General features: G+C 45.2%; 85 protein-coding genes, 3 tRNA genes and 2 pseudogenes (1 of these 90 running past the window's edge). 41 read left to right on the top strand and 49 right to left on the bottom strand.

Features of this window, described 5'->3' with window-relative positions; genetic code table 11:
- Together DWV53_RS01620 and rlmD are read right to left on the bottom strand one after the other, a co-directional pair.
- Positions 1–1164, bottom strand: partial view of a porin gene (locus DWV53_RS01620; RefSeq protein ID WP_118151205.1) — the 5' portion only. The gene continues 54 nt to the left of window position 1, outside the view; only the first 1164 of its 1218 coding nucleotides appear in the window; its start codon is at positions 1162–1164; its stop codon lies beyond the left edge, outside the window.
- 25 nt (positions 1165–1189) lie between these two features.
- Positions 1190–2641: a 23S rRNA (uracil(1939)-C(5))-methyltransferase RlmD gene (gene rlmD / locus DWV53_RS01615; protein ID WP_118151203.1), complete on the bottom strand. Its 1452-nt coding sequence runs from the start codon at positions 2639–2641 to the stop codon at positions 1190–1192.
- Positions 2642–3476: 835 nt separating this feature from the next.
- Here rlmD and ppdK point away from each other — a divergent pair.
- The 3 genes from ppdK to DWV53_RS01600 all read left to right on the top strand — a co-directional run bounded on the left by ppdK (position 3477) and on the right by DWV53_RS01600 (position 7481).
- Positions 3477–6197: a pyruvate, phosphate dikinase gene (gene ppdK / locus DWV53_RS01610; RefSeq protein WP_118151201.1), complete on the top strand. Its 2721-nt coding sequence runs from the start codon at positions 3477–3479 to the stop codon at positions 6195–6197.
- A gap of 173 nt (positions 6198–6370) precedes the next feature.
- Positions 6371–6598, top strand: coding sequence for a hypothetical protein (locus DWV53_RS01605; RefSeq protein WP_118151199.1), 228 nt, complete (start codon positions 6371–6373; stop codon positions 6596–6598).
- Between the two features lie 214 nt (positions 6599–6812).
- The gene (locus DWV53_RS01600; RefSeq protein ID WP_181992379.1) at positions 6813–7481 is read left to right on the top strand and encodes a DUF3256 family protein; all 669 of its coding nucleotides are present in this window, start codon (positions 6813–6815) and stop codon (positions 7479–7481) included.
- 207 nt (positions 7482–7688) lie between these two features.
- On the opposite strand, the gene DWV53_RS01595 is transcribed toward DWV53_RS01600, so the two are convergent.
- Complete coding sequence (locus tag DWV53_RS01595) at positions 7689–8261, bottom strand: chromate transporter (protein WP_022121159.1); 573 nt, start codon at positions 8259–8261, stop codon at positions 7689–7691.
- A 30-nt stretch (positions 8262–8291) separates the two neighbouring features.
- Positions 8292–8819, bottom strand: coding sequence for a chromate transporter (locus DWV53_RS01590; protein ID WP_118079787.1), 528 nt, complete (start codon positions 8817–8819; stop codon positions 8292–8294).
- 173 nt (positions 8820–8992) lie between these two features.
- Here DWV53_RS01590 and DWV53_RS01585 point away from each other — a divergent pair, with 173 nt between their 5' ends.
- The 7 genes from DWV53_RS01585 (at position 8993) to DWV53_RS01555 (ending at position 18801) form a co-directional block, all read left to right on the top strand.
- Positions 8993–10294: an MFS transporter gene (locus DWV53_RS01585; RefSeq protein ID WP_118151195.1), complete on the top strand. Its 1302-nt coding sequence runs from the start codon at positions 8993–8995 to the stop codon at positions 10292–10294.
- 87 nt (positions 10295–10381) lie between these two features.
- The gene (locus tag DWV53_RS01580; protein WP_118151193.1) at positions 10382–10945 is read left to right on the top strand and encodes a UvrB/UvrC motif-containing protein; all 564 of its coding nucleotides are present in this window, start codon (positions 10382–10384) and stop codon (positions 10943–10945) included.
- Between the two features lie 60 nt (positions 10946–11005).
- Positions 11006–11761 carry a 16S rRNA (uracil(1498)-N(3))-methyltransferase gene (locus DWV53_RS01575; RefSeq protein WP_118139601.1) on the top strand — a complete coding sequence of 252 codons (756 nt, stop codon included), beginning with the start codon at positions 11006–11008 and terminating at the stop codon, positions 11759–11761.
- A gap of 14 nt (positions 11762–11775) precedes the next feature.
- Positions 11776–13173: a DUF4836 family protein gene (locus tag DWV53_RS01570; protein WP_118151191.1), complete on the top strand. Its 1398-nt coding sequence runs from the start codon at positions 11776–11778 to the stop codon at positions 13171–13173.
- 132 nt (positions 13174–13305) lie between these two features.
- The gene (locus tag DWV53_RS01565) at positions 13306–13950 is read left to right on the top strand and encodes an ATP-binding cassette domain-containing protein (RefSeq protein WP_118151189.1); all 645 of its coding nucleotides are present in this window, start codon (positions 13306–13308) and stop codon (positions 13948–13950) included.
- An 82-nt stretch (positions 13951–14032) separates the two neighbouring features.
- The gene (locus tag DWV53_RS01560; protein WP_118151187.1) at positions 14033–15232 is read left to right on the top strand and encodes an ABC transporter permease; all 1200 of its coding nucleotides are present in this window, start codon (positions 14033–14035) and stop codon (positions 15230–15232) included.
- Between the two features lie 362 nt (positions 15233–15594).
- Positions 15595–18801, top strand: a complete 3207-nt coding sequence (locus tag DWV53_RS01555; RefSeq protein ID WP_118151185.1) for a TonB-dependent receptor — start codon at positions 15595–15597, stop codon at positions 18799–18801.
- A 293-nt stretch (positions 18802–19094) separates the two neighbouring features.
- Here the strand turns inward: DWV53_RS01555 and DWV53_RS01550 are convergent, their stop codons facing one another.
- On the bottom strand, positions 19095–20408 hold the full coding sequence (locus tag DWV53_RS01550) for a serine hydrolase domain-containing protein (protein ID WP_118151183.1): 1314 nt from the start codon (positions 20406–20408) through the stop codon (positions 19095–19097).
- Positions 20409–20603: 195 nt separating this feature from the next.
- Here DWV53_RS01550 and DWV53_RS01545 point away from each other — a divergent pair, with 195 nt between their 5' ends.
- Both DWV53_RS01545 and DWV53_RS01540 read left to right on the top strand, forming a co-directional pair.
- Positions 20604–21737, top strand: coding sequence for a metallophosphoesterase (locus DWV53_RS01545; RefSeq protein ID WP_117692590.1), 1134 nt, complete (start codon positions 20604–20606; stop codon positions 21735–21737).
- A 260-nt stretch (positions 21738–21997) separates the two neighbouring features.
- Positions 21998–22603 carry an epoxyqueuosine reductase QueH gene (locus tag DWV53_RS01540; protein WP_117692588.1) on the top strand — a complete coding sequence of 202 codons (606 nt, stop codon included), beginning with the start codon at positions 21998–22000 and terminating at the stop codon, positions 22601–22603.
- A gap of 64 nt (positions 22604–22667) precedes the next feature.
- Here the strand turns inward: DWV53_RS01540 and DWV53_RS01535 are convergent, their stop codons facing one another.
- The gene (locus tag DWV53_RS01535) at positions 22668–24332 is read right to left on the bottom strand and encodes a formate--tetrahydrofolate ligase (protein WP_118151169.1); all 1665 of its coding nucleotides are present in this window, start codon (positions 24330–24332) and stop codon (positions 22668–22670) included.
- Between the two features lie 219 nt (positions 24333–24551).
- Here DWV53_RS01535 and DWV53_RS01530 point away from each other — a divergent pair, with 219 nt between their 5' ends.
- The 3 genes from DWV53_RS01530 to pflA all read left to right on the top strand — a co-directional run bounded on the left by DWV53_RS01530 (position 24552) and on the right by pflA (position 28669).
- Positions 24552–25241 (top strand): thiamine phosphate synthase, encoded by a 690-nt coding sequence (locus DWV53_RS01530; RefSeq protein ID WP_118151167.1) that lies wholly within the window; start codon positions 24552–24554, stop codon positions 25239–25241.
- A gap of 373 nt (positions 25242–25614) precedes the next feature.
- On the top strand, positions 25615–27861 hold the full coding sequence (pflB, locus tag DWV53_RS01525) for a formate C-acetyltransferase (protein WP_117692712.1): 2247 nt from the start codon (positions 25615–25617) through the stop codon (positions 27859–27861).
- A gap of 76 nt (positions 27862–27937) precedes the next feature.
- The gene (gene pflA / locus DWV53_RS01520; protein WP_118151165.1) at positions 27938–28669 is read left to right on the top strand and encodes a pyruvate formate-lyase-activating protein; all 732 of its coding nucleotides are present in this window, start codon (positions 27938–27940) and stop codon (positions 28667–28669) included.
- On the opposite strand, the gene DWV53_RS01515 is transcribed toward pflA, so the two are convergent.
- The 11 genes and pseudogenes from DWV53_RS01515 to DWV53_RS01465 form a co-directional block, all read right to left on the bottom strand.
- On the bottom strand, positions 28666–29049 hold the full coding sequence (locus DWV53_RS01515) for a response regulator (RefSeq protein ID WP_118151163.1): 384 nt from the start codon (positions 29047–29049) through the stop codon (positions 28666–28668). The genes pflA and DWV53_RS01515 overlap by 4 nt on opposite strands.
- Before the next feature lie 43 nt (positions 29050–29092).
- The gene (locus DWV53_RS01510; RefSeq protein WP_118151161.1) at positions 29093–30349 is read right to left on the bottom strand and encodes a nucleotide sugar dehydrogenase; all 1257 of its coding nucleotides are present in this window, start codon (positions 30347–30349) and stop codon (positions 29093–29095) included.
- A gap of 89 nt (positions 30350–30438) precedes the next feature.
- Positions 30439–31755 (bottom strand): glycosyltransferase family 2 protein, encoded by a 1317-nt coding sequence (locus DWV53_RS01505; RefSeq protein WP_118151159.1) that lies wholly within the window; start codon positions 31753–31755, stop codon positions 30439–30441.
- Positions 31756–31781: 26 nt separating this feature from the next.
- The gene (locus DWV53_RS01500; RefSeq protein ID WP_147468717.1) at positions 31782–33401 is read right to left on the bottom strand and encodes a hypothetical protein; all 1620 of its coding nucleotides are present in this window, start codon (positions 33399–33401) and stop codon (positions 31782–31784) included.
- Positions 33402–33404: 3 nt separating this feature from the next.
- Entirely contained in the window at positions 33405–34586 is a 1182-nt protein-coding gene (locus tag DWV53_RS01495; protein WP_118151155.1) for a multidrug transporter, read from the bottom strand.
- 18 nt (positions 34587–34604) lie between these two features.
- Positions 34605–35942: a hypothetical protein gene (locus tag DWV53_RS01490; RefSeq protein ID WP_147468716.1), complete on the bottom strand. Its 1338-nt coding sequence runs from the start codon at positions 35940–35942 to the stop codon at positions 34605–34607.
- 171 nt (positions 35943–36113) lie between these two features.
- Positions 36114–38606, bottom strand: coding sequence for a DUF5074 domain-containing protein (locus tag DWV53_RS15585; RefSeq protein WP_181992376.1), 2493 nt, complete (start codon positions 38604–38606; stop codon positions 36114–36116).
- A gap of 151 nt (positions 38607–38757) precedes the next feature.
- Positions 38758–41178 (bottom strand): hypothetical protein, encoded by a 2421-nt coding sequence (locus DWV53_RS01480; RefSeq protein ID WP_118151150.1) that lies wholly within the window; start codon positions 41176–41178, stop codon positions 38758–38760.
- A gap of 1117 nt (positions 41179–42295) precedes the next feature.
- Positions 42296–42442, bottom strand: a pseudogene (locus tag DWV53_RS15950) (zeta toxin family protein); the annotation flags it as partial.
- A gap of 30 nt (positions 42443–42472) precedes the next feature.
- The gene (locus DWV53_RS01470; RefSeq protein ID WP_181992382.1) at positions 42473–42631 is read right to left on the bottom strand and encodes a hypothetical protein; all 159 of its coding nucleotides are present in this window, start codon (positions 42629–42631) and stop codon (positions 42473–42475) included.
- An 81-nt stretch (positions 42632–42712) separates the two neighbouring features.
- Complete coding sequence (locus DWV53_RS01465) at positions 42713–42967, bottom strand: hypothetical protein (protein WP_259318886.1); 255 nt, start codon at positions 42965–42967, stop codon at positions 42713–42715.
- 501 nt (positions 42968–43468) lie between these two features.
- Here DWV53_RS01465 and DWV53_RS01460 point away from each other — a divergent pair.
- Positions 43469–44335, top strand: a complete 867-nt coding sequence (locus DWV53_RS01460) for a GIN domain-containing protein (protein WP_147468715.1) — start codon at positions 43469–43471, stop codon at positions 44333–44335.
- Between the two features lie 100 nt (positions 44336–44435).
- Here DWV53_RS01460 and DWV53_RS01455 read toward each other — a convergent pair whose 3' ends face one another.
- From DWV53_RS01455 to pyrB, 4 genes are all read right to left on the bottom strand, one after another.
- Positions 44436–45215: a DUF5020 family protein gene (locus tag DWV53_RS01455; RefSeq protein ID WP_259318885.1), complete on the bottom strand. Its 780-nt coding sequence runs from the start codon at positions 45213–45215 to the stop codon at positions 44436–44438.
- Between the two features lie 90 nt (positions 45216–45305).
- Complete coding sequence (glyA, locus tag DWV53_RS01450; protein WP_117587318.1) at positions 45306–46586, bottom strand: serine hydroxymethyltransferase; 1281 nt, start codon at positions 46584–46586, stop codon at positions 45306–45308.
- 132 nt (positions 46587–46718) lie between these two features.
- Positions 46719–47183 carry an aspartate carbamoyltransferase regulatory subunit gene (pyrI, locus tag DWV53_RS01445; protein WP_117587317.1) on the bottom strand — a complete coding sequence of 155 codons (465 nt, stop codon included), beginning with the start codon at positions 47181–47183 and terminating at the stop codon, positions 46719–46721.
- A gap of 130 nt (positions 47184–47313) precedes the next feature.
- Positions 47314–48261 carry an aspartate carbamoyltransferase gene (gene pyrB, locus DWV53_RS01440; protein WP_118062888.1) on the bottom strand — a complete coding sequence of 316 codons (948 nt, stop codon included), beginning with the start codon at positions 48259–48261 and terminating at the stop codon, positions 47314–47316.
- 115 nt (positions 48262–48376) lie between these two features.
- Between pyrB and DWV53_RS01435 the strand changes: the two genes are divergently transcribed.
- The 4 genes from DWV53_RS01435 to DWV53_RS01420 all read left to right on the top strand — a co-directional run bounded on the left by DWV53_RS01435 (position 48377) and on the right by DWV53_RS01420 (position 54449).
- A complete protein-coding gene (locus tag DWV53_RS01435; RefSeq protein ID WP_118151144.1) occupies positions 48377–50707 on the top strand; it encodes a penicillin-binding protein 1A in 2331 nt (776 codons plus the stop codon).
- A 174-nt stretch (positions 50708–50881) separates the two neighbouring features.
- A complete protein-coding gene (gene pheT, locus DWV53_RS01430) occupies positions 50882–53350 on the top strand; it encodes a phenylalanine--tRNA ligase subunit beta (protein WP_118151142.1) in 2469 nt (822 codons plus the stop codon).
- Between the two features lie 71 nt (positions 53351–53421).
- Entirely contained in the window at positions 53422–54165 is a 744-nt protein-coding gene (locus DWV53_RS01425) for a YebC/PmpR family DNA-binding transcriptional regulator (RefSeq protein ID WP_022120814.1), read from the top strand.
- Positions 54166–54170: 5 nt separating this feature from the next.
- Positions 54171–54449: a TIGR03905 family TSCPD domain-containing protein gene (locus tag DWV53_RS01420; RefSeq protein WP_006846971.1), complete on the top strand. Its 279-nt coding sequence runs from the start codon at positions 54171–54173 to the stop codon at positions 54447–54449.
- A gap of 108 nt (positions 54450–54557) precedes the next feature.
- Here DWV53_RS01420 and DWV53_RS01415 read toward each other — a convergent pair whose 3' ends face one another.
- On the bottom strand, positions 54558–54944 hold the full coding sequence (locus tag DWV53_RS01415) for a hypothetical protein (RefSeq protein WP_006846970.1): 387 nt from the start codon (positions 54942–54944) through the stop codon (positions 54558–54560).
- A gap of 101 nt (positions 54945–55045) precedes the next feature.
- Between DWV53_RS01415 and lepA the strand changes: the two genes are divergently transcribed.
- Positions 55046–56839: a translation elongation factor 4 gene (gene lepA, locus DWV53_RS01410; RefSeq protein WP_118079136.1), complete on the top strand. Its 1794-nt coding sequence runs from the start codon at positions 55046–55048 to the stop codon at positions 56837–56839.
- A gap of 36 nt (positions 56840–56875) precedes the next feature.
- Positions 56876–57475 (top strand): Crp/Fnr family transcriptional regulator, encoded by a 600-nt coding sequence (locus tag DWV53_RS01405; RefSeq protein WP_118151140.1) that lies wholly within the window; start codon positions 56876–56878, stop codon positions 57473–57475.
- A 137-nt stretch (positions 57476–57612) separates the two neighbouring features.
- Here the strand turns inward: DWV53_RS01405 and DWV53_RS01400 are convergent, their stop codons facing one another.
- The 4 genes from DWV53_RS01400 to DWV53_RS01385 form a co-directional block, all read right to left on the bottom strand.
- A complete protein-coding gene (locus DWV53_RS01400; protein ID WP_118151139.1) occupies positions 57613–59277 on the bottom strand; it encodes an AMP-binding protein in 1665 nt (554 codons plus the stop codon).
- Positions 59278–59385: 108 nt separating this feature from the next.
- On the bottom strand, positions 59386–61053 hold the full coding sequence (locus DWV53_RS01395; protein ID WP_118151137.1) for an AMP-binding protein: 1668 nt from the start codon (positions 61051–61053) through the stop codon (positions 59386–59388).
- Between the two features lie 142 nt (positions 61054–61195).
- Positions 61196–62443 carry an ABC transporter permease gene (locus DWV53_RS01390; RefSeq protein ID WP_118151135.1) on the bottom strand — a complete coding sequence of 416 codons (1248 nt, stop codon included), beginning with the start codon at positions 62441–62443 and terminating at the stop codon, positions 61196–61198.
- 77 nt (positions 62444–62520) lie between these two features.
- On the bottom strand, positions 62521–63732 hold the full coding sequence (locus tag DWV53_RS01385) for a pyridoxal phosphate-dependent aminotransferase (protein WP_006846964.1): 1212 nt from the start codon (positions 63730–63732) through the stop codon (positions 62521–62523).
- Positions 63733–63993: 261 nt separating this feature from the next.
- Between DWV53_RS01385 and DWV53_RS01380 the strand changes: the two genes are divergently transcribed.
- The 3 genes from DWV53_RS01380 to ltrA all read left to right on the top strand — a co-directional run bounded on the left by DWV53_RS01380 (position 63994) and on the right by ltrA (position 67048).
- On the top strand, positions 63994–64494 hold the full coding sequence (locus DWV53_RS01380) for a DUF4494 domain-containing protein (RefSeq protein ID WP_118079131.1): 501 nt from the start codon (positions 63994–63996) through the stop codon (positions 64492–64494).
- A 7-nt stretch (positions 64495–64501) separates the two neighbouring features.
- Positions 64502–65173 carry a YggS family pyridoxal phosphate-dependent enzyme gene (locus tag DWV53_RS01375; protein ID WP_118151133.1) on the top strand — a complete coding sequence of 224 codons (672 nt, stop codon included), beginning with the start codon at positions 64502–64504 and terminating at the stop codon, positions 65171–65173.
- A 468-nt stretch (positions 65174–65641) separates the two neighbouring features.
- Positions 65642–67048 (top strand): group II intron reverse transcriptase/maturase, encoded by a 1407-nt coding sequence (gene ltrA, locus DWV53_RS01370; protein ID WP_118151131.1) that lies wholly within the window; start codon positions 65642–65644, stop codon positions 67046–67048.
- A 221-nt stretch (positions 67049–67269) separates the two neighbouring features.
- Here ltrA and DWV53_RS01365 read toward each other — a convergent pair.
- Together DWV53_RS01365 and DWV53_RS01360 are read right to left on the bottom strand one after the other, a co-directional pair.
- Positions 67270–67343, bottom strand: a tRNA-Asn gene (locus DWV53_RS01365).
- 50 nt (positions 67344–67393) lie between these two features.
- Positions 67394–67467 (bottom strand) — tRNA-Asn (locus DWV53_RS01360).
- A gap of 272 nt (positions 67468–67739) precedes the next feature.
- Between DWV53_RS01360 and DWV53_RS01350 the strand changes: the two genes are divergently transcribed.
- The 11 genes from DWV53_RS01350 (at position 67740) to DWV53_RS01300 (ending at position 82387) form a co-directional block, all read left to right on the top strand.
- Positions 67740–69404, top strand: a complete 1665-nt coding sequence (locus tag DWV53_RS01350) for a S41 family peptidase (protein ID WP_118151127.1) — start codon at positions 67740–67742, stop codon at positions 69402–69404.
- A gap of 153 nt (positions 69405–69557) precedes the next feature.
- Positions 69558–70025: a ribosome assembly cofactor RimP gene (gene rimP, locus DWV53_RS01345; RefSeq protein WP_006849190.1), complete on the top strand. Its 468-nt coding sequence runs from the start codon at positions 69558–69560 to the stop codon at positions 70023–70025.
- Positions 70026–70028: 3 nt separating this feature from the next.
- Positions 70029–71291, top strand: coding sequence for a transcription termination factor NusA (nusA, locus tag DWV53_RS01340; RefSeq protein WP_022120775.1), 1263 nt, complete (start codon positions 70029–70031; stop codon positions 71289–71291).
- Between the two features lie 61 nt (positions 71292–71352).
- Entirely contained in the window at positions 71353–74196 is a 2844-nt protein-coding gene (gene infB, locus DWV53_RS01335) for a translation initiation factor IF-2 (protein ID WP_118151125.1), read from the top strand.
- A gap of 138 nt (positions 74197–74334) precedes the next feature.
- Entirely contained in the window at positions 74335–75786 is a 1452-nt protein-coding gene (sufB, locus tag DWV53_RS01330; RefSeq protein ID WP_022120773.1) for a Fe-S cluster assembly protein SufB, read from the top strand.
- A 24-nt stretch (positions 75787–75810) separates the two neighbouring features.
- Positions 75811–76194 (top strand): hypothetical protein, encoded by a 384-nt coding sequence (locus tag DWV53_RS01325; protein WP_147468714.1) that lies wholly within the window; start codon positions 75811–75813, stop codon positions 76192–76194.
- 4 nt (positions 76195–76198) lie between these two features.
- Positions 76199–76954, top strand: a complete 756-nt coding sequence (gene sufC / locus DWV53_RS01320) for a Fe-S cluster assembly ATPase SufC (protein WP_022120772.1) — start codon at positions 76199–76201, stop codon at positions 76952–76954.
- Positions 76955–76968: 14 nt separating this feature from the next.
- Positions 76969–78312, top strand: coding sequence for a Fe-S cluster assembly protein SufD (gene sufD / locus DWV53_RS01315; RefSeq protein WP_118151238.1), 1344 nt, complete (start codon positions 76969–76971; stop codon positions 78310–78312).
- 36 nt (positions 78313–78348) lie between these two features.
- On the top strand, positions 78349–79563 hold the full coding sequence (locus DWV53_RS01310) for a cysteine desulfurase (protein WP_118151121.1): 1215 nt from the start codon (positions 78349–78351) through the stop codon (positions 79561–79563).
- Between the two features lie 91 nt (positions 79564–79654).
- On the top strand, positions 79655–81745 hold the full coding sequence (locus DWV53_RS01305) for a hypothetical protein (protein WP_118151119.1): 2091 nt from the start codon (positions 79655–79657) through the stop codon (positions 81743–81745).
- 33 nt (positions 81746–81778) lie between these two features.
- Positions 81779–82387 (top strand): ribonuclease HII, encoded by a 609-nt coding sequence (locus DWV53_RS01300; protein WP_118151117.1) that lies wholly within the window; start codon positions 81779–81781, stop codon positions 82385–82387.
- Between the two features lie 177 nt (positions 82388–82564).
- Here DWV53_RS01300 and DWV53_RS01295 read toward each other — a convergent pair whose 3' ends face one another.
- From DWV53_RS01295 to DWV53_RS01275, 5 genes and pseudogenes are all read right to left on the bottom strand, one after another.
- On the bottom strand, positions 82565–85018 hold the full coding sequence (locus DWV53_RS01295; protein WP_147468713.1) for a hypothetical protein: 2454 nt from the start codon (positions 85016–85018) through the stop codon (positions 82565–82567).
- Between the two features lie 25 nt (positions 85019–85043).
- Positions 85044–87092 carry a RagB/SusD family nutrient uptake outer membrane protein gene (locus DWV53_RS01290; protein ID WP_118151114.1) on the bottom strand — a complete coding sequence of 683 codons (2049 nt, stop codon included), beginning with the start codon at positions 87090–87092 and terminating at the stop codon, positions 85044–85046.
- A gap of 34 nt (positions 87093–87126) precedes the next feature.
- A pseudogene (locus tag DWV53_RS01285) lies at positions 87127–90415 on the bottom strand (SusC/RagA family TonB-linked outer membrane protein).
- Positions 90416–90872: 457 nt separating this feature from the next.
- A complete protein-coding gene (locus tag DWV53_RS01280; RefSeq protein WP_118151112.1) occupies positions 90873–92447 on the bottom strand; it encodes a glycoside hydrolase family 28 protein in 1575 nt (524 codons plus the stop codon).
- A gap of 232 nt (positions 92448–92679) precedes the next feature.
- Positions 92680–92764 (bottom strand) — tRNA-Leu (locus tag DWV53_RS01275).
- A gap of 229 nt (positions 92765–92993) precedes the next feature.
- Between DWV53_RS01275 and DWV53_RS01270 the strand changes: the two genes are divergently transcribed.
- Positions 92994–94082 carry a mannose-1-phosphate guanylyltransferase gene (locus DWV53_RS01270; RefSeq protein WP_118151110.1) on the top strand — a complete coding sequence of 363 codons (1089 nt, stop codon included), beginning with the start codon at positions 92994–92996 and terminating at the stop codon, positions 94080–94082.
- An 80-nt stretch (positions 94083–94162) separates the two neighbouring features.
- Here the strand turns inward: DWV53_RS01270 and DWV53_RS01265 are convergent, their stop codons facing one another.
- The 3 genes from DWV53_RS01265 to DWV53_RS01255 all read right to left on the bottom strand — a co-directional run bounded on the left by DWV53_RS01265 (position 94163) and on the right by DWV53_RS01255 (position 98891).
- Positions 94163–94564: an HIT family protein gene (locus tag DWV53_RS01265; protein WP_022120766.1), complete on the bottom strand. Its 402-nt coding sequence runs from the start codon at positions 94562–94564 to the stop codon at positions 94163–94165.
- A gap of 185 nt (positions 94565–94749) precedes the next feature.
- On the bottom strand, positions 94750–95217 hold the full coding sequence (gene greA / locus DWV53_RS01260; protein WP_022120765.1) for a transcription elongation factor GreA: 468 nt from the start codon (positions 95215–95217) through the stop codon (positions 94750–94752).
- A 188-nt stretch (positions 95218–95405) separates the two neighbouring features.
- Positions 95406–98891, bottom strand: coding sequence for a DEAD/DEAH box helicase (locus DWV53_RS01255; protein WP_118151108.1), 3486 nt, complete (start codon positions 98889–98891; stop codon positions 95406–95408).
- 277 nt (positions 98892–99168) lie between these two features.
- Between DWV53_RS01255 and DWV53_RS01250 the strand changes: the two genes are divergently transcribed.
- Together DWV53_RS01250 and DWV53_RS01245 are read left to right on the top strand one after the other, a co-directional pair.
- Positions 99169–99636, top strand: a complete 468-nt coding sequence (locus tag DWV53_RS01250; RefSeq protein ID WP_118151107.1) for a nucleoside deaminase — start codon at positions 99169–99171, stop codon at positions 99634–99636.
- Positions 99637–99842: 206 nt separating this feature from the next.
- On the top strand, positions 99843–101150 hold the full coding sequence (locus DWV53_RS01245; protein ID WP_118151105.1) for a nucleobase:cation symporter-2 family protein: 1308 nt from the start codon (positions 99843–99845) through the stop codon (positions 101148–101150).
- Positions 101151–101381: 231 nt separating this feature from the next.
- On the opposite strand, the gene DWV53_RS01240 is transcribed toward DWV53_RS01245, so the two are convergent.
- Entirely contained in the window at positions 101382–102368 is a 987-nt protein-coding gene (locus DWV53_RS01240) for a YqiA/YcfP family alpha/beta fold hydrolase (protein ID WP_118151103.1), read from the bottom strand.
- Positions 102369–102554: 186 nt separating this feature from the next.
- Positions 102555–104012, bottom strand: a complete 1458-nt coding sequence (locus DWV53_RS01235) for an AAA family ATPase (protein ID WP_118151101.1) — start codon at positions 104010–104012, stop codon at positions 102555–102557.
- A gap of 403 nt (positions 104013–104415) precedes the next feature.
- Between DWV53_RS01235 and xpt the strand changes: the two genes are divergently transcribed.
- Positions 104416–104982: a xanthine phosphoribosyltransferase gene (gene xpt, locus DWV53_RS01225; protein WP_022120760.1), complete on the top strand. Its 567-nt coding sequence runs from the start codon at positions 104416–104418 to the stop codon at positions 104980–104982.
- Between the two features lie 51 nt (positions 104983–105033).
- On the opposite strand, the gene DWV53_RS01220 is transcribed toward xpt, so the two are convergent.
- The 7 genes from DWV53_RS01220 to DWV53_RS15570 form a co-directional block, all read right to left on the bottom strand.
- Positions 105034–106227, bottom strand: coding sequence for an SGNH/GDSL hydrolase family protein (locus tag DWV53_RS01220; RefSeq protein ID WP_118151096.1), 1194 nt, complete (start codon positions 106225–106227; stop codon positions 105034–105036).
- A 104-nt stretch (positions 106228–106331) separates the two neighbouring features.
- Positions 106332–107228: an Rpn family recombination-promoting nuclease/putative transposase gene (locus tag DWV53_RS01215; RefSeq protein ID WP_118151094.1), complete on the bottom strand. Its 897-nt coding sequence runs from the start codon at positions 107226–107228 to the stop codon at positions 106332–106334.
- 488 nt (positions 107229–107716) lie between these two features.
- On the bottom strand, positions 107717–107983 hold the full coding sequence (locus DWV53_RS01210) for a DUF2442 domain-containing protein (RefSeq protein WP_006847687.1): 267 nt from the start codon (positions 107981–107983) through the stop codon (positions 107717–107719).
- Positions 107984–107989: 6 nt separating this feature from the next.
- The gene (locus DWV53_RS01205) at positions 107990–108226 is read right to left on the bottom strand and encodes a DUF4160 domain-containing protein (RefSeq protein ID WP_040553191.1); all 237 of its coding nucleotides are present in this window, start codon (positions 108224–108226) and stop codon (positions 107990–107992) included.
- A gap of 549 nt (positions 108227–108775) precedes the next feature.
- Complete coding sequence (locus tag DWV53_RS15575; protein WP_181992374.1) at positions 108776–108919, bottom strand: hypothetical protein; 144 nt, start codon at positions 108917–108919, stop codon at positions 108776–108778.
- A gap of 16 nt (positions 108920–108935) precedes the next feature.
- On the bottom strand, positions 108936–109556 hold the full coding sequence (locus tag DWV53_RS01200) for a hypothetical protein (protein ID WP_118151236.1): 621 nt from the start codon (positions 109554–109556) through the stop codon (positions 108936–108938).
- A 1-nt stretch (position 109557) separates the two neighbouring features.
- Positions 109558–109701 (bottom strand): hypothetical protein, encoded by a 144-nt coding sequence (locus DWV53_RS15570; protein ID WP_153128801.1) that lies wholly within the window; start codon positions 109699–109701, stop codon positions 109558–109560.
- A 547-nt stretch (positions 109702–110248) separates the two neighbouring features.
- Here DWV53_RS15570 and DWV53_RS01190 point away from each other — a divergent pair.
- Complete coding sequence (locus DWV53_RS01190) at positions 110249–112006, top strand: ATP-binding protein (RefSeq protein WP_181992373.1); 1758 nt, start codon at positions 110249–110251, stop codon at positions 112004–112006.
- Between the two features lie 613 nt (positions 112007–112619).
- Here the strand turns inward: DWV53_RS01190 and DWV53_RS01185 are convergent.
- The 4 genes from DWV53_RS01185 to DWV53_RS01175 form a co-directional block, all read right to left on the bottom strand.
- A complete protein-coding gene (locus DWV53_RS01185; protein ID WP_118151092.1) occupies positions 112620–113240 on the bottom strand; it encodes a hypothetical protein in 621 nt (206 codons plus the stop codon).
- A gap of 2 nt (positions 113241–113242) precedes the next feature.
- Positions 113243–113386, bottom strand: coding sequence for a hypothetical protein (locus tag DWV53_RS15565; RefSeq protein ID WP_006847677.1), 144 nt, complete (start codon positions 113384–113386; stop codon positions 113243–113245).
- A gap of 240 nt (positions 113387–113626) precedes the next feature.
- Positions 113627–114451, bottom strand: a complete 825-nt coding sequence (locus DWV53_RS01180) for a hypothetical protein (protein ID WP_118151090.1) — start codon at positions 114449–114451, stop codon at positions 113627–113629.
- A gap of 92 nt (positions 114452–114543) precedes the next feature.
- Complete coding sequence (locus tag DWV53_RS01175; protein WP_259318884.1) at positions 114544–115320, bottom strand: RagB/SusD family nutrient uptake outer membrane protein; 777 nt, start codon at positions 115318–115320, stop codon at positions 114544–114546.
- Between the last annotated feature and the right edge of the window lie 23 nt (positions 115321–115343).

The following is a 115343-nucleotide window of genomic DNA, read 5'->3' as shown; positions in this document are numbered from 1 at the left end:
TGTCTTGTCGTTGATGAGCGCATACTCGGTAAGGATGCTGATTCGCTTGCCGATGTGGAAGTTCAAACCTGCCTCATACTGGGTTCTCTGCATGTTGCTCTTGCCGTTAGGCTGATACATGTCGTAACGCGCCTTCACGTCGATACGGCTGTTCTTTGGCAGCTGAGCCAATGGGGCGATAACCAATCCATATACACCCTGTGCCTTGTCGCCGATTTTTGCATTCAGATTGCAGTCCTTGGCGTTGGCATCGTTGTAATTGGTGATGCTCTTGGCAAAAGCCTTGCCGGTAGAGTGGATATACTCAGAACGTACGGTCCAACCATCTTTCTTGTATTCGAAAGAGAAGGCGTAGCGGTTCTGGTTCAGGCTGCGGGTACCGCTGAAAGTCTCTTTTACAGGTTTTCCATCCTTGTCAAGAACGGAATTTCCAGCAGCATCTTTTTCGTAGATGATGTTTCCCTGTTCATCATCGTTCCATGTTCCCTTTCTTGCATAAGAACCGGTCCATCCGAAGGCGCCGATGCGCATGCCGCTTACTGGCATTACCCATACACCACCAATCACATTCTTCTGCTGGTCAACGTCCTTGGTATTGGTGCCCTGTCCGTTGAACACACCAATCTGATAGTGCAGCAGGTTTCTGCCATTGGCATTCTTGAGGAAATCGCCCTGGAACTGAAGACCGATGTCACGGCCGTTGGATGCATGTTCTCCGGCACGGTCGCTGAAACCAGCCAGCTTGCTCACGTTCTGTGAATATCCCATGAAGCCCTGGTCGATAGGGTGCATCGGATTCTCAAAGGTGAACGGGTTCTTGAACTGACCGATCTTCACCTTGAAGTATTCATATTTCTGCCATTCAGCAAACAGATCCACCATTCTCGGACTGGAACCGAGAGTAGAGGTGTTGCCGTTGAACTGAATTTGAGTTTTCCAGTAGAAGTCGCCTGCTATGCGACCTTCGAGAGAGATACGCGCCATACGGATGTTGAATGAGTTGGATTCTGCATCTTTCTGTCCGCTGTACTGATATTGGGTCATTCCATACCCCGACAATTTCACGTTGCTCAACCATGATGGTATTTCGATGGTCTGCTTCTGTTGGGCGCTGGCTGAGACCGAAGCTGCAGCCATGAGCGCCATGATGATGGTTTTCTTCATCTTGTTTCTATTTTGATTTCTAGGTTTATCTCTTTTCGAGCAATACCACGTTCTCTACGTGAGGGGTATGAGGGAACATATCCACCGGCTGTACGGCAGCTACCTTATACTCCGCATCCATCAGCTGCAGGTCGCGAGCCTGGGTTGCCGGGTTGCAGCTTACGTATACGATGCGCTTTGGTGCTGCATTCAGGATGACGTTTATTACGTCTGGGTGCATTCCGGCACGTGGAGGGTCGGTAATGATGACATCAGGACGACCGTGCTGTGCGATGAAATCGTTGGTCAGGATATCCTTCATGTCGCCTGCATAGAAGAGGGTGTTCTCGATGTTGTTTACCTGAGAATTCACCTTGGCATCCTCTATGGCCTCTGGCACGTACTCGATACCGATTACCTTCTTTGCCTTGTGAGCCACGAAGTTGGCGATGGTTCCGGTTCCGGTATAGAGGTCGTAAACCAGCTCATCTCCGGTAAGGTTGGCAAACTCGCGAGCCACGCAGTAGAGGTGGTAAGCCTGCTCGGTATTGGTCTGGTAGAAACTCTTAGGTCCCACCTTGAACTTCAGGTCTTCCATCAGTTCGTAGATATGGTCGTTGCCCTTGAAGAGGCTGAGTTCCAGGTCGTTGATGGTATCGTTTCCCTTCTGGTTGTCCACGTACATGAGCGATGTAATCTGAGGGAACTTGTCAGCCACCTGCTGCATCAGCTCCAATGCTCTCTGCTCATCGCCCTCCTCATCGTAGTGGAACTGGAAGACGAGCATCCACTCTCCGGTGTTCGAATTACGGATCATCATGTTGCGGAGCAAACCGTTCTGCTCACGCAGGTCGTAGAAGGTATAGTTGTGAGAATCAGCATATTCGAATACGAAGTTGCGAATCTCGTTGCAGAGGTCATCCATCAGCCAGCACTTCTTGATAGGATAAATCTTGTCGAAGGCTCCGGTGATATGGAAACCGATGGCGTTCTGGGCGTGGCGCTCCTTGAGCGATGTTACGGTATCATCCTCTTTCTGAGGGAGCTGAGCCAGTTCCTCGGCGGTGAACCAACGCTTGTTGCTGCATCCGAACTCTATCTTGTTGCGGTACTCCTGGGTCTTCACGCTGCCCATGATAGGGCGGAACTCAGGGAGTTCAATCTTTCCGATGCGGGTGAGCTGGTCTTCCACCTGCTTCTGCTTCGCCTTTATCTGCTCTTCGTAAGGCAGGTTCTGCCATTTGCATCCGCCGCAGATGCCGAAGTGCTCGCACATAGGCTCCTGTCGCACCTCGCTCTTCTTGATGAAGCGAACCACCTTGGCTTCGCAATACTTATGTTTCTTCTTTACTACCTGCAAGTCGACAACATCTCCTGGCACACAGAAAGGTACGAAGATGACCTGTTCATCTACGCGTGTGATGCACTTACCCTCGGCTGCTACTGCCTCGATGGTGATGTTCTCTAACAGAGGTAATGGTTTACGTTTTCTTGCCATAATAATGTTTTGTATTTTTTTATGGGTGCAAAGATACTGCAATTTTATGAGAAATGCAAGAGTTGTCCCGAATTATTTGCGAGTAAAGTTAAAAAGGCGGTTAAAGGTCAAAAAGTAAAAAGATTGTGAGGCGATAACAAAAGTAACAGGTAATATTCGGTGGTTGTAAAGAGATGAAATGTGAATGTGAATGTGAATTTGAAATGTAAGTGAAGAAAACGGACTGTCATGTGTATCCTTTTGTCAAGGCTGTTTATTGATGATTTTTGATAGTATATATTTTAATTGTACGTACGCGCGTACCTTATTAAATATGAATTAAATGATATTAATGTCATTACATGCATTCTTTTTTCTTCACTTACATTTCAAATTCACATTCACATTCACATTTTTATATCAAAGGTCACCTGTTACTTTTGTTATCGCCTCACAATCCTTTTACCTTTAAAATCCTTTTTTACCTTTTTATCCTTTTACCTTTAAATTGCGTCCCGACACAGCCGTTGCTACATCGCGACGTGTCTGGCACTGCGTCGGGACGTAGCCATCGCTACGTCGTGACGCAGTTTCGGGCGCATCGGCAGGGAGGTAAAAAACATCAGAATGCAGGCTGCAATCCCGAGAGACTCACTTTCAAATTCGTCAAATATCTTTCTATCGTATACGGGATTGTTAATTTTCTGCCCGTGTGTGCGTCAACAGTATAAAATGTAATCTCGGGATAGCAAAAAAGCGTATAAAAGTTTGGTAGTATCAAATAAAAATCGTATCTTTGCATTACAAATAATAATTAGCAACGTAAAACGAAATAAAACATATACCTATAACAATTATGAACGAAAAAAGAGTTTATACATTCGGAAACGGAAAAGCAGAAGGCAATGCCCAAATGCGAGAAGTACTTGGTGGTAAAGGCGCGAACCTTGCCGAAATGAACCTGATTGGTGTACCAGTTCCTCCAGGTTTCACCATTACTACAGACACTTGTAATGAATATTATGAAGTGGGTGAGGAAAAAATCAAAGAACTTCTTCAGGACGAAGTGATGGCTGCAGTGGCTCATACTGAGGCATTGATGAACAGCAAGTTCGGTTCTGTAGAGAATCCACTCCTCGTATCAGTACGTTCGGGTGCACGCGCATCTATGCCTGGTATGATGGATACCATCCTCAACCTCGGTTTGAATGACGAAGTAGCTGAGGGATTGGTCAAGAAGACCGGTAACCCTCATTTCGTATACGATTCATATCGCCGTTTCGTACAGATGTACGGTGACGTCGTTATGGGATTGAAGCCTGTAAACAAGGAAGATATTGACCCATTCGAGGCCATCATCGAAAAGGTGAAGGAAGAGCAGGGCGTTACACTTGACAAGGACCTCTCTGTAGAGTCGCTCAAGAAACTCGTTGAACTCTTCAAGGCTGCCATCAAGGAGCAGACCGGTCAGGATTTCCCTACCAACCCAATCGATCAGCTTTGGGGCGCTATCTGCGCTGTGTTCCGTTCTTGGATGAACGAGCGCGCTATCCTCTACCGCAAGATGGAAGGTATTCCTGATGAGTGGGGTACTGCCGTATCTGTCATGGCGATGGTATTCGGTAACATGGGCGATACATCTGCTACAGGTGTTTGCTTCTCACGTGACGCTGGTAATGGTGAGAATCTCTTCAATGGTGAGTATCTTATCAATGCACAGGGTGAGGACGTGGTAGCTGGTATCCGTACTCCACAGCAGATTACAAAGATTGGTTCTCAGCGCTGGGCTGAGCGTGCAGGTATCTCTGAAGAGGAGCGTGTAGCTAAGTATCCTTCTATGGAAGAGGCTATGCCTGAACTCTATAAGGAACTCGACGCGCTGCAGGATAAGCTGGAGCACCACTATCACGATATGCAGGATATGGAGTTCACCGTACAGGAAGGCAAACTCTGGTTCCTCCAGACTCGTAATGGTAAGCGTACTGGTACTGCTATGGTGAAGATTGCCATGGATCTCCTCCACGAGGGTATGATTGATGAGAAGACTGCTATCCTGCGCTGTGAGCCTCAGAAACTTGATGAACTTTTGCATCCTGTATTCGATAAGCTGGCTCTCTCTAAGGCTAAGGTCATCACACAGGGTCTCCCTGCATCTCCAGGTGCTGCCTGCGGTCAGATAGTATTTCATGCAGACGATGCTCAGGAGTGGCATGAGGACGGCAAGAAGGTGATCATGGTTCGTATCGAAACATCTCCTGAAGACCTCGCTGGTATGTCAGCTGCCGAGGGTATCCTTACCGCTCGTGGTGGTATGACTTCTCACGCTGCCGTTGTGGCTCGTGGTATGGGTAAGTGCTGTGTATCAGGTGCTGGCTCTATCAACGTAGATTACAAGACTAAGACTGTAGAGATTGAGGGCGTAGTTTACAAGGAGGGTGATTACATCTCTCTGAACGGTACTACAGGTCAGGTTTACGCAGGACAGATTGAGACAAAGGCTGCAGAACTTTCAGGCGACTTCAAGGAGCTGATGGACCTCTGCGACAAATATACAAAGATGGAAATCCGTACCAATGCGGATACTCCACACGATGCTGAGGTAGCCCGTGCATTCGGTGCCAAGGGTATCGGTCTGACACGTACAGAGCACATGTTCTTCGATGATCAGAAGATTGTAGCTATGCGTGAGATGATTCTGGCAGCCTCTGTTGAGGGTCGTGAGAAGGCACTTGCCAAGCTCCTCCCATATCAGAAGGCTGACTTCTATGGAATTCTCAAGGCAATGGATGGCTGCCACGTGAACATCCGCTTGCTCGATCCACCTCTCCACGAGTTCGTACCTCACGATTTGGCTGGTCAGCAGACCATGGCTAAGGAGATGGGCGTAAGCGTAGAGGAAATCCAGAAGCGTGTAAACTCTCTGGCAGAGAACAACCCAATGCTCGGTCATCGTGGTTGCCGTCTCGGTATCACATTCCCAGAGATTACAGCCATGCAGACCCGTGCCATCCTCGGTGCAGCTTGCGAGTTGAAGAAGGAGGGTTACAACCCATGTCCTGAAATCATGGTTCCGCTCATCGGTACCGTTCAGGAGCTCAAGCAGCAGAAGGCTATCATCCTCGCTACTTCTAAGGAGGTATTCGCTGAGTACGGGGTAGAGGTAGAATTTGAGATTGGTACTATGATTGAGATTCCTCGTGCTGCCCTTACAGCAGGTCAGATTGCAGAAGAGGCTCAGTACTTCTCATTCGGTACCAACGACTTGACACAGATGACCTTCGGTTACTCTCGTGATGACATCGCTTCCTTCCTCCCTGCCTACATGGAGAAGAAGATCTTGAAGGTTGACCCATTCCAGGTTCTCGACCAGGAGGGTGTTGGTCAGCTCATCAAGATGGCTGTAGAGAATGGTCGTGCTACCCGTCCTAACCTCCGCACAGGTATCTGCGGTGAGCATGGTGGCGAGCCATCATCTGTTAAGTTCTGCGCTAAGGTTGGCATGAACTACGCATCTTGCTCTCCATTCCGCGTGCCTATCGCCAGACTTGCTGCGGCGCAGGCTGCTGTAGAGGAGTAAATCTCTTCTGAAAGAAGATTGTACGATTAATGATTAGATAATTAGAGGAAAGTGTTTCGTAATGAAGCGCTTTCCTCTTTTTCGTCTTTTTTAGGTTAAATTTCGAAAGAAAATGAGCAAATCATTTGCAAGTTACATTTATTTTCCGTAATTTTGTCGGAAAATAGAGAAATATGACTGCAAGAGAAGATAGAGAAAAGGAAAAAACGAGCCGAGAGAATCTTGGTAAGTTCTTTTATGATTTAGCTAAGGCTAATTTCACAACCAATGTTGCAGGATGTATCTTGTCTATGGTTATGAAAGATAAATATGACGATGCGATGGTTTGGGGATTGCTTTCTTTTGGACTAGCTTCCACAGCTATTTTGGCATATGTTGGTTTTAGAATATTAAAAAAATAAGTGTTATGGAAGGATTAATTATGATTTATGCGACGATTACAGTCGTTGCTGGGGCTATGGCGCTTTGGCTTCATACGAAATGGGGTAAGAAATTCTTAGAGAATCTCTAAAAAATATAAGCTTCAAAAATGAATACATTGGCTTTAACTTTCGCCGTTTGCTCAATAGTAGCATTGGCCTTTCTTGCATGGCTCTTTACTCCTTGGGGAAAGAAATGGTCGAAGGAATTGTAGTGATGAAGAAGATAAAATATATATTATGTGCTTGCCTGATGATGGCAAGTATGGGCATGGAAGCCAAGTCGATGAAGGACTTGCTGGTTTCGATGCCCGATTCTGTTGTGCCTTATCTCAACCACAACCTGCGGCTGGAATTTGCTGAGCTGCAGGAGATGGGAGTGAAGGCAGAAGTGAAGAATCTTTTAGGCGAAACGAGTGTGATGGATACGCTGACTGCTGATTTCGTTCAGTTGAGAACGAGTAAGAGCGCTACTTTGCAGATGAAGAAACTGCCATCGGTTAACGGCGATTCGCTGCTTTGCGTGGTGAAGACTTTTGCCGGAGTAGAGAAGGAGAGTGAACTCTATCTCTTTAATCAGGATTGGCAGGAGCAGGATGCCAGCAGGATTTTCGATGGGAAATCTTTGCAGCAACTGGCTTCCGGTCTTGTTGCCAAACCCGATACGATGAGCGAGGCTAAGTTTGATGAACTCAAGGGGAAAATTGAACTCAAAATCGTGAGTGCTCTGCTCCTGCAACATGAAAACAGCCTCGTAGTGCGCTTGGCTTTACCTTTCGTGCCTGCTGACGATAAGAAGGCTGTAAATGCAATAAAAGTGCAAAGAAAGTTTAACTGGAATGGAAAAACTTTTAAGGAGAGTTAAATCCTTGAAGTTTTTTGCTATAAACTATTGTAGGTTACAAGATTATTTGTACCTTTGCATCGTGTTTTTCATGGTATTAGATTATTAAGGTTAATAAAAGATTGGTTGTCGTGAGACAATCAATTTTTTTTTGTCCCTATCTGAAGGCATCAGCCCCTTGTCTTTCCCATCGGCTGGAGGCCGTTGGTTCAGACCGCAGGGCGATATTTAAAAGATAACCATTCCGATGATACCGCAGATGAAAAGCAGCAGGATAGGGTTGGTCTTTCTGAATTTTGTGAAGTAGAAAGCAGCCAGAAACAGCACGATGCTTGCTCCGAAGACAAACGGATTGTCGGTTGGTGATCCGAAGTTCTCTTTATTCATCAGGAGAACGGCGGCAGCAGCTATCAGTCCGATGATGGCAGGGCGGAGTCCCGCAAAGATATCCTTTACGATTTTAGAATCCTTGTGCGTAATCAGATAGCGGCTGATGAGAATCATGATGATGAAAGGCAGCCACATGATGGAGAGCGAAGCCAATACCGAACCCAGACAGGCTGCCCAGGTAGGATAGCCGTCGTGAAGGCAGGCGGTATAACCTACGTAGGTGGCACAGTTGATGCCGATAGGTCCCGGTGTAGACTGGCTGATAGCCACAATATCCGTAAACTCAGCATTGGTAAGCCAATGGTTCTTCACTACCGTCTCGTTATGGATGAGCGAAAGCATCGCATATCCGCCACCAAAATTAAATGTACCAATCTTGGTAAATATCAGAAATAATTTCAGAAATAGCATAATCTCTATATTTTTTACCTTTTTATTTTTTTACTTTTTTACCTTTCCGTAGAGCCAGCCCAGCACACCGGCTGCGATGATGATGTAGATAGGGGAGATGCCGAAAGCTGCAATCAACAGACAGCAGACAACGGGAATCCAGATGTTGTAGCGGTTGATGTTTGCCGTCTTTGCCATCTTGAAGCAAGGCGCAGCAATGAGTGCTACCACGGCAGGGCGCACACCCATGAAGAACTTACCCACCCAATAATTGTCCTTGAAATGCTGGAAGAACATGGCGATGATGAGAATGGCGATGATAGAAGGCAGGGCGATGCCAATGGCACCCACAATGCCTCCCCAGACTCCCTTCAGCTTATAGCCGATATGACTCGCCATGTCGATGGCGAAGATGCCCGGAGTGGTCTGAGCCACTACCATGATATCCATGAACTCCTGCTTGTCCATCCACTTGTTCTTGTCTACAAATTCCTGTTCCATGATCGGTATCATGGCATAGCCTCCGCCTAGCGTGAAAGCCCCGATTTTATTGCACGTGAGGAAAAATTTTACTAACATATCTGTTGTTTCTATATTACTTTTCTCTTATATCTGTTGAAATCGGCTGCAAAAATACACATAATTTGTTAAATATGCTAGCTTTCATGCGGATAATCTTCAAAATCGTGTGCTTTTTACCCGAAAATTTGTATCTTTGCAGCTAATATTTTATAATAAAAAGACATTAAACTATGAATCTGAAAGTACGCCTAGCAGTGATGAACTTCCTGGAGTTTGCAGTTTGGGGAGCTTATCTCACGTCTATGGGCAACTATCTCGGCAAGGCTGGGATGGGTGCCGAGATTTCCTGGTTCTATACCATACAGGGAATCGTATCTATTTTTATGCCTACATTGATGGGCATTGTGGCAGATAAGTATATCCAGCCGCAACGTCTTTTGGGCTATTGTCACCTTTTGGCAGGAGCAGCCATGATAGGTCTGTTCGTTATGGGACAGGCTAGTCAGACTCCTAATGAGGCAATGTTTATTGCCGTTTACACCTTCAGCGTGGCTTTCTATATGCCTACATTGGCATTGTCAAATACTTCGGCATTCAGTATATTGAAGAGCAACGGGCTCGACACCGTGAAGGCTTTTCCGCCAATCCGTGTGTTCGGAACCGTGGGCTTCATCCTCACGATGTGGATTGTGAACTGTGCTACCTGGGACAACGGTTCATTCTCGTTCCTGTTGAGCGAGAACGCCCATAAGTTCCAGTATACTCATTATCAGTTTCTGGTATCGGGTGTGCTCAGCATTCTTCTCTTCCTCTATTGCTTCTCATTGCCAGCCTGTCCTATCGTGAAGAAAGAGACAAAGAGCTGGGTAGAGACATGGGGTTTCGATGCCTTCAAACTCTTCAAGAGCCGTGAGATGGCGATGTTCTTCATCTTCTCTTGCATGCTCGGTATGAGTCTGCAGGTAACCAATGGCTATGCCACTCCGTTCATTACCAGTTTCAAGGGCGATCCTGCGATGCTCGATACTTTTGCAGCTAACAATGCTACGCTCCTGGTATCCATCTCTCAGGTAGCCGAGGCGCTCTGCATCCTTCTCATTCCGTTCTTCCTGAAGCGTTATGGCATCAAGGTTGTGATGCTCATCGCCATGATGGCATGGGTTTTGCGATTCGGTTTCTTCGGATTGGGCAATCCTGCATTTCCGGGTGTTACCTTCTTCATCCTCTCATGCATCGTTTACGGTGTAGCCTTCGACTTCTTCAATGTGTCGGGTGGTCTGTTTGTAGACCAGAAATGTGATGTGAAGGTAAGAGCATCGGCTCAAGGTCTGTTCATGCTGATGACCAATGGTCTGGGAGCATCTATCGGAACCATTCTCGCAGGTATGGTCATCAACCATTACTGCCACTGGACAGATGATGGCTACCTGATGGGTGACTGGAAAACCTGCTGGTTCATCTTTGCCGGTTATGCGCTCGTGGTAGCAGTAGCCTTTGCTGTCCTCTTCCGTCCGAAGAAAGAACAGAAATAAGGAAGAAAAAGGTCATACTCAACGCGAGAGTAAAAACAGAATGTTACGTAAGAATATAAATAAATTTAAATAAAGAAAGGGTACATAATGATATTGTACAAACTTAAACTCGCTGCCTGCTTTGGCATTCCGGAAGCTTCCGGGACATGTATTATTAGTTTGGTAGACGAATCCGAAAAAAGAGCTTTGTCTATTATGACTAATGATTATGTAGCAGAGCAGCTGAAGGCATGTAATTCGAAAACTTCTGATTTTAAAAATGATGTGATCTCTGTACTTTGGACACTATTTGACAGGCAAAATGTAGACGATTTCTATCTCGAATTCGATGCTACGCCAGAGAGGGGAGTATATGCTACTCTTGTGAATAAAATCACAAATGAACGTATGAGCATCAAGACTGACCAGGCTGTGTTGTTGTCTGTGGCTGCGGATATAGAAATGTATACAACAGAGCTGGTTATAAAGGAAATTTCTACTCCTTTTAATAAAAATGATATGAGTTCGGCTTCTTGTGCGGTACCAATTTCGGCTTTGCCAGACCAGATGCTCGAAAAAGCATTGGATTGTGCCATTAATGAAGAAGATTACGAAACAGCCTCAGCCATTCGTGATGAGATAGAGCGCCGCAAAGGCAAAAAAAGTGAATAATTAAAGGATATTCTTACGGAATAACAGAAAAATAAGAAGAAAAAGTAACAATAAGAGGAAATGAAAGAAGTTAGATTTTTCTATGTGCCAGATGCGGCTACACAGACAGAACTACCTCAGGAAGAGGCTACTCATGCACTCAGGGTTTTGCGTATCCAGGCGGGGGACGAATTGTTCCTGATGGATGGCAAGGGGGTGTTCTACCGTGCAGAAGTTTCGCTGGCTACCAACAAACGGTGCATCTATGAGGTGAAGGAGGTTATGCCGCAGCAGCCTGCCTGGCGCGGACACATTCACCTGGCCATCGCCCCGACAAAGATGATGGACCGCATTGAATGGATGGCAGAGAAGGCTACGGAAATCGGCTTCGATGAAATCTCTTTCCTCAACTGCAAGTTCTCTGAACGCAAGGTCATCCGTATAGACCGCATAGACAAGATTGTGGTTTCTGCCGTCAAGCAGAGCCACAAGGCTTGGAAACCTGTGGTCAACGAACTGCAGAACTTTAAAGATTTTATTACTACTCCCCGCAATGGCAGAAAGTTTATCTGTCATTGTTATGAGGAGATAGAAAAGAAAGACTTTTTTGCCGAGATTTCCAAGTCATGCCCAGCTGATGATTCTGCCGGAGCAGCCCAGGAGGGTGCCGATGACATCACCGTGCTGGTAGGACCTGAGGGCGATTTCTCTATCGATGAGGTGAGACTGGCCCTGGAAAACGGATATGAGAGTGTTTCGCTTGGCACCAGTCGCCTCCGTACGGAAACAGCAGGATTGGTGGCTGTCAACATGTGCCATCTGGCAAGAGCTTTATAATATTTACTAGTGTGATGAAAAGATTGTATAAGAGTTTGATGTTCATGTGCTTGGCTGTCGTATTGGGATTGCTGAGCTCATGCTCGGGCACTGACTATCTCAATGCCATTCCAAAGAAAAGTACTGCGCTCATCTCTGTTGACATGCAGCAGATGGCATCCGGCAAGAGCGATGAAGACAAGGCGGGAATGCTCAAGTCTCTGCTGCACGTTGAGGATGCATCGAAGTGTGGCATCGACATCTCAGAGAAGATATTCCTCTTTGAGAGTGCTGATGGCAACCTCGGACTTTGTGCCAAGGTGAGCGATGAGGGCGATGTAGAAGACTGGCTTGCTTCGCTTGCCAAACAGCATATCGCTACAGAGGTGAAGGAGCGAAAAGGCTTTCATTTCTCCGTATTGAAAGATTCGTGGCTGGTAGGCTTTTCTGATCAGGCACTCCTCGTTATGGGACCGGTTGTAGCCGATGCGCAGGCCCAGCTCCAGCAGCAGATGGTGAAATATCTGAAGGCTGATGAGGACGAAGGTATTACCGCATCGCCTATGTTTGAACGTCTGGAAAACATCACTTCGCCTATGGCTATGGTGGCTCAGGCTCAGGCGCTGCCGGAGAAGTTCGTAGCTCCATTTACCCTTGGTACTCCTAAAGATACCGACCCTTCGCAGGTAGTGATTGCTGCCGAGATGGACGTGAAAGACGGTATTCTGCAGGTGAAGGGAGAAACCTTCTCCTTTAATAAAGAAATAGATGAGGCCCTGAAGAAGGCGGCTCAAACCTATCGTCCGATTAAAGGCAGCTACGTCAAGTCGATGCCTGCTGATGCCCTGGCGGGTATCTTCATGAACGTAAAGGGCGAGCAGTTCCTGCCGATGATGCAGAGCAACCGCAGCCTTCAGACCCTCCTGATGGGTATCAACCAGGCCATCGATATGGATAATATCATCCGTAGTGTGGATGGAGATATGGCTATCGTGATGCCTTCGCTTACAGATAACGATATGCAGATGACGATGGCTGCAAAACTGTCGCATGCCAAGTGGTTGGGCGATGTTGATTATTGGAAAACTTCATGTCCGGCTGGTGCGAAGATAGCCAATTGGGGAAAGAATGCTTACTTCTATACCGATGGCAAAACCTCGTTCTATTTCGGTGTGACGGATGACAAGCAGTTCTTTAGCGGAAGCGATCAGCTGATGGCGCAATATGCCGTGAAACCAAGTAATCATCCGATAGATGCAAAGATTCAGAAGCTCATCGTCGGTCAGAAACTGGCAATGGTCATCAATCTCGCCAAGAGTTCTGGTAGTGACGGCTCGGGCAAGGATGATGCCATCTCTACCGTAACCGGTCTGCTTACCCCAGTCTTCGGAAATCTTACTTCGGTGGTCTATACTTTAAAGGTAAAAGGGTAAAAAGGTAAAAGGGTAAAAAGAACCTTACCCCTCCCTCTCTCTCTGCGCCCCCGTTCCTAGCGATTCTATCGCTAGTCCCCCAAAAAAGTCCTAATTTTAAAGGTAAAAGATTAAACATTAAACATAAAAAAAGTGGAAAAGATTCAGCTTCATTCCGTTCTCCCACAGGTTTTTGCCCAGCGCAACGACCTGGATTCGGAGATATGGAAGCAGGATGTTACCTTCGAGAAAGGTCATCTTTATCTTATCGAGGCAGAGAGTGGCAGCGGAAAGAGTACTTTCTGCAGCTATGTGCTCGGCTATCGTCACGACTACAGCGGAAGCGTGATGTTCGACAATGATGTTACCGCCAACTACAAGGTGAAAGACTGGGTAGAGATGCGCAAGCGTCACATCAGCCATCTCTTTCAGGAACTCCGTCTCTTCCCTGAGCTTACTGCCTTGGAGAATGTAGAAATTAAGAACAAGATAACCGGATTCAAGACGCGTGAGCAGATACAGAAATGGTTTGATATGCTCGGTATTGCTGATAAGGTAGATGCCAAAATCGGCAGAATGTCGTTCGGACAGCAGCAGCGTGTAGCAATGATGCGTGCGCTCTGTCAGCCTTTCGACTTCATTCTGGCTGATGAGCCTATCAGTCACCTCGACGACAACAATTCTGGCATCATGGCAGATATCATGATGACCGAAGCGAAGGAGCAGGGGGCTGGCGTCATCGTAACCAGTATCGGTAAGCACATGGACTTGCCCTACGAGCACGTGTTTAAACTTTAGTAAAGTTAATAGTTGACAGTTTATAGTTAATAGCAAGTTTGCTATAAACTGAAAATTATAAATTATAAATTCGAAATTTAAAATGAATCTCGTTTGGAAATTATTGCGTCAGCATATCAGCATACCTCAGTTTGCGGGCTTTGCCTTCGCCAATCTCTTCGGTATGCTCATCGTTCTTTTCGGCTTTCAGTTTTATAAAGACGTGCTGCCTGTCTTCACTCAGCAAGACAGTTTCATGAAAGCCGACTACCTCATCATGAGCAAGAAGATAGGTATGGGAAATACCATCAGCGGCCGTTCCAATACCTTCTCGGGTTCTGAAATCGATGAAATCGGAGGCCAGAAGTTTGTAAAGAAGATAGGAAAATTCACCTCTACTGAATATAAGGTAGATGCCCAGATGGGAGTGAATGGAGTGAACGTTCTGAATAGCGAACTCTTCTTCGAGAGTGTGCCTGACGGTTTTGTTGATGTGCCGCTCAAGGACTGGAAATATACGCCGGGAACTCAGGAGGTGCCAATCATCCTCCCGCGTACCTATATTAATATGTATAACTTCGGTTTCGCCCAGAGTCATTCGCTTCCTAAAATCAGCGATGGACTGATGGGCATGATTGATTTCAATATCCAGATTCAGGCTGGTGGCAAGAAAGAGCAGTTCAAGGGAAAGGTAATCGGTTTCTCTTCGCGACTCAACACCATCCTCGTTCCACAGGCATTCATGGACTGGAGCAACCAGGAATTCGCTCCAAACCAGAAGAGCGATCCTAACCGCCTCATCGTAGAGGTAGGAAACCCGGGAGACGAGAACATCACCAAATACTTGGATGATAATGGTTATGAGGTAGAGACAGACAAGCTGGATGCTGAGAAAACTACCTATTTCCTCCGCATGATGGTATCGATGGTGATGATTATCGGTTTGGTTATCTCCGTTTTGAGCTTCTATATTCTGATGCTCAGCATCTATCTGCTGGTTCAGAAGAATTCTTCTAAGTTAGAGAATCTTCTTCTGATAGGTTACAGTCCGAACAATGTAGCAAAGCCATATCAGGTGCTCACCATCGCGCTGAACATCGTGGTACTTATCATCGCGTGGATCATCCTCTTCTTCCTTCGCGATTACTACATGGGCTTCATCGAAACCCTCTTCCCTGATATCGACGAGGGCACCATGCTCCCAGCCATCGCCCTGGGTCTGTTCCTGTTCCTGATAGTTTCTATCCTGAACATCGTAGCCATCCGACGCAAGGTAATGAGCATCTGGCAGCGAAAGGAGTAAGGCACCTAGTCCTCGCTCTAGCAGCAAGTAGTAAGGTTTGAATAAGGTGTAAGTTAAGAGCAAGGAAGTAGAGCTAGGTGTAAGGGAGCCTAGCCTCTGTTCCAGACGATTCCATCGCCTGTCATAAAAGCTCAGTCCCCCGCTTTTAGCCTTCAGAAAAAACTATAAGCAAACCCCCGTTATAAAATAACAAATTAAAGGAAATCTGCGTTATTTGCTTAACGCAGATTTTTTTTATGTTATAAAACACATTTTTTCATGCTGTTGTAACACTTATATCGAATTTTTTGTTTAATTTTGCACCCGTAATAGATATTTGGGGGCTATTCTCCCGTATTATTAATTAATTTTTTAAAAAAGGTATGCTGAAAAGATTGCATTTACTTCTGGCTTTGTTCATCCTGACGGTGAACGCTGCAATGGCTCAGATTACCACTTCAGGCATTAGTGGTAAGATTTCTTCCAATGGCGAAACCGTTATTGGTGCTACAGTTACTGCTACACACCAGCCATCTGGTACTGTGTATCGTGCTGTAACAAATGTAGATGGTCGCTATACTATTCAGGGTATGCGTCCAGGTGGTCCTTACAAGGTAAGTATCTCTTATATCGGATATAAGGACAAGGTTTTCAACAATGTCAGTCTGAACTTGGGTGAAAGCCAAAATCTCTCTTGCTCTCTTCAGGAAGATGCCAAGCAGCTTCAGGAGGTTGTTGTTTCGGGTAAGGCTGGTCTGAATGGTACGAAGACCGGTGCGGCCATGAGTATCAATGCTCAGCAGATAGCTGATATGCCTTCTATCTCGCACAGTATTGCGGATGTGGCTCGCCTGAATCCACAGCTTACTACAAACGGGCAGTCTGGTTCTATGTCATTTGCCGGTATGAACAACCGTTATAATTCATTCCAGATTGATGGTGTGATGAATAACGACGTGTTCGGTCTTACTGCTAATGGCAGTAATGGCGGTCAGGCTGGATCTCAGCCTGTTTCTATGGAGACTATTGACCAGATTCAGGTAAATATCGCTCCTTTCGATGTTCGTCAGGGTGGTTTTACCGGTGGTGCCATCAACGCGGTAACCAAGAGCGGTACCAATGAATTCCATGGAAGTGGCTATTTCTATGGAAACAACCAGGATTTGGTAGGTCGTCATTATAAGAATATGGATGGTACCTATGCTCAGCCTTATGATGATGAGAAGGAAACTTTGTTCGGATTTACGCTCGGTGGTCCAATCATCAAAAACAAACTCTTCTTCTTCGCAAACTATGAGAATTCAGAAAAGTCGTACCCAACTCAGTATACCATCGATTCTCCAGATGTTAAGTTTAATCCGGATTTGGCTAAGGACTTGATGTCTAAGATTTATGACTTGGCTAACCGTCAGGGGTATGATTATGCAACTTCATGGGCAGATAAGGATAAGAACGTGAAGAGCCAGAAAGCTGGTTTGAAGTTGGATTGGAATATCAACGAGTTCAACAAGTTCTCTGTACGTTGGAGTTATGTTGATGCTAAGCAGACGCTTGGTCTGGGTGGTATTGCTACATTGAATACTACCGACCACTTGTATGATTTCAAATCTAAAACTCATTCTTTCTCAGCAGAGTTGCAGAGCCGCATCTCTCCAAACCTGAGCAATGAGGCACGTGTATCTTACGTTAGTGTTCGTGATGAGCGTACTTCTGGTCAGCCTGCACCATCTATCACTATCTATAAGGTAGGAAATGGTACCATGAATATCGGTAATGAATATTCCTCAATGGCTAATGGATTGAAACAGGACATTTATACCCTCGAAGATAACTTTACATGGTACAAGGGTAATCATACACTGACATTCGGTACACATAATGAGCTTTACAAGTTCTCTAACCTCTTCCTTCAGAATCTCTATGGATGCTATTATTTTGATACTCCTGACGATTTTCTGAATTATTATAAAGGTTGTGGAGCCGATGGTTTTGGAGGTGATGGTAAGTATATCAAGAACTTCTACTTCACACAGGCTAATGTTGAGGTGACTGGTAATCCTCGTTGGGCACCAGAGTTTAGCGCAGCTCAGCTGGGCTTTTATGTACAGGACAAGTGGGATGTGACAGACAGCTTCCAGCTCACCTATGGTCTCCGTATGGATATGCCTCTGTTCTTTGATACTCCTGCCGAGAATGCTAAGTTCAATGAGTGGGCAGCAGGTAAGGGATATGGTTTCAAGACCAATCAGAAACTTGCCAGTACACCAATGTGGAGCCCTCGTGTAGGTTTCCGTTGGGATATTGAAAAGAACCGCAAATATATCCTTCGTGGAGGTATCGGTGTATTCACTGGTCGTATTCCTTTCGTCTGGTTGAGCAACAACTTTACGAATACTGGTGTGCAGACATCTTCTTACTCTGCAAAAAATAATTCTGCTGTGCAGCTCATCATGGATCCTAACAAGCAGACTCAGAATGCAGATAATCTGAAGGCTACCGGTAGCCAGCTGATCAATGTGTTTGACAAGGATTTCAAGTTCACTCAGACTATGCGTGTTAACCTTGGTTTCGATTTCAATCTCCTGGGTATCGACTGGACTGCTGAGGGTATCTTCAGCAAGAGTCTGAATGATGTTTATTACAAGAACTTGGCTTATGAGGAGTCTGGTAAGACCTTGTCACAGACCTCTTACATGAACTGGGATAACCGTCCTCTTTATACAAAGGTGGCAGATGCTAAGTCGTTTACCAACATCTATGCAATGTATAATACCAGCAAGGGCTACAGCTACAGCCTGTCTTTGTCAGCAGCTAAGCACTTTGCGTTCGGTCTTGATCTGAATGCATCTTATACATTCACTCACTCAGAGTCTGTAAGCAGTATGACCTCATCTGTTGCTCAGAGCAACTGGCGTAATACTCATACTTATCGCTTCTCAAACAACCCAGAGTTGGCTAATAGTGGTTATAATGTGCCTCATACAGTGAAGGCTTCTGCTTTCTATCACTTCAACTGGGGAACCAACAAGTTGTTTACCACTACTGTAGGTCTTATCTACCAGGGTCAGAGCGGTTCTCCTTACTCTCTCGTTTATAGTGGAGATATCAACGGAGATAATGGTACAAGTAATGACTTGATTTTCATCCCTACAGATGCGCAGGTAGACCAAATGCAGTTCTTGGGTACTGATGCTTATACTGCTGAGCAGCAGCGTGCTAATTTGAAGCAGTGGCTTGCTACTACTCGTTATGTGAAGGATCATCGTGGTGAGTACTTCGAGCGTTATGGTGATAACTTGCCATTCGAGAGTCATTTCGATTTCCACTTCGGTCAGAAGTTTGGCATCCGTACAGGTAAGTATGTACATGCTTTGGAACTTACTTTGGATATCATGAACGTGGCTAACCTCCTGAACAAGGATTGGGGCCGTACCTTCAGTAGTGGTTATAACAGCGAGTTTGTTTCTCCTATCACGTACAAGGGTGATGGTGTATTCCAGTTCGCTAACCCATCAGATATGCCTCTCAAGTATCCTAGCTCATACTACAGCCGCTGGCGTGGTCAGGTTGGTTTGAAGTATACATTCTAAGGTATATACGAATCGAGATTAACAAAGATTTTGTATAAACAATAAAAGGGTATGAAGAAAGTTTAGATAATAGTTGGCGCATAACAGTTGGCTAACGCATGCACAACAGGTGTTGTGCATGTGCATATCAGCTGTTATGCAAGCGCACAACAGCTGTTGTGCGACCGGAGATACTAACTATCTCAAAAACTTATGTTATATTTTCTAACAACATATATTATCTTTTCAGACAACATATCATTAATATAAAAAGAGGGTGAATCATAAGTAAATGATTCACCCTCTTTCTGGTTTTATAAGAACAAGTCTTTCTTTGGCATGTTTGCCATATATTTCTTTCTCAGTTTCTCGAAGAAAGCCATTGTATCGTTAGAGAAACCATGTCCCTTCCAGGTGGATGTGTTCGTGATGAGAATCCAGCATTGGTTATCCGGATATTTCAGGACGATGGCTGATGTGCCAGCCAGCGAACCGGTACGAATCCATGGTTTGTTGCTCTTTGGTGTATAGTTCCAGCCGATAGAGTATTGGTGGTCAGCCTGCTCGCGCGTCATAAACTCGATGCTCTTCTTGCTGAGGATATCCTTGACATGTGGCAAACCGTCGATGCTGGCAATAAAGCGGCTCAACTCTGCAGTCGAACCACACCAGGCACCTGCACCTGAAAGGCGAGGGAGGTCGGTATCTCCATAGCATTTCTCTACCAGTCGTCCACTGTTGTTGTATTCATACACAGGGATGCTGCCCTGGTGCATGTAGTACTTCGTCTCGTTAGGGCGGCGGTCCTTTAAGTAAGTGCCGGCAATGTGCATGTCGTAGCATCCGGCAGGCTGGAGCACATACTTCTGCATGAAGTTTTCATATTTCATTCCGCTCTTCTTTTCTATAATCATGGAGAGAATCATGTAGCCCAGATTACTGTAGCATTTGCCTTCGCCAGGAGTATAGCCCAAGTGGCGCTTCAAGAGAATCTTGAGCAGGGTAGGGTGATCAGGTGGCGTTTTGAGATGGTTCTGCATCATGATGTAGCGGGTGGAAGATACCGGGTCGCCGGCATAATTGTTGAAACCTGCCTGATGGCGCAGCAACTGTTCTACGGTGATGTCGTAATAGCGCTTGTCCTTGATACTGTTGTTGTAAACGGTATCGCGCAGGATTCCCTTTTCGCCAAACACCTTCTCGTTCAGCTTGAGTTTCTTCATCTCCTGCAATTTCATGATACCTACGGCTGTAATCAGTTTCGATACCGAGGCGAAGCGCATCAGCATGTTAGGCTCCATTCTGATGCCTCGCTCCTTATCCGCCATTCCGAATCCGCGGGCATAGAGTAGCGAGTCATTGCGGGTGATGACGAGTTGGGCTCCATTGATTTCCCATCTCTTGAGATACCTTTCTATTACCGAGTCCATCTCATGATATTCCTTCCCCTCAGTCAGTGCATTTGAGATGGAATCGTTGATATGAACCTTAGGGAGCGAATCTGCCGCCTTGTTCTTGTCTGATGCTGATGTACAGCGAGATACACAGCTGTGTGTAGTCCATCCTACGATTGCTGTAAAGGTAAGCAATATGATTGCTATGCGTTTTTTTCTTAGTCGTCGTGCCATTTTATTTAATTTTTCTTTTGCAAAGATTTTGCAATCGAGTGCAATGAAAGTTTACTTTCAGATTGCCGAGTGCAGCAAATCTTATGCAAAGATACTGCAATCTTCTCAAATAACAAAACATTGAAAATATATTTAAATTTATTTTGTATTGTCTATGAATTATCGTACCTTTGTACCCAGTTATAAAGAAAAACAATGAAGAAGGTATTAAAAAAAGTATTAAGATCCATATTCTATATAGTAGTCATGTCGGTTCTGGCATTCCTGCCCGACTTCTGGCTTTGGCACATCGGGGTGAGTGAGTGGCCTTTGCTGCTAGCCATCTTATGGTGGGTTCCCTCGTTGTTACTTGTTCTTGCCGAAGTGGGGTTGCAGATGGGGTTCTTCCATAAGTTGTCAGTCCGTGTACTCTTTACTACCATACTTTTCTCGGCATTCCCTAAGGTTGTCTTCATCCTGTTCGATGCATTTCTTCCTTGGTTCTTTGCTCTGATTCCTGCTTTGGGTGTAATGGGGTGGTTTGCCTTCGGCTTTATAGAGGGTTGGAAGCGGTTAGAACTGAAACATATAACCTTTACCTCGCCCGATTTGCCACCTTATTTTGATGGTTACCGTCTGGTACAGATTACCGACTTTCATCTCGGTTCGTTTCCTCCCGGCAATGATTTCGTGCAGAAGGTGGTGGATGCGACCAACAATGAAGAACCCGATATGATTCTCTTTACGGGCGATCTGGTCAATAACCAAGCCAGCGAAGTGGAGCCTTATCTGGATACGCTGAGGCAGCTTCATGCGTCAGATGGCATCTATTCTATCTGGGGAAATCATGATTATTGCGAATATGGCAACAATCATTCTATCGGTGCTTTGAAGAGAAACCGCCGTATGCTCTATGGATATCAGGAAAGTCTGGGGTGGCATCAGCTGATGAACGAACATCATGTGGTGAGTCATGGTATGGCATCTATCGCTGTAATAGGCGTAGAGAATCCCGGTCAGCCTCCTTTCACCAATCGCAGTAATCTGAAGAAAGCGATGAAGGGGTTGAAACCTGATATGTTTAAAATCCTCTTGAGTCATGATCCTCACCATTGGCGCAGAGAAGTAGTTGGTAAGAAGATACAACTTACTCTGGCGGGACATACGCATGCCGGACAATTGAAAATAGGTAAATGGACGCCTGCCCGCATGGCTTTCAAAGAGTGGGGCGGAGCTTACCGCATTGGTGAGCAGATGCTCTATGTATCATCGGGTATTGGTGGTTCTTTCCCTTTCCGCCTAGGCGCATGGCCTGAACTGACAGTTATCACGCTGAAACGTGATTTATAGTTCTTAAAGATACCGAAACTGGTGTTTAAGTGTTAAAATACAGTTAAATATTAGCTGTTTGAACCATTGTGGTGAAAAAAACGTGTTAAAAATTTGGTGGTTCGAATAAATGTTGTACCTTTGCACTAGTTTTCGCATATATTTGGGCAAATGGGGGGTGTCGTGAGATTGTACTCCATTTGTTTTTTGAAGCAAGGCGAAAATACTTCACATCAGAAGTAGCTGTTCACATTTTAATTTTACATTTAACATTGAAAACAATGAAGATTCCTGTAGAAGAACAATATAAATACGTAAAACTTACTCTCCCGGATGGAAGCAAGGCTGAAGGTCAGGCTGTCTTGTTGCATGCTTGTTGTGCACCTTGTTCGGCGGCTATCGTAGAATGTATGCTTCGTAATGGTATGAAGCCTACTGTATATTTCAGTAACAGCAATATCTATCCTCAGCAGGAGTATGATGTCCGTAAACATGAACTGAAACGATTTCTGGAAGCCCAGAATGTACCTTATGTAGAGGATGAGTATGACCATGAGGAATGGCTTTCTGTTATCAAGGGTTTAGAGGATGAGCCCGAACGTGGCAGCCGTTGTTCTGTCTGCTTTCAGTTCCGCCTCTCTCATGCAGCCAAGTATGCGCAGGAGCATGGTTTTCACCTTCTTACTACCACGTTGGCATCTTCGCGCTGGAAGAATATCAGACAGATAGATACTGCCGGTCATCTTGCTGTTGAGGCTTATCCTGATGTAGAATGGTGGGATATGAATTGGCGGAAGGGCGGTTTGCAGAATCGCCGAGGTGAACTCTTGAGAATCAATGAATTCTATAATCAGTTATATTGTGGTTGCGAATTCAGTATGAGATAAATGAAAAAGCCCAGGACATCACGCCCTGGGCTTTTTTATAAGAATCTGTGAAATCTGTAGTGCTTTAAGAAAGACCTGTAATCTCACCGTTTACTACATCAATGCGCTCAGCCTGTGGGCTCTTTGGTAAGCCCGGCATACGCATGATAGGACCAGCGATGACTACAACCATCTCGGCACCCATATTTACGGTGATGTCGCGAACGTGGAGTTCGAAACCTTCTGTAGGACCGTATGCCTTGGCATCGGTAGAGAAACTGTACTGAGTCTTGGCAATACAGATAGGGAACTTTTCAGCACCCAGCTTCTTGATCTCTTCAATCATCGCTTTGGCAGAATCGCTCAATGTCACGCTGCCTGCTCCGTAAAGATTGAATGCAACCTTTTCTATCTTCTCCTCAACACTATCGTTATCATCGTATGCAAAATAGAGAGGGGCTGATGGACGCTCATCAATGGTCTTCACTACGAGGTTGGCAAGTTCAATGGCACCGTTTCCGCCTTCGGCAAAGGCGCTGTTTACGGCGAAACCGCAACCCATCTCCTCGCAATGCTTGCGCAATACTTCAATTTCTTCATCTGTATCGGTTGCAAACTTATTGAATGCAATCACTACAGTCTGACCAAAGCTCTGCAGGTTCTTTACGTGCTTGTCGAGGTTCCAGTAACCGGCTTTCATACCAGCGATGTTTGGTTTCTTGATATCTTCCAGAGCTACACCACCATGCATCTTCAACGCCTGGAGGGTAACAACGAGAACAGTGAGGTCTGGTTGCAAACCTGTCTTGCGGCATTTGATGTCATAGAACTTCTCTGCACCGAGATCTGCACCGAATCCTGCCTCTGTAATAGCATAGTCGCCATACTCAAGAGCAGCAGCTGTAGCCATGACGGAATTGCAGCCATGAGCAATGTTGGCAAAAGGACCGCAATGAACAAATGCTGGTGTACCCTCTGTTGTCTGAACCAGATTTGGCTTCAAAGCATCGAGAAGGAGAGCTACGATACTGCCACCTACACCCATATCCTTTACGGTAAATGGCTTGTCGTCCTCGGTGATGCCCAGAAGGATATTATCGATACGGCGACGAAGATCATCAATGCTTGTTGCGAAACACATGATAGCCATAATCTCAGAAGCTGGCGTAATATCGAAACCAGACTCTGTCTCGATGCCGTTCTTATCTCCTATACCGGTGATGATGCGGCGCAAACCTCTATCGTTCACATCCATGACGCGACGCCAAAGAATCTTCTTGAGTTTGAAACCCTCTGCTTCGTGCTGGAAACGGTAATTGTCCAGAAGGGCAGAGATCATGTTGTTGGCCTCTGTGATGGCATGGAAATCGCCGGTGAAGTGGAGGTTGATCTTATCCATTGGTACGAGCTGGGCATAACCGCCACCTGCTGCGCCACCCTTCATGCCAAAGCATGGACCGAGAGATGGTTCGCGCAAGGCTACGACTGACTTCTTGCCAATCTTCTGCATGCCCAATGCGAGACCTACAGATACCGTAGTCTTACCATTACCAGCCTTTGTAGGGCTGATAGCTGTCACAAGGATGAGATGGTGATTCTTAAACTTGTTGGTGTCAATCTTGTCCGTAGTAATCTTAGCGATGTAACGGCCGTAGTTTTCCACTTGGTCTTCATGGATTCCAAGTTCTGCTGCCACTTCATTGATAGGGCGCATTTTTACTGATTTAGCTATTTCAATATCTGTCAACATAAAAAGTAATGTTTTGTATTTTGAGTGCAAAGGTACGGAAAAGAATTCATATAAATGCATAGGAATGTATAAAAAAACAAAATAAAATATCCTTCTTCTTTAAAAGCCATCAAGGCAGACCGCCCATTTCCAAATGACGAAGTTTAAAAAAGGTAAATTGTAGGATTTTGTCGTGTGAATGTAGTACCTTTGCAAGCGAATTTATATTTTATAGTACGTATGAACAAGTCTTTAGCATTAGCTCATTTTCAGACGAGCTTTCAGTTTATCACGCATCAGAACGAGCGCTTCTCTTATCTCGAAGGTGCCTATCTGGCACTTATCGGAGGATGTGATTGGGTTCAGCTTCGCATGAAGGGGGCTACCGATGAAGAGGTTGAGCCTATTGCCCGTAAGTTAAAGTTGGCTTGCGAGGGTGCCGGTGCAACCTTTATTCTCGACGACCGTGTAGAACTGGTGAAGAAGTTACAGATAGATGGTGTGCATCTTGGAAAGAATGATATGCCGGTTGATGAGGCCCGTAAGCTCCTGGGTGATGAATTCATTATCGGAGGAACAGCCAATACATTTGATGATATTCGCCGTTTGCATGAACAGGGGGCTGACTATATCGGTTGCGGTCCGTTCCGCTATACTACTACCAAGGAGAAACTCTCTCCGGTGTTGGGTATAGAAGGTTATCGCCAGATTATTGAGCAGATGAGGGAGAATAAAATCTCTCTGCCTATGGTGGCCATCGGAGGTTTGACCCCAGACGATATAGATCCGCTTGCAGATTTGGGCATCGGTGTGGCAATGAGCGGTACCATCCTGAATGCGGAGAACCCTGTTACCATGACACGTCAGATTCATGACAAGTGTTTCGGATTATTCATGGAAAATCTCAATCATTATTTTGAGAATCAGTAGAATGATACTCATAAATGATGATTTTGCATAGAAAAGAGAAGAAAGTTCTGGTTTTCTTCTCTTTTCTCATTTTATTGTTGTAATTTTGCATCCGCATTGCAAAACTGTTGCAAGCCAATTACAAATAATGAATTTAAAAGACATGAAATTAATAGTGGGAATTAACTTAGGAAATATAGGAAAAACAGATGCTGTCGGCAAGAACGAGAACATCATGATATACGCACCTTCAGATAAAGGTGCTTAAAAACCCGGGCACAAACGTGTTCGGGCTTTTTTATTTTACTATATATAAATAGGTGTAAAACCAACTCAAAATAGATAGTGTGTGCAAAATATATAATTATTAACTTTATAAAAAAGTATTAAAATGATAAAAACAGAATGGAGAGGTTTCAAAGGAAACATGTGGCAGAGTGAAGTGAATCTTCGTGATTTCATTCAGAACAACTACACTTGTTATGACGGCGATGAGTCGTTCCTTGCAGAACCTACTCAGGCAACTAACACCCTTTGGGGTATGTTGAAGGAACTCCAGAAGGAGGAGCGCGCCAAGGGTGGTGTGCTTGATATGGAAACAGAAATCGTTTCAGGATTGACAGCTTATGGTGCTGCCTATATTGGTGAGGGTACCAAGGATTTGGAGAAAGTGGTAGGTCTTCAGACTGATAAGCCTCTGAAGCGTGCCTTCATGCCATATGGTGGTATCAAGATGGCGGAGCAGGCTTGTACAACATATGGCTATCAGCCATCTGAGAAGCTCCACGAAATCTTCCACAAGTATTGCAAAACTCATAATGATGGCGTATTCGATGCTTATACTCCAGAGATGAAGCTCGTTCGCCATAACCACATTCTTACCGGTCTTCCTGATACATACGGTCGTGGACGTATCGTAGGTGACTACCGTCGTGTAGCCCTCTATGGTATCGACTTCCTCATTGAGGAGAAGAAGAACGACCTCGCAAACATGGGCGACCGTGAGATGATCGACGACGTTATCCGTCTTCGTGAAGAGGTTTCTATGCAGATCAAGGCGCTCAAGGGCTTGAAGGAGATGGCTCAGTTGTATGGCTACGATATCAGCCAGCCAGCTAAGAACGCTCGTGAGGCTGTTCAGTGGTTGTACTTCGGTTACCTCGGAGCTGTGAAGACTCAGAATGGTGCTGCGATGTCTGTAGGCCGTATCTCTACATTCCTCGACATCTATATCCAGCGCGACTTGAACGAGGGTACTCTTACCGAGGATGAGGCTCAGGAGCTCATCGACCACTTGGTTATGAAGTTCCGTATGGTTAAGTTCGCCCGTATTCCTTCTTACAACGAGCTCTTCACCGGCGACCCAGTTTGGGCTACTCTCGAAGTAGGTGGTATGGGTCAGGATGGCCGCTCAATGGTTACCAAGAACGATTACCGTTTCCTCCATACATTGGAGAACATGGGTCCTTCACCAGAGCCAAACCTCACTGTACTCTATAGCTCTCGCTTGCCAAAGGCATTCAAGCACTACGCTTCTCTGATTTCTGTAAAGACAAGTTCTATCCAGTATGAGAACGATGACGTAATGCGCCCAGTTTGGGGTGACGACTATAGCATCTGCTGCTGTGTATCTGCTACACAGACAGGTAAGGAGATGCAGTTCTTCGGTGCACGTGCCAACTTGGCTAAGTGCTTGACCTACGCTGTATCTGGCGGTGTTGATTCAAAGACACGCGAGCAGTGCGGTCCTAAGTATCGCGCCGTTGAGGGTGATGTGTTGACATACGAGGAGTTCATGCCACGTTTCATGGATATGATGGACTGGTTGGCTGGCGTTTATGTGAAGACATTGAACCTCATCCACTACATGCACGATAAGTACTTCTACGAGGCAGCAGAGTTGGCGCTCATCGATACAGATGTTCGTCGTACTTTCGCTACAGGTATCGCTGGTTTCAGCCACGTGGTTGACTCTATCTCAGCTATCAAGTATGCCAAGGTAAACATCGTCCGTGATGAGACCGGTTTCCCTCTCAGCTTCAAGACCGAGGGTGACTTCCCACGTTACGGTAACGATGATGAGCGTGCTGATGAGATTGCAGTATGGTTGCTCAAGACCTTCATGAACATGATCAAGAAGCATCATACATACCGCAATTCAGAGCCTACTACATCTATCCTGACTATCACATCAAATGTAGTATACGGTAAGTACACCAGCAACATGCCTGATGGTCGTCCAGCCGGTGCTCCATTGGCTCCAGGTGCTAACCCATCTTACGGTGCAGAGAAGAACGGTCTTTTGGCTTCATTGAACTCAGTAGCTAAGTTGCCATACGAGTATGCTCTCGATGGTATCTCTAATACTCAGACCATCAGTCCAGGTGCTCTCGGTCACAACGATGAGGAGCGTGCCCAGACATTGGTAGGTGTATTGGATGGTTACTTCAACCAGGGTTCTCACCACCTGAACGTGAACGTATTCGGTATCGACAAGCTCAAGGATGCGATGGAGCACCCAGAGAAGGAAGAGTACCAGAACTTCACAATCCGTGTGAGTGGTTACGCTGTTAAGTTTATCGACTTGACACGTGAGCAGCAGCTCGACGTAATCGCTCGTCAGGCTCACGAGAGACTCTAATCAATTAGAAGAATAAATATTGCCCGCTAGATTTTCTTTCCGAGGATATTTAGCGGGCATTTTTAGCTTAATTGTTATGCATAAAGGATTTGTACACAGCATAGAGAGCTTTGGTTCTGTAGATGGACCAGGCATCAGATTTTTGATTTTCCTGCAGGGGTGTCCGATGCGCTGCCAGTTCTGCCACAACCCGGATTCTTGGAAGATGGGAGTAGGAGAGGAGTGGAGTGCCGATGACCTTTTGGACAAGGCAGAGAGATTCAAGAGTTATTGGGGAGACAAGGGTGGCATCACCGTAAGTGGTGGAGAAGCCCTGATGCAGATAGACTTTCTCATCGAACTTTTCGAGAAAGCCCATCAGCGTGGCATCAACACTTGTCTTGATACATCAGCGCAACCCTTCCGAAAAGAGGGTGCTTTCTTCGATAAATTCGAGCGTCTGATGGCCGTTACCGATACTGTTCTTCTTGATATCAAGCATATCAACGATGAAGAGCATCGTAAACTCACCCGCCATTCTAATGTAAACATACTGGATTGTGCACGTTATTTAAGCGAGATACACAAACCAGTATGGATTCGTCACGTCCTGATTCCAGGTATTACCGACAAGGATGAATACCTCTATCAGCTGCGCGATTTTCTTTCTACACTCTCAAACATTGAGCAAATAGATGTCTTACCTTATCATACGATGGGTATCTACAAGTATGAGAAACTAGGTATTGCCTACCCACTGGAAGGCATAGATCCTCCTACTAGTGATCGCATAGCTCATGCAGAAGTAATCTTGCAAGAGGCACTTTAGCCTCTTGCAAGACTGCTTAGATGAGCATCTAGCGAGCTGGTGAGACGGGCTTTGATGATAGGCTTCGTGATGTAGTCGTTTACTCCAAGCTCGTAGCATTCATCCACATTATCCTTGTTGCTTAACAGGGAAACCACGATGATGACCATTTCACTTTTCGAGTATTTAGAGCGTACATGGTCTATTACGTCCCACCCATTTACATGTGGCATCATCAAGTCGAGCAGTATCACGTCCGGCTTGAATGAGTCAATCAGTTCAATGGCTTCTTTTCCGCCATTTGCAGTTTTCACGTCGATGTCAAAGTCCTTTATCATTTCAGAAATAGTTTTAATATTCTCTGAAATATCATCGACGATTAGCACTTTGTTCTTTTCCATTTTTCACTGGTTTATTATATAGGTTCTTTCCGATCTTGAAGATCTAGTTTCTTGGCTTGTGAATGCCGTAGATGTCGCACATGAATCCTTTATCAGTGATTAGATTGTTCATGTTGATACTGTCGAACATCTTGTGATGAGTACCGATTACCACAATCTGATACTCTTTTTCCAGAACTTTAGGATCATCTGTCACCTTGATGTTATATTCTTCTTTTACTTCCTTTGCGTCTACCAATGGATCGTAGAGTGTGGTTTTGTAACCTGCTCCTACCAGGTTGATATAGAGATCGGCTACTTTTGTGTTTCTGATATCATCGCTGTCTGGCTTGAACGAGAAGCCGAGAATCAGCACATTAGTCTCCGGAGCCTTGAACTTTCTGCTTTCAGATGCATTCTTAATCTTTCCTGCCATCCATACCGCCATCTGCTCGTTAACCTCGCGGGCTGTAGAGAGCAGCGATGGTACCACGTCAACCTCCTGTGCCTTGTTAATCAGGTAGTATGGGTCTACCGCGATGCAGTGGCCGCCAACGAGTCCTGGAGTAGCTGGTATGAAGTTCCATTTTGTGCTTGCTGCCGCCGTTACGTCTTCAATGTTGATGTTCATCTTGTCGAAAATCTTTTCCATCTCATTGAAGAAGGCTATCTGCACGTCTCTCTGGCAGTTCTCCATCAGTTTACATGCCTCTGCTATTTTGATACTTTTCGCCTTGTAGGTGCCATGGGTAAGTACTGAAGCATAGAGACTGTCGATGATAGCTGCTGCTTCGGGTGTAGAACCGCTGGTAACCTTCACGATGTTCTCGATGGTATGAACAGTATCGCCCGGGTTGATGCGCTCTGGCGAGAAGCCTACAAAGAAACTCTGGTTTAACTTCAATCCTGATGTAGATGCCAGTAATGGAGCGCAGACCTCTTCTGTCAGACCTGGGTAAACGGTACTCTCGTAGACTACGATATCACCTTCTTTCAGAATCCTGCCAACCTCAGCTGTAGCATTTCGCACGCAACTGATGTCTGGTTTGTTCGATTTGTTCACCGGTGTCGGTACAGCTATGATATACACGTTACACTTCTTCAGGTCATCAATATTGCTGGTCAGTTTCAGTCCCTGTTCCAATGCCTTGCATACAGTTTTGTTGTCTGTCATTGTACTTTTGGCTAGCTTGGCTACCTTTTCAGCTTTGATGTCATACCCCCATGTATCATATTTCTTTGAGAATAAGCATGCTAGTGGAGTACCAACATACCCCAATCCTATTACTCCAATCTTAAACTCAAAAGACTTGTTTACCATATACTATATTCTGTTTATGTTTTATAATGTTGTTTCTTTTATTGGGAGCTCCCTGCTGTATGTACGTTACAGCAAGTAACTCGGATCTTTTAGATTCCTTCGAGCTGAGCATAGCGCGAAGTCTTCTCAGGGTTCCAGGCGTCCTTGTAAGAACGTCGGAAGAAGATCTCTTGCAGATGAGCCGACAGGCGGGCGATACGCAGGAAATAACCTGTATAAGGCGACATCAGTGGCAGGTATCTGTAAAGGAACCACACGTCTTTCTTTCTTTCTGAAACCATCAGCACCAGGATGAAGGCAAGCTGTGAGAAGCATACTCTGATAAAGTAGCCCAGTGCCAGCACTTCAATGATGTGCGTGTTAAACGTGATGGCGAGCTTGATGATATACCACAACCACAGAAAATTGAGGAAGCAGTCGAAAACCACACTCTCCATGTTGGATAACCAGTTAAGGATACTCCAGTTCTTTGTAGGCAGCAGAATGTCGGCATGCTTGCGGAGACGGAATCTCACGAGCGAGCGCGACCATCTGATGCGCTGATGATACAGCTTGTACCATTTGGTAGGCACATTGGTCATACAGATGGCATCTTCGGCAAATTTCACTTTATATCCGGCTTTGCGGATCTTCTGTGTCAGGTCACCGTCCAGTCCCGGTCCTATGTCCCAATAGCCCACTTCCTTCAGCGTCTTTCTTTCGAAGGCTCCGAATGCTCCCGAAATGATGTGGTAGATACCCAGTTCGCTGGTTACGATACGTCCCACCTGTATTCGCTTCAGGTATTCGAAAGCCTGCAGCGATGAGCAGATGGTTTCCTTATAGTTGCGCACTTTCACACATCCTCCTACGCCCTTTACCATTCCATCGATGTAGAAGGGGAGTAGAATCTTCTCCAGTGCATCACGGTCTAGAGAAGAGTCGGCATCCAGACATACGATGTATTTGCCTCTTGCCATCTGGGCTCCATAGTTGCTGGCGGCAGCTTTACCGCCTCTTGTATCCAACCTCAGGTAGTGGGTGATATACCCGGCTCGGTAGAGGTCGTTACAAATCAGTTTGGTGTCGTCGTCGCTACCATCGTCTACCACGATAATTTCGTAGTTGCGGTAGGTTTGCTCAGCCAGCGAGTTCACCATTTTGAATATATGTTTGCCTTCGTTCTTTCCCGGTACGAGGATGCTTACGAGTGGATTCTCGCGGTACAGGAAGTACTTGGCATATTCTTTCTCTTTATCTATCCGGTTTCTCTTCATCAGTCGGTTTCCGATTACGAGATATTCCAGAATATAATATCTTGGCATCTCGATGAAGAAGAGGAACCAGAAGGTATTCACGATACTGCTAAACGATAGCGTGCTGATCCAGTCGAAGAAATCGTTCAGATGTTCTGCTATGCTAAACATACGCTTTTCCCTTTCTTCTTGATGGCTTATCTCAGCACGGTGAGCGCCAAGAGGGCCATGATTATGAGTATACCTGCGATGGTGACAAGGATGGCAACGAGTTTCTTGTAGAGTACGATGCGCTTCTGTATCTTGTCGTTTTCATCTTCCTTCGGCTCCGTATCAAGCAGCTCTTCCTGCGGCTTCACCTCTTTCTCTTCTTCCTTCATCAGAGGTTCCTCTGAGTAGCGGCAGTAGTCGTCTGGAGTCATGTCCACATATTGCAGTTTGTTGAAGAACTCGTCATAGTTGTTGGCGATGGTCTTCGTCTTGGTTTCCAGCATGCTGCAGATAATCTCGTCCGGTTCAATCGAGTCGGCCACCTTTCTGATGGCTACCGACATCTCCTTGCTCAATTTCTGCTGAGCCTCTTCCACCGTTTCTCCCTGCTCATAGAGGGTAGAGGATACGTAGAAGATATTGTTGTTGTAAGACACCTTGTGATTGGAGAAGATTCTACAGAGCTTGCCCTGTATGCTTTCCTTTATCTTTACGGTATCCTTGTTATCATCTATAATCCATATCTTGCCTACCATGACCGAGAGTTCATCCTTGCGGTAGGTTTCCATCAGCTGGCGTCGCAGTCGGTTTATCAGCAGGTAATATTCCATGAAGTTATCATAGATGTTCGCCATGTTGTTGAACATGATATTGCCACTTGTCAGTGCTCTGATTCCTTCTTCCGTTATCTCGTAGTCCACAACGTCTCGTGGCACCAGGGCGTTTACCGGATAGGTGCTCTGGCAGTAGCAGCAGGTTGACTTGGTGATAGGCGAGGTAAATGAGTTCTCGCAGTCGTTGCAGGTATATACCACGGCTGGTCTGTCATAGTCAACACCGATGTGGCGCAGTTTCTTGTGACACTTCGGACAGATGAGCATACCGCCCACATTGTAGCTGCTCTCTGGCGATACGTTGGCGCAGCTGAAGTGGTGGATGATGTTCTGAATCTTCAGGTTCGAACTTCCGCACTTCGGACAGCACTCTGTATAGAGCAGGTGAGAGTGGTTGCACTTAGGGCATAGATGCTCCTTGAGCAGGAAACGGTGAATGCGCAGTGAACCAAACTCCACCATAGAGTCGATGAACATGAACATCTCGTTGAGATGGAAGAGACCCATACTGTGATAGTGCTCGAAGATTGGGTTGATATATCCCAAAGACGATTTCTCCAGCAGTCGGTGTCCCATGATTCGCTGGTCTCTTGAGAGCAGGTATCTCAGAATATTGGCAAAGAGCTGGTTAGGCTGTGTAGGACGGCTTGTTTCGCTTTTTACACCAAACTTCTGTCTTGCCAGCTTGATTTTGTCAATAATCTCGTATACCTTTTCATTGTTCATGTCGCTCACATAGGCATCGATGATATAGTCGATGATCTGTTCCTTTCCCGATAACGCCGTATTGACGAATATCGGTTTGTAGCTACATTTCCACGATAAGATTGGACTGGCTCCATACAGTATAGCATGGAACGCACGCTCACTCTTCGTATTGATGTAAATACAATCGAAGTAGTCGGGCTGGATGTCCGGTGTCGAGTCGATATCTATATAGCTATCGATGGTGAGCACCATATCTCCACGTTTGTTTCTTCTAAGTCCAATCATTCTTTATTTCGTTTTATCTTGATGATTATTGGTGTCGCTCGAAATCATGTTGCTTCGCTTCACGTTTTCGTTCTTGCCTACTGGGATGGTGTACATCGGCAGTGGCTTCGGATCGAGCATGGCACTAATCTTGTTCACTCTTATTCTTACCGGCAGTCTGTTGCTCATTACCCATGCCGGTACTCTCTGGTTCGGGTTCAGGGTGAAGACGGCAACCACTGCGTTGGCATCATGCGAGAAGTTACTCTGCAGATGCTTTGGTATTTCCTCTACTCTCAGACCTACCATCTGCAACTTAGCCTGCAGTTCCAGGTCTTTGTTGATGATGATGTCTGCATCGTCAGGGCTTTCCATATACTTTACCATGTCATTTGGTACGTATGCGATTACGCCCAGATGGCAGTCTGCATAGTCGGTATGCTGGATAACCATCACCTCCTCGCTTTTGAACACCAGGGTTTTGTCGCTCACATTGATTTTTGAGATGTAAGCATCGGCTGGTGCACAGCAGTAGTGTATAAGTCCCGGGTTGTAGATGCTAGTGTTGGAGTAAGGCATGGAAGCATTTGCTCTGCCGGCTCCTCTTCGACTCATAAAGTTATAGGTGGTGTTCTTAGCCTGTGCATAGATTTCCACCTTGTTAGCCTGCTTTCTCAATTCCTCTTCTACCTCGGCAATCTCAGCATCCAGTGCGTTTCGCTTGGTGTTGTCGGTAAGACCATAGTAGATGTCCGAACTTTCTGAGGCTTTCTGTTTCCTCAGTTCGGCAAGGCGGGTGCGCAATACCGGAATCTCCTGCTGTGCGAGTTTAGCCTGCACCTCCATGTCGTGAGTCTCCTTTACGGCAGAAGGCAGGATGTTCGGGTCGTATTGGTTCACAATGTTACCTAGCAGTACATAAGAGTAGAGCGTATCTCCCTTATGCACCACTTCACCCATTTCTTTGTTTACCTTAAGAATATAGATGTCGTCAACGGCACTGATACGGTTTTCATCGAGGGTTATATAACCGTCGAAGGTAGCCCATATCATACGAGTGACAATATAGTAGGCGGCAAGCACGATAACCAGCAGGAAGATCAGGGCAAAGATGATCTGCTGTCTGGCTAGGCGGTGACTCTGCGTCTTCAGCAAGTCTGCCATCGCCTGTTCTTGTGGCGTGCCATTATATTGGAATTCATTCATATTCTAGTTTCCTTACATTCAAAGTTCTATTTCTTTGAAGATGTTGTTGTTGTCATAGATGCTCACGGCTTTCTCTATATTGATGATAGCGAGGGCGCGGTTCTGCATCAGTTTATACATTCGCTCCATACTTTCCAGGAGTCCCGTATATTCGTCCATACGCATCAGATAGTTGTATCCCTGCTTCTGGTTCTGGTAGGCAAACCGCCGCATTTCGATATATTTGCCGGTCTGGTCTATATGGAAAGCCTCGGTGGCTATAGCCTTGTTCAGGTTGTCTATCTTCTTGAGCAGGATGCCTACCGATTGTTTTATTTCCTTCACGTCGGTACCGCGGCTGCTGCGTATGATTTCCTTCTGGGTCTCCAGTGCCTGTCGCTTGCGTGGCGTTTCGTTCCATATAGGAATGGTGAATCTCACGCCCACGTCGGCATTGTTCGAAATCTTGTTGTTGCTCTGCCAGTAACTCGACCATCTTGCGAATGGTGTGAGTCGGGTAGTGCTTAAGTAGTTGGTCAGCTTGCCGTCGTTGTCAGCAATCTGTTCTTTCACCATCATGATTCGTGCATCCAGACTTTCCTGGTTCAGATGGTTCCAGAGGGCTGTTGTGTCTACCACAATCTTGGTTGGTTTGATGCGGTAGATAGGCTTGTTGGTGATATCTCTGTCTGTACAGAGCACGGAGATGTCGTATTCAGCCTCCAGCTTATCGTTCATCACTTTCAGCATCTTGTCGTTGCTGATTCGGTCTTTTTCCAGCATAAACTGGTAAGCTTCGTTCATGATGTCGAGGTTGTCCAGTCTGTGTGCTATGACAGTACCGATATAGAAATTATATTGTTCGGTCAGCTCATCGGCTGCCTTTTCATAGATGTCTGCAGTTTGGCGCTTTTTTATTTGCAAGCGGTCGAGTTCATTGGCAAGAGCAATCTTCGTTCTTTTCTCTTTGCCTTGGTAGAACTTCGAATTGATGATGTTCCATCCCAGTTCGGCTTGAACCTTCATCTTATATTTTGATACCTCTTTTGCGTCGTCTTCATCAGAATCGAAGTACGCATCAGGTCGGGCATAAACCTGTCCGGTCACTTCCAGACCGTTGTGTCTGTTGAGCGCTAGGTGCTCATGTGCAGTTTTCGACCAGAACAGAGAGTCGGTCTTATTGATATCAGCGTGATGCTGTTTATTGAGTCCCAGTTCTATGACTGGTGCTTTCACCCATATAGGGTTTTTGATGAGAGTGTCGAGTTGTGCGAAGCGCTGTTTAAAGTGTCTCAGTACATTATTGTTCTTCAGGTTCTCATATACGAGCATCTTAGGGCTGAAACTTTTCGGCTTTTTGCCTTTCGTCTGAGCCATAGCGCTTTGTGCTGCCATGAGAAGTAGCAGAACAGTAGTTGAGTATAGTATTATTTTTCGCTTCATAATGAGTTATTAAACACGATGAATGCAGCTGCGAGCTGTTGCAGCTGCATTCATCTCGTGTTTCTAATTATATTTCTTATTGCCTTTTGAGCAATCATTCTTTGACTATTTGCCTAGGTTCAATTTGAATACCTGCATGCGGCTTCGTCCGTAAGCAACATAGATGTATCCATTATATACCGTGATATAGTTGGCTGATTTCTCAACGGCTCTATGTGCAATTACTTTATGTGTATTCTTGTCGATTACTACAATTCCGTAAGAACCGTATGCCAGATATACATAGTTGTCGTCAACGAAACATCCATTGCAGAGAGCCTTCCATTTTCCTTCTTTATTCTTTGGAGACGGCATCTGGTAGTGCCATTGCTCGTTGCCATTCATATCATAAACATAGAGACCGGCAGAACTGAGGCAAGCATAAATCATGTTGTCTTTAACAGCAATTACATTCTTGCCATCATTAGGCTCAATCTTGACGTTGGTTTCGAATGTCTTGGTGTTGTTGAAGTCCTCTGTCTTCTCGTTTATGATTTCAATCGTAGCAGGGAGACCTATCTTGGTATCTTTGTTTCTCTCATTCAGATAGAGACCAACAATCTTACCATTACCAATAGCCAAATGCTTTGCCTTTCCTGGTTTGCTATATGTCTCAACCTCGTTCATTGTGGTTGCGTCATATACAGTATAACCCTCGGTTGTTGCAACAATCAGGTGGTTGGTGTTGTCGTTATATACCACGCAGTTTTCATCGTAACCTTTGTACTTTTCCAAAGCTTGTTTCAACTGAACATAGTTCAATGGCTGCTTGATGGTAACTTCTTTTCCATCCGTGCTGGTTATTTCCATAGACTCATCAGCCAGCATGTGATCTTTTCTGATATCCATGTATGCCAGCATAGCACCCTTCTTGTTTGAACTTCCTGGCAGGAAGATTTTATATTCGTCGCTGTTCAGTTTGGTTGCCAGGATATGGTTGAAGTCGAGATCTCTTGCCGAATCGTAAATATACTGTTTCAGCTCTGCCTTGTCATCTTTAACTGGTGACATCACCTCGATACATCCACCATGAGAAAACTCAGTATTATCTTTCTGATTCTGGTTGGTGTGGTATGACATGTAGAGATATCCATTCAGAGGCATGATACCTGTTGCAGAAATATTATGTGTATGTTCCGGTTCCACAGTTGTAATCAGATCCAAACCTGGTTTAGGATTTGGTGTTGGTTCTGGTTTTGGTGTTGGAGTAGGAGTTGGTTCTGGCTCCGGTTCTGGGGATGGTTTTGGATTTGGATTAATCCATCCAGGATTACCGCAATCTGTTGTTCGGTTGATAACCACTTCGTTCTTTGTAACTCCGTTTGTAACAAACATATTGGCATCTGTGAATCTTACATTTGCTTTCTGCCAGTTGACATAGAATGTTCCATCTGCTACAATCTGTGGGTTGTTTTTTCCTGGGGTAGAGAACATCTTTACCAGGAAATATTCCTCACCGGCATCATCTTTCTGTGGAGCACCGTTGTTGAAGAAGAACTTATCTGCCTTTATAACCGCCTTGGCATCATCGCCTTCCAGAATGCTATAACTGGTATCGTTATTATATGATGCAAATTCACCAGAACAATTGATGTAACTCTGGTCAGACAGGATGAGTTTGGCTCCTGAATTCTGAGTGAATTTTGAGCACTCCAGATATTTGGCATGTAAAGCTGTACCAGCAGTGTTGATGTTCACTTCGCCTGCAATTTTGGCGCCACATCCCGAGTAGAGAACAGAGCTGTTTGTTAATTCCAGTCTTTGGGCTGTAATTTTACCATCAACATTCATCTTTGTTCCATTTGTTTCTCCATTAGTAGAGCAGAGCTTCAACTCGTTTCCTCCCGGATTCAAATCACCTTTGATATTGATGATTCCGCTTCCTGGATAGAAATTCTTAGAAGTAACATTGCCGCCAAAATAGGCTTTGCCTGAGATGGCTAAGTCTTTATCAACTACATTCAAATCTTGTGATGTTCTGAATGTTTTGTTGATATCTATTCTCTCTTTTAAGAACTCAATTGTACCATAGTTGTCTATGTCACAGAGCTTGGTAGCATTTCCGTATGAATCAACCAGCTTTCCGCCCTTCAATACGATGATTTTGTAGCCACCATCCCAATAATTATAGGTAAGGGTTGCTCCGCTTTCTACGTAGATGGTTGCGGTATTGCTCATCTGGAATTGATTGGTAAGAGTTATGTTTCCAGATGAAATTTTAAAAACATTACCAGATAATGCTGTCCCTTGTGGAGCTGAGACCAAGTCAATTGCTTCTGCCGGAACAGCTGGTTCTGCCGGCATATCAATTACTCCCTTAAAAGTTGCAGAGTTGTTGTCATCAATTGTTCTAGTAGCCTTAGTAGCACTTGCTGCTTTCGCCTTATAATTAATGATTTGTGTTGCAAGAGTTTGTGCATCTGTAGTTGAAACGACTGTACTGCCAATGATTTTTGGATTCATAATTGGTGATACAGTGGTTTCACCATCACTATTGCTATCACTACATGATGCGAGGAGCAATGCGGCGAAACTGATAGTAGCAAGTTTAAAGTTCATTGCTTTCATGATGTTTCAATTTTTGTTGTTAATACGTTACCTTTTCTTTCAACTTATACCTTAATATAATAGCTGTCCTAATGAGCTTTTATAAGGTTTGTTCTCCCTCACGATAGAGTGAGGGAGAACAAGAGAGTTTTATTAATATTACTTAGTTCGTCTGTGTGAGCTTGTAAACCTGGATACGGCTCTGACCGTAAGCAACATAGATGTTACCATCGGCTACTGCTACATAGTTGGCAGACTTGCCGTTAGATGCCTTGCGGTGGCAAACTTCCTTGCCTGTTGTCTTGTCAAGAACAACAACTCCATAGCTACCACATGCAATGTATACATACTTACCATCTACAGCTACACCATTAGCATTACCTTCAGTCTGACCTTGCTTATCTCCAGAAGAGATAGTTGGACAAGTAAAGAAATCAGTTACTGTATTACCTGAAATCTTAGCCACACCATTCTTACCTTTGCAGACGTAGATATCACCATTTGGTTCGTCAATAGCTATTACCGCCTTATTACCCTTAGGTGCTACTGCGCCAACTGTGTAAGTTTTTTCAGGAGTAGTCATATCAGAACTATTGTATACGTTCAAACTGCCTGTTTCTGTCAATGCATAAATCTTGGTGCCGTTACTGATAACATGCTTGGCTACTGTGCCTTGCAGGTAGAGCTCAGCATTATCATCCTTATCGATTACGTAGAATCCCTGAGTTGTTGCCAATACATGATCTGTACCATATGCTGCAACGCAGTTTGCGTCTACCTTGTCGCTCTTCTTATCAACAGAATGGAGAATCAGGTTGTCGCTAATGCCTGAACCTGTAATAGCAACTTCACCCATGAAAGCACCTACAGAATGACCACCTTCTACATCTTTACCATTGCCCTGCTGGCTACCTGCGAGGAATAGCTTGTCACCTTTAACAATCAGGTGGTTGTAGTCGATATTATCTGCCTTCTTGCTCTGTTCGATAGTCAAAGTCTTGCTGCCTTCTGTCATGCTTGCAACCTCGATGCTACCACCAACTTTATTGTTTCCGTTAGTATGATATGAAACATACAACTTGTTATTTGCAGGCTGGATACATGTTGCAGACTCACCGTCCTTAGGATCTTCTGCAGAAGCAATCAAGTCAAGTTTCTGAGTTGCAACCAACTTGGAAGCGTCTCCCTTCCACTCATAACCATAGTTCTTGTTGTTTTCATCCTTATAGTCAACCATATCGTTCTGGGTAGTCTTGTCATAGTCGATATATGTAGCCTGGATAGCAAGATCCTCGAATGTATTCAACTCTGTAGAGCCATTGAAGCACTTTGTAAACTGGAACAGAAAACATGAGTTATTGCCACTGGTCTTGAATGAAAGGATTCTCTCTTTGCCATTGTTTTCGAACTTATCAGCCTTGATTACTGCTACAGCGTTGTCTTCTGCCAACTCAATCTGACCCTGGTTGCTGTTGTCTGTTACCAAGTTGTTGACGTTTATTACGTTCTTGTTGCTCAAATGAATGGTGCAATTGCCATTCAAGTTCAGAGTTGCATTGCCAGGGATGGTTTTACCGTTCTCGTCTTTCTGCTGTGAACCATCAGCATTCTTAGGGTTGTTTGTAACATTGATGTAGTTGGCAGAAATATAAGCACCGTCATTTACGTTCATAGTACCCAATACCTTGATGGCTGAGTTTTTGCCAGCTTCCAAGTAGCCATCTACGTTGAGGTTCTGAGCCTTCAGGAAGCCCTCTATGCCTAACTGACTTTTAATGTTTACAGTACCGTTGTTGAAGATATTAGATGTGGTGTAAATACTTGCACCATTCTCGATGTTCAACTCAGTGGCACGGATAGAACCCTTGATGTAAGCATTTGCATGAGCACCGAAAGTAATCTTCTGGGTAGGAGTGATACTCTTTTCCTTTTCTGCAGCAGTAGTTTCTTTGATAGCTCCAAGACCTGTTACCAAATTCTTGCCATCATTTGTAGTGCCTGTAAAATTAGCGTAAAGTTCACCATTGATGTTGATGTCACCAGTAGCAACAAACTTGTTCTTGGCATCTGTGCAGAATACGGTGTTGCCTTTAGCTATCATTTCGCCAGTGCCGGTATATTTCAAAGTAGCGCTACTCAGCAATACGATGGTAGTGTTGGTCATCTTTGTTGTATTATCGTACTCGAAAGTAGAGCCTCCGTGTACAAAGATAGTAGCACCATCGATAGTCTTACCAGCGAAGTTAAGGCTCTTATTGCCGGTAATTGCATAGTTCTTGTTTGTGAGGTCAGCTTCTTTATTGAGCTGCTTTGCGTTTTCCTCTTTAGGAGCATCTTTGAAAGCAGGAAAAATAGAGCTTCCTGCTCTTGTGTTAAGGAAGAACTTTCTTGCCTTAGCTGTTGAGTTCTTGTAATTGATTACACGGCTGTTGTCAACAGTCTGTGATTTAAGTGTAATGTTGGTAATCTCTGCAGGATTGATTGCTGGTGAACCACCTGTAGGGTCGCTGTTACTGTCGCTACATGATGCGAATACGAATGCTGCCAAACCGATGGCAGCAAGTTTAGAATTGAATACTTTCATATCTATTTAAGTTTAAATTGTACTTTCAGTTTCTTTAATACCACTTACTTATATTCTTGTCCTCTAGCTCGTTGTATTTTTGGTAGTTTGACTATCGTTTTGGTAGTTTGACTATCATCATCTTGCGTACACTTACAAGTGGAGCCGTTAGACGCTGCAAATTTACTGTAATTTTTACATAATCAGTTGATTTTTGCCGTTAAATAAAGTTAATTCATTGTTTTTCGCTCTGATGGTCACGAGGTTGGCTTGGTGTGGGCGGTAACGAATTGGCTCTTACACTTGTCAAATGATAACTATTTCTGAAATCAATAACACGGAAATTACTCCGATAGATAGCAGAATATCTCCGAAGAATACGAAAATATCTCCGAAAGATAGCAGAATATCTCCGAAGAATAAACCAGGAAAACAAATGTTGGGAATACGATGATGGATATGTGTTGTGGTGACGAGGTGAAGGGTGAAGGGTATATTTTAAATCTTATATATATATTCTTTTTTTAGGATTTTTGGAAAAACCAGAAAATCAGAAAAATGAAAAAACGGATTTTTTCCCTTGCCGCGCGTATATATAAAAAAGAGTTTTCAAACCTTCACCCTTCACCTTTTTATTTAACGTTTTATGTGTCAAATAGTTACGGGTGAAGGGTGGTGAAGGGTGTCTTTCGCTTTTTATAAACATATTTTAAGAATTCTGCCCGTTTTTACATATTTTAAGCGTTTATTTTTGGTTCCAAAAGAGGTGCTATTTTTTAAGGGTCCCCTTTTTCCTCTTTTCTTACCGCTGAAATCTTTGAAAAGCGAGTGGGGTAGGGTATCCCGTCTTATGTTGTGTTAAACAATTATCAGATAAAAGAAGTTAACGATACCGAAAAAGGACTGATTTTTAAACAAATATTAACGCAGAAAAACCGAAGTTTTGCATATTAGATGATTCAAGTTTAAGGCAAGTTCAGAAGTTAAAAGAGTTAAAGAAGTTTAAGCAGTTAAAGAAGTTAAAGGGAAGTTAAAGAAGTTATCACTCCCTACGGTCGTTCAGTAAACCTGGAAAACAAATGTAGGGAATACGATGATGGATATGTGTTGTGGTGACGAGGTGAAGGGTGGTTCTTTGCTCTTTTTGTGCAATATTGTCTGGGTTGATATAAATAGAATCTTCTAGCCATTCGTGGTGTAATACACGACTGGTTATTGTTGTCTTCCCAGAACCATTAGGTCCTGCAATGACAATTAAAACGGGTTTGTGTATTTTTGCCTCCATTAATTCAAATTGAATTTTTGTCGTTGTTCTTTAGCCAGTTTTTGCATATTGGCAAAATAACTTCTGTAAGCTTCTTCGTTTTCTCTGTTGTATTTCGGCAGCCTCATGTATAATCTGAGCCAGCATTTCATCTGTTGGCTCTTCCATGCTTGTCAGTCGATAGCTATTTAATTCTTTTTCTGAAATCATATCACATTTGTATCTAAGAAAACCTGTTTCACATTAGCTTATATTTTCTGCTCAGCAAATAAGTAATCTATATTTCTGCTTTTAGTGCAGTATATGTTCCGCCGACAGCCCGGTTATTTCCTTTACCGTCGCTTCATCTATGCCCTTTGCCAGCATCTTTCTGGCAATCTCAAGACTCCTTTTTTCCATGCCTTCGGCTATACCTTCACGCTTGGCGGTGTCTACGGAATTCTTGATGTCGCGATATGTCATCTTGCTGGTTTCGTACTCCCTCATTTCCTGCGGAGTGAATTTGGCTATCTCGGCTTTGATGTATCTTTCTTCTACCTGCTTCATACGCGATTCATTTAAATTAATACTTTTGCAAAGATTATGTCAGTGAGTGCAATGAAAGCTTGCTTTCGAATTGCCGAGCGCCGTACAATCTTCTGCAAAGATACGCTGAAAATTTGTAACTTCCAAATTTTTAGGCATTTTTTGCATTGGGGGATAGAGAAAAATAAATCTATTGGAACGCCTTGTAGAATTTGTGCCTTTTCCTTGAATACCTTAATGTTATGGCGTGTTGCTTGCTTGAAATTGGAGTGAGGCTTACTTCAATAGTCAACGAATATTATTTCAGTGACTAACGAAGGCTGTTTCAGTGACTAACGAAGGCTATTTCAGTAAGAACAGGAGACTGTTCCAGTGAGAATAGCTTTCTGTTGCACTTTTTTTTCTGCATTTTTTCTCTTATCCTGCAACCTTTTTGTATCTTCTTACGTCTAACCATCAGATTTCCGAAACAGAAAGGTATTCGGTTTATCACGTATTTAGAAACATAAAAATAGAAATGATATGAAGAAATTATGTATTTGGGCGGTGGCTGCCGCTTTATTCTTTGCCCCAATGGGCTTGAGTTCTTGCAGTATGGGATCTTCTGCCAGTGAAATGAAGGGAAGTCTCAACTTTACGCAGGATGATTTGACCGAGAAGCCTTTCAAGGCTATCGACGTGGATGTGATTGCCAGTGTTTATTATACCCAGAACAATGGCGATGAATGCAGCGTTCGATTGGATTACACTGCCATCAAGGATGCTGAGTTCGTACAGAAACTCAAGGAGAAACTCAAGGTGGTTTATCGTGACGGCGAGGTGAAGATCGGACTCAACGGAAAGCTCAAAGTGCCTGCCGCGTGTAACTCTGAAAAGAATAGACTCAAGATTTATATCACCAGTCCTGACCTGGTGAAGATTGCACAGGAAGGCGTGGGTTCATTCTATGCCAAGACGATTAATAGCGACCGCCTGAAAATCGATAACGAGGGTGTAGGCTCTGTCAAGATTGGGAAGATTCTTGCCAACAAACTGGAGGTAACCAACGAGGGTGTTGGCTCGGTAAATATCGATGATGTGGCTGGAGATGATATGAACATTGATAACGAAGGCGTAGGCTCGGTGAAAATCTCTAAGATTGAGATGGGAAGTGTGAAACTGGATAATGAGGGCGTAGGCTCTGTTAATCTGGAAATGTTTAATGGCGGCAGTCTGATTATCAAGAACGACGGCGTGGGCAGCGTGAAAGCCAAGGTTGACTGCCAAAGTGTAAACGCTACATCCGAGGGTGTTGGCGGAGTTAACTTGAGCGGTGTAACCCGTCAGTACAATAAGAAAAAAGGCGGAATCGGAGGAATTTCTGATGGCGGATTGATAGTAAGAAAGTAACGTAAGTTGTTGGAAAACAGAATATAAAGTGGTTAAGAAATAGTGCGGAAAATTTTCAAAAATTCATTTTGAAAATTTTCCGCAGCTAAGAAATTCGTAATTAGAAGTCCCACTTTACACCGAGGCAAGGGCGAACCATCCAGCCGGCATTGCTGCCGAAGTTGTGGCTGATTTCTACCTCGCTACCTATGCTCAGGTTCTCGCAGCCGAAGTGCTGGCCTACATTATACCAGAGCTGTGGCTCAGTAGTGAAGACGGTGTGCTCAGCTTTGTAATCGATGTTGCCATCCTTGTCGAGCTTTGGGTCGCCATCCTTATCCAGGAAAGAACTGTGGTCCTCCCACCAGAAATCTGCGAAACCGCTAAAGTTCAATCCCTTTAATCCAAAGATGTCTTTGCATCCCCAAACAGCAGTCAACTGCATCGGCACGTTCTGGTCGGTCTTGCGGATAGTCTTGTAGAGTGCCTGGAGTGTCAAGGTGTTCTTGAAACTCTTGTCGTGCATGAAATACTCCACACCGAAGAGCCAGGCATTGTTGATAGGGTAGTTCTTGGTAATACCACCATTATACTCTACGTGGAGGCTCCAGTTCTTCATTGGGCTGTTCTGCCAGAAGTTCAATGCACGTGAAATCTCTGTATAGGTACCACCCTGTGCCACGTTTGGACTGTTGGTGTCCATCTTGTCGTAGTTGAAGTCGTGGTCTACAAAGAAATAAGTGCTACCCCATTTGTCCTGCTTGAACATTTCGAGTGTGAGGGTAACAAACTTGCGGTCACTGCCGAAGTCGTAGAAAACTTGGGCGTTGGTCTGTGCTAAAGTTTTGCTCGCAGGGAGCAACGCAAGTGCCATGAGCAGTAGGCTTTTCATCTTTTTCATAATTTTTTTCTTTTCTTTATTATTTATTAAATGAAACAAAAAACTGCGGACGGAAGGCCCGCAGTTTGTAATTATATTTATCCGTAACGATTAGTATGCGAAGAGAGGGTAATCCTTCATTGTTGCATTCACCTTTTCGCGAACGCGGGCAATGACCTTCTCGTCCTCAGGAGCATTCAGAACCTCCTCGATGAGTTCGGCAATGAGATGCATCATGTCTTCCTTGGCACCACGTGTGGTCATGGCTGCTGTACCCAGGCGGATACCTGATGTCTGGAAGGCAGAACGGCTGTCGAATGGAACCATGTTCTTGTTGACTGTGATGTCGGCTGCAACCAGCGCATTCTCAGCTACTTTACCTGTAAGATCTGGATATTTACTTCGGAGGTCTACGAGCATAGAATGGTTGTCTGTACCACCGCTCACGATACCGAATCCGCGACCGATGAGGTCATCTGCGAGTACGGCTGCATTCTTTTTTACCTGAGTAGCATACTCCTTCCATGAAGGCTGCAGATTCTCATTGAAGGCTACTGCCTTGGCAGCGATGACGTGCTCCAGCGGACCACCCTGCTGACCTGGGAATACGGCAGAATTCAAGAGCATGCTCATCTTCTTAACCTCGCCCTTCTTGGTAGTCAAACCCCATGGATTGTCAAAATCTTTGCCCATCAAAATGATACCGCCACGAGGACCACGGAGGGTCTTGTGAGTAGTAGAAGTAACGATGTGCGCATACTTCAATGGGTTGTCGAGCAGACCGGCTGCAATCAGACCTGCAGGGTGAGCCATATCGATCATGAGGAGCGCGCCTACCTCATCGGCAATCTTGCGCATGCGGGCATAATCCCACTCGCGGCTATAAGCGCTACCACCACCGATAATCAGTTTTGGTTTGTGCTCAAGAGCCAGCTTCTCCATCTCGTCGTAGTCTACACGGCCTGTTTCCTTGTTCAGGTTGTAACCGATAGGGTTGTAGAGAATACCGGATGTATTGACGTGGCTACCATGAGAGAGGTGGCCGCCGTGGTCGAGGTTCAAGCCCATGAAGGTATCACCTGGCTTCAATACGGCAAGCAGAACAGCAGCGTTAGCCTGTGCACCAGAGTGAGGCTGTACGTTGGCATACTCAGCACCGAACACCTTCTTTACACGCTCGATGGCGAGGTTCTCTACGATGTCAACTACCTGGCATCCGCCATAATAACGCTTGCCTGGCAGACCCTCGGCATACTTGTTAGTAAGGTAAGAACCCATAGCGTTCATCACCTCGTCACTCACGAAATTCTCAGAAGCGATAAGCTCCATACCCTTCAGCTGGCGCTGATGTTCTCTTTCGATTAAGTCGAAAATCTCTTGATCTTTTACCATTTCCCTTTACTTTTTATGGTTGATGTTTAATGAAATCGGATGCAAAAATAAGCAATATCTCTCAAACTACCAAATAAATCGTAACATTTTGAGTGATATTGCTTACTTTTTGTTATAAACTACCTGTTTTTATTACTTGCAGAGCTCTACTTTGCCCAATTGCTGCTCTTTGTCGCAGTAGTGGCAACGTACGATACCGAGCACTTTGTCTACGGTATGGAAGAGGGTCTGCATAGGCTCGTTGTTGGTGATGCACTTAGGGTTGTTGCACTTTACGATGCCCTTCAGCGTATCAGGAGTCTTGACGGTCTTCTTCTCTACGATTTCGTAGTCTTTGATGATACTCAGTCCGATGTTAGGCGCAACGACAGAGAGTCGGTTGATTTCCTCATCGGTAAAATACTTGTTGGCAACCTTGATGATGCCCTTCTTGCCAATCTTCTTGCTTGGCAGGTTGTAGCCGATAGTAACAGGAGTCTCCATCTTCTCCAACTGGAGCAGATTTACTACCTGATAGGTCTTTTCGGCTGGTATATGGTCGATTACGGTACCGTTCTCGATAGCCGCAACCACTAATTGACTTTTATTATTTCCCATCTCTTTTTTTTTAAATGTTGAGTGTTGAGTGTTGAATGTTGAGTGTTGAATGTTGAGTGAGGCTTGCGCCCTTGAGGGCCATGTTAGGTGTCCGTTAGGCAACTTAACATTCAACATTCAACATTCAACATTATTCAATTATGCTTTTATCGTTCTTCACGTCATCGAGCGAGATGCCGAGGCAGTGGCAGAAGATAGCCTCACGCGCATAGAGACCGTTCTGAGCCTGCTGGATATAGTATGCATGTGGATCATCGTCTACATCGTAAGCAATCTCGTTGACACGTGGCAGCGGATGCATGATCTTCATGTTTTCCTTCGCCTTGCAGAGCATGTCACGCTTCAGGATATACACGTTCTTTACGCGCTCATACTCCATCAGGTCGCTGAAACGCTCCTTCTGTACACGGGTCATGTAGAGGATGTCGGCACCTGCAATCACATCTTCGTTAAAGTCCTCGTGCTCAACATATTTGATGTTGTGCTCCTTGCAGTAGAGTTTATACTCTTCTGGCATGGCGAGTTCCTTAGGTGCGATGAAATGGAAAGTAGGATTGAAGTGGCGCATAGCTGTGATAAGTGAGTGAACGGTGCGGCCATATTTGAGGTCACCCACAAGATAGATGTTCAAGTTCTCCAGGGTACCCTGGGTCTTGTAGATAGAGTAGAGGTCGAGCAGGCACTGTGAAGGATGCATGTGAGCGCCGTCGCCTGCATTTACGATAGGCACTGGTGCTACCTCACTGGCATACTGGGCTGCTCCCTCGATGAAATGGCGCATGGCGATTACATCGGCATAGTTGCTTACCATCAGGATGGTATCCTTGAGGGTCTCACCCTTGGTGGTACTGGATGTCTTGGCATCAGAGAAACCAATGACACGGGCACCAAGGCGGTTGGCAGCGGTTTGGAAACTGAGTTGGGTACGAGTAGATGGCTCGAAGAAAAGGGTCGCTACGACCTTTCCCTTCAACAACTCCCTGTTCGGGTGCTTTTCGAACTCTTGCGCCATTTCCAGGAGGTACATGATTTTCTCCTTGGAAAGGTCTGCAATGGTCACAAAATTATGTTTTTCCATTTGAAATTTGATTGAATGTTCTAAAATCGCCCACAAAGTTACATAAAAAATCTGATTTATGTGTGATAAGTCAAAACTTTTATGTAATTTTGCACAAATATTTAAAGAAATAGTGATGAGAAAGCGATTTATACATATTTTATGGGCTGTTTTCGGCACCGGAATACTCATGGTAATTCTTGCCTTTGTTGCCATCTGGTTTGGAATGATTGGCTACATGCCCGACATCGAGGATCTGCAGAATCCTATCAACAGATTTGCCACCCAGGTTTACTCTGCCGATGGCAAGGTGCTTGGTACGTGGAACCTGAACAAGGAGAACCGTATCGTGATTCCTTACAAGAAAATGTCACCTTATTTAATAAAGGCGCTGGTGGCTACTGAGGATGAGCGATTCTATGAGCATTCAGGTATCGACTTCCGTGCACTGGGACGTGCCATCGTCAAGCGTGGTATCCTGGGACAGACTAATGCGGGTGGTGGAAGTACCATCACGCAGCAGCTCGCCAAGCAGCTTTATTCTGAGAAGGCAGGCAGTACGATGGAACGATTGTTGCAGAAGCCGATAGAGTGGGTGATTGCGGTGAAGCTGGAACGCTATTATACCAAAGAGGAGATTCTGGCTCTCTATCTCAATTACTTCGATTTCCTGCACAATGCTGTAGGAATCAAGACGGCGGCCAATACCTATTTTAATAAGGAACCGAAGAATCTGACCCTCTGTGAGTCGGCAACGCTCATCGGACTGTGCAAGAATCCGTCGCTCTTCAATCCGGTTCGCTATCCGGAGAGAGCGAGGGAGCGCAGAAATGTGGTTCTTTCGCAGATGGTGAAGGCGGGGTATCTGAGCCGGGGCGAGTATAGCCAGTGTGCTGCTGAGCCGCTGACGCTCAATTTCCACCGTACCGACCATAAGGATGGTTCGGCTACTTATCTGCGTGAGTTCCTTCGCCAGTATATGATGGCTAAGCGTCCGGAGCGTAGTGATTATCCATCCTGGAACCGTGCCCAGTTTGTGGTGGATTCTATCCAGTGGGAGAATGATCCGCTCTATGGATGGTGCAACAAGAACTATAAGAAGGATGGTTCGCCATATAATGTATACAGTGATGGACTGAAGGTGTTTACAACTATTGATAGCCGTATACAGCAGTATGCGGAAGAGGCTATGTATCAGCATGTAGCCCGCTATCTGCAGCCTCGCTTCAGTGCAGAGATAGCCCGCAAACCAAGCTCGCCATACAGCGATAAGCTGACACCGAAACAGATTAAGAGTATACTGAACCGCAGTATCACCCAGAGTGAGCGTTACCGTACGATGAAGGCTGCGGGATATTCTGAGGATGAAATCAAGGCGGCATTCCGCAAGAAGCAGGAGATGACCGTATTTACCTATCATGGTGATATTGATACGCTGATGAGTCCGCTCGATTCTATCCGTTATTACAAGAGTTTTCTGCGTAGCGGTTTTATGAGCATGGACCCTAAGACGGGTGCTGTGAAAGCGTATGTGGGTGGATTGGATTATACTCATTTCATGTATGACATGGTGAGTCTGGGACGCCGCCAGGTGGGTTCTACAATCAAGCCATTTCTTTACAGCCTGGCGATGTCTAACGGCTTCCAGCCTTGCGATTTGGCGCCTAACCGTCAGCAGACCTATATGGTGGCAGGTCGTCCGTGGACGCCTCGTAACGCCAACCATTCACGTGCCGGACAGATGGTTCCGCTGAGTTGGGGATTGGCACAGAGTAGCAACTGGGTGAGTGCTTATCTGATGAGTAAGCTCAATCCGCAGCAGTTCGTACAGATGTTGCGCGACTTCGGCATCAACAGTCCTGACATCCATGCATCCATGAGTCTCTGTCTGGGACCATGTGAGGTAAGTGTCAGCGAGATGGTGAGTGCCTATACCGTATTTGCCAACCACGGCATCCGTACTGCTCCAATGTTTGTGAGCCGTATCGAGGATAATGAAGGTAATACGATTGCTACCTTCCAGCCACGTATGAACGAGGTAATCAGTGCCGATAATGCCATGAAGATGCTCACCATGCTGATGGGCGTTGTGGATAATGGTACGGCAGGAAGACTGCGCTACCGTTATAACCTGGAAGGACAGATTGGCGCCAAGACCGGTACTACCAATAACAACAGCGACGGTTGGTTTATCGGCTTTACTCCACAACTCGTAAGTGGCTGCTGGGTAGGTGGTGAGGAGCGTGATATCCACTTCGATTCCATGAGTATGGGTCAGGGCGCTACCATGGCTTTGCCTATCTGGGCAATATTCATGAAGAAGGTTTATGCCGACCCGTCGCTGGGCATCAGTCCTGCTATCAAGTTCGATTTGCCGGAAGACTACAATCCTTGTTCCCGAAAGGCAGCCGAACAGGATGACTTTGAGGAAGTAGGAGGTGGCAGCATCGACGAAGTTTTCGAATAAAAACCAAGGCATTCGCCATTTTTGCATGTATTTATTTTAAATAGTGCAAAAATGGCGAATGTTATTTGTTTATATGCATTTTTTTTTGTATTTTTGCAGAGTTTTAGAACATGCATAGCCCGAATGATGTTTCTTCGGGTTTTCAAAATAGAAATAAAATAAAAAATCATTATAATGAACGTTTCATACAAATGGCTTAAAGAATACGTCGATTTCGATTTGACACCACAGGAGACTGCGGACGCGTTGACCTCTTGCGGACTCGAAGTTGACGCTTTGGAAGAAGTTCAGTCTGTCAAGGGCGGACTGAAAGGTCTCTATGTTGGTAAAGTATTGACATGCGAGGAGCATCCTAATAGTGATCACCTCCATGTTACAACCGTTGACTTGGGTAAGGGTGAACCTCAGCAGATTGTCTGTGGTGCTCCTAACGTTGCTGCAGGTCAGAAGGTTATCGTGGCTGATTTGGGCTGCGTGCTTTACGATGGCGACCAGAGTTTTACCATCAAGAAGAGCAAGCTCCGCGGTGTAGAGAGTTTGGGTATGATTTGTGCTGAGGATGAGATTGGTGTAGGTACTTCTCACGACGGCATCATCGTACTCCCTGAAGATGCTCCGGTAGGTCAGCCTGCTGCTGAATATTACCATCTGGAGAGCGACTGGCTCATCGAGATTGATATCACAGCCAACCGTGCTGATGCGCTGGGCCACTGGGGTGTAGCCCGCGACCTGTATGCCTGGTTGAAGCAGAATGGCTACAAGACAAGCTTGCATCGCCCATCTTGCGATGAGTTTGTGGTAGACAACGAGGATCTTCCTATCGATGTTGAAATCCAGAATACTGAGGCTTGCAAGCGTTATGCCTGTGTAAGCATCACCGGTTGTGAGGTGAAGGAAAGCCCTAAGTGGTTGCAGGATAAGCTGAACATCATTGGCTTGCGCCCTATCAACAATATCGTGGATATCACCAACTACATCATGATGGCATACGGCCAGCCATTGCACTGCTTCGATGCAGACATGGTTACCGGTCATAAGATTGTAGTTCGTACCCAGCCAGAGGGCACCAAGTTTGTTACTCTCGATGGCGAGGAGCATACCTTGGGTGAGCACGACCTGAGCATCTGCAATGCTGAGGAGCCTATGTGTATCGCCGGTATCTTCGGCGGTAAGGGTTCTGGTACTTACGAGACAACCAAGGATGTAGTCTTGGAGAGTGCTTACTTCCATCCTACATGGATCCGCAAGAGCGCTCGCCGTCATGGTTTGAGCACAGATGCCAGCTACCGTTTCGAGCGTGGTGTAGATCCAAACGGACAGATTTATGCATTGAAGCAGGCTGCCATCCTCTGTAAGCAGTTGGCTGGCGGCAAGATTTCCATGCAGATCAGGGATGTATATCCAGAGCCAATGCAGGATTTCCCAGTTCGCCTGAACTATGAGTATGCGCATCGCCTCATCGGTAAGGAGATTGGTGCTGAAACCATCAAGAACATTGCCACATCTCTCGAGATGAAGATTGTGAAGGAGGATGCTGAGGGCATCGACCTCTTGGTTCCTGCTTATCGTGTAGACGTTCAGCGTCCTTGCGACGTGGTAGAGGATATTCTCCGTATCTACGGATATAATAATGTGGAGATTCCAACCCAGTTGAAGAGCTCCCTGACTGTACAGGGCGATGAGGACAAGGCTTATCACAGCCAGAACCTCGTGGCTGAGCAGCTGGTAGGCGAGGGCTTCATGGAGATTCTCAACAACTCTCTGAGCAAGGCTAGCTACTATACCGACTTCGACCTCAACAAGTATCCTAACGAGACAACCGTGAAGGTGATGAACCCATTGAGTGCTGATCTCGGTGTGATGCGCCAGACGATGCTGTTCGGTGGTTTAGAGAGCGTGGTTCGCAACATCAACCATAAGAGCCAGAACCTGAAGTTCTTTGAGGTGGGTAACACCTATATATATAATAAGGAGAAGTGGAGCGAGGAGAGTCCTATCAAGGCTTACTCTCAGGAGGCTCACATGTCACTCTTCATCACCGGTAAGCGCGTAGAGGGCAGTTGGGCTCATGCTGATGAGCAGAGCAATATCTACGAGCTGAAGGCTGTGGTAGAGAATATTCTCCGCCGTGTGGGTATGCCACAGAACAACGTGGTTATCAAGCACAGCGACAATAACATCTTCTCTAAGGGCGTAAGTTACGAGACCCGTGCCGGTAAGGTATTGGTAGAACTGGGTATCCTGAGCCTGAAGTTGAAGAAGGCATTCGATATTGAGCAGGATGTATTCTATGCTGATATCCACTGGGATAACCTGATGAAGGCAGTGAAGAAGGTGAACCTTACTTACACCGACATCAGCAAGTATCCTTCAGTTAGCCGCGACCTTGCATTGCTCGTAGACAAGAATGTAGAGTTCGCTCAGATTGAGCAGATTGCCCGCCAGACAGAGAAGAAACTCCTGAAGAGCGTTGTTCTCTTCGATGTTTACGAGGGTGAGCATTTGCCAGAGGGCAAGAAGAGTTATGCCGTTAACTTCATCCTGCAGGATGAGGAGAAGACTCTGAATGACAAGCAGATAGATGCTATCATGAAGAAACTCATAGCCAACCTTACAGGCAAGCTCAATGCAGAATTGAGATAATGCAGAAGGTGCTCAGTGCAGAATTAAGATAATATTATAAACAAACGATAAACATTTAAAATTTTATTCCAATGGGAAGAGCATTTGAATATCGTAAAGCTACAAAGCTGAAAAGATGGGGCCACATGGCCAAGACATTTACTAAGTTGGGTAAGCAGATTGCTATTGCTGTGAAGGCAGGCGGTCCAGAACCAGAGAACAACCCATCATTGCGTGCTATCATCGCTAACTGTAAGCGTGAGAACATGCCTAAGGATAACATCGCTCGTGCCATCAAGAACGCTTGTGGCAAGGATACCAGCGATTACAAGGAAGTAACATACGAGGGATATGGCCCTCACGGAGTGGCTGTCTTCGTTGATACGCTGACAGACAACACTACACGTACTGTTGCTGACGTTCGTTCTATCTTCAATAAGTTCAGCGGAAACTTGGGTACAACAGGTTCTCTGTCTTTCCTCTTCGACCACAAGGCTGTGTTCACATTCAAGAAGAAGGAAGGTCTGGATATGGATGAGATGATTCTCGACCTGATTGACTACGGCGTAGAAGATGAGTTTGATGAGGATGAGGAGAACAACGAAATCACAATCTATGGTGCTCCTACAAGCTTCGGCGAAATTCAGAAGCATCTGGAGGCAGAGGGTTTCGAGGTAACTGGTGCTGAGTTCACTTACATCCCTAACGATTTGAAGGATGTAACTCCTGAGGAGCGCGAAACTATCGACAAGATGGTTGAGAAGTTGGAAGAGTTTGACGATGTTCAGACTGTATATACCAACATGAAGCCAGAAATTCCTGCAGACGCAGAATAAGCATTATGTTGCAGCAAGACAAACAGGATAAGTTGCAGAAGGTAACTTATCAGACTCATGGCACCTGCTCAAAATACATCTGCATCAGTATAGATGAAGATGGAAATGTGCAGGATGCCCAGTTCATCGGAGGCTGCGATGGCAATACCAAGGGCGTTTGTGCTTTGATTAAAGGCATGAAGGCAAAGGAGGTCATCGCCCGACTGAAGGGTATCACTTGTGGCAATAAGCCTACAAGCTGTCCAGACCAGTTGGCGACAGCTTTGCAGGAAATGGGATATTAAGAGTATTTTAGGCACGGATTACACGGATTTATAGCGCTATATAAATAAAGCGTATTTATAAATCCGTGTGATCCGTGCCTTTTCTACTACTGGTACTCCGTGTCTTTTCTAATACTTGAAGGTATCATCCAGCAACACCTCCTTCGGGTTCTTAGCCGAATGATATACGAAACGGAAGGTGAAATGCTCTTCCTTATATTTCTTCAGGCCAGGGTTGTTGTCCAGGGCTTCCTTCTGAATCTTATGGAGTTTATCCTTGTTGGCATCAATCGCCTTCTTGTTATCTGCCTTGTTTCTCAAAGAGATATAGTATGTATATATCTTCTTGGTTTTATCAAATGCAGCACTGTCAGTCCTGGCGTCGTTGACGTATGGAGTAGGACAGTACTTTTCAGTATATTCCTTGGCTTCACGAGCCGCTTTGTCCTCCAGACTTTCTGTACAAGAAACGAGCAAAGAAGCAAAAATACCGATGTAAATCAACTTTTTCTTCATGATTTTTCTATATTTTATCTAAAAATCTCTATTATTTTCAATATTTTGTGCAAAGATACGAAAAAAAATACTATCTTTGCACTCTAAAGAGAGAAAATTATATGGAGAATATAAATAAAATAAGAAATTTCTGCATTATTGCACATATAGACCATGGTAAAAGTACCTTGGCAGACCGACTTCTGGAGAAGACTCAGACCATCAAGATTACTGAAGGACAGATGCTTGACGATATGGATTTGGAAAGAGAACGTGGTATCACGATCAAGAGTCACGCTATCCAAATGGAATATAAGGCAAAGGATGGACAGACCTATATCCTGAATCTTATCGATACTCCGGGACATGTTGACTTCTCATACGAAGTTTCCCGTTCCATCGCTGCTTGCGAGGGAGCACTGCTGGTTGTTGACGCAACTCAAGGCGTTCAGGCACAGACCATTTCAAACCTCTATATGGCTATCGAACACGACCTGGAGATTATTCCGGTAATCAATAAGATAGATATGCCTTCAGCTATGCCTGAAGAGGTAGAAGATGAAATTGTAGACCTGATCGGTTGTAAGCATGAAGATATTCTCCGTGCTTCAGGTAAGACCGGTGAGGGTGTAGAAGATATACTGGAAGCTGTTGTTAATCGTGTTCCTGCTCCGGTAGGAGACGAGAAGGCACCGCTTCAGGCTTTGATTTTCGACTCTGTATTCAACTCTTTCCGCGGTATCATCGCCTATTTCAAGATAGAGAATGGCGTGATCCGTAAGGGAGATAAGGTGAAGTTCTTCAATACCGGCATGGAATATGATGCTGATGAAATCGGTGTATTGAAGATGGATATGATTCCACGCCAGGAATTGGGGACCGGTGAGGTAGGTTATATCATCTCGGGCATCAAGAATGCTACCGAGGTAAAGGTGGGTGATACCATTACCCATATCGCCCGTCCTTGCGACAAGGCGATTGCGGGTTTCCAGGAAGTGAAACCTATGGTCTTTGCCGGTGTTTATCCTATCGATCCTAGCGATTACGAGAATCTGCGTGCATCGCTCGAAAAACTGCAGCTCAATGATGCTTCATTGACTTTCTCGCCAGAGAGTTCTGTGGCTTTGGGCTTCGGTTTCCGTTGCGGATTCCTCGGATTGCTCCACATGGAAATCGTACAGGAGAGACTGGACCGTGAGTTTAATATGGATGTCATCACTACCGTACCTAACGTATCTTATATGGTATACGACAAGCAGGGCGGTGTGAAAGAGGTTCACAATCCTTCCGGATTGCCAGACCCAACGCTGATAGACCATATTGAGGAACCATATATCCGGGCAACCATCATTACGGCTACCAATTATATTGGACCAATCATGAAACTCTGTCTGGATAAACGAGGCGAACTCATCAATCAGGAATATGTGAGTGGAAACCGTGTAGAGCTCCACTTCATGTTGCCATTGGGAGAAATCGTCATCGACTTCTATGACAAGCTGAAGAGTATCTCCAAGGGATATGCTTCGTTCGACTATCATATCGATTCATTCCGTCATTCCGACCTGGTGAAGCTCGATATCCTGTTGAATGGAGAGCCTGTAGATGCATTGAGTACTTTGACTCACCGCGATAACTCTGTGAGCTTCGGCCGCAGAATGTGCGAGAAGTTGAAGGATCTCATACCTCGTCAGCAGTTCGATATTGCTATCCAGGCAGCTATCGGTGCCAAGATTGTGGCACGTGAGACTGTTAAGCAGGTGCGCAAGGATGTTACTGCCAAATGTTATGGTGGTGACGTGAGCCGTAAGCGCAAGTTGCTTGAGAAGCAGAAGAAGGGTAAGAAGCGCATGAAGCAGATTGGTAATGTGGAAGTTCCACAGAAAGCTTTCCTGGCTGTGCTCAAACTCGACTAATTAATATAAGTATAAAGGAAAAGGAGGTTAAGTATTATGGCAGACTTTAAAGTAATCACCCCTAAGCGTGATATTGCGCGCGAACTGGCGCGTAAATATAGTACGATGACTCATGATGAACTCGATGTGGTGGAAGATATCCTTGAGCCTATCAAGTATGGCAAGGGCGAGATGATCTTGCCTGAAGGTGAACAGTGCATGGGTATCTCGTACATCGAGAAGGGATTGGTGCGCCAATTTTACTTTAAGAATGGCAAGGAGGTGACCGAACATCTGGGTGTGGATCATTCCATCTTTATGTGCATTGAGAGCCTCTTTAAGGAAGAGCCTACACGCTTGCAGGTAGAAGCTTTGGAGCCTACTCTGGTGTATATGCTACCGAAGAAGAAGCTGGAGGCGGCTGCTATGCGTAATGTTAATATCCAGATGCTTTATCGTAAAATATTGGAAGAGAGTTTGATTCAGTCTCAGATTCATGCCGATCTGATGCGATTTGAGTCGGCACCTAATAAATATAAGCGCTTGTGCGAAATGAGCCCACAGGTGGTTCTGCGTGCTCCGCTCACCTATATCGCAAGTTATCTGCAGATGACTCCGGAAACGCTGTCCAGAATCCGCTCGAATACTATATTATAATTTATAATTTATAAAAAATGGTGTGACTTCAAAACCGAAGTCACACCATTTTTTTATTTCATAATACAGGTTCGCGAGTCCGTAAGGCGGAACAGGAGAAACGTCTAGCGGATTTGCGAGCCTGTCACCCTCTTACTTTACTCTGCCGTATAGAGGAATCGCTTGATGCTCTTCTTAGGAGTTTTTTCAAACTCATCTTCATGTATACGTATTTCTGATACTTTGCTGTAAGCAGGAATCATGGTGTTGAGCTCCTGGCGGTTCTGCTCCATGACATCTGCCAGTTCGTTGGTACCGAGATTCAGGGTCTGAGCTTCATCATAGTCTGGGTGAACCAGAGCAATGAGCTTGTCGCCCTTCTGTACAACCACGCTTTCTGCTACCAGTGCCAAAGAGTTGAGCTTATCCTCAATCTCCTCAGGGTAGATATTCTGACCGTTTGCGCCGAGCAGCATGTTCTTGCTACGACCCTTGATGAAGACGTTGCCGTCACCATCCATGGTTCCGAGGTCGCCTGTATGATACCATCCGTTCTCGTCGATGGTCTGCTTGGTAGCTTCCTCATTCTTATAGTAACCCAACATTACGTTAGGACCCTTGGCAAGGATTTCGCCTGGTACATTCTCTGGATCAGGACTGTCGATGCGGACCATCATGTGGAGGGCAGCCTTACCGCAAGAGCCCGGTACGAAGTTTTTGTAATCCTCGTAGCAGATGATAGGGGCACATTCTGTTGCGCCATATCCCACGGTATATTTGAAACCTACGCTATGGAGGAAACTTTCCACTTCCTGGTTAAAGGCTGCACCACCAATAATCACCTCGTAGAAGTTGCCACCGAAGGCATTGGATACCTGGTCGCATATCTTCTCCTTCACCTTCTTGCTGATCACAGGCATGTGGAGCAGCATACGCATGCGGTTGTTCTGGATCTTAGGGAATACCTTCTTGCGGATAATCTTCTCGATAACCAGAGGTACAGATATGATGACGGCTGGCTTGATGCGGCCGAATGCCTCGGCAATGATGGCTGGACTAGGGATGCGGGTGAGATAGAAGATGTGGCAGCCCTTGATGAATTCGAAGATAAATTCAAACGCCATGCCGTACATGTGGGCCATCGGCAGGATACTGATGATAGAATCTCCCGGCTTGATCTTCTTACCCAGTACGTCCTCAGCAAAATCTGCATTGCCCCAGAGTGCACGGTATGGAACCATTACTCCCTTGGAGAAACCGGTAGTTCCGCTGGTATAGTTGATCATAGCCAACTCATCCGGATTCTGTTCCATATAGTAGTTGACATGGTTTTTGCGGAAGTACTTAGGATATTTGATACCGAACATCTCGTTGAGGTGTTCGCGCGCATAAGTCAACTTGTCGGTACGTGAAACGACAAGTGAATAATCCGGTATATAGATGATGCCTTCAAGATCTGGCATCTTCGTTGCATCAATCTGTGTAGCTACAACATCACCCACAAAGAGCAGTTTGGCATCGCTGTGGTTTACGATGTTGTGAATCTGGTCTGGCATGAATTCATGCAGGATAGGTACGGCAATGGCACCATAGGTAAGGGTAGCAAGGAATGCTACAGCCCAGTTTGCGCTATTTCGACCGCAAAGTGCTATCTTGTCGCCCTTTACTACACCAGAGTTCTCAAACATGATGTGTAGCTTCTCAATTTTGCGTGCTACATCATGGTACTGCAAGGTTGCTCCCTTGTAGTCTGTCAGAGCATCCATATCCCAATGGTCTACGATGCTCTTTTGGATTAGTGCGTTAAAACTTGGAATCTCCATATTCTTGTTATTTAACGATTTGCTTTTTTATATTTTTCTCGTACTGAAGTCCGTTTGCTGATGATAGACCTTATCTGCTGATGGTCTGTCAGCAGATAGGGCCTGTCTCTAGATTGCGTTCTGATAGAGGTAACGCTTGATAGACTTCTTGGCTGTCTTTTCAAATTCCTGATTATGAAGTTTGATGCGTGACACCTTTGCGAAGCTAGGTATCTGCATGTTCAGTTCCTTGCGGTTCTGCTCCATGATGTTCTCCAGGTCTTCGTCTGTAAAGCCGAGGTTGTTAACTTCTTCCATATCCGGATGAACTAGAGCTACCAGCTTGTCATCGCTCTGTATTACGATGCTCTCGTTGACCATAGCCATGGAGTTGAGCTTGTCCTCAATCTCTTCCGGATAGATGTTCTGTCCGTTAGGTCCCAGCAGCATGTTCTTGCTTCTGCCTCTTATGAAGATATGTCCGTCGGCGTCCATCGTTGCCAGATCGCCTGTATGGAACCATCCGTCTTTATCTATTACGGCATCTGTTGCCTCCTGGTTCTTGTAATAGCCCTTCATCACATTGATGCCGCGGCAAACCAGTTCACCGGCTACGTTCTCCGGGTCATCGCTCAAAATCTTTACCTCCATGTGCTTCACGGCAACACCACAGCTTCCTGCCACATAGTTGTCCTGATGGGCAAAGGTGATAAGTGGAGCAGTCTCAGTGGTACCATATCCCATTGCGATAGGGAAACCTACGCTGATGAAGAAGTTCTCTATCTCCTTGTTGAGCGGAGCACCACCCACAACAACCTCGTAAGGACGTTCGCCAAACTTTCTCAATACAAACTCGCGAACCTTCTCCTTGATGCGCTTATTGATGACAGGCATGTTCATCAGCAGTCGTGCACGGTTGGTTTGGATATGTGGGAATACTGCCTTTCTTACAATCTTGTCTACTACAAGCGGCACCGCATAGAGGATGTCTGGCTTGATTTCTGACAACGCCTCTGAGATGAGCGTTGGGCTCGGCAGACGGGTAAGGAAGAAGATATGGTTACCCAATACTATATTGAAGAGAAATTCTGTCATGAGTCCATACATGTGAGCCATCGGAAGGGTAGAAAGGATGTTGCAGTTCTTACCTATATTTGGTTTCACTGAATCAATGAGGTAGTCAAGATTACCCCAAAGTGCTCTGTATGGGAGCATCACACCTTTTGAGAAACCGGTAGTTCCACTGGTATAGTTGATCATCGCCAGTTCTTCAGGATCGTCTACGTGATACTTCACGTGTTCTGGTCTGAAATACTTAGGATATCTGTGTCCGAACATTGCATTGAGGTTCTCGCGCGCATAAGTCAGTTTCTCAGAGCGCGAGATGACAAGCGAATTGTCCGGAAGATAGATGATTCCTTCCAGCGAAGGCATCTCCTCTGGTGTTATCTCTGTAGCTACCACGTCACCAACGAACAGAAGTTTGCTTTCGCTGTGGTTCACGATGTTGTGAATCTGCTCAGGCTTAAATTCGTTCTGTATAGGTACGACAATGGCTCCGTAAGTAATAATGGCCAGGAAGGCTACTGCCCACTGGCTACTATTTCTTCCGCAGACGGCAATCTTGTCGCCCTTCTTTACATCGCTGTTTTCGAACAGGATGTGTAGCTTCTCAATCTTTCTGGCAATATCGTGATATTGGAGGGTTGCGCCCTTGTAATCGGTGAGCGCATCCAGATTCCAATTCTTGATAATGCTGTTCTCAATATACGAGTTAAAACTTGGTATTGAATTCATTGCACAATTTACAAAATTTTGTGCAAAGATAATGAAAATAGTGCACACTGCAAAATAAAATGTGCACTATTTTCAAAAACTACATAAAATAATTAGTTTTTTTCCTTTTTAGTCTACATATTGTGGTGTTATAGACTGTATTTTACTCATATCTCATTGATTTGGCTGGATGGATGTGAGAAATCAGGTAGCTTGGTGCTACGAGCATGAAGATACTTATCAGCAGCGTAGCAATGTTCAGGGCTATGATGGCAAGCCAGTTGAATTCTACCGGAACGGTACTTACATAATAGGTCTGTGCATCGAGTTTGATGATGCCTGTAAAGTACTGGAGGGTAAGAATGCCGAGGGCGATGGCGTTGCCCAGAAGCATACCCTTGCCGATGATGAAGACGGCAAACCACAGGAAGGTGTGGCGGATGGTCTTGTTGCGAGCACCCAATGCCTTCATTACGCCTATCATGGAGGTGCGTTCCAGAATGATGATGAGCAGACCGCTGATCATGGTGACGCCGGCTACTATCAGCATCAGACCGAGAATAATCCAGACATTCAGATCCATCAGGCTCAGCCATTGGAAGATGTTTGGATTCAGGTCCTTGATGGTAGAACTGCTGTAGGTTTCTCCATAGTGATCTACCGTGCGGTTCACCTTATTAATAATATAATCTTCAGTCTCGTTGAGCTTGTTGAAGTCGTTTACTGTCAGTTCTGCACCGCTCGTCTGGTCTTCTTCCCATCCGTTCAGCTTCACGGCAGTATAGAGATCGGTGTATACCATTACCTCATCATACTTCTTCAGGTTGGTCTGATAGATACCCTTGATGGTGAAGCGGCGCATACGCACTCCGTTGTCATCAAAGAAGTAGGCAAAGATGCGTTCTCCCGTCTTCAGTTTCAGCTTACCAGCCATCAGCTGTGAGATGAGAATCTGGTTATGACTCGCTTTGTCATCAAACTTAGGGATGCTGCCTTCGATCATGTTCTGATGGATAAAGGTAGAATCAAAATCAGGCCCTACACCTTTGAACATGACGCCCAGGAAATCGCTGTCCGTCTTCAGGATTCCCTCTTTCATGGCAAATTTCTGCACATGTTTTACGCCAGGTATCTTTTTCAGTACGTTGACCATCGAGTCGTTCATAACCACCGGATACTGGTTTTGCTGCTGCAGCGTCATGAAGTCGGCCACCTGTATATGGCTTCCGAATCCTATTACCTTGTCACGTATGGTATGCTTGAATCCGAGCACTACGCATACCGACATAATCATAATGGCGAGTCCGATAGCAACACCTGCAGTGGCTATATGAATAGCAGGGCGAGAAACTTTACGTTTATCGCCCTGATCGCTATATAATCTCTTTGCTATAAATAGAGGAAAATTCATCTTTACTTTGAATTTTGATCTTTGAACTTTATGATTAGTGAAGCTGTTGTATTCTTCACTCTTCGTTCTTCACTTTCTTACAGTCCTTCGTCTTCCACTCTTCCCGGATAAGCCTCAAGTGCCTTACCCAGAACCACCAAAGCACGCTCCAGATCGTGTTTCTTCAAGACGTAAGCTACACGAACCTGATTGTGGCCGGCTCCAGGAGTCGTATAGAAACCGGAGGCTGGAGCCATCATGATGGTTTCGCCCTCGTAGTTGAATTCCTCCAGACACCAGCGGCAGAACTTTTCTGAATCATCGATAGGCAGTTTGGCTACGGTATAGAAGGCTCCCATAGGAATAGGAGAGTATACGCCCGGAATGCGGTTCAAGCCGTCTATCAGGCACTTACGGCGCTCTACATACTCATCGTATACATCGCGGTAGTACTCTTCAGGAGCGTCCAGAGAAGCTTCGGCTACAATCTGACCGATCAGTGGAGGAGAGAGACGGGCCTGGCAGAACTTCATCACCGCCTTGCGGATTTCTGCATTCTTGGTGATGAGGGCACCCACACGGATACCGCACTCACTGTAACGCTTCGAAACAGAATCGATGAGAACCGTGTTCTGCTCGATGCCTTCCAGGTGCATCGCACTGATATAAGGACTGCCGGTATAGATATACTCACGGTAAACCTCATCAGAGAAGAGATAGAGGTCGTACTTCTTCACCAGGTCACGAATCTGATTCATCTCTCTGCGGGTATAGAGATAGCCCGTAGGGTTGTTAGGGTTGCAGATCAGAATGGCACGGGTGCGCTCATTGATCAGCTCCTCAAACTTCTCCACCTTAGGCAGGGAGAAACCTTCTTCTATCGTTGTGGCGATGGTACGGATCTTCGCACCTGCCGAGATGGCAAATGCCATATAGTTAGCGTAAGCAGGTTCTGGTACGATAATCTCGTCGCCAGGGTTGAGGCAGCTCATGAAAGAGAAGAGTACAGCCTCAGAACCTCCCGATGTAATGATGATATCATCGGCAGTTACGTTGATGTTGAATTTCTTATAGTAATCTACAAGCTTCTCGCGATAGCTGAGATAGCCCTGACTTGGAGAATACTCCAAGACCGTGCGGTCTATATGCTTCAAGGCATCTAGGCCACATTGAGGAGTTGGAAGGTCAGGCTGACCGATGTTGAGGTGATATACCTTTACTCCACGTTTTTTTGCTGCGGCAGCCAGAGGAGCCAACTTTCTGATAGGTGACTCTGGCATTTCAAGACCGCGTACAGATATTTCTGGCATCTTAAAATATTGTTTCTTTCTATTAATTATCCGTGTCGAAAATTGAATTCTATGACCTTCTGGTCTTTTCAATTTACGCTATTCGGCTGCAAAGATAAGAAAATTAGATGAGAATTGAGAATAACTTTCGGTTAAATTTTATTTTTTGATTAAAAACTCTTTAAATATGTCGCTCTTTGCTTTCTTTTTTATAACTTTGCACTTAATTTCAAGAATTGTTATAAGATTATACTAATTAATTAAAATAAGTAAGAAGAAAATATGAGAAGTAGAACAAGTACATGGTTTGAGACCAAAGTGAAATATCAGAAGACAATGGAGGATGGTTCAGAAAAGGTTGTTTCTGAAGCATACGTAGTAGATGCTTTGAGCTTTACCGAGGCTGAGAGCGCCATCATCGATGAGATGTCGGTTTATGTAAGCGGCGAGTTGAAGGTGAGCGGTATCGGCAAGGCTGGCTACGGCGAAATCTTCTTCAGCGATGTGGATGATGATGATAAGTGGTATAAGGCTAAACTCCAGTTCATTACAATTGATGAGAAGAGTGAGAAGGAGAAGCGCAGCAATGTTACCTATCTTGTTCAGGCTAAGTCTCTCGCCCGTGCCCTCCGTTATATTGATGAGGTGATGGGCAAGACCATGATAGATTATGATGTGGTTGGTTTGAACGAAACCAAACTGATGGATGTATTTGAGCACCATGCTCCTAACGAGAAGAAAGAGGAGAAGAATGATGTGCCTGAATACGAGGAGCAAAAATAATTGAACTATGTATGATGTAAAAGGAAATCTCAATGAGGTGCTGGGCAGCTTGCCTGCCGGTGTCCGTCTCGTTGCTATCAGCAAGTTCCATCCCAACGAGTATATCGAGGAGGCTTATGCTGAAGGACAGCGTATCTTCGGCGAGAGTCATGAGCAGGAACTCGCCAAGAAGGTGGCTTCGCTGCCTGAGGACATCGAGTGGCATTTCATTGGTCATCTGCAGACCAATAAGGTGAAGTATATCGCACCTTATATCTCGATGATTGAATCGGTAGACAGTCTGAAACTTCTCAAGGAGATTGAGAAGCAGGCTGCCAAGCACAATCGTGTGGTGAAGGTTCTTCTGGAACTTCATCTGGCTGAGGAAGATACCAAATCGGGTCTTTCTCTTGATGCTTGCCGCGAACTTCTGGAGGCTGGCGAATGGCGGGAGATGAAGCATGTGCAGATTTGTGGCATCATGATGATGGCATCTAATACAGACGATGAGCAGCAGATTGCTCAGGAGTTTGATGAGGCTGCCCGGTTCTTTGATGAGATAAAGGCCAGATATTTTGCTGATGATGATGCTTTCTGCGAGCGTAGCTGGGGTATGAGTCACGATTATCATATTGCCGTCAAGCACGGCAGCACGATGGTTCGTGTAGGTACTACCATCTTCGGTCCTAGAATATATTAAAATAATAAGAGGGTGTGTCATAAAACATGACACACCCTCTTTGTTTATAGTATGCTCGGCATGAGCATTGTCTAATGGGTGCAAGTCCCTAGTAAGCCCTAATAGCGGGAATTACCTAGCCAATGGCAAGGGTGTCCATCATGAGTTGGAATCTGAAAGAAGCCGGCGGCAAACATCTGACCTAACGTACAGAAACTTCATACAAGGCATATGACCGTGGATTAGATTGCTATACAAATCAAAGTCCCATAGCTATTCGGAACGGTTGGTGTAAATGAAGTGGGTATAAGATGGAAAGACAATGCCCTTATCCGAGGAGGTCTCACGGACTTGTCGAATAGCTATGTTGCGAAAGGCAAGGAGTAAAGCTAGCCGTGAGAAGTCAGCAGATGTCATAGTAGTGTGCTTTTCGATATAGCGCATGAAGGACAGAACCTATATTAAACGATAGTAATTGAAACATACCTTATGAAAGTAAGAACGCAGAAAACATTGGCAAAAGTTAATGGCTGCCCCCAAAGAGCTAGGACGGAATCCGAATGGTATGGGGGAGCGCAGACTTTCATGTGGATGTGTGAAGACAACATCGTGGAAGTACCATTCGACAAGGAGCACTTGTTGGAGCGAACCCTTAGTCCCGATAACCTGAACCAAGCCTACAAAGCGGTGGTTCGCAACAAGGGATGCGGCGGTATCGACAAGATGTCTTGTGAGGAACTCCTCCCTTGGCTCTTGGCTAACAAGGATTCTCTGATACGTTCCTTGCAGGACGGCTCATACCGTCCGAACCCAGTCCGTCGAGTAGAGATACCGAAGGACAATGGCAAGAAGCGCCTGTTGGGCATCCCCACCGTGGTTGACCGATTGGTGCAACAAGCCATCAACCAAACCTTGACACCCATCTATGAGCGACAGTTCTCGTCACGAAGTTACGGCTTCCGCCCAAGGCGAGGATGCCACGATGCACTTAGGGGAGCGCAGAAGATAATCGACAATGGCTATATATACGTTGTCGATTTAGACTTGGAACGCTTCTTCGACACGGTGAGTCATAGCAAACTCATAGAAATCCTAAGCCGAACCATCAAGGATGGGAGGGTTGTCAGCCTTATACACAAATATCTTCGCAGCGGTGTGATAAACAAGGGCTTGTTCGAGGCAAGTGAGGAGGGAACTCCCCAAGGAGGACCGTTGAGTCCACTGCTGAGCAACATCATGCTCAACGAGTTGGACAAGGAACTCGAACGCAGAGGTCTCCCCTTTGTTCGTTATGCCGATGACTCAATGATATTTTGTAAGTCCAAGCGAGCAGCAATGCGAGTCAAGGAGTCCATCACCAAGTTCATAGAAGGTAAACTATACCTCAAGGTGAACAAGGAGAAGACGGTCGTCTCGTATGTGCGTGGTGTGAAATACCTCGGCTACTCCTTCTATGTATCCAAAGGCAAATGCCAACTGACTGTGCATCCCAAATCCAAAGCAAAGATGAAAGCCAAACTAAAGGAACTTACGAATCGGAGCAATGGATGGGGATATGAAAAATGGAAGCAAAAGCTAGAGGAATACATACGAGGATGGGTGGGGTACTATCATCTTGCAAATATGAAGCAACTGCTCCTTGAAACGGACAAATGGCTGCGCAGACGAATACGCATGTGTATATGGAAGTCTTGGAAGAGAGTCAAGACGAGGATTGCCAACCTCGTAAGGTGTGGTATAGATAAATACCAAGCCTATATGTGGGGCAACAGCCGTCTTGGGTATTGGCGTGTAGCAGACAGTCCTATTTTGAAAATGGCTATCAGCAATGATAGTCTTCGTAAGACAGGGTATGTCACGCTGATGGGTTCGTATCTCGAATGGCACCCAAAGTAGGAACCGCCGTATGCGGAACCGCACGTACGGTGGTGTGGGAGGTCGGTGAATGCGAAAGTAGGAGGTAAATGCCTCTTATGAGTAACATTTACCTCCTACCCGATTTGCTTTCTCTGGTTATTGCCGGATATAGTATTTGTAAATGGGAATGGAGAATGCAAAGTGGGATAAAATGTGGATAAACAAAAAGAGTCACAAGTAAAACTTGCGACTCTTTTCTGCGCTTCAAGATGGGCTTGAACCAACGACCCCCTGATTAACAGTCAGGTGCTCTAACCAACTGAGCTATTGAAGCAATTTGCTATGAAAGAAGATGAGTTGCGAGGCTAACCTGAAACTCTCTTGCGCTTCAAGATGGGCTTGAACCAACGACCCCCTGATTAACAGTCAGGTGCTCTAACCAACTGAGCTATTGAAGCGTTTTTTCTGTAAAGAACATGACGTTCCTTATTTGCGTGTGCAAAAGTACTAACTTTTCTTCATTCTGCCAAATTTTTTGCTGACTTTTTTCGCTTTTTCCCTAAAAAAGTGTATTTTTTCTTATCTTTGTGCCACTTTTTGCCTATTTTATGGTGTTTTTCGCAAAGAAATGAGTACTTTTGTGGTCGAAATCTTCTCCCGAGGGCGAATGCCGTGAAGAGGGGAGGAAATAACCAATAAGTTGAATCATATACAATTAAATAAGGTAACAATGAAAAGAATACTGTTCTCCTTGCTTATGGTGCTCCTGGCGGTTCCTACTTTTGCCCAGGTTGACAAAGATCATGACTTCAAAGCCGCAAAGAATATGGAAATATTCAATGCCATCTACAAGAATCTCGATTTGATGTATGTTGATACGCTCGATGCTGAAGTTGTGGTCGGAAATGGTATCAATGCCATGTTGCGTAGTCTCGACCCTTATACTACCTATTATCCTGAGCAGAAGATGAAGGAACTCAAGAATCTGCTCACCGGCAAGTATGCGGGTGTAGGTGCGGTGATACGCTATAATTTCCAGTTGCAGCGCGTCTGTGTCAGCGAGCCTTACGAGAATATGCCTGCTGCAGAAGTGGGACTGAAGAAGGGTGACATCATCCTGAGTATTGATGATGAGGATATGACCAATAAGGAGGTGAGCTATGTCAGCGATCATCTTCGTGGTGAACCGGGTTCTTCTTTCATGCTGAAAGTTAAGCGTCCAAGTACAGGCAAGACGATGAAGGTGAAGGTAACACGCCGTACCATCCAGTTGCCGTTCTTGCCTTATTATGGCATGTTGGAGGGTAACATCGGTTACATCAACTTCAATTCCTTTACCGAGCAGTCTGCCAAGGAAGTGCGTCGTGCTTTCATCGATTTGAGAAAGCAAGGAGCCACTAGCCTTGTCTTCGATCTGCGTAATAATGGTGGTGGTTCTGTTACCGAAGCGGTCAGTATCATCAATATGTTCTTGCCTAAAGGTAAGACAGTCTTGGAGATGAAGGGAAAGTTGCAGCGTTCTAATCATGTTTATAAGACCACGGTTGAACCGATAGATTCCGTTATGCCGATGGTGGTATTGGTGAACGAGAATTCTGCCAGTGCCAGTGAAATCATGAGCGGCAGTCTGCAGGATTATGACCGTGCTGTAATATTAGGCACGCGCACGTATGGAAAGGGATTGGTGCAGACTACCATGGATTTGCCTTATAACGGACAGGTGAAACTCACTACTGCTAAATATTTCATTCCTAGCGGTCGATGCGTTCAGGCACTCAACTATAAGCACGATAAGGGCGGTTATGTGGAGCATGTTCCCGACTCTCTTACCAAGGTGTTCTATACCGCAGGTGGCAGAGAAGTGAGAGATGGAGGTGGTGTGAAGCCGGATGTAGAAGTAAAGCCTGATTCTTTGCCAAACATTGCCTTCTATCTGGCTGGTGCCCGCGATAGTAATGAGGTGATGCTTAATTATGAGGTTGATTATATCGCCAAGCATCCTGCTATTGCTCCTGCGAAGGAATTCTCGCTGACCGATGCCGACTATGATGAATTCAAGACACGCGTGTTGAAGGCTAACTTCCAGTACGACCGTGAAACAGAAAAGTATCTCAAGGACTTGGAAAAACTCGCTAAGTTTGAAGGCTACTACGATGATGCCAAGGCAGAGTTTGAGGCTTTGAAGAAAAAGCTGAGCCATAATGTGGCAAAGGATCTGGATTATAACAAGGATTACATCAAGCATCTGTTGGAAAATGACATCGTTTCTGCCTATTATTTCCAGCGCGGTGCCATCCAGAATTCCATGCGTTACGACAAGCAGATTAAGGAAGCAGTAAAATTGCTGAATTCTCCATCAGAATACGAAAAAATACTGCATCCTGTGAAGAAATAAGTACAAAAACGTGCACAATCGATTAAAAATGTGCACGTCGCGAATAAAAAGTTGCATTTTTTTTGGCTAATCACAAAAATATTTGTAATTTTGCAACGTTCAGTGGAATGAGGGGCTCACAAGAGTTCCTCATTTTATTTTAATAAGGTATATATGATTGATAAAAACGTCGTAAAAAAATTAGTTGAAGAATGGCTCCAAGATAAGGAATATTTCTTGGTAAGCATTGAAATCAGTCCCGACGATAGAATCGTTGTTGAGATTGACCATGCCGATGGAGTATGGATTGAGGATTGTGTTGCCTTGAGTAAGTATATTGAGGATCATTTGAACCGTGACGAGGAAGACTATGAGCTCGAAGTTGGCTCTGCAGGCTTGGGTCAACCGTTCAAAGTTCCGCAGCAGTATATCAATTTCATTGGCAAGGAGGTAGAGGTGCTTGATGCCGACGGCAAGAAGGTGAAGGGTATCTTGAAAGCTGTTGAAGGAAATGACTTCACAGTTGGCGTTGAAGAAAAGGTAAAGGTTGAAGGTAAAAAACGTCCGGTTAAGCAGGAGGTTGATCACGTTTACCAGATGGATAAAGTAAAATATACAAAATACATAATTAGTTTCAATTAAGTTATGGCTAAAAAAGAGCAAGAATTGACAGCGAGTATGATTGATACATTCCGCGAGTTTAAAGAAACAAAGAATATCGACCGTACTACATTGGTAAGTGTATTGGAGGAGAGCTTCCGTAATGTACTTGCCAAGATTTTTGGTAGTGACGAAAACTTTGATGTCATCGTGAACCCTGACAAGGGTGACTTCGAAATTTATCGCAACCGTATTGTTGTTGCTGATGGCGAAGTTGAAGATGAAAATAAGGAAATTACACTTTCTGAGGCTCGTAAGATTGAGCCGGATTACGAGGTTGGTGAGGATGTAAGTGAGACGGTTGACTTCAATAAGTTTGGTCGTCGTGCCATCTTGACTCTTCGTCAGACTTTGGCTTCCAAGATTCTTGAGTTGGAGCATGATTCACTCTACAACAAATACAAGGATCGCGTAGGTCAGGTTATCTCTGGTGAGGTTTATCAGGTTTGGAAGCGCGAGGTTCTGATTGTAGATGATGAGAACAACGAGCTCATGTTGCCTAAGACTGAGCAGATTCCTGGTGATACTTACCGCAAGGGTGAGACTGTTCGTGCGGTCATCCTTCGTGTAGACAACGAGAACAATAATCCAAAGATTATCTTGAGCCGTACTGCTCCAATCTTCCTGCAGCGCCTGTTGGAGGCTGAGGTTCCTGAGATTGCAGACGGTCTGATTGCAATCCGCCGTATCGCCCGTCTTCCGGGAGAGCGTGCTAAGATTGCTGTTGAAACATTCGATGAGCGTATCGACCCGGTTGGCGCATGTGTAGGTGTTAAGGGTAGCCGCGTTCATGGTATCGTTCGCGAACTTTGCAACGAGAATCTCGATGTCATCAACTACTCAAGCAATACCAAGCTCTTCATTCAGCGTGCGTTGGCTCCAGCCAAGGTTTCTTCAATCAATGTTGATGATGAGAACAAGAAAGCAGAGGTTTACTTGCAGCCTGAGGAAGTTAGTTTGGCTATCGGCCGTGGCGGTATGAACATCAAACTGGCTTCTATGCTTACAGAATATACCATCGACGTATTCCGTGAGGTAGACGAGAATGAGGCCGATGAGGATATCTACTTGGATGAGTTCTCTGATGAGATTGACCAGTGGGTTATCGATGCTATCAAGGGCATCGGTCTTGATACTGCCAAGCAGGTACTCAATGCACCTCGCAACTTGCTGATTGAGAAGGCCGACCTCGAAGAGGAGACCGTTGATCATGTACTCAGCGTGTTGCGCGCCGAATTCGAACAATAATTCCCTTGCCAGCGAGTGCTTGCAGGGAATCTAACTTTAAAAATAGGAGAATAAATAATTTATGAGCATCAGATTAAATAAAGCACTACGTGAATTAAATATAGGACTTCAGACGGCAGTTGAATTCCTAGAGAAAAGAAAAGACCTGGGAGATGTCAAGGCAGAACCGAGCTTCAAACTCACCGACCAGCAATACAAGGCATTGAATGATGCCTTCAGTCAGGACAGAGAGGTTCGTGATCAGGCTGAGAAACTCTTTACCAAAAAAGCAAAAGATAAGAAGCGTGCGCCAGAGCAGAAGGACAATCGCGCTGAAAGCTTGTTGGAGTCTAATGGACAGCAGCAGTATAAGCCGCTGGGAAAGATTGACTTGGACAATATCGGTAAGAAGCCTGCTGCAGAGTCTGTTGCGGATAAGCCTGAGACTGCTGCCGTCAGTCCTGAGCAGAAGAAAGACGCTCCTAAGGCTGAGCAAAAGAAGGAACAGAAGCCACAACAGGCTTCTCAGCATAAACAGCAAATGAAACAGGAAAATCATCAGAAATCACAGCAGTCAAACGCTCAGATGAATAAGCAGAATGCTCCTCAGGGAAAGAAAGAGCATCATCATGCTAAGAATGAAACTGCACAGCATTCTGCTGGCGCAGCAGACAACAGCGTGTTTACTCTCAAGAGTGAGAAGAAGTTTACTGCTAATGAGCCTAAGGTGTTGGGCAAGATAGATTTGTCTTCTCTCAACCAGAGCACTCGTCCTAAGAAGAAAACCAAGGAGGAGCGCCGCAAGGAACGTGAGGAGAAAATGGCTCAACAGCACAATGAGCGCAAAAAGCGTGTTCGTATCAACAAAGAACGTGTTGACATCAATGCCGAAGCTAAGAATAATGGCGGAGGTAATGGCAACAACGGCGGTAATAACAAGAAGAACAAAAACCGCAACAGAAATAATAACAATAATAATCGCGGCAATAACAACAACCGCGGCAACCAGCGCCAGATCGAGGTTGATGACGAGGCTGTAGCACGCCAGGTTAAGGAGACTCTTGCACGTTTGACCAGCAAGAGTCAGAACAAGAAGGGTGCTAAGTACCGTAAGGAGAAGCGTGAGGCTGTTCAGGAGAAGTTGCAGGATCAGGCTCGTCAGGAGCAGAAGGAAAGCAAGACCCTGAAACTTACTGAGTTCGTTACCGTTAGCGAGTTGGCTACGATGATGGATATCAGCGTTACTCAGGTTATCTCTACGCTGATGGGCGTAGGTATCATGGTATCTATCAACCAGCGCCTGGATGCAGAGACCATCAACATGGTAGCTGAGGAGTTCGGTTTCAAGACCGAATACGTGAGTGCCGAGGTTCAGGAGGCCGTGAGCGAGGAAGTGGATGATGAGAACGACTTGGTTCCACGTGCTCCAATCGTAACCGTCATGGGTCACGTAGACCATGGTAAGACCTCTTTGCTCGACTATATCCGCAATACCAATGTGATTGCCGGTGAGGCAGGTGGTATTACCCAGCATATCGGTGCCTATAGTGTGACCCTGAAAAGCGGTCGCAAGGTAACCTTCCTTGATACTCCAGGCCACGAGGCGTTTACCGCCATGCGTGCCCGTGGTGCCCAGGCTACCGATATCGCCATCATCATCATCGCAGCCGATGACTCTGTGATGCCTACTACCAAGGAGGCTATCGCTCATGCCCAGGCTGCCGGTGTGCCTATGGTATTCGCAATCAACAAGATTGATAAGCCAGGTGCTAACCCAGACCGTATCCGTGAGGACTTGGCTAACATGAACCTGCTCGTTGAGGAGTGGGGTGGTAAGTATCAGTGCCAGGAAATCAGTGCCAAGAAGGGTATCGGTGTTCACGATTTGCTCGACAAGGTGCTCCTCGAGGCTGACATGCTCGACCTGAAGGCTAACCCTAACCGTCGTGCTACAGGTACCATCATCGAGTCTTCTCTCGACAAGGGTCGTGGATATGTTTCTACCGTATTGGTAGCCAACGGTACCTTGAAGGTTGGCGACATCGTACTCGCCGGTACTTCTTGGGGTCGTGTTAAGGCGATGTTCAATGAGCGTAATGCCAACATCAAGTCAGCAGCTCCTGCTGAGCCAGCTATCATCCTCGGTTTGAACGGTGCGCCTACTGCAGGTGACCAGTTCCACGTAATCGAGACTGAGCAGGAGGCTCGCGAAATCGCCAACAAGCGTGAGCAGTTGCAGCGTGAGCAGGGCTTGCGTACTCAGAAGCGCTTGACCCTGGGTGATATCTCTCACCGTATCGCACGTGGTGAGTTCCATGAGTTGAACGTCATCGTGAAGGGTGATACCGATGGTTCTGTTGAGGCTTTGAGCGACTCATTCATCAAGCTTTCTACCGAGAAGGTTCAGGTGAACGTGGTGAACAAGGCTGTGGGTCAGATTTCTGAGAACGACGTGATGCTGGCATCTGCATCAGATGCAGTCATCGTTGGTTTCCAGGTTCGTCCATCTGCCGATGCTCGCAAGGCTGCCGACCGTGAGGGTGTTGAAATCAACACATACTCTATCATCTACGATGCTATCGACGATATCAAGAGTGCGATGGTTGGTATGCTCGACAAGGTGAAGAAGGAAATCGTTACCGGTCAGGTTGAGGTTAAGCAAACCTTCAAGATTTCTAAGGTGGGTACTATTGCCGGTGGTCTCGTTACCGAGGGTAAGGTACACGCTAAGGATAAGGCTCGCGTCATCCGTGACGGTATCGTGATACGTACTGCAGAAATCGGTGCCTTGAAGCGTTACAAGGACGATGTCAAGGAGGTGGTTACCGGTATGGAATGCGGTTTGAGCCTCGTCAACTACAACGATATTCAGGAGGGCGACGTTATCGAGACCTTCACTGAGATCGAGGTAGAGCAGAAGCTTTAATAAAGTGAAGAGTGAAGAACGAAAAGTGAAGAAATCATTTGTTTTTCGCTCTATCATATATATAATAAGGTAGGGATGAGTCCTCAGCGGCTTATCCCTATTTAGGGTTAAAATAACGAAAGGTTATTCTAAATAACAATGGCAGAAATAGAGAAAGAACAGAATCAGGTTGTCAAGGATGTGATAGACCAGAAATACGAGTATGGTTTTACCACCGATGTACATACTGAAATCATAGAAAAGGGTCTCAACGAGGATGTTGTGCGCCTGATCTCGCAGAAGAAGGGAGAGCCAGACTGGATGCTCGAATTTCGTCTGAAAGCCTACAATTACTGGAAGACGCTCAAGGAGCCAAAGTGGGGACACGTTCACGTGCCACCTATTGACTACCAGGAGATTTCATACTATGCCGACCCTTTGGCAAAGAAGCCGAAGAATAAGGAGATTGATCCTGAGCTGGAGAAGACATTCGATAAACTTGGTATTCCTCTGGAGGAGCGCTTGGCTTTGAGCGGCACTGCCGTGGATGCCATCATGGACTCTGTGTCGGTAAAGACTACTTTCAAGGAGAAACTCCGTGAAAAGGGCGTCATCTTCTGCAGTATCGGTGAGGCTGTGAAGGAGCATCCTGATTTGGTAAGAGAGTATCTGGGAACCGTAGTTCCTTATCGTGATAACTTTTATGCAGCCTTGAACAGTTGCGTATTCAGTGATGGCTCATTCGTCTATATTCCTAAGGGTGTCCGCTGTCCGATGGAGTTGAGCAGTTACTTCCGCATCAATGCCCGTAACACCGGTCAGTTTGAGCGTACATTGATCATCGCCGATGATGATGCCTACGTTTCTTACCTGGAGGGATGTACAGCGCCAATGCGTGATGAGAACCAGCTCCATGCGGCTATCGTAGAGATTATCGTCAAGGATAATGCTGAGGTGAAATACTCTACTGTTCAGAACTGGTATCCTGGTGATGAGCATGGTAAGGGTGGTGTGCTGAACCTGGTAACCAAGCGAGGCGACTTGCGCGGTGTGAACTCTAAGTTGAGCTGGACTCAGGTAGAGACGGGTTCTGCGATTACCTGGAAGTATCCTTCCTGTATCTTGCGTGGCGACAACTCCGTGGCAGAGTTCTACAGCGTAGCTGTTACCAACAACTATCAGGAGGCCGATACCGGTACCAAGATGATTCACATGGGTAAGAACACCAAGAGTACTATCATCTCGAAGGGTATCTCGGCAGGTCATAGCCAGAACTCCTATCGTGGTCTGGTTCGTGCCACATCCAATGCCGACAATGCACGCAACTACAGTTCCTGCGACTCCTTGTTGCTGGGTAGCGATTGTGGAGCACATACTTTCCCATATATGGATGCCCATAACGACACAGCCGTGTTCGAGCATGAGGCAACTACCTCGAAGATTTCAGAAGACCAGCTCTTCTATTGCAATCAGCGAGGCATTCCTACCGAGGAGGCTGTCGGCTTGATCGTAAACGGTTATGCCAAGGATGTGCTCAACAAGTTGCCTATGGAGTTTGCCGTAGAGGCTCAGAAACTCCTCAGTGTTTCACTCGAAGGCACCGTTGGCTAAGAATAATAAGAAAGAGAGGTGGTTATGAAAAGAATGTTGTTGATGTTATTGTTAGTTGATAGCTTGAACTTAACGGCTCAAGACCTTTTCAATCATCAAAAAAATGGCTTGACGGCACAGCAAGATTCCATCGTTGCATCTTTTGTTGCGAAATGCAAGCAAGAGCAAAATGTGTATCTTCGTTGTGGTCGATATTGTCATGTTGATGAGTCTGACCCTACATTGACCAAGTCCATTATGCAGACATCGAGTTATCTTCCGCAGATGAAGGGTAAGGTCATACGACCAGGTGAGTGCTCATTTTGGGTACTAGACCCTCCTTCGTTGTTTGTGCAATGGGGCTGGGAGAAGTCACCATCTTTCTTTGAAGAGTTATGTTCCAATATTTTGAACGCATTTTTTAAGTAATAATATGTTAGAGGTAAAGAATCTGCATGCTACTATTGCAGGCAAAGAAATATTGAAAGGTATCAACCTGACTATCAACGATGGTGAGATACATGCTATCATGGGACCTAACGGTTCCGGTAAGTCAACCTTGAGCGCTGTGCTCACAGGTAACCCTCTCTATACCGTAACCGAGGGTGAGGCTATCTTCAACGGCAAGAACCTTCTGGATATGAAGCCAGAGGACCGTGCCCGTGAAGGCTTGTTCCTCTCTTTCCAGTATCCGGTGGAGATTCCTGGCGTATCCATGACCAACTTCATGCGTGCGGCTATCAATGCCAAGCGTGAGTATCAGGGTTTGGAACCATTGAATACAAGCGAATTCATGAAACTGATGCGTGAGAAGCGCGAGTTGGTGGAATTGGACAGCAAGTTGGCTCGCCGTTCAGTAAACGAAGGTTTCTCGGGTGGTGAGAAGAAGCGCAACGAGATTTTCCAGATGGCTATGCTGGAGCCAAAGCTCTCTATCCTCGATGAAACCGACTCTGGTCTCGATGTGGATGCGATGCGTATCGTGGCTGACGGTGTGAACAAGATGCATACCGACAAGACATCTGCCATTGTCATCACTCATTATGAGCGTCTGCTCGATATGATTAAGCCAAGTGTGGTTCACGTACTCTATAAGGGTAGAATCGTGAAGACTGCCGGTCCTGAACTTGCCAAGGAGATTGAGGCTCGTGGCTACGACTGGATCAAGGCTGAAGTAGATGAGAAATAATTAGGAGGATGGCTATGCTTTCAGAAAAACAATATTTAGACTTGTATCAGTCTTCTTCGAGAATAATCAAGAAGAACAGTGCTGAGGTGCTCAATGCGGTGCGCGATGCTGCGTTTGAGGACTTCCGTCGCTTGGGCTTCCCTTCCCGAAAGGTAGAAAGATACAAGTACACAGATATGAGCGCCATCTTCGAGCCAGACTATGGCTTGAACTTGAACCGTCTGGAAATTCCGGTAGATCCATACGAGGCTTTCCGCTGCGATGTGCCTAACCTGAGCACTTCGCTCTACTTCGTGGTGAACGATGCTTTTTATAACAAAGCTTTGCCTAAAGTAGAGCTTCCGGAGGGCGTAATCGTGGATTCTTTGAACAAGATTGCTGCAGAAAACCCTGAATTCATCGGGAAATACTACGCTAAGATTGCCAAAACCGACGAAGATGGCATCACGGCATTGAATACATTCCTGGCACAGGATGGCTTGCTGATTTATGTTCCAAAGAATGTAAAGGTAGAGCGAACTATTCAGGTCATCAATATTCTCCGTTCGGATGTTGATTTGATGGTAAACCGACGTGTTCTCATCGTCATGGAACAGGGTGCTGAGGCTAAGTTCCTCTTCTGCGACCATGCAGCCGATGACAAGAACTTCCTCGCAACCCAGGTTATCGAGGCATTCGTAGGCGAGAATGCCAGTCTCGACCTCTATTGTCTGGAGGAGACTCATTACAAGAACCGCCGTGTCAGCAACGTGTATATCGAGCAGCAGGCTAACAGCCGCGTGAACCATAACGTCATCACCCTTCATAATGGTATCACCCGCAACCGTCTTGACCTCGTATTCAAGGGCGAGGGAGCTGAGTGCTTCTGCAATGGTTGTGTGATTGCCGACAAGAACCAGGTGGTTGATAACAATACGCTCATCGACCACCAGGTGGGTCATTGTACCAGCAACGAGCTTTATAAGTATGTACTCGATGGTGAGGCACGTGGTGCTTTTGCCGGTAGAGTGTTGGTTCGTCATGGTGCCCAGAAAACTGTTTCTCAGGAAACCAACCAGAACCTCTGTGCTACGAAGACTGCCCGTATGTTCACCCAGCCGATGCTAGAGATTTATGCCGATGATGTGAAGTGTGCGCATGGAAGTACTGTAGGTCAGCTCAACGATGCCGCCCTGTTCTATATGCAGCAGCGTGGTGTGAGCCGCGAGGAGGCTAAGTTGCTCCTTCAGTTTGCATTTATCAACGAAGTCATCGACAAGATGGAGCTGGAGCCATTGCGTGATCGCCTACATCATCTCGTAGAGAAGCGATTCCGTGGTGAACTCAATAAGTGTGAGGGCTGCAAGCTTTGCAAGTAGATAATATCCTTTTAAAGGAGTTAAGTTCTTAAAAATATGTATGATATCAATCAAGTAAGAGCAGATTTCCCGATTTTATCGAGAAAGGTCTATGATAAGCCATTGGTGTATCTGGATAATGCGGCAACCACGCAGAAGCCATTGTGCGTGCTCGATGCCATGCGCGACGAGTATCTCAACGTAAATGCCAATGTGCATCGTGGCGTTCACTATCTCTCTCTGCAGGCTACCGACCTTCATGAGGCAGCCCGCGAAACCGTGCGCAAGTTTATCAATGCGCCTAAGGTTGAGGAAGTCATCTTTACCCGCGGTACTACCGAAAGTCTGAATCTCGTGGTTTCATCGTTCAGCGATGCCTTTATGAGCGAGGGCGACGAGGTGATTATCTCTACCATGGAGCATCACTCCAATATCGTGCCTTGGCAGTTGCAGGCTGCCAAGAAGGGAATCGCCATCCGAGTAATCCCTATCAACGATAAAGGTGAGATTAACCTCGATGAATTCGCCAATTTATTTACCGAACGCACCAAAATCGTGAGCATTGCCCAGGTAAGCAACGTGTTGGGTACGGTGAATCCGGTAAAAGAGATGATAAAGATTGCTCATGAGCACGATGTGCCTGTCATGGTGGATGGCGCTCAGAGTACTCCTCATTTTGCTGTGGATGTACAGGATATGGATTGCGATTTCTTCGCTTTCAGCGGACATAAGATTTATGGTCCTACCGGTATCGGTGTGCTTTACGGCAAGGAAGAATGGCTCGACAAGTTGCCTCCTTATCAGGGCGGTGGCGAAATGATTGAGAGTGTAAGTTTCGAAAAGACTACTTTCGAGAAGTTACCTTTCAAGTTCGAGGCTGGTACTCCTGATTATGTAGCTACCCATGGTCTGGCAAAGGCCATCGATTATGTTTCAGCGCTCGGCATGGATAACATTGCCAAGCACGAGCAGGAACTCACCCGTTACTGCATGGAGCAGATGCGAACCATCGATGGAATCAGACTTTTTGGTGAACAGGAGGGCAAGGATGCCGTTGTCAGCTTCTTGGTTGGTGATATTCATCATATGGATATGGGCACCTTGCTCGACCGTCTGGGCATCGCTGTACGCACCGGTCATCATTGTGCTCAGCCTTTGATGGACCGTTATGGCATTCTGGGAACTGTTCGTGCCAGCTTTGCCTTGTACAATACCAAGGAGGAGGTTGATGCGCTTGTAGCAGGCGTAAAACGCGTTTCTCAGATGTTCTAAAAACTTTTATATATAATGATTCCCCATTTCTATGATGGAATTGGGGAATTATTGTTTTTATATTTACATAAAACAACCTAAAAACAAACAAATGAAAAGAATATTTTTAAGTGCTTTTCTGTTGGTTTCCTTGAGCCTTTCTGCTCAGAATATAGATAGAAAGCAGGTAGTAGAGAGGAATAATCCTCATGTAGTGACGATGGATTCGTTGAATTCTCTGTCTGTGGGTAATGGTGGCTTTGCCATGACTGTCGATGGAACCGGCCTTCAGTCTTTCCCTAAGTCTTATTCCAAGGGCGTTCCTTTGGGTACGATGAGCGATTGGGGCTGGCATTCATTTGCCAATCCTGAGAATTATAAACCGGAAGAAAGTTGGCGTTATTATGACTATGGAAGAGGAAGAAAGGAGCCATACGCTACCCAGATTAAGGAAGATAAGAGAAAGAAGGCTGCAGGAGATTGGTATCGTGTCAATCCTCATCGTCTGCATTTGGGTACATTGGGACTTTCTCTGGGGTCTGATCCTAAGAATATACAGCAGGTTAACCAAATTTTGGACATGTGGGATGGAATGATTAAGAGCAGCTTTATTTATCATGGTCGTGCTTATCAGGTGGAGACCACTTGTCATCCTGAGCTGGATATGATTGCTACTCACGTCCAGTCTAAAGGTTCTATTGCATTTGATATCCGTTTTGCTTATCCTACAGGCGGTCATTGTGATGATGCTTGCGATTGGAATAAAGATCATCTTCATTCCACAATGCTTGTTTCACAGGATAAGAATTCTGCCGTATTGAAACGAACTATCGATGAAACCGTCTATTTCGTGATGTTAAGATGGCAGGGTACAGCTAAACTCAAGCAGAAAGGCAAGAACTTCTATCAGCTGCAGTCAAAGTCTGCTGACTTGAAGTTGACCTGTGAATATGCAGAGCAGATATCTTCTGAGAGCAAGACTTTTGCTGAGGTTGCGGATGCAGCCAAGGCTTATTGGAATCGCTATTGGCAGAAAGGAGCGATGGTAGATTTCGGACAGTGTAAGGATCCTCGTGCTCAGGAGATGGAGCGCCGTGTAGTGTTGAGCCAATACCTGCTGGCTATTCAGGATGCAGGTGAAACTCCTCCTCAGGAAACCGGTCTTACCTATAATTCCTGGTTTGGCAAATTCCATTTGGAGATGATTCTCTGGCACCAGGCACAATTTGCCTTGTGGGGACATCCTGAATTGTTGGAGCGTTCTTTATCCTGGTATTTTAAGGCTGAGCCGAATGCCCGCAAGATAGCCCAGCGACAGGGATTCAAGGGAGTAAGATGGATGAAAATGACCGATCCGGATGCAGGAGAGGCTCCTTCTAGTGTGGGAAGTTTCCTGATTTGGCAACAGCCACACCTGATTTATCTGGCGGAATTGCTTTATCGTGCTGATCCTTCGCCTGCCATCTTGCAGAAATATGCGAAGTTGGTCGATGAAACCGCTGAATTTATGGGCGACTTTGCAGAATATGATAAGGAGAAAGACCGTTATATTCTTCGTGGTTGTATTGCTGCCCAGGAAACCTTACCTGCTGCAACAACCGTGAATCCTCCTTTCGAACTCAGTCAGTGGCATTGTGCCTTGAAAATTGCGCAGGAATGGCGTGAACGCCTAGGTAAGGCTCGTGATGCACATTGGGACGACATTATAGCTAAGATTTCTCCTCTTGCATCTAAAGACAGTTTATATCTTGCTGCAGAAACCGAGCCTGATACCTATACCAAGGTTCGTATGTTCAGTGATCATCCAGCCGCGATGGGCGCTATCGGTCTGTTCCCATATAATAGTAGAATGATTGATTTTGCCAAGATGAAGAAGACCGAACAGTGGATTTGGAAGAATTGGAAATGGAATACTTCCTGGGGCTGGGATTATCCGATGATGGCTATGGGAGCTGCCCGCATGGGAGAACCGGAGAATGCAGTAGGTGCTTTGCTGATGCACCAGCAGAAGAATACTTATCTGGTAAGCGGTCATAACTATCAGGATGCCCGTTTGCGCCTTTATCTTCCTGGCAATGGCGGTTTGTTGATGGCTGTAGCCATGATGTGTGCCGGCTGGGATGGCAGTATTCATCCTAATCCGGGTTTCCCGCAGGATGGCAATTGGAATGTGAAATGGGAAGGCTTGAAGCCTTTGCTTTAATAATAATAAGATGTATCATCAAGAATAAAGAAAATGTTAGAAAGTCATTATTATAAGGATATGATAGAGGCTGGCTGTGATGAGGCTGGCCGTGGATGCTTGGCTGGCAGCGTATATGCAGCAGCCGTTATCCTTCCGCCCGGTTATCAGAATGCCGAATTGAACGACAGTAAGAAGCTCACCGACAAGAAGCGCAAGGCGCTCCGCGAGCAGATAGAGCGTGATGCCGTAGCTTGGGCTGTTGGCATTGTTACGCCTGAAGAAATCGATAAAATCAATATCCTCAACGCCAGTTTCCTGGCTATGCACCGAGCCCTGGACCAGCTCAAGGTTCGTCCGGAGGCAGTTATTGTGGATGGCAACCGTTTCAAACCCTATAAGGATTTGCCTTATACAACCATCGTAAAAGGCGACGGCAAGTATCTGGCAATTGCTGCGGCAAGCATCCTTGCCAAGACCTATCGTGATGATTACATGGATGCGCTGGCAGAAGAATACCCACAATACGATTGGAAAGGCAACAAGGGTTATCCTACCAAGAAGCATCGTGCTGCCATCAGGGAATTTGGAGTTACCCCATATCATCGCATGAGTTACAATCTTTTAGGCACTGGCGAATTGAGTATAGATTTCAAGGATTAGAGCCTGCAGATATGCCCCTTTTTATGAAACAGGCTTCGATGGTCAATGAAACAGGCTTCGTTTGCCATTGAAGCCTGCTTCATTTTTTAGGGCAGTTTTGATAAAAAGTAAGAGGACGAACCTTCACAGGCTCGCCCTCTTTGTTTTTTATTAAATATGTATATCTGATAATATAATTTAGTAAGTCAGATCACCACTCTTTACTGTGTGGTTCTTGCCACCATCCCAAGACTTACCAGTGCGCCAGCGTGGGTCACCGATTTCCTTGGTATAGATAGGATGTCTCTTCACCTTGTCTGATGCATTATAGTAGAAACCACTGATGTCTGAGTAACGGTAAGCATCCTTTTGGAACTTCTCCTTGGCATTTACTGTACCGATAGTCCAAGGACTCTTGAAGAGCTCGCCAGCCTCAAGCTGGTAGCCTACAGCGTCTGCCTCATTCTTGTTATGATTGTCACCAAACTTAATTTGGGTTTCACCCATACCACCAACGTTAAGGGCTCCCTTGTTGTAGCCGGCACCAGTCTTAGAGTTAGAGAATGCGTTCTGCATGAACATACCATCCAGGAGACTTGTCTTAGGATCTGTAGATGATTTATACTTGTCGTAAGCAGGAACTACGGTAGAGTAGTTGTCTGCGAAGTCGTAAGAAATATCCTTGGTATCGATGATCATACCCTTCTGGAAGTAGTCACGGGCACCATCATTCTTGTTACCGGCAAATACGAAGAGGTTCTTCTTGCAGGTAATCTTAGAACCACCTGGAGCATACTTGATTTCGAACATCAAACCGTGGCTCTTGTTGTTAGAGCGTGGTGAGAAGTTGACGAATGTATTGTTAGATACATTGATGTTCCATGTTGTACCATCAGGCCAAGCCAGGTTCTTTGCCTCTGTAATCAAGGCGTGGCGTGGACTGTTGATGATGGTATTATTGGTGAAGGTCAAATTCTTGTAGAAGTTTGACTTGCGGTTGTTACCTGGACCTGCGAACCAAGAGTAGCCACGGCCATTGGTATCATAACCACCTTCATCGTAGAATACACAGTCGTTGACGGTCAACTTCTCGATAATCTGACGGTTAGGACCTTGGAAACGGATGAAACCACGAACGTGACCACTGAATGTACATCTTTCGATACGAAGTTCAGCGAGTGAGAATGACAATCCCTGGCTGTACATATTCATGAAGTAGTTCTGGGTAATGGTACATTGTGGATTACCGCCTTCTCCCTTCTGGTCAAAGTAGTTGAACCAAGCCATAGGGTGGAAGTTGATGTCCTGCATGATGATAGGCTGGATAGCCAATGTCACACCATTCTCTGCACCAGTACGTGCATTGCGGCACAATCCCCAGTTCACTGCATTTGCTGCAGTCTTAGCCTCGCTCTTGTAACCGATTCCCTGGAGAATGGTTGCACGCCCCTTACCTGCAGCAATATCTGCAGGATTGGTTGCAATGGTAAAGCCCTTGGTCATTTCAACTGTTGAAGAGCAGTAGTATGTCTTGCCGCCTTCCAGATAGAATATCTGACCTTCAGCTATCTTGCTGTCAGACATATAGTTGGTCAGGATGGTATCGATACGGGTAGCAACAAGGTCCTCGCAACCGAAGATTTTACCCTTCTGCAAGCCCATGTTCTGCAACAAGGTATCGCGCTTTGCCTCTTCTGCTGTATTTGCCTTGATGAGGATAGGTTCACCGGAATCACCTGGCATACGGAGCATGGTGGAGTTGTACTGGCGGTCGTAGTAGCGCTTGATGTGGTTGTTCTGTCCGCTTACGATATAAGCAGCGTTAGATTCCAAACCTTCAATATGTACACGGCCAGCGGCACGCTGTTCTGCAGTAGGTTTGATGATGTGTTCTGGAAGCTGTGCATTATCAGCTGATGGAACCACGCGGATTTCATCGAATACCCACTCTCCATCCTTTACCTCTGCACCCGCCTTGAAGAACTCCTTGTAATCCTTCTCGTAATCGCCTTCTGTCTGTGGTTGGAAGCATACATCCATAGAAGTCTTGGTTACATTCTCTGTCCAGAATACGCTTGGTACATCGTAGCGCATACCTGTTGTCAAGGCACCGGTCTGGTTACGGTCATCATCACGTGACTGGTCTACCTGATGAGAACCATCACCCATACCAAACCACTTAGAGTTATGAGGATTGTTCAAATCGTTTCTGTCAACGAGTGCACGGATGGCATACAGATAACCTGTGCTATATTGCAAGTCTTCGTGCAGGAAAGAAAGCTGGTCTGCAGTCAAAATGGTATCCAGAAGATTTGGATTTTCCTCCTTGTCCCATGAGGTTCCCATTACTTTTCCTTTCAATTCGTATGCATCTGCACCATCTACACCATACCAGAACAGGCGCATATCATTCACGTGTGTACTTGCCTTATAGCCATGCTGCTGCAGGTAGAGTGCGATGTTTGGATCCACTCTTGAAGCAATGTCACAATAATAGGGAGTGGTTTTTGATGCCGTGTTCTGTGTATTGCGGAACATAGGCATAGGCAGACGGTCTGCGTCTGCATCGTTGTAACCATCGTCGTCTTTGCATGAAGCAAAGAACGACATGGTTGCAGCTAATATCATTGAAAATATAAATAATTTCTTCATATCTTTTATGATTCTAAGTCATTGATTAATAACCATAATAATTCTTGTACTGTCCCAGACTGCGGCTTATTACATCTTTTGGAATTGGCAGGATGTATCTTACAGATGGGAGAGTCGACAAGTCAACTTCGCTACTGTACTCAGGAATGTTGGTTGTCTGCATAACGCCCAGCTGGTCGATGTAGATGTAACCTCTGATAGAGCATCTGCATTCTGGTTTTGCTATACCAGTTTCCTCATCGAGCCAGTTAAAAAGATATGCTCTCTTCCAGTCGGCTTCTCCACCTTCCTGAGGCATCAGCTTACCGTTGAGTCCCCAGTTCTCCCAAAGGTTATCGATACAGAAGTCATCGCCCTGAGTCTTGTAAACCTCAATGATACCGAGGCTGGCATCTGTATTGGCGAAGTTGAATACCTCAGGATAGTTGGCTGCATTATACTTCTCTGGGTTTTCTGCTACCTGCTGGTTCCACTGAGCTCTTGTACGGGTTCTGTAGAAGAAGTCGTTTGGTAAATCATTGAAATTACCATCTACGTCGTAGCTGTCGTCACGGTCGCAACCCATACCATAATACTTCCAGAAGTTCTTGTAGAGCACCTGGCTGTAGAGGTTCCAGCGAACAAGATCCTTCCAGCGGATATTCTCACCGCCAAATTCCCAGGCACGCTCGTCAACGATAGCCTTGAAGAACTCATCCTTGGTACCGAGTGCACTTACATAGCCGTCTACCTTTTCAGCCTTGTTGGCTGCACCACGGAACGCACGTTCACGAACCTGCTTCAATGCATTCTTGGCTGCATCGGTAGGACCGTTCAATTCGTTTTCTGCCTCTGCATACATCAGGAGAACGTCAGCATAGCGCATGTATGGGAAGTTGATACCGGTATTGCCTTCAGAGGTATTACCCTGAGTATGACTTCTGTCCCAAAGCTTAGACCACTTCAGACAGTAGTTGGTATATGAATTCTGCAATGCTGCAATACCGTTGTAACCGTATGACCAGTAGCCTACAGTATTGCGGCGTACGTCTTCCTTGTCAAATGTGAAACGATAGAAAGCATTCAAACCTACGCTACCACTCATCTTACCCCAAGGGTGATCGGTATCGCCGGCACTAGAGAAGTCAGCCTTAGGACCTTGGATATAACCGATGTTTCCGTTTACATTCTGTACGAATGGAATTTCGAAGATGACATCGTCGTTGCTTACAACTGCATAGTTACACTCATCGTTGAATACCTTCATATAGTCGTTGGTCAACGCATGAGTACCTTCCTGGATAACAGAATCAGCGTATGTACGGGCAATCTTGTAATAGTCCTCATAGTCAGCAGCACGCTCCATGGTACCTGCAGCCTTTGTATCTTCGCCATGGCGGAGAGAATAACCGGCACGGAACATAGAGATACGGGCAATGAGAGACCATGCAAACTCCTTAGAGCAGCGCTCTACGCCTTCTGTGATTTCCTTAGCCTTCTTCATCTTAGGAGCAGCCTGCTTCAGGTCGTTGATAAGAGCTGTAAGAATCTCATCACGGGTTCCCATAGGCATGATCAGTGATTCCTGGTCGTAAGTACGAGTGAAGGTGAAAGGAATATCTCCCCAGAGAATCACCAGGTCGAGATAGTTCATAGCACGGATACACTTTGCCTCACCAATCATCTGGTCGAGGTCTGCATTGCCGTAGAGTGAAGATTTCTCTGCAGCGTTTACAAAGTTGTTGGCACGTTCGATAGTCTGGTAAGCCGCATCCCAAGTACCCTTGATGCTACCACCGTCAGCCTCACCGTCAAACTGCTTCCAGTCGTTGTGGCTTACGCTCTTTATTTCAGCTTTTGAAGTAGAGAATTCTACATCGCTGTTGAAGTTGAAGGTTGTGAGGTATGCATTGCCGTATGTGTTACTGCTACAGGTAGACTGGTAAACCGCATTCAATAAGCGGTCGGCTTCTTCTGTACTGCTGAACACTTGTTTGTCGGTCACCTTAGAAGGAGCGTCTACATCCAAGTAGTCGTTGCAGGAAGACAAGCCTGCCAGCAACAGACTGCACATCAATATATTTTTAATTTTCATATTGTATTTCCTTATTATATATTATATACCTAGTTTAGAATGAAAGGTTCACACCGAAGAGGTAGCTGTGGCTACGTGGGTAGCGGTTCCAGTCAACGTTAGGTGTCAAGCCATTCTGAATGTCAACTTCTGGGTCATAGCCTGAGTAGCCGGTGATGCAGAAGATGTTAGAGCCTGTAACATACAAACGGAGGCGAGAGATACCCCACTTCTTTGTAAGGGTTGTAGGCAATGTGTAACCGATAGTCAAGTCGTTGAGACGCAGGAATGAACCATCTTCTACGAAGTTAGAGAGTGTGTAGTTCTTGGTTACATCCTGTGGGTTCCACAATGTCTTACCAGCATTGAGCTCTTCGTAAATATCGAGGTAATCGATGTGCTGTGAATTGCCCAACAAGCACTCGTTGAGGTTGTAGATACTCTTGGTTCCATCTGCATTCTCGATGTAGATATCTCCATGATAAACCCAACGGTTGTTGTAGTCAAACTTCTTCAATACGTTGCGAGGATTGGTCTGGCTGGCACCATTTGCTGATGAAAGCTGGTATCCGGTAGCGTTAATCACGTCGAAGTCGAGCATGTAGGTGAAGTTGGCAGTGAAATCGAAGTTCTTCCACTTTCCTGACAAACCGAAACCACCCTGTACCTTAGGGTTGGTATTACCTACTACAGTACGGTCGTTGATGTCAATCTTGCCATCACCGTTGATATCCTTCAGCTTGATGCGGCCAGGCTCTGTACCAAACAGACCTGTTACGGTTGGTTTCTCCTGTACACCTGGGTTTTCTGCCAGATAGTCGGCATCATTTGCTGCGTATTTGAATCCATTTCTGTGGAATTCGTTGAAACCATAAAGGCCTTCGTATACATAACCATAGATAAGACCTACTTCCTTACCCTCTACGAGGCGGAAGTTATCCTCTGAATCCCAAGACTTACCAGGGATGTAAGCATCTGTACCGTTAATCTTCTCTACCTTGGTCTTGTTCATACCCATGTTGAAGTTAGCAGAGAGAACATAGTCCTTACCGCGGAGGATATCGCCATTGATAGAAAGTTCGAAACCCTTATTAGATACACGACCTACGTTCTGCCACTGCTGTGAGTAACCGGTTGTGGTAGGAATCTGGCACTTGTAGAGCAAGTCGCGTGTGGTGTTCCAGTAAACTTCAGGAGTAAGCGTAATGCGACCCTTGAAGAGAGAAATATCAGCAGCCAGGTTGCGGGTTACGGTAGTCTCCCACTTAATCTTGTTGTTAGGGAACAAAGCGTCTGATGCATAATACTTGTCACCATTCTGGGTTGTTGTGCTCTCGCCCCAGCTAGGACCACCCTGTGCATTGATGTTATACTGATAGCGCCAACGGTCATCACCGATGTTGTTGTTACCTGAAAGACCGAAAGCTGCACGGATCTTCAACTGATCAACAACGTCCTTGTTCCACCAAGACTCCTCAGAGATAACCCATGCGCCAGAGATAGAAGGGAAGTAACCCCACTGGTTACCTGGAGCGAATCGGGTAGAACCATCGGCACGCATGGTACCTGAGAGCAGGTACTTGTGCTTATAGTTATAGTTGATCTGACCGAAGTATGATGCGATACGGTTAGGAGTTGTTACGCTTGATGTGCTACCGTATGCAGAACCCAGCCCCATGTTGTTGAAAGCATATCTTGGTGATGTGCTCTGTGGGAAATAGCGGGATGCCTGATAGTTGGTTGTGGTTTGTGTATGCTGAACCTCCTGACCGAGCAAGAAAGAGAAATTATGCTTCTCCTTCAGGGTTAAGCTATAGTTCAGGGTATTTGTCCATGTATACTTAAAGCCACGGGTGTTTGTAATCTGAGCCACAGGCATGTTCTCGTTCTTGGCAGCCTCATCTGTCAGATAGCCGTAGAAACGGTTGTTGTCTGAGAATGACCAGAACTGGGCAATGTCTGAACGGAAGGTCAGGTTAGGAATGATTTCCCATGTGAGACTAGCCTGGTTGGTGAAACTGTAAGAATGCTTCAGCAGATAATTCTGATTGATGTCGTCCAAAGGACTAGCCAGCTTCCAGTAACGTTCTACCGAGAAATCCTGCCACTCGTCATCATAGTTGGTAAACTCACGAAGACCATTGGTTGGTTTGTAGTTCAATACGCCCACCAAACCACCTGTACCGATGCCGCTGGCACCTGCACCGAGGTCACGACGATATGTGAAACGAGGGTTTACCAGGAGGTTAACGTTCTTAGCCAACTTGACATTGATCTTGGTGTTCATATTGGTACGGCGAACACCGGAATTTGAGATGATACCATCCTGATTGTGCTGGGTGAGAGAGGTGCTGAAACGCAACTTCTCGTTACCACCATTCACGGTAACATTGTACATCTGGGTCAAGGCTGGGTCGCCCATCAACTCATCTTGCCAGTCGTGGGTAGTCTTTGTCTTGTAGATGTCAATATCGTTAGGGTTACCGAAGTCACGGCGGAAGGCGTGCTTCTTGTCGTTTTTGTCATAGGTTCCATCCAACTGATACTTAACGAATTCGTAAGTATCCAGCATGTCCTGCTTGCCTGCCAGCCAAGAGAGCTGACCATAGGCGTTGAAATCAACCTTCACCTTACCAGCCTGTGCAGATTTAGTAGTAACGATAACTACACCATTACCACCTCGTGCACCATAGACAGCGGTGAGGGAAGCATCCTTCAGAACGTCGATGCTCTGAATATCGGTAGGAGGGATGTCGTTGATGTTGTCAGCCTGGAATCCATCGACGATAAACAAAGGTTTAGAGTCCTGGGAACTTGAGATGGCTGAACCACCACGAATACGGATATTGATGTCGGCACCAGGAGCACCATCGACTGTGGTAACCTGCACACCGGCAATCTTACCTGCCAATGCCTCAGCAGCAGAAGCCACTGGAACAACAGCAAGCTTTTGTCCAGAGATTGAACCTACAGAACCGGTGAGGTCCTTGCGGGCTTTACTTGTATAACCGACAACGACAACTTCGTTGAGCTGACTGTTGTCATCCTTCAATACGATGGTTTGGGCTTGCCCCCCCCACTTTTACCTCTTGTGCCACCATACCGATGTAAGAGATAACGGCAGTCCTGCCGGCTTTCAGGTTGAGCGTAAAATTACCATCGATGTCAGTAACTGTGCCATTCTTAGGGTTTCCCTTTTCAATGACAGATGCTCCGATCACTGGCTCGTTGTTAGAGTCCAGCACGGTACCTTTCACGACATTCTGTGCGAGGACAGAAGATGGTGTTAACACCATTGTCGTTACTAGGCAGACTTTACACAATTTTTTGATTGCGTTCACCATGTAACTAACTTTTAAAATTTTACTATTTGTTTTTGTTTATGTAAATTAGGCCTTTAAGCATGCTACACATTATATATAATATATAGGAGCCTATTACCAGAATTTTCTTCAATTATTTATTGCGTCTTCTAACATCTGAAAAAAACTTCGGCTGAATCTATATAAAAGAATCCAAGAGGAAAGTTTCTTAAGTTTAAATTTCTAGGTTGCGTCATTTATTTATCGACTACAAAAGTATAAAAAAGATTTAATACTACCAAGAAAAAACTAAATTATTTTAAGAAAAAGCGTGTTTTTTTCTTTTTGGGGCAAAAAGTGTAGCCTTTGTAAGGAAATAGTTGCTGATAAAACTAAAAACAGGCTGTCGGAACTTTGTGCTCCAACAGCCTGTTTCTTCTTTGTTGTTTCTGACAGATACAGCGGATATTCTTATCTGTCTTATCTTGTCAGAACGAGATTAGAAATCGAGGGTAATACCCTTCTCGTCAATCTTCTTGTATGTCTTGTCGTTGACAGTCACATTTTTCGAGTTCTTAGCATCGAAGGTGTGATTCTTTGCACTAACCTTGATGTTTTCGAGCTTCACGCCGTCAGTACGGTTGATGACGATACCATACTCAGCATTGTTTACCTCCATATCCTTGATGTGGATGTTGCTTACCGGCATCTCTGGGAGGCCGTTGAAGTAAGCTGCACGGCGGGCTGTGCGGCAGATGACATGGTTGATGTCGATATTGCGGAAGCAAGGTGTTGTCTCATCTACCTTGAACTTCTGTACCTTCTGGCTCTTAGCCTCATCGCCATCGTTGAGAACCTCAACGGCAGACTTGCCACCGTAGTAAAGGTCAAAGGTGATGACATCTGTCTGAATATCAAACATTGACATGTTGTCGATATAGATATTCTCTACTACGCCACCACGACCGCGGGTACTCTTGAAACGGAGACCTACATCGGTGCCGAGGAACTGGCAGTCGCTCACCTTGATATTCTTTACGCCACCGCTCATCTCGCTGCCAACAACGAAACCACCATGACCCTTGAATACGGTACAGCCGTTTACGATGACATTCTCGCAAGGAATGCCGCGCTTTCTTCCGTCAGCATCCTTACCGCTCTTGATACAGATACCATCATCGCCTACATCGAAAGTAGAGTTGACGATAAGTGCATTCTTGCAGCTCTCCAGGTCAAGACCATCACCATTCTGAGCATATGAAGGGTTGCGGACCAATACATCTTCTATAAGAACGTTCTCGCACATCAGCGGATGGATGTTCCATGCAGGTGAATTCTGGAAGATGACACCATTGAGCCAAACGTTCTTGCAGCTTACGAGACTGATCATTACAGGGCGGAGGAAACGCTTGATCTCGTTCCATTCTTCTTCTGAAGCTGGAGTTTTAGGCACATTCATGTTGGCACTGTTGTCTGCCTTCAATGCACCTTCTGATGGGAACCAGTAGTCGGCTCTCTTGAACGCACCGCCACGTGAAGTAATCTGCTTCCACTGGGCATCGGTAACCTTCTGCTTCTTCAATGGGCGCCAGTATTCTCCGTTTCCGTCGATGCAACCCTGACCGGTAATTGCCACGTTGGTAAGATGATGACCAGAGATAGGCGACTGGCAGCGGCGTGTATCCAGACCCTCAAACGATGTTTCTATAAAAGGGTAGAGGGTATCATCTGGTGAGAAAAGGATGACTGCACCTTTTTCGAGATGCAGGTTGATATTGCTCTTCAATACGATAGGACCTGTGAACCATACGCCCTGTGGAACGATGAGTTTGCCGCCGCCTTTCTGAGTCAGCGCATCGATAGCCTTGGCAAAGGCTGTGGTACAGAGAGAAGAGCCATCGCCAATGGCACCAAAGTCCTTGAGATTTACCTCATTGGCTGGGAATTGCGGACGGGTCACCTTCTCCATCTGGAATGGTAGATTCTCGTAAAGAGCATCATACTTCTTGATGTCGGTTGCCTGGGCACTTAGCGCCAACAAGCAAGCACATACCATGCTAAAAAATTTCTTCATCTATTTTTTCGGTTTGTTGGGTTATTATATATAAGTTATTTCTTCTGCAAAGATAAATATTATCTTTTGAAAAGCCAAAAATAGTAAGGCTTATTCTAAATAAATCGCTGTAAACGTTTTCGTGAAGTGGGGGATATGATAGGATGTAAGTGGGTAGATATGCAGGGATAAATGTGTATATATACAAGGTATATAAACGAAAAAGGGAGAGAAGTAAAACTTCTCTCCTTTTTGGTACCCAGACCCGGGATCGAACCGGGATGGATTGCTCCACTGGTGTTTGAGACCAGCGCGTCTACCGATTCCGCCATCTGGGCAAATACCACCTTGCTTATTTGCGGTTGCAAAGGTACTAATAATTTTTGAACTGACAAACTTTTTGGTGACTTTTTTTTCTAAAAATGCATTTTTAATGCAGAAACATTAAATTTTTGTTGTTTTTATAGGCCACTTTATTAAATTTCAAGAAAATCTTTGGCACTTTCACGGATAATCACTAACTTTACAGATGAATTTTGAAAACCAACAAAATATTAGACTCAAGATATGAAGAGTAACGGAAATAATTATTGTGTGATATTGGCGGGAGGTAAGGGCCGCAGACTCTGGCCTTGCAGCCGCAGCAACTATCCGAAGCAGTTTGTCGACTTCTTTGGCGTGGGGCGCACCCAGCTTCAGCAAACCTTTGACCGTATGGCAAAGATCGTGCCTGCCGACCATATATTTATCAACACAAATGAAGAATATGTTCAACTGGTAAAGGAACAGTTGCCTGAGGTTCCTGCAGAACGGATATTGGCGGAACCTATTCATCGCAATACGGCACCTAGCATGGCATGGGCCAATCATCGCATCTCGATGCTCAATCCTGATGCCTGCATCATCGCCACTCCTTCGGATCAGGCTATCTTCAATGAAGATGCTTTCCGGGAAAACGTATTGGAAGGTCTGGCTTTTGTGGCAGAACATGACCGTTTCCTGACGATGGGTGTGAAACCAACCCGTCCTGAACCTGGATATGGATATATTCAGATGGGCGAAGCTATCGGCAACGGATTGTACAAGGTGCAGTCGTTTACAGAGAAACCGGAAAGAGAGTTTGCCAAGATTTTTGTAGAGAGTGGAGAGTTCTATTGGAATACGGGTTTATTCCTTTCTAATGTGAAGTATCTGCGTGAGTGTTTCTGCAAGATTCTGCCCCCTGTACTCCGTGATTACGATAAACAGTATCCCGAATTCAGTGTGGAGACTGAGAATGCATACATGAAAGAGAGTTTCTCTTCTTATCCTAATATATCAGTAGATTTCGGAGTGCTTGACAAACCTAGCAATGTCTATATGATGAAGTGTGACTTCGGCTGGGCTGATCTGGGTACCTGGCACAGTATCTACGAGGCGATGCAGAAGAGCAGCGATGACAACGTGGTTGTTGACAGCGATGTGATGATGGAGAATTGTCACAACAATGTAATCAAGTTGCCTAAAGGAAAGCTGGCTGTATTGAACGGACTGGATGGTTTCATAGTAGCCGAGAATGACAATGTATTGTTGATATGCAAGAAAGAAGATTCTTCTGCCCTGGTGCGTAAATATGTAAACGAGGTGCAGATGAAGAAAGGCGATGAGTTCGTCTAAGCAAGAGCTTATGAAATAAAGATATAAAAAGAGCTGCGAAGCATATTCGCAGCTCTTTTTCTGTTTGAAACTTCTTGCATTTAAAGTTTCTTGAATTCTGTATAAATCTTATCAGCAATTTCCTTGAACTCTTCCTCTGTGAGTTTGAGATGCTCCTTGCGGAAGTTTACATCAGCTTCGCTGTTCATTGGGATGAGGTGGATATGGGCATGAGGAACCTCCAGACCCAAAACAACCTGCGCCACTTTCTTGCATGGGAAGGCTGCCTTGATAGCCTTGGCTACCTTCTTGGCGAAAACCTCAAACTCAGCCAGGTCTTCGTCTTCCATATCGAAGATGTAATCAACCTCCTTGCGGGGAATCACCAAAGTATGACCTTTGCCGATAGGGCTAATGTCGAGGAAAGCATAAAACTTGTCGCTTTCTGCACACTTGTAGCTAGGAATCTCTCCTGCTGCAATCTTTGAAAAAATGCTTGCCATAATCGCTAATCAATTTATAATTAATAATTTATAATTTACAATACATATTATCTTATTCTCTTTTTGATGTCGTTGCATCGGCTACTTTCATTTTCTATAGAATATATCGGGTAGGCTTACATATAACATAAAAGGAACCGTCATACGGGCATTGCTGCCGATATGATAGTTCCTTTTATTCCGTTTTATTCAAATGAAATCTTGTCGATGCGAAGGTTGATGGTGCCGCGAGGAATCTTGATTTCTGCAATCTCACCTACCTTCTTGTTGAGCAATCCCTGTGCGATAGGAGTCTTGATGGAAATCTTGCCTTCCTTCAAGTTTGCCTCGCTCTCGCTCACGATGGTATAAGTCATCTTTGCCTTGTTAGCCATGTTGGTCATCTCTACCTTCGACATAATCTGCACGCTGTCGGTGCTGAGCTGCTTGGTATCGATAATCTTGGCCTCGGCAATGGTGAGCTTCAGGCGATTGATCTTATCTTCCAGATGAGCCTGTGCCTCTTTAGCGGCATCATACTCAGAATTCTCACTTAAATCACCCTTGTCGCGGGCTTCAGCAATTGCGGCTGATGCCTTAGGGCGCTCTACAGATACGAGCTGTTTCAGCTCAGCTACGAGTTTGTCGTAGCCTTCTTGTGACATGTAAGCCATAATTTTCTTGTTGTTTTAATGTTATTAATAATCGGTTGGCAAGTAGCATAAAAAATAAAGAATTCCAGTGCCAGTGAAGCACCGGAATCCTATATCTGTATTTATGTCTCTTGTTTATCCTTTTGTGTATAATTCGAATGCAAAGATAGGACTTTATTTCCGTATCACCAAACTTTTTGGGGGAAATTTTAAAAATATCCTCCTTTTTCCTTCACATAGTTCATTAATTCGCTAAAAATCTGATTATTGTGCAATATCTCCGGGTTGCCTGTCATAATCATCTGCTTTCGGGCACGGGTGATGGCTACGTTCAGCTTGCGGTCGATGATGGCGCCGTCTTCTACGAAACTGTTGCCTGCAAGGAAGTCGAGCTGCCAGATGTTCTGGATGGTGAAACTGTAGATGATGACATCTCGCTGGCTGCCCTGGTACCGCTCTACGGTATCGATACTGATTTTCTCCAGTTCCGGAATACCGAGCTTTTCGATGCCTTTACGCACCATGGCTATCTGGTTGCGGTAAGGAACGATGACGCCTACCGTCTTCTTGGCATCGAAACGCTCTCCATAGAAGCGGTGGATGCGGCGAAGCAGGTCTACCACGATTGCTGCCTCGTTGGCATTGATCTTATCGGATACATTCGGTTCCTTGCAGAATTTGGATGGGAGGAATATCATGCGGTGCTCCTTCAGCAAATCGTCGAGCGCATCTTCTGATGGAAGGGTGTATGACAGCTCCGTCTCCAACTGGTGTGGACATGGCACGGGTTCCAGTTTCTCCCGACGGTAGAACATCCGGTTAGGAAACTCTGCAATCTCGGGATGCATTCTGCCTTGGCGGCGCAGAATGCCGATGAATTCGCTGCGTTCTTCGTGATCTTCCCAATGAATCAGACGTTCGAAGAGGGAATTGCGGCAGTTGGTAAGACAGATGTCCTGCAGGATGCTCATGTCGATGATGCCACCTTTCTGACTGTCGTTGATGGTAGGAATGCCTGAATCCTGCTCGCTCTGCTGCACCACGGCTGGCAACTGCTTGTAGTCGCCAATGAGGATGAACTTATCTACTGCTGATAAGAGACCGATGAGATTAGGCTCCAGTATCTGGCTCGACTCGTCGATGATGGCAAGCTTGAAGTGCTTCAGCGAGAAGATGAACGGCTTGGAGGTCATCATCGAAGTGGTGCCCACGATTACACGCGTTCCTATTATATATTGTTTGATGGCTTCGAGCTTCGGACAGTCGCTGATGGCCTTCTCTATCAGATAAGGGCGGAACCGCTCGTCGCAGGAGTACTCGCTGCCGAGGCGAAGGAATGGAATGCCCGAATCTACCAGCATCTCGCAGATTTCATCTACGGCTCGGTTGGTATAGCTCATCAGGAGGATGGAGGATGCAGGCTGTTGAGCCGTCTTGCCTCCCGAGGCGATGCTTTCTGCTGTCGGCATTCCCGTTCCATCGTTCAATGCCTCTTCTACCATAAACTTCAGGGCACGACTGGTCTTTCCTGTTCCCGGAGGTCCCACGAGCAGGAAGTAATCCTGTGCCTGCTTGGCACGGAGAATGATGTCGTCCAGTACATCATCGTAATGTCTGGTCAATGTAAGCGAGGCATCTCTTTGCGGAGCACGCTGTCCTAACAGCAGGTCGCGCTTCTCCTTGGGTGCACAGATAAACTGGTGCAGGTTACGTATGCTTCCGCCTGTCGATGCATCGCTCGTTCCATGTTCTATGGCGTAAGGCAGATTCATCTCGAAGATATCGGCATTCTGCTGTCCGTCGGTGAGATGCACCACAATCTCATCGCTGTGAATCTCCTGCAGTACACCTTTATATAATATAGCCTTTCTTACGTCGGGTTCTTCCTTCAGCTTGTAGGTATAGAGATACACCATGTCGCCGATACGGAAGTTGGGCAGGAAGTCCTTTCCCTGGTCGGGCACGCTCAGGGTGATGGTATCATATCCGCTTCCTGCGCTGCTCTGTTCCTTTCGGATGATGTGCAGGTCGGTATAGATATTGCCGGCATCTTTCTTTTCGGCGAGTGGCATGGTCCAGAGGTCGGAACTTGATGTGTTGGTGCCTTCCTGTGCGCCCACCTTGCTGATCATCTGTTCCCGCAACACGAAGGTCATCATGCGGCAGAAGTAAGCCTCCTCTAATGGGGTGAGGTTGTGGAGCGGACTGGTGATGGCTTCTATCTGCGGCTTCAGATACTTGTTGTAGAAGAAGTCCTGTGTGCCAGCTACATTGAGCACATCGGGTGTGAACTCGTTGAGCGCATGTTCAAAACCTTCCTTGGCTATCTCGAAAGAGGCGGCTACCAGCTGGTTGCGGTAAGTGATGGCTTCCTGGAAGAGTTTGTGGTAATACGCCACCACCATCAGTCCGTCTTGCGGCTGATATTTGGAGTAGAGCAGACGGATATTCACGCGGTCGTTGCTCAGCTTGAAGTTGTGCTGCAATACGCCATAGTAGAGCAGCAGCTGTACATAGTGGGGCTCCAGCTGATAACTGTGATAACCCGGATCTACCTGATGGGTTTCGATATTCATGTTGCGTCCCGATTTCTGCTCCACCAGCAGTTTGCAGTCGGTAGTCATCAGGTCCACACGTCCCTGTATGCCGAGTGCTTCGCAGACGAACGAAGGTTCGAGGATGGCTTTCTTCCTGTCGTAAAGACTTTCGCCACGGAAGGCTGACATCTGTGCCTGCGATGCGGTGCGGGGAAAGAGAATATCCACTACCTGCTGCAGATTGAATGCCTGCTGGTTGGCATCGGTATAGAATTTCTTGGCATCAAACCAGGGACAGGTGCAGAACTCCAGTGCTTTCTCTCTGAAATTCGTCTTTATGGTTTCGTTCATCAGGTATTTGCCGTTTGTATTGATGATGTCATCCAGCGCAGCACCGGCAAAGTTACCGAGCAGGGTAGCCTGGGTGTTGGCACGGGGTTTCATCTGGTTCAGCAGATAGAGCAGGGGATGATGACCGAAAGCCGTGAAGCAGGTGGCAATGCTACTGATATCTACCAGATAATCGGGTTCCACCACGATGAGTCGGGGAGTGATGACGGACTGCTTCACCTGACAGTCGAGCAGGTTGAGCTGCATACCTTCCTTCAGGATATCCCAGAGGTAGGTATGGTCGATATGGTTCTCTTCATCTTTCAGTTGAACGAGATATTCCTCTTCGTCAGCATCTTGGTCAATATCCACGCGGATGAAATCGCTGTCCCAGTTCTTTACGATGCAGCGGATGCGGCGGTTGTTGATTTCCAGTCCTTTCTGATAAGGGCGGTTGGTATGGGGAATGAGCACGTTCAGCTCGTGGGGAACATCCACTCCGAATACGGCAGAGATGAAGATGGCTAGGGCACGTGCATCATATTTCAAATCTTCGCTTGAGAGCGGTTCCTGCGAATTACTGTGCCGGCGCATGGTCTGGATGGCAATCTTGTCTGCCACCTTGATGCCGTGAGCCTTGCAGAGATAATCCACCTGGGAGAAAAGGTTACCGAAAGCCTGTTTGGTATCCTTCACTCCTTCGTGGCAGCAGAGGATGAGCGTATCGTGCATCATCTTGTTGCGTGTTTTCGGCTCCAGTTCGGGGAGTATCAAAAGTTCTCTTACCCTAAGGAAGAGTTCTGCGGCGCTGATATTGTTTTGATTCATAGGCTACAAAGTTACGAAAATTATAACTACTCTTATAATAAAGGTATTTATAATTATTGATAATTAACTGTTGAACAGGAATGCGTATTTAAGGAAATTTAGGGCGTTCGTGCAAAAAAATGTAGTAAAGTGTCGGATATTCGTGCGAAAAAGTGTATCTTTGCAGCAAATGTACTAAAAAATAATGCAAGAAATGCTTGCCGTATCATTTCTTTTTTGTATATTTGTAGCCCCCAATTGAAAAGAAGGGGTATTATTAATCTAAAAATATTAAACAATGACAAAGGAAGAATTGATGCATAGAGCCATTGAGCTCTCAAAGAATAGCGTGAAGACGGGGGGCGGACCTTTTGGTGCTGTGATTGCCAAGGACGGTATCATCATCGCTGAGGCTTCCAACAGTGTAACCATCGACCTCGACCCTACGGCTCATGCCGAAGTGAACTGTATCCGACAGGCTACCCGCAAACTGAAGACCTTCAATCTGGAAGGTTGCGAGATCTATACCTCCTGCGAGCCTTGCCCGATGTGCCTGGGTGCCATCTATTGGGCACATCTCGACCGTATCTATTATGCCAACGACCGGAAGGATGCGGCAAAGATAGGTTTCGATGATGAGTTTATCTACGAGGAGATAGACCGCAAGATAGAAGATCGCCACAAGCCGATGATTGCCCTGATGCGCGATGAGGCGCTCGGTGCTTTCCGCATGTGGGAGAAAAATGCGGAAAAGACGGAGTATTAATGAGATAAGATAAAAAGGGAAGGTTGCACGGAATATGAACCGCAGCCTTCCTTTTTTCGTAGATTCTTCTTGTATTCTATCATGCTGGATAGAGAAAAATGGAGAAAAGGAACGATTTCTCAGATTTTCTTTGTAATTTTGCCGCCAAATTCAGAAAAGACACTGAATTGATGGATAATGGAAATTCTCTAATTATTATAACGACAATGGAACAGTCAATAGAAAATCTCTACAAATTAGACGGCAGAGTGCCCGTAGGTAAAGCACTCCCATTTGGTCTTCAGCATGTGCTGGCGATGTTCGTCAGCAATATTGCGCCAATCATGATTCTCGCTGGTGCGATAGGTTTGGACAGTTCGGTGAGCGCCGTGCTTATCCAGAACTGTATGGTCATCGCCGGTATCGGTACCTTGGTGCAGCTTTATCCGGTATGGCGTATCGGTTCTCGCCTTCCTATCGTGATGGGTATCTCCTTCACCTTCCTTTCACTTGCCATCGCCATTGCCGGTGCTCATGGTATGGGTACTTTGATAGGCGCTGTCATCATTGGTGGTCTGGTAGAAGGAACACTCGGACTTTTCGCCAAGTATTGGATCAAGCTCATTCCGCCTGTAGTAGCCGCTACCGTGGTAACAGCCATCGGTTTCTCGCTCCTTCCTGTTGGTGCCAACTCTTTTGCGGGTGGTCAGGGTGCTGCTGATTTCGGTAGCATGCACAACTGGGTTGTGGGTTCTGTCACTTTGCTGGCTTGTCTGCTTTGTCAGATTTTCGCCAAGGGTTTCTTGCGTTCACTCTCTGTATTGGTAGGACTGCTGGTAGGTTATGTTCTGGCGCTGTTTATGGGAATGATAGATTTCAGTGGACTTTCTGGTCTCTCTATCGTAGCTTTGCCAAAGCTTCTTCCATTTACACCTGAGTTTAATATCGGTGCTATTCTCTCGGTGGTAGCAGTATATCTGGTTTCTGCCACAGAAACGATTGGTGATACTTCTGCTCTCTGCAACAGTGCGTTGAAGCGTGATCCTAAGACTAAGGAGATGGGTGCAGCAGTCTGCTGCGATGGTTTCGTCAGTTCGGTTTCCGGTCTTTTCGGTTGTACTCCTATCACTTCTTTCAGTCAGAACGTAGGTTTGGCAGCGATGTCGGGAGTAGTGAACCGCTTTACCATTGCCATGGGTGCCATCATCATGATTATCGGTGGTATCTTCCCAGCTATCGGTTATGTATTGACTACGATTCCTCAGGCTGTATTGGGCGGCTGTACCATCATGATGTTCGGTAGCATCCTCTTTGCCGGTTTCGGCATGATGGCGCGTACCGGCTTCTCTCAGCGCAACATGGTCATCGTGAGTCTTTCGCTCAGCGTAGGTCTCGGATTCACATCTGCAACAGGTATGTTCAACATCTTCCCAGAGATTGTGCGCACCGTTTTTGCTGATAACTGTGTGGCAGTAGTCTTCCTGCTCGCCGTTATCCTGAACCTCGTGTTGCCGAAGAATCTGGATAAGGCATAATCGCAGCTCGCCCTGAAAGGGCAGAAGCTCCTAGCCCAGGGTAACACCCTGGGGGTATGATGATTTTAACAACCTCGCCCTGTAAGGGCAAAAGCTTTGATTATGTGAAGCTTTTGCCCTTACAGGGCGACATTTTTGTTTGTATGTTAACCCAAGGTGTTACCCTGGGCTAGGAGCTTCTGCCCTTTCAGGGCGTGTGGCGAAGAAGAAGAGAATTCTTCACTCTTCACTTTATTGTCCTCCCAGTCTTTCGAAGAAGGTGATGATTTCTTCGAAGGTCTTGAATTCATCGCTGCCGTATTCTATCGTCGTACCCATGAAACCATCGCATGGGCGAGGGTCGATGAAGTAATCGCCGTAGAGCAGGTTCTTCTGGTTGCAGAAGATGATGTGGTTGTAGGCTGGGGTAGAGAGATATTCCTCCACCCAGGTCTGTACCTTCGCCATGTATTCATGGTCGTTGGTTGGCGCTGGGGCTACGATGTATACGTTGTAATGCTCTATCAGCATCTCGTAAGCCTTGTGCATCGAACTGGTTGCCTTCATGTAACTGTCGTGCAGGGCATCGAAGTCGATGTATACGATAGGGCGCTCCTTGCCGTTCTGCTTGTCGTCAATCCAGCGGATAACCGGACAGAGATAGTGGAATGCTACCTTGTCGATAAGGCGGTGCTCGCCATGGAATGGGATGGCGAGCGGATAGTGCTCATGGAAGAGGTCGAAGGTATGGACCAGCGGATCAGCATCGCCGAAGAGACCGTAAACACGTTGCTGCTCCTCGGGAGTAATGTTCTGGAAGCAACGCTCGGTAAAGTCACGGTATTCCTTGATGAGGCCTTTGTTAACCATCAGTTCGTTCACTCCGTCCTTTCTCGGGTTCTGGAATTCCTGCTTGCCGGTCATGCTGCTCATCGTATCGCCCATCTTGAAGGCAGGGTTTACGAGGATGCGGTCGAATCCTTTCAGCAGTTCGGTATACATGCCTCCCATCGAGGTACCGATGATGAGGTCGGGCTTCTCAGTCTCCGCCATCTTCTGCAGCATCTCTATGCCCTCTTCCGGATGTACCGGGATGTCTTCAGCCACGAGGGTGGCATTCGGCATCAGTTCCTGCAACATCTTTACGGTGCCGCTCTGTGCAGAAGAGAGGAAACCGTGAACATACATGATTTTCTTGCCCGCCATGAGGTCGGGGAATTGTTTGATATATGGATTCATATTCTTATAGTTTAATGTACTGCTATTTCCTTAAGCGATTTGTACTTAGTTTGTGGTGCAAAGATACTAAAATTATAAATACGCATATAATAAAGGTATTTATAATTATTGATAATTAACCATTGGAGGTCATTAAAAAAAGAGGACCACCCATCGCTGGCAGTCCTCTTTCATTATTCTTCTATTTTATCGTTGAAATAATTGCTCAAGAGTTATCAGGTGATTGATGATACTTGCATGCATATTGGAACTAAGTCCCATTGTTGTCACCAAAACAGTTTGTATTGAGCGAGTTTTGTTATGCATCTTGCTATTTGCGAAAGCGTCTATCTTGTGACGTATATTCTCCTCGACATCTTGTGTGATAGTAAAATTACCTGTTGAAAATTTCATTTCGCAGAGATAATCTGTTTGAGTACTTTTACTCTCCATGACTAAATCTATTTGAGCACCTTTTCCGTCTTCAGCTTTCCCACACCAACTGTAGTTCCTTTCAACCGAATGGATACGTAGAGTGTCTTGTATGTTTTGCAGATGCTCTATGCTCAAAAGTTCAAACGTATCTCCAGCCCATGTGTAGAATGTGGCTGTCCCATGGATAGCGTTCCATCCTCCTTGTTTGACTTGTTTGCCATGAACAAATCTCAGATAGAATAGAGAAAAGAAATCTTTTAGCTGATATACAGTTTCGACTCTTTCCTTTCCATAGCGGGGATACTCTCTCGTAATTCCTGATTCTCTAAGGTTGTCAAGTAGCTTTGTCAGGGTACCCCCAGTTTTGATACCTGTAGCCTTGGAAAGCTCTGATTGTGTCATTCCATAGAACTTACTGCCAATAGCTTTAACGATGTCGACGTATTTCTCTTTGCTGGAATAAAGTCCTGTATAAACATCTTTGAATTCCTGATGAATTAATTCGTCTGCAAAGAATATGCTGTCTATATTGTCTGTCATTGTTCTGTCGTTGCGGAGCTTATCCAGATAATAGGGGATTCCACCTATAGCCATATAACTCACGCACATTTCATAGCGTGAGAGATGAAAACCATTTTTCTTGTAGTACTTTTCGCATTCTGCTAGAGTGAAAGGGAATAGTTTGATGGTTTCCGTGAGTCTTCCATGCAGACCTCCATAGTCATGTATCACATTATCAAGCATCCAACTTGTAGCCGATCCACAGACAATGAGTATAATATTTCGTTCACTGTCTGCCCATGAATTCCAAAAATATCCCAGTTCTGCTATCATTTCTGATGATTGCGGTCCTGCAAGCCATGGAAGTTCATCGATAAAGATGATTTTCCTTCTGTTTCTTTTTCCTTCCAGAACTTTTCTCAAAAGTAAAAATGCCTCTCTCCAACAAGTGGGTTTGGACTCCTTTGTCGATAATCCTGCAATCACTAGCGAATCATAGAAATGCGCAAGTTGAAGTTGACGGTAAGACTCATAGTCCTTGTCTCCGTCTTTAATATAAGTACCTACTGCTTTGAAGAGAATCTTCTTTCCAAAGCATTCGCTTACGAGATAAGATTTGCCTACTCTTCGACGGCCATAAATGGCTACAAGTTCAGATTTCTTTGACTTGTATATTCTATCGAGTATATTTATCTCTTTATTTCTTCCTATGATATTTGCGTAACTCATTGTAAGATAGTTTTATAATGTTGGTTGCAAAGATACGTTTTTTTTAGGATAACACCAAGAAAACTACTTAGAAAATCAGCGAAAACGATTGGATTTTCTTGCTTTTCGCTGATTTTCTAGAAAAGAATAACACTTTTCCTATAGGTTTTGCTTTTCTCGGCGAGGGTGGCATCGTCATAATAGATGAAACCTTGCAACCAGTAGGTATAAGTGTCCATGTTTTCTGCGCTCATGACGAGAGGAGAGTTCTCGTAGACCGTGACTCCTTGCTCTTGCACGATGATTTCTGCTGCAAAATTACGCTAAATTGCAGACAAACCAAAATTATTGGGCGATAAACTTCCTTGTTTGCGAAAAAAGTAGTAATTTTGCACCCAATAACCATATTAAAGTTCAAGTCATAATGGATTTACTGAAAGAAAGAATTATGCAGGAGGGCAGATGCTTTCCTGGTGGAATCTTAAAAGTAGACAGCTTTGTAAACCATCAGATGGACCCTATTCTGATGATGGACTTAGCTAAGGAATTCGTGCGCCTTTTCAAGGACATCAAGTACAACAAGATTATTACTATCGAGGCTTCGGGCATCGCGCCTGCCATCATGGTAGGTTATCTGACCAATCTTCCTGTTGTATTTGTGAAGAAAAAGCAGCCTAAGACTATGGAGGGTATGATTACCTCTGTGGTTCACTCTTTTACAAAGGACCGCGATTATACGGTTTGTGTGAGCAACAGTTATCTTACTCCTGAGGACCATGTTATCTTTATCGATGACTTCCTTGCCAATGGTAATGCGTCTAAGGGCGTGATGGACCTTTGCGAGAAGGCTGGTGCCAAGATTGAGGCGATGGGTTTCATCATCGAGAAGGCTTTCCAGCATGGTGGTGACTTCCTGCGCAAGGAGGGAATCCGTTATGAGGCACTCGCTACCGTAGAGAGCCTGGATGATTGCAAGATTGTCTTGAAGTAAAACATCTTATTATATATATTAAAAGCCGCCTGTAATAGGGCGGCTTTTTTCTTACTTGACGATATCAGCGGCATAGATTCCCATCGCCTTGTATCCGGCAGGGTTCGGATGGAGCCAATCGCCGCTGGCATATTCCCGCTTCATCCTTCTGTCATCATTCGGGTCTTGAAGCAGCTTGGCGAAGTCTAGAATGCCATCTGCTTTCTTTGCCTGACTTCGAATCCAGTCGTTTACATAGAGTCGGGCTGCTTCGTGGAAGTGGCTGTAGTAGCCGGCACCCTTGAAAGGCGTGATGGTGCCCAGATAAACTTTCATCTTCCGGGCCTTCGCCTTCCTCATCATTCCCTGTATGCTCTCTATAATCTGGCGGGCTACCGTCTCGCTGTTGCCGCTCTTGGCAGCACCTATGTCGTTGATGCCTTCAAAGATAATTACCTTCTTTACGCCGCTTTGCATCAGAATATCTCGGTCGAAGCGTTCCTTGGCGAGTGCCCCGAAACCGCCCGGCACGGTTACGCGGTTGTTGCCGATGCCCAGGTTCAGTACACCCTGGTTGGTTATCTTATGCTTCAGCTGCAGCATCTCCGACATTACATCGGGCCACCGGTTCTGGGCATTATCCGTAGAACATTTGCCGTCGGTGATGGAGTTGCCCATGATGGCGATGGCACTCATGTTGTTGCTCATCGTATACACATCGATACCGCTGATGTTGTACCAGTGGTTCTCGCGGAAAGCCTTTTCGAAGTTGGAGTGGGCATTGGTTACTCCCTTCATGATATAAGAGGTGGTACGTGAGCCCATGTGAACGGTAGGCACATCGGGAGCCGAGGTGTAGTTGATGGTGATGGCAACGCGCTCCAGGTTCTTGAGATTGAACTTCAGCGCATCGCTCACTATCTGTCTGCCGGCAGGAATGGTAGCTTTGTAGCTATTTCCGAACTTGAAGTATTGAGCCGATTTGGCATCAATCTTGAAGGAGTCTTTGGCGTGGGCGATATAGATGGAGCGTATCACTACGGGTTGCATCGAGTAGATATTGCTCAGTTTCAGTCTTATCACGTCGCCTCCCACGCTTACCTTTACTATCTGGCGAACCGAACGGTTTGTCATGTTGTTATTATAGGGCATAAACGCTTTCACCACAGTCTGCGGTGCCGTAGCCCAAGTTCCAATCCATGTTTGTGCCGCCATCTGTAGTGTGTATGTGCAGATGAAGCATAGTATCATTATAAATCTTTTCACCTTGTTGTATTAAAAAAATATAATCCTTGCGCCAGATGAGGCGTCTCGTTACGCATTATCTCATAAAAAGGGTCGATGCCATTAGAGGCACCGACCAATTCTGTTTATAATGATTTGATATTTTCTTCCGATAGCCCTGTGAATTGCATGATTTGCTCTATAGGCAGACCTGCTTGACGCATTTTTAGGGCGATGGCATTTTTTTCTTCAGTTTTACCTTCCGCTCTACCTTCCGCTCTACCTTCTGCTCTACCTTCCGCATGCCCTTCTAATCTAGCGTTTCCAAGAACGTCATTTTGAATCATGATGGCATTGACATGTTCATCGTAGGCGTGTCGTTCGGCATTCGACATAGAGTAGTATTTCAGCTTCTCGCGAGCTTCTTGCAATCCTGGTGCTTTCGTGTCAGGATTGATGACTCCGTTTTTGAGGTAATCAACCCATTCCTCCAATGGAGACTTGGCAACCTTGTTGAATTCATTGACGCGCACTAGCATATAGGTTGGGAATATTTCGGCAGGCGACTTTCTCACGATTGTATCTTTCTCCTTGGTACTGATGATGAGTTGGTCTTGCGTATGCAGGCCGATAAAATTGTTTTGTCCTACATAAATATAGTCCGACCCTTTGCCAAGGTCAAAATAAAGTATACTAATGGAATATACCTTTTTTACTTCCTTGTAGGTGTTGCCGAGATTGATATGCTCGGTAATAGCTTTGTCTACGCCATAAAATATACGTTCCTGATAACACAATCTGGTTATATTTTGTATCTCGACGAGAATGTCTTCACCGTTACTATTTTTTGCCTTGATTTCTACTCGATAGAACTTATCTTCTGCCAGCACGTTTCCTTCGTTTTCTAGGATTTCAACAATCTTGATAGGTTCATTCAGAAACACGGTCAGGAAGCCCTCGAGCACACCAAAGTTCGCCTTCTGGTGAAGTTGGTGCAAGATTGCCCAATCGAATCGAATGTATTTATCTTTTAGCTCTTCCATATAGATTTCCTCCTAAAATTAATATTCGGTTGCAAAGATACGCTTTTCTTTTGAAAGAAACAAGAATTTTTGGGAAAATGTTTGAGTTGTAAAACTACTATTGTACTGTCAATGAGTTTATACTTGTACAACAGTAGGCTTATGGTTGTACAACAGTAGGCTTATGGTTGTACAACTAAAGGCTTATGGTTGTACAACTAAAGGGTATATAGTTGTACAACTAAAGAGTGTGTAGTTGTACGATAATGGGGTGTTGCCACTAGGCTCGGCAGACCTGCTGACTGCAGTCGGCAGAGCTGCTGACTAGGCTCAGCAGAGCTGCCGAGCCTAGTGGAAATCATCAAGAAGCAGTCTGCTTGAACCTCAGATACAGTCTCTCTGAACCTCAGATACCGACTGCTTGAACCTCCTAATCTATATCTCTGCCCCAGCGCAGTCGTATCCTTGCGCCAGATGAGCCGTCTCGTTACGCTTATTCAGCCGCATTGTTATGCTTGATAATAAATAGTATCTTCTGCATTTGACGGTTTGTATATACCAGCATCTGCGAACAGTCCTTCAAAGCATAAATCTTCATCTAATTCAGGCCAATGAATACCATATCTGCTCAATACGAAAGCCTTACGCTGGGCAGGTGTGGCGTTAGCAAGACGGCTCCAACGGCTGAAAGGATAGTTAGCCTTCCAGCCATTTTGGGTTTCTGCCCAAATATGGGCATCGTCAACCCAAACGCGATTTACTCTATATTGCTCCATAATATCTTATTTTTGATTAAAATATTCTTTCCATCTATCTATAATGACCGCCTCATTCTCAGAAATAATAGATTCTATCAAGGCAATATCATGCTTTTTGAATCCATGATTATAAATCTGGGTCAGAGGGGATACATTGTATTTTGCTTCATTTCCATCCTTGATAACATGGACATGAATTGGTTCATGATCATTAGAATAAAACATGAATCTGAATCCGAAAAATATAAATATTGTTGGCATCGTTTCTTTTTTCTGCAAAGATACGCTTTTCTTCTGAAAGAAGCAAAGAATTATTGAAAAATGTTTGAGGATGAGGGAAATAAAAAGAAAAAGGTGTATCTCCGCTTGCCCGATGTATGGGGCAAGAAGGATACACCTTTTTATATTATAGTTCTTTTATTTCCTTTTCAGTCAAACCGGTAATAAAAGCAATTTGCTCTATGCTCAACCCATTCTTCTAATGGTGATTTAGCCACCTTGTTGAATTCGCGCAGCTAGTGCGCACACCTTTTTAGTATAATAAATCTAAAAATTTTTGGTTAGAACTCTACTTTCACATATCTTTGCACTTAAAAAAAGTGGCACATGTGCCATAAATTTTAAGTAGAGGCATCTGTTCGAGCAGTCCTTAGGAAGCAAGTAAGCACAGGGAGGGCAGGTTTGTTACCTGCCCAATAGCATCCCCCGCCCTAATTAAAAAGGCGAGTGCCGCTTTACTGATTTGTCGCAGCCGTGAAAACCTACAACAAGATTAGAACGTCTAGAATATAGAGATTCTTCCATTATCTATTATCTTAAATGAGGTGCAACTTCTCCGTTCGGCAATAATATTCCAGCCTCAATGAGGAATTTTCTTGCAGCTTCTTTGCTGGCAACCGAAGCCTTTCTTGCAGTCTCTAATCTTTCTTGTCTTTTGCTATCAAATAAATCCATATTCTACCTCTTTATATTATGGGTTTGGATAATCTTGATTGATTTCTCTTGGGAGGAAATACCCCTTGATGCAATTAGGATTGCAGACACAAATCTGAATATGATTCTTTTCTCTGAATCCTGCATTAGGATAAAGCTCCTGTCCTTCCCAAAATACTCCTTTTACTGAATCGTATGGATGGACATTGGCCTTTTTATTCAATTCCAATGCCGTTTGTACCACAGAACAATCTAATCTTCTGAGAAGTAGTTCGTCTGAGTTACCAATTGGCTTGTTCTTTGGTAATTCCTTATCAAGATTGTGGCAAGTTTCTTTAAAAGCATCATAAGCAATCTTCAACTCCTGTAAATAAGAGCTATCTGTCAAATCGAAACAATAACCTAAATCTATAACGGCACCTATAACTGCTGGAGTTTTTATAGAAGAGTTAGACCTTTTGGACAATTCTTTCGCCCATTGCCAAGCTCTTTCTTCATTGTTTTCCCAAAAATAGATACCGCTTCCTAACCAATCATAATCATTAGTACTGGCTATGAGTTCTGTTTTACCGGCAATAACCTTTTCTACCACAGATCGGTCGCAACCATGGAATCCAATCACAAGATTAGATCGTCTAGAATAAAGAGATTCATCCATCTTATCTAAGATGTGAAGCCCAGTTCCCATTTTTATCCAAGATGCCAGCATCTATAAGAAATTTCAAAGATGCCTCTTTACTAGCAGTTGCAGCCTTTCTTGCAGCCTCTAATCTTTCTTGTCTTTTGCTATCAAATAAATCCATATTCTACCTCCTTGTTTTAAAAGTTGAACATTTCTTCTGCAAAGATTATGCAAACGAGCGCAATGTAAGCTTGCTTACAAATTGCCGAGCGCCGCTAATCTTCTGCAAAGATTATGCCAGCGAGTGCAATGAAAGTTTACTTTCAGATTGCCGAGCGCCGCTAATCTTCTGCAAAGATACGCTTTTCTTCTGAAAGATGCAAGGAATTATTGAAAAATGTTTGAGAATGAGGGAAATAAAAAGAAAAACAAAAAACCCGGGGTCATCACCAGCATCGAATAATCTGGGAGAGGGCCTTACCGGGACTGCGCTGCAAAGATAATAATAAAAATGGAATATACCAAAGATCTTTTCGAAAAATTGCGTCCGGACGTATCTGTAGCTACGTCGGGACGCGTCTGTAGCTACATCGGGACGTAGGAAACACTACGTCGGGACGTAATTTTTGCTGCATCGTGTTAGAAGTTTTTCGGGAAAAGTTTTGGAGATTAGGAGATAAAGTATTATCTTTGCCATCAGATTCAAAAACGAATAATCAAACTGAGTTATGATAGTAAGACCAAAGCGCATTTATCGCAAGCGCATACCATACGGCATGCAGAATTTTGAGGATGTCATAAAAGAGGATTGTTACTATGTGGACAAGACTCCTTTCATAGAGCAAATAGAAGAATCCAACAAGTATTTCTTCTTCATTCGCCCTCGCCGTTTCGGCAAGACACTTACCCTCTCCATGCTTGAGAATTACTATGACATCAACAAGAAAGACAAGTTTGATGAAATCTTTGGCAAGCTTTACATCGGGCAGAATCCTACACCAGAGCATAGTACATATCTCATCATCCACCTCAATTTTGCCGAGGTGGCAGCAGGATTGGATGATTATAAGGATGGATTGGACAACCATTGTCGCCTTGTATTCAATTTCTTCTGCGACATCTATGCACATATTCTTCCTGCTGATACCAAGGCAGGATTACAACAGGAGCCTGATGCGGTATCCAAGTTGAGGTTTCTTTGCCAGAAGTGTCAGGAGGTGGGAAAGAAGATTTATCTCTTCATCGATGAGTACGACAACTTCACCAACATGATTCTCGCCCATGAGGAGCATCTCGTGAGGTATCGCAACCAGACCCACGGAGAGGGATACTTGCGCCAGTTCTTCAACACTATCAAGGGTGCGGCTGGCAATACTCTGGGCAGAGTGTTCGTCACAGGAGTAAGCCCTGTGACCATGGATGACCTGACCAGCGGATTCAACATCGGAACCAACTATTCGCTCTCACCCGACTTCAATGAGATGACGGGATTTACCGAGGAAGAAGTGAGAAAGATGCTGGATTATTACGGCAGCGTCCTGCCATTCAATCACACTACCGATGAGCTGATCAAGGTGATGAAGCCTTGGTACGACAACTATTGCTTCGCAGAGGATAGATATGGTGAGACCACCATGTACAACTCGGTAATGGTGCTCAACTTCGTAGATAATTACATCCGAAGCAATTACCAAATCCCTAAGAAGATGGTAGAGACCAACATCCGTATCGACTATGACAAGTTGCGAATGCTCATCCGCCACGACAAGGAGTTCGCCCACGATGCCAGCATCATCCAGCAGTTGGTAACCCAGGGATTCGTGATAGGCACGCTCAACGAGAACTTCCCTGCCGAGCGAATCAACGACCCAGACAACTTCCTCAGCCTGCTGTTCTATTTCGGCATGGTGACGATAGACGGAACATACAAGGGTGAGACCAAGTTCATCATCCCGAATGAGGTGGTGCGAGACCAGATGTACACCTACCTGCTCGACACCTACAAGGAGAACGATTTGGTATATGATAGATATAGCAAGGGTAAACTGGAGAGCAAACTGGCATACGATGGACAATTCAAGCCATACTTTGAGTATATAGCCGACTGCCTGAAGAAGTACTCCTCCCAGCGAGACAGGCAGAAGGGAGAGGCTTTCGTGCATGGCTTCACCTTGGCGATGACAAGCCAGAACAAGTTCTATCGCCCTATCTCTGAGCTGGACAATGACGGCGGCTATGCCGACATCTTCCTCTCTCCGCTCTGTGACATCTACAAGGACATGGTAGATTCATACATCATCGAGTTGAAATATTGCAAGAGCCAAACCACAGATGAGCAAGTAAAAAAGCTCTTCAAGGAGGCTTCAGCTCAAATCTCTCGCTATGCGGACAGTGATATGGTCAGAGAGGCAGTAAAGACTACAAAGCTCCACAAGCTGGTGGTTATCTACCGCGGAGCGGAAATGGTGGCTTGCGAGGAGATATAAAACTATTTCAACCATATTGGTCGAAAATGTTTGAGAGAGATAAAAAGAAATTTTTCGACGACCTCTATTGTTTGACCTTTCGATCTACATGCAGTGATTACAAAGTCACAATTCATTTATAGTATTTCGGTTCAGGGGAGATTGTCCGTGTATAGACAATCTCTCCTGAGCCCATTTATGTCATTTTTGGGGAACGAGAAAATGGGAAAGTGACGAAAAGTGGTAAAACTACCACTTTTTGCTTGTAAAGACAGATAACTGGGAGGTCAGGTTTGTTACCTGTCCAATAGCAAGAATGCCCTATAATCTAAGGATAGAGCGGCTAGTGCGCACACCTTTTTAGTATAATAAATCTAAAAATTTTTGGTTAGAACTCTACTTTCGCATATCTTTGCACTTAAAAAAAGTGGCACATGTGCCAGAAATTTTAAGTAGAGGCATCTATTCGAGCCCGCACGCATTTGCAGGTGATCCTTTTTTTGCAAAGATACGCTTTTCTTCTGAAAGAAGCAAGGATTTATTGGAAAATGTTTGAGGGTGAAGGAGATAAAAATAAAAAAGGTGTATCCTCGCTTGCCCGATGTATGGGGCAAGAAGGATACACCTTTTTATATTATGGGTTAGGATAATCCTGATTGATACCTCTAGGAAGAAAATAACCCTTGATGCAATTTGGATTGCAGACACAAATCTGAATATGATTCTTTTCTCTGAATCCTGCATTAGGATATAGTTCCTGTCCTTCCCAAAATACTCCTTTTACAGAATCGTAAGAATGGGCATTGGCATCCTGATTGTATGTTAAAGCTGTTTGTACAACAGCACAATCCAATTTTCTAATCAACAAATCTGTAGAATTTCCGATAGATGTATTCTTCGGTAATTCAATCCCAGATTCTTTATAAACAGTAACCATAGACTCATAAGCAGCCTTTAATTCCTGAAGATATGTGCTATCTGTTAAGTCAAAACAATACCCCAAGTCTATAATTGCACCAACAACTGCAGGCTCTTTGATTTGTGAGTTCTTTCTTTTGGCTAAATCTTTAGCCCATTGCCAAGCTCGTTCCTCATTATTTTCCCAAAAATAGATGCCATTACCTAACCAGTCATAGTCATTAGTGCTGGAAAGAAGATCGGTCTTACCAGCAACTACGGCATCAACAACAGACTTGTCGCAGCCATGAAATCCTATTACTAGGTTGGAGCGCCTTGAATATAAAGACTTATCCATAATTATCTCAAATGTGGTGCAACTTCTCCATTAGGTAAAAGAATTCCTGCCCTAATTAAAAAGGCGCGTGCTGCTTCTTTACTGGCAGTAGAAGCCTTTCTTGCTGCCTCTAATCTTTCTTGTCTTTTGCTATCAAATAAATCCATATTCTACCTCCTTATTTTAATAATTCAACTTTCGTGCTGCAAAGATACGCTTTTCTTCTGAAAGTTCCAAGGAATTATTGAAAAATGTTTGAGAATGAGGATTATAAAAGGCAAGTCGCTTCCTTGTCTGACTAGTGATGGGGCGGCAAGGATGCAACTTTGACTTTAAAGGTTGGGTTTATCTTTTCCCTAGTATATCAGAATGGAATTATTGATAATACTAGGCGTTTTAACTCCTTTTTAGGGGGCTACGTCTGGTAGCCTTTTGAGATATTCAAAATTGCACCATATAAGGTAATGGATTTTCTTAACTCTGTTAGGTATAACTAGTATCAACACTATACATAACAGCAGCAAAAATCCTTTCAATATACAGATGAATTCAGGATAAGGCATATATGGATATAAGCTTTTGGGCAAAATAAGAAATAATGAAATCGGTATAATCATACTTTGCATAAATGCGACTTGTCCTTCAATAATTGAAACGTCATTATTGTATCCATTCTTGCTTGCGTAATAATAGGCTTCGTAATATTGATTTAAAATTTCGTAATTTTCTTTACTTGGAGCTACCGATGGATCTATTTCCTTAAAACTAAAATATAAGAGAAAGCTAAATGCTGCCAACGAAAGCAATTCCGGAATATAGATGTAAACGTTTTCGACCTTAATGCTGCTAGCTTGTAAAAAGCAAGCAACAACAATAGCTGCTAGCAAATAAATGCAAGGAATGGTAACATGTAACTGCTTCGTGTAAGAATATTCTTTTTGAGGAAGGTATTTATAGTCTTTTATCTCTTTTTTTGTATTCTGTAAAGTCTCAGCTAAAAAGTCATGGCTATTTCTTGTCTTATTCCATATTCGTGATGTTAGTACATGGTTTATAATGCCGATAAGGTAAGCAGCAATAAGCCAAATTGCCCAGATTATAGAATTGTCAACTTCAAAAGTATTTGGCATCCATGACAATTTACACATAGATAATCCCCATAAAAGGATAATGAATCCTGGTACAATCATCGCCAAGATGTCATATAAAGAAAGTTTCGATAGAAAATTCATTGCTTATGGATTTGTAATTATCTAAAAAGGTGTATCTTACATGTCTAGTGATAGACAAGGAAGATACACCTAATTATTGTTTATGTAGTCGCTTAGTCTGTTACACCATCGCGAAGTTCACCATTCTGGTTTGGTGTAGGCTGTGAGCCTTCCTGGTTATCTATGATTCCGGCATTATTGTTCTTCTCACGAGTAGGGAATCTCATATTCAACCAACCATCATTAGCAGCCAGATTAAACTTGAAAGCTGCAGGATAGTTAGAAGTCTGACCCGCATGGAAACGAACGATAGGCTTACCAAGACGCTTGGCATCTGAAACGAAGAAGCCTTCACCCCAAAGTTCAACACGACGCTGGAACCAGATTTCGTCAGCCAAGGTTCTACCACCGGCAGTTACACTATATGAAGGATCGCGATAGGTCTTCACAAAACTTTCCAAAAGAGTCTTTGCTTCTGCCTCATGACCGCTTTTAGCCAAACCTTCAACCTTGATAAGAATCATCTCTTCAACACGCATCAAAGGGAAATCATTGTTGTTTAAAGTACTTCCAACACCAGACTTCTGACCGAACTTAATGCTAGTATAAGCATCGAATGGAACTTTAATCTCCTCAATTGTTAAATTTGCAATAGCATCACCAGTAGCACCTGCCCATGTCAAGTTAGCCCAGTTTGGCGAATGCTTATCTGCATTTAACCACCATCCCTTACGAACGTCGGTAGATGGAATCTTGTCGTAAAGCAAGACATTGATGCAAGGCACATTTCCTGTTGCAGGAGCATAACCATCACCAGAGAATGAACCAAACCAAGAAGATGGGTTAGCATAACCCTGACTGCCATCACCATTTACCATTCGGGGAGTCACAGTAAATTCTTTTATTTATTGAA

It is taken from the genome of Segatella copri (genome assembly GCF_003465495.1).
In the GTDB taxonomy this organism is placed as follows: Bacteria; Bacteroidota; Bacteroidia; order Bacteroidales; family Bacteroidaceae; genus Prevotella; species Prevotella copri_G.
Note: the sequence above shows the minus strand (reverse complement) of the source record. Positions and strands in the feature narration are given on the sequence as shown.

Bases quoted from the DNA above. Each gene is read 5' to 3' on its own strand.
- DWV53_RS15570 (WP_153128801.1), bottom strand. From the start codon at position 109,701: ATGGATTTATTTGATAGCAAAAGACAAGAAAGATTAGAGGCTGCAAGA.
- DWV53_RS01605 (WP_118151199.1), top strand. From the start codon at position 6,371: ATGACTGCAAGAGAAGATAGAGAAAAGGAAAAAACGAGCCGAGAGAAT.
- DWV53_RS01470 (WP_181992382.1), bottom strand. From the start codon at position 42,631: ATGATTTCAGAAAAAGAATTAAATAGCTATCGACTGACAAGCATGGAA.
- DWV53_RS01555 (WP_118151185.1), top strand. From the start codon at position 15,595: ATGCTGAAAAGATTGCATTTACTTCTGGCTTTGTTCATCCTGACGGTG.
- DWV53_RS01455 (WP_259318885.1), bottom strand. From the start codon at position 45,215: ATGAAAAAGATGAAAAGCCTACTGCTCATGGCACTTGCGTTGCTCCCT.
- DWV53_RS01385 (WP_006846964.1), bottom strand. From the start codon at position 63,732: ATGCCAGAAATATCTGTACGCGGTCTTGAAATGCCAGAGTCACCTATC.
- lepA (WP_118079136.1), top strand. From the start codon at position 55,046: ATGGAGAATATAAATAAAATAAGAAATTTCTGCATTATTGCACATATA.
- DWV53_RS01350 (WP_118151127.1), top strand. From the start codon at position 67,740: ATGAAAAGAATACTGTTCTCCTTGCTTATGGTGCTCCTGGCGGTTCCT.
- DWV53_RS01245 (WP_118151105.1), top strand. From the start codon at position 99,843: ATGGAACAGTCAATAGAAAATCTCTACAAATTAGACGGCAGAGTGCCC.
- DWV53_RS01180 (WP_118151090.1), bottom strand. From the start codon at position 114,451: ATGAATTTTCTATCGAAACTTTCTTTATATGACATCTTGGCGATGATT.
- DWV53_RS01585 (WP_118151195.1), top strand. From the start codon at position 8,993: ATGAATCTGAAAGTACGCCTAGCAGTGATGAACTTCCTGGAGTTTGCA.
- greA (WP_022120765.1), bottom strand. From the start codon at position 95,217: ATGGCTTACATGTCACAAGAAGGCTACGACAAACTCGTAGCTGAGCTG.
- DWV53_RS01575 (WP_118139601.1), top strand. From the start codon at position 11,006: ATGAAAGAAGTTAGATTTTTCTATGTGCCAGATGCGGCTACACAGACA.
- rimP (WP_006849190.1), top strand. From the start codon at position 69,558: ATGATTGATAAAAACGTCGTAAAAAAATTAGTTGAAGAATGGCTCCAA.
- DWV53_RS01235 (WP_118151101.1), bottom strand. From the start codon at position 104,012: ATGAGTTACGCAAATATCATAGGAAGAAATAAAGAGATAAATATACTC.
- glyA (WP_117587318.1), bottom strand. From the start codon at position 46,586: ATGGTAAAAGATCAAGAGATTTTCGACTTAATCGAAAGAGAACATCAG.
- DWV53_RS01435 (WP_118151144.1), top strand. From the start codon at position 48,377: ATGAGAAAGCGATTTATACATATTTTATGGGCTGTTTTCGGCACCGGA.
- DWV53_RS01530 (WP_118151167.1), top strand. From the start codon at position 24,552: ATGAACAAGTCTTTAGCATTAGCTCATTTTCAGACGAGCTTTCAGTTT.
- DWV53_RS01375 (WP_118151133.1), top strand. From the start codon at position 64,502: ATGTATGATGTAAAAGGAAATCTCAATGAGGTGCTGGGCAGCTTGCCT.
- DWV53_RS01510 (WP_118151161.1), bottom strand. From the start codon at position 30,349: ATGGTAAACAAGTCTTTTGAGTTTAAGATTGGAGTAATAGGATTGGGG.
- DWV53_RS01415 (WP_006846970.1), bottom strand. From the start codon at position 54,944: ATGAAGAAAAAGTTGATTTACATCGGTATTTTTGCTTCTTTGCTCGTT.
- DWV53_RS01240 (WP_118151103.1), bottom strand. From the start codon at position 102,368: ATGAATCCATATATCAAACAATTCCCCGACCTCATGGCGGGCAAGAAA.
- nusA (WP_022120775.1), top strand. From the start codon at position 70,029: ATGGCTAAAAAAGAGCAAGAATTGACAGCGAGTATGATTGATACATTC.
- DWV53_RS01540 (WP_117692588.1), top strand. From the start codon at position 21,998: ATGAAGATTCCTGTAGAAGAACAATATAAATACGTAAAACTTACTCTC.
- rlmD (WP_118151203.1), bottom strand. From the start codon at position 2,641: ATGGCAAGAAAACGTAAACCATTACCTCTGTTAGAGAACATCACCATC.
- DWV53_RS01600 (WP_181992379.1), top strand. From the start codon at position 6,813: ATGGTCGAAGGAATTGTAGTGATGAAGAAGATAAAATATATATTATGT.
- DWV53_RS01265 (WP_022120766.1), bottom strand. From the start codon at position 94,564: ATGGCAAGCATTTTTTCAAAGATTGCAGCAGGAGAGATTCCTAGCTAC.
- ltrA (WP_118151131.1), top strand. From the start codon at position 65,642: ATGAAAGTAAGAACGCAGAAAACATTGGCAAAAGTTAATGGCTGCCCC.
- DWV53_RS01580 (WP_118151193.1), top strand. From the start codon at position 10,382: ATGATATTGTACAAACTTAAACTCGCTGCCTGCTTTGGCATTCCGGAA.
- DWV53_RS01505 (WP_118151159.1), bottom strand. From the start codon at position 31,755: ATGTTTAGCATAGCAGAACATCTGAACGATTTCTTCGACTGGATCAGC.
- DWV53_RS01300 (WP_118151117.1), top strand. From the start codon at position 81,779: ATGTTAGAAAGTCATTATTATAAGGATATGATAGAGGCTGGCTGTGAT.
- DWV53_RS01550 (WP_118151183.1), bottom strand. From the start codon at position 20,408: ATGGCACGACGACTAAGAAAAAAACGCATAGCAATCATATTGCTTACC.
- DWV53_RS01515 (WP_118151163.1), bottom strand. From the start codon at position 29,049: ATGGAAAAGAACAAAGTGCTAATCGTCGATGATATTTCAGAGAATATT.
- DWV53_RS01545 (WP_117692590.1), top strand. From the start codon at position 20,604: ATGAAGAAGGTATTAAAAAAAGTATTAAGATCCATATTCTATATAGTA.
- DWV53_RS01490 (WP_147468716.1), bottom strand. From the start codon at position 35,942: ATGGCTCAGACGAAAGGCAAAAAGCCGAAAAGTTTCAGCCCTAAGATG.
- DWV53_RS01400 (WP_118151139.1), bottom strand. From the start codon at position 59,277: ATGGAGATTCCAAGTTTTAACGCACTAATCCAAAAGAGCATCGTAGAC.
- DWV53_RS01395 (WP_118151137.1), bottom strand. From the start codon at position 61,053: ATGAATTCAATACCAAGTTTTAACTCGTATATTGAGAACAGCATTATC.
- sufB (WP_022120773.1), top strand. From the start codon at position 74,335: ATGGCAGAAATAGAGAAAGAACAGAATCAGGTTGTCAAGGATGTGATA.
- DWV53_RS01270 (WP_118151110.1), top strand. From the start codon at position 92,994: ATGAAGAGTAACGGAAATAATTATTGTGTGATATTGGCGGGAGGTAAG.
- DWV53_RS01250 (WP_118151107.1), top strand. From the start codon at position 99,169: ATGACAAAGGAAGAATTGATGCATAGAGCCATTGAGCTCTCAAAGAAT.
- DWV53_RS01595 (WP_022121159.1), bottom strand. From the start codon at position 8,261: ATGCTATTTCTGAAATTATTTCTGATATTTACCAAGATTGGTACATTT.
- DWV53_RS01535 (WP_118151169.1), bottom strand. From the start codon at position 24,332: ATGTTGACAGATATTGAAATAGCTAAATCAGTAAAAATGCGCCCTATC.
- DWV53_RS01185 (WP_118151092.1), bottom strand. From the start codon at position 113,240: ATGGATAAGTCTTTATATTCAAGGCGCTCCAACCTAGTAATAGGATTT.
- DWV53_RS01205 (WP_040553191.1), bottom strand. From the start codon at position 108,226: ATGCCAACAATATTTATATTTTTCGGATTCAGATTCATGTTTTATTCT.
- DWV53_RS01570 (WP_118151191.1), top strand. From the start codon at position 11,776: ATGAAAAGATTGTATAAGAGTTTGATGTTCATGTGCTTGGCTGTCGTA.
- DWV53_RS01405 (WP_118151140.1), top strand. From the start codon at position 56,876: ATGGCAGACTTTAAAGTAATCACCCCTAAGCGTGATATTGCGCGCGAA.
- infB (WP_118151125.1), top strand. From the start codon at position 71,353: ATGAGCATCAGATTAAATAAAGCACTACGTGAATTAAATATAGGACTT.
- DWV53_RS01480 (WP_118151150.1), bottom strand. From the start codon at position 41,178: ATGAAAGTATTCAATTCTAAACTTGCTGCCATCGGTTTGGCAGCATTC.
- DWV53_RS15575 (WP_181992374.1), bottom strand. From the start codon at position 108,919: ATGGATTTATTTGATAGCAAAAGACAAGAAAGATTAGAGACTGCAAGA.
- pheT (WP_118151142.1), top strand. From the start codon at position 50,882: ATGAACGTTTCATACAAATGGCTTAAAGAATACGTCGATTTCGATTTG.
- sufD (WP_118151238.1), top strand. From the start codon at position 76,969: ATGCTTTCAGAAAAACAATATTTAGACTTGTATCAGTCTTCTTCGAGA.
- DWV53_RS01380 (WP_118079131.1), top strand. From the start codon at position 63,994: ATGAGAAGTAGAACAAGTACATGGTTTGAGACCAAAGTGAAATATCAG.
- ppdK (WP_118151201.1), top strand. From the start codon at position 3,477: ATGAACGAAAAAAGAGTTTATACATTCGGAAACGGAAAAGCAGAAGGC.
- DWV53_RS01280 (WP_118151112.1), bottom strand. From the start codon at position 92,447: ATGAAGAAATTTTTTAGCATGGTATGTGCTTGCTTGTTGGCGCTAAGT.
- pyrI (WP_117587317.1), bottom strand. From the start codon at position 47,183: ATGGGAAATAATAAAAGTCAATTAGTGGTTGCGGCTATCGAGAACGGT.
- DWV53_RS01590 (WP_118079787.1), bottom strand. From the start codon at position 8,819: ATGTTAGTAAAATTTTTCCTCACGTGCAATAAAATCGGGGCTTTCACG.
- DWV53_RS01500 (WP_147468717.1), bottom strand. From the start codon at position 33,401: ATGATTGGACTTAGAAGAAACAAACGTGGAGATATGGTGCTCACCATC.
- DWV53_RS01495 (WP_118151155.1), bottom strand. From the start codon at position 34,586: ATGAATGAATTCCAATATAATGGCACGCCACAAGAACAGGCGATGGCA.
- DWV53_RS01425 (WP_022120814.1), top strand. From the start codon at position 53,422: ATGGGAAGAGCATTTGAATATCGTAAAGCTACAAAGCTGAAAAGATGG.
- DWV53_RS01255 (WP_118151108.1), bottom strand. From the start codon at position 98,891: ATGAATCAAAACAATATCAGCGCCGCAGAACTCTTCCTTAGGGTAAGA.
- DWV53_RS15585 (WP_181992376.1), bottom strand. From the start codon at position 38,606: ATGAACTTTAAACTTGCTACTATCAGTTTCGCCGCATTGCTCCTCGCA.
- DWV53_RS01215 (WP_118151094.1), bottom strand. From the start codon at position 107,228: ATGGAAGAGCTAAAAGATAAATACATTCGATTCGATTGGGCAATCTTG.
- DWV53_RS01310 (WP_118151121.1), top strand. From the start codon at position 78,349: ATGTATGATATCAATCAAGTAAGAGCAGATTTCCCGATTTTATCGAGA.
- pyrB (WP_118062888.1), bottom strand. From the start codon at position 48,261: ATGGAAAAACATAATTTTGTGACCATTGCAGACCTTTCCAAGGAGAAA.
- DWV53_RS01295 (WP_147468713.1), bottom strand. From the start codon at position 85,018: ATGAAGAAATTATTTATATTTTCAATGATATTAGCTGCAACCATGTCG.
- DWV53_RS01210 (WP_006847687.1), bottom strand. From the start codon at position 107,983: ATGGAGCAATATAGAGTAAATCGCGTTTGGGTTGACGATGCCCATATT.
- DWV53_RS01390 (WP_118151135.1), bottom strand. From the start codon at position 62,443: ATGAATTTTCCTCTATTTATAGCAAAGAGATTATATAGCGATCAGGGC.
- DWV53_RS01290 (WP_118151114.1), bottom strand. From the start codon at position 87,092: ATGAAAATTAAAAATATATTGATGTGCAGTCTGTTGCTGGCAGGCTTG.
- DWV53_RS15565 (WP_006847677.1), bottom strand. From the start codon at position 113,386: ATGGATTTATTTGATAGCAAAAGACAAGAAAGATTAGAGGCAGCAAGA.
- xpt (WP_022120760.1), top strand. From the start codon at position 104,416: ATGGATTTACTGAAAGAAAGAATTATGCAGGAGGGCAGATGCTTTCCT.
- DWV53_RS01560 (WP_118151187.1), top strand. From the start codon at position 14,033: ATGAATCTCGTTTGGAAATTATTGCGTCAGCATATCAGCATACCTCAG.
- DWV53_RS01460 (WP_147468715.1), top strand. From the start codon at position 43,469: ATGAAGAAATTATGTATTTGGGCGGTGGCTGCCGCTTTATTCTTTGCC.
- DWV53_RS01325 (WP_147468714.1), top strand. From the start codon at position 75,811: ATGAAAAGAATGTTGTTGATGTTATTGTTAGTTGATAGCTTGAACTTA.
- DWV53_RS01200 (WP_118151236.1), bottom strand. From the start codon at position 109,556: ATGGATGAATCTCTTTATTCTAGACGATCTAATCTTGTGATTGGATTC.
- DWV53_RS01190 (WP_181992373.1), top strand. From the start codon at position 110,249: ATGATAGTAAGACCAAAGCGCATTTATCGCAAGCGCATACCATACGGC.
- DWV53_RS01420 (WP_006846971.1), top strand. From the start codon at position 54,171: ATGTTGCAGCAAGACAAACAGGATAAGTTGCAGAAGGTAACTTATCAG.
- DWV53_RS01305 (WP_118151119.1), top strand. From the start codon at position 79,655: ATGAAAAGAATATTTTTAAGTGCTTTTCTGTTGGTTTCCTTGAGCCTT.
- pflA (WP_118151165.1), top strand. From the start codon at position 27,938: ATGCATAAAGGATTTGTACACAGCATAGAGAGCTTTGGTTCTGTAGAT.
- sufC (WP_022120772.1), top strand. From the start codon at position 76,199: ATGTTAGAGGTAAAGAATCTGCATGCTACTATTGCAGGCAAAGAAATA.
- DWV53_RS01465 (WP_259318886.1), bottom strand. From the start codon at position 42,967: ATGAAGCAGGTAGAAGAAAGATACATCAAAGCCGAGATAGCCAAATTC.